A 115,343-nucleotide genomic window follows, 5' to 3' on the forward strand; every position below is an offset into this window, starting at 1 on the left:
TGGGAGCCGCGCATCAGGGCGATCTGGGCCTCGGCCAGACGCGGCAGTCCATGATCGTCGCCAACAACCCGCATTCCCGGCTGGAGGGCGCTTTCGGGCAGAAAGCCTACCGCCAGATCCGACAACACAGCCGAAGAGATGGCGGTGGCATTTGAGGAGGTGTAGGCAACGCGATAATCCTTGCTGGTGCGCTCCAGCGCCTCCATGGCGTCCTTGCGCCAGATGCAGCATTGCGGACCGCAGGCAATAGCGAGCGGCTGGGTCGCCAGCGCCCTGCCCCCATGCGAGGCCACCCAGAACATCTTCTCGGTGCGAAACAATTCGCCGAAATTCTGGTCAGTGCCCTGAGTGAAGACGATCAGATCGTAGCGCCCCGCCCGCATGCCCTCGAGCAATTGCTCGGAAGCCATGCAGGCCACATCCACCGCGATTTTCGGGTGGGTCCGCTGGAAGCTGGAAAGGATCACCGGCAGGAGGCGCACGGCATAGTCATCCGGCACACCGAAACGGATCGATCCGGCTAGGTCGCCATCATTGAAGTGGTCGAGAATTTCCGCATTGGTGCGCAGCATCTTGCGGGAGCGCTCGTAAAGCACTTCGCCATGATGGGTGAGGGTCACGCTGCGCCCATCGCGGGTCAGCAAGGTGTGCCCGAGCCGCTCCTCGAGGCGCTTGATCTGCATGGACACCGCGGACTGGGTCTTGTTCACGCGGCGCGCCGCCTCGGTGAAGCTGCCGCAATCGGCAATAGCGCAGAAACTTTGTAGCTGATCGAGGTCGAGAGGGGCAGCCATTCGCTTCATCACCCAAATTGATCATCGAGATGAAATCTATTTGTTAGACGAATGGAAGTCCAGTGGGCTATTCCTTCATTATCGGCGCGGAACCGCGTCGAATCCTTGCCGGCCTCCCTCCGGCGAAACTTTTTTGGAGAATCGAAATGGCTCTCTCGCTGCCCGGCGAGCGGTCAGTTGCTGCTGGCTCGCAGGTTATCCTGTTCGTGGTTTCTTTGCCTGGATTGCCCAGGTGAACGCCAAGCGCGCCCGCCGTACTGCCCTGCGTAGCCTGCTCGATCTCGACAATACACGTCTCAAGGACATGGGCATTGACCGCAACGACATCGCCGAGGCGATGAGCGCACGCAATGGCCGCACGCCGGGAATGGTGCTCAACGCCGCCCGCGCCCGCAACGCCCGGTCCTGATTTACCTTCGCGGCCGTTTGTGGCGGCCGCCTCATGGGTTGGTTCGAACACGACGAGTGCTCGTGCCATCTTCTGGGCTGGTTTTGCCGCCGGCCCCGTTTCCTGCCCACTTGCCGGGCCATGCAATGCATGGGCCCGGCTTTTTTGTCTACCAGACCCAATCGGCCAGCAAAGCAAGCGTCAGGATGATGCCAACATAGTGGTTGCTGTCGAAGCGCTGTTTGGGATTGCCTGGTGCATCGGCATCAAGCGTCCAGAGCTGCCAGGCGAGCTGGCCGGCGGCGAGAAGGGACAGCAAGGCAAACAGCCAGGAGCCGCCCGCCAGGATCGCGGCCGCATTCCACAGCACGAACGCGCCCGAGTAGAGGACGGCAATTGCGGGACGCACATTCTCCCCGAAGAGCCGCGCCGTGGATTTGACCCCGATCAGCGCATCGTCCTCAATGTCCTGCAGCGCATAGATCGTGTCATAGCCGATCACCCACAAAATCGCGCCCGCGTAAAGCAGCAACGGCGCCCAGCCGAGCCCGCCTGTCTGGCTCGTCCAGCCAAGAATGGCGCCATAGGAGAAGGCGAGCCCGAGAAAGAATTGCGGCCACCAGGTGATGCGCTTCATGAAAGGATAGATCGCGATCAGGCCCAGAGACGCTATCCCCGCCCAGATGGTGAAGCGATTGAACTGAAACAATATCAGGGCGCCGAACAGCACCTGGGCAATCAAAAAATAAAAGGCGTTGCGAACACTCACCTGTCCCGACGGAATAGGACGGGAACGAGTACGTGCCACCTTGGCGTCGATGTCGCGGTCGACGATGTCATTGAAGGTACAACCGGCGCCGCGCATCAGAATGGCGCCCACGGCCATCAGCACGGCCGCCCACCAGCCGAAGCCAATATGGGGCTGACCAAGCGCGGCCAGACCGATGCCCCAGGCACAGGGCCAGAACAGTAGTCCGGCAGGGATGGGCCGATCCCAGCGCGCTAGCCGCCCATAGGGCTTGACGGCTTCCGGCGCGTAGCGATCCAGCCAATTGCGCTTGCCGGCGTCGGAAACAATTCCCGCGCCGCCCTGATTGATGTCCGACATGATGCCACGGCCTTGTGGTTCGACAAGTTCGCCAAGAGGTCTACTCCAAACCGAGCGGAGGCAGTAGACCTCTCCCGAGCCAGCTAGAAAACCAGCTCGTGGCACATTGCCACGCCAAGGACATGCAATGCCGCGCAGCTACGCCCATCTCCAGCGCCTTTTCGTCGGACCTGACCTCTCGGCAGGCATCGCGCTCACCCTGAACAAGGAGCAATCGCTCTATCTGGCGGCCGTCCTGCGCAAAAGCATCGGCGACGAGGTCATCCTGTTCAATGGTCGGGACGGTGCCTGGCTCTGTCGTTTGACGAGTGATTCGAAAAAATCGGTCGCGCTCGACGTGGTAGAGCGGATTGCGCCCCAGCCGCCGCCATCAGACCTCTGGTATGGCTTTGCACCACTCAAGAATGAGCGGCTCGACTATGTCATCCAAAAAGCCGTCGAGATGGGAGCCGGAACCATTCAGCCGGTGCAGACCCAATATACGCAGGTCCACCGCCTCAAGCACGAACGTCTCGCCGCCAACGCAATCGAGGCGGCGGAGCAATGCGAGGTGCTCAACGTGCCCATCATCGCGCCCGAAACTGGCCTCGATCAAATGCTGGACGGGTGGCGGGAAAATCACGGCGATAGAAAATTGATCTTTGCCGACGAAGGCGAAGCACCATCCTCACCTCTCTCTTCGCTGCTGCCGCTTGCCGGGCAGCGGATCGGCCTGATCGTCGGACCGGAGGGCGGCTTTTCAGAGACGGAACGCACAAAGTTGCGGTCCCTGCCCTTTGTTGTTCCGGTAAGTCTTGGCCCACGAATCCTGCGCGCCGACACCGCTGCAGTCGCCGCAATGGCCATTATTCAGGCCACCATCGGCGATTGGCGATAAAAGGCGATTGCTTTCCAGCTTGCGCTCGCTATTTTCGCGCCCCAGTTTATTCGCCTCAACCAAGAGGACTACATGACCGGCCCCGACACCTCATCGCCCCTTATCGAATCGCGGGCAGACCTGATCGAGGCAATGGAGCGTGGCGCCAAGCCGGCTGAGCAATGGCGCATCGGCACCGAACACGAAAAGCATGTCTTCCACACTGACCCTTTGCGGTCCGTCGCCTATGAAGGCGAGAACGGCATCCGCGCTCTTCTTGAGGGGATGGAGAGGGAGACGGGCTGGCATCCCTTTTATGACGGCGAGAATCCGATCGGGCTGCGCAATGACGCCATTGCCGGCGGCATATCGCTGGAGCCGGGTGGACAATTCGAGCTCTCCGGCGCGCCGATGGCCGACCTGCATGGCACCGCTGCCGAAATGGCCGAACATATGCGCGTGAGCAAGAAAGTTGCCGCGCCGCTGGGCATTCACTTTCTCGGCCTCGGGGTCACCCCGCTCTGGGCGGTGGACCAGATCAAGTCCATGCCCAAGTCGCGCTATGCGATAATGACCCGCTATATGGGGGAAGTGGGCACTCTCGGCACCTCGATGATGTACCGCTCGGCCACGGTGCAGGCCAATCTGGACTTTTCCGGCGAAGCCGACATGGTCAAGAAGCTGCGCGTTTCCCTGGCGTTGCAGCCGGTCGCTACGGCGCTCTTTGCCAATTCGCCCTTCGCCGACGGCCATGACACCGGCTATCTCAGTTTCCGTAGCCATATCTGGCTCAATACCGACGATGCCCGCACGGGCATGTTGCCCTTCGCCTTCGACGAAGGGTTCGGCTTCGAGCAATATGCCGATTACGCGCTTGATGTGCCGATGTATTTCGTCATCCGCGACCAGCAATATGTCAACGTCGCGGGCGAGAGCTTTCGCGACTTCATCGACGGGCGACTGCCCCAGCTTCCAGGCGAAAAGCCGACGGTCAAGGATTGGGAAGACCATCTTTCGACTATCTTCCCCGAAGTGCGGCTCAAGCAATTCCTCGAAATGCGCGGCGCCGATATGGGCAACGAGGCCCATGTCGTGGCCCTCTCCGCGTTCTGGACCGGCCTGCTTTATGACTACATCTCGCTGGAGGCGGCCTGGGAACTGGTGCGGAACTGGACCAACGAGGACCGCGACTATCTGCGTCGGGAAGTGCCGCGCCTGGGTCTTGCCACGCCGTTTGACCGGTCCAGCATTTTCGACATCGCCGCGCAGGCAGTGGGCATAGCCGAAGCCGGACTGGTTCGGCGCCACCGCCTCAACGCCGCCGGCAAGGACGAGACGATCTATCTGGCCCCGCTCGAAGAAACCATCCGCACCGGCAAGGCGCCCGCCGAACGCTGGCTGGAAAAATTCCGTGGCGAATGGAATGGCGATATCATGCCGATCTTCAAGGAAGCCGAACTTTAGGCTTTACCGCTTGCCTCCTCGCCGGCTCTCGTGCATCACGCCCGCGAAGCGACAGGAGGCACGACATGCGCGTAATGGTGATCGGTTCGGGTGGACGTGAACACGCGCTGGCCTGGAAAATTGCCCAATCGCCACTGGTGGAGGCGTTGTTTGTCGCCCCCGGCAATGGCGGCACTGACGCCATGGCGCAGAATGTGGCGGTGGACATCACCGACCACGGCGCCGTTGCCGCCGCTGCCAAAGCGCATGCCATCGACTTTGTTGTCGTTGGTCCTGACGCGCAGGTTGTCGCGGGGCTGGGTGACGACTTGCGGGCCGCGGGAATTATCTGTTTCTGCCCCAGCAAGCAGGCCGGGCAGCTCGAAGGCAGCAAGAGCTTCACCAAGGCGCTGTGCGATGAGTTCGACATTCCCACCGCCGCCTATGGGCGTTTCGAGGATGAGGCGTCGGCGCTAGCCTATCTCTATACGCAAGGCGCCCCAATCGTCGTCAAGGCCGATGGACTGGCTGCCGGCAAGGGCGTGACCGTGGCCATGAGCGTCGAGGAGGCAGAAGAAGCGATCATCGACTGCTTCTCCGGCGCATTTGGCGCATCCGGCGCGGCGGTGGTCATCGAGGAATTCATGGAAGGCGAAGAAGTCAGCCTCTTTGTGTTGACCGACGGCGAAGCCATCTTGCCGCTGACCACGGCACAAGACCACAAGCGCGCATTCGATGGCGACCAGGGCCCCAATACCGGGGGCATGGGCGCCTATTCACCGGCTCCCGTTCTGACCTCGGATGCCTATGACGCAGCCATGGCCCGCATCATCGAACCCACCGTGCGGGGCATGGCCAAGCGCGGCACGCCCTATGCCGGCGTGCTGTATGCCGGCCTTATGCTGACCGAAGACGGACCCAAGCTGGTGGAATACAACGCCCGCTTCGGCGACCCCGAAACTCAGGTGATGATGATGCGCATGGAAAGCGACATCGTTCCCCTACTGCAAGCCGTTGCCACGGGCACGCTGGCCGGAAGAAAGGTCGCCTGGAAGGATGCCTATGCGCTGACCGTGATCATGGCGACCAAGGGCTATCCGGGAGAATATGGCAAGGGCAGCCAGATCCGGGACACCGATGGTCTCGACAGCGACACGCTCACCGTCTTTCACGCCGGAACGAAGCGCGATGGCGAGCGTTTGATTGCCAATGGCGGGCGCGTTCTCAATGTCACTGCGCTCGGGGCATCGGTGAAAGAGGCACAGAAACGTGCTTACGCAGGCGTGGACGCGATTGACTGGCCGGAAGGCTTTTGCCGCCGGGACATCGGCTGGCGCGAAGTTTCTCGGCAGAAGAACTGAACCATTCCTCAATCTTGCGGGACTAGGCTCCCCGTTCAGAACCGTCTTTGGTGCGGCTCCTCCCGAACGCCCGCTGACGCCGCTGCAACGGCGTGGCATGGCGTTCGCGGCAAAGCTGCGCATGAAGGATGCGGAGCGTGGACAGGTGAGCACATTGAATGGGCCACGGATCGGCGTGGCATTGGGTGGCGGATCGGCACGGGGGCTGACCCATATCCCCTATATCGAAGCCATGGACGAGCTTGGGCTCAGGCCCTCAATCATCTCCGGCACCTCGATCGGCGCCCTGATCGGCGCGGGCTGGGCCGCCGGAATGAGCGGCAAGGAATTGCGCGAGCACAGCTTCGAAGTGCTGGGCACTTTGCGGATCATTGCCGCCAAACTCTGGTCGACCCAGATCCGTGGAATTGGCGGCCTGCTCAAGAACGGCATTTCGGTGCAATTGGACGCGGCCAGCATCGTGGACGCATTCACACCGGCCAATTTTCCGCTGGAATTCCGCGATCTCAAAGTGCCGCTTTATGTGGTGGCGACGGATTTCCAGTCCTGGCATCAGGTCGTGTTCAATTCCGGCCCCCTGCGCCCCGCCATTGCCGGCTCGCTGGCCATTCCCAGCTTTTTCAAGCCGGTGCTTTATAACAATCACATTCTGGTGGATGGCGGGGTGGTCAATCCCCTGCCGCTCGACCAGGCCGATATCGGCACCGATTTCCTCATCGGCATCGATGTTGCCGGCGACCCATCCGCCAACCTGACCAAGACTGATCACAAGGCCATCGACATCTGGTTCGGCTCAGCGCAGATCATGATGCATTCGCTGACCGCCCATATGATGGCCGCCTATCCGCCCGACATCTATATCCGCCCGCATGTCGGCAATTTCGGCGCCATGGAATTCTGGCGGGTCCGGGAGATCGTCACCCATGCGGAAGCCGAGAAGGAACGCTTCAAACGCATCCTGGCCCACAAGATCGAAAACTATATCCAGGGCCGAATCGAGCCGGCGCAGAAGCCGTGACCGATACGAAGCGGGCAAAGCCGGTCCAGCCGGTTGCCACGGCGGGTGGCGCATGATTCAAGAGGCGTGTGGAAGCCCTTGAGTCTCAAGATCTGTTCTCGCCTCAGCGCTACCAGCGGCCCGAGCCGCTGGCCGTTTTGCGTGACATTTTCGGACATCGCCAATTTCGCGGGCAGCAGGCCGACGTCATCGAGCATGTGACGGAGGGCGGCGACGCGGTGGTGCTGTTCCCGACCGGCGCGGGCAAGTCCATGTGCTTCCAGATCCCGGCCATTTGCCGGGCCGGCGTGGGCATCGTGGTCTCGCCGCTGATCGCGCTGATGCGGGACCAGGTGGAGGCGTTGAAACAGGCCGGGGTGGCCGCTGCCGCGCTCAATTCGTCGCTGACGCCCGAGGAATCCGCCCAGGTGCGGCGGCAATTGCGGCGCGGGGAACTGGACCTGCTCTATGTCGCGCCGGAACGGGTCGCGACCCCGGGTTTCGCCAATATGCTGGGCGGTTGCGACATCGCGCTCTTTGCCATCGACGAGGCCCATTGCGTGAGCCAATGGGGCCACGACTTCCGCCCCGAATATCGCGAACTCATTCATCTGGTTGAGCTTTTTCCCGGCGTGCCGCGCATTGCGCTGACCGCGACGGCCGATCCGACGACGCGCGAGGACATTATCGAGCGGCTCGGGCTGGAACAGGCCAGGGTTTTCACCACCTCGTTCGACCGGCCCAATATTTCCTATTCCATCGTCGAGCGGGACAAGCCGCGCGAGCAATTGCTGGACTTTCTCGGCGGGCACAAGGGCGAGAGCGGCATCGTCTATTGCCTCAGCCGCGCCAAGGTCGAAGACGTCTCAGACTGGCTAAATGGAAAGGGAATCAAGGCTTTACCCTATCATGCCGGGATGAGCGCGCAGACGCGCAGCGCCAATCAAGATGCCTTTCTCAAGGAAGAGGGCCTGTGCCTCGTCGCCACCGTCGCCTTCGGCATGGGGATCGACAAGCCCGATGTGCGCTATGTGGCGCATATGGATTTGCCGGCCTCCATAGAGGCTTATTACCAGGAAACCGGCCGCGCCGGGCGCGATGGGCAGCCGGCCGATGCCTGGATGAGCTATGGCATGGCGGACGTGGTGCAGCGGCGGCGCATGATCGACGAGGGCAATGCGCCCGACGAGGTCAAGCGCCTGGAACACAGCAAACTCAATGCCTTACTGGGTGTCTGTGAGACCGCGTCCTGCCGCCGGCAGGCGATCCTGAGCCATTTCGGCGAGACCTATCCAGGGCCTTGCGGCAATTGCGATACCTGCCGGTCGCCGGTGGAAAGCTGGGATGGCACCGAGGCCGCGATCAAGGCGCTGGCGGCGATCTACCGCACCGGGCAGCGCTTCGGCGCCGCGCATGTGATCGACGTGCTTCTCGGCAAGGAAACCGAGAAAGTTCAACGGTTTGGCCATCAGAACCAGAAGGTGTTCGGCCAGGGCAAGGAACTCGACGCAAAGGCCTGGCAATCGGTGCTGCGGCAATTGACGGCAATGGGCTTTATCCTTGTCAACCACGCTAATCATGGTGCCCTTTTCCTGGCGGAATCGGCGCATCTGGTGTTCAAGCGTCAACAGACTGTTACCCTCAGGAAGGACCGTCCGCGAAAATCGCTGGAGGTGCGCCGGTCGCTGCAAAAAGCGGTCAGTATCCCCGATCATGCGCAACCACTTTTCGAAGCGCTGCGCGAGGAGCGGCTGCGGATCGCCAAGGCGCAGGGCGTGCCGCCCTACGTGATTTTCCACGATGCGACGCTCAAGGCGATGGCGCTGGCGGAGCCGGTCCATCCCCATGACATGCTCAACCTGCCCGGCGTCGGCCAGGGCAAGCTCGACCGCTATGGGGAAGCCTTCCTCGCCGTGGTCGCCAATTTCAGGGGCTAGGCTATGGGCGAGGCGATGGCACTGAGCGCGGATCGATCGGCGGCCACGCCCCCCCGACTTCCCGTGATCGACATCGCCCGCGGCGTCGCCATCGTCGCCATGGTGATCTACCATTGCAGCTGGGATCTGTCCTATTACGGCTTCCTGCCGGTCGATGTGGGGTATGATCCGGGCTGGGTGTTGTTTGCCCGCTCGATCCTCTTCTCGTTCATGGCGCTGGTCGGCGTCGGACTGGTGCTCGGGCATGGCCAAGGCGTGCGCTGGAAGCGCTTCTGGAAGCGGACGCTGTTCATCGCCATCGGCGCGCTGCTGATCACGCTGGGCACCTGGATCACCTTTCCGCAAAGCTTCGTCTATTTCGGCGTGCTGCATGCCATTGCCCTGTTCAGCCTTCTGGCCCTGCCCTTCCTGTTCACGCCGGTCTGGCTGACCGCGCTGGTGGGCGGCGCGGTGATCGGGCTGCATTTCGTTTATCGGGATGCCCTCTTCAACAATGTCGCCCTGTCCTGGATCGGGTTCTGGGACGTGCCGCCGCTGACCAATGACCTCGTGCCGCTCTTTCCCTGGTTCGGGGTGGTGCTGGCCGGGATTGTCGCCGCGCGGCTGGCCCGGGGATCACGGTTGGAGGCGGGGCTAGCCAAAATCCAGCCCCGGAACGGAGCGGCGCGGTTCCTCGGATGGATGGGGCGCTGGAGCCTCGTCATCTATCTGGTTCACCAGCCTTTGCTGCTGGCGGTGATCGCGCCATTGTCGATGGCGACCGGGGCACAGAATGCCGGGCGCGAACTGGACTTCCTCAATTCCTGCCAGACCTCCTGCGAAGCCACCGGCACCACCCCGGCGCTCTGCGCCACCTATTGCCAATGCGGGCTGGAAGGGGTGATCCGCGACGATCTCTGGGAACCGGTCTATTCGGGACTGGTCTCGGCGGATGATCAGGCCAAGCTCGATGCCAATAATCGGCAATGCTCGGTGCTGATCTATCCGGAATTGGCAGGGGAATAGGCGAGTAGCCGCTGTTTTCAGCTTGGAATCGCATGGACCACCGGGACAAGCCCGGTGGTGACGAAAGGGAGGAGAAGGCGGAGCGGTGTGGGAATCCGTTTCCGTGCTCGATCGTCATTACGGACTTGTCCCGGTGACCCAGCTTGCAGGCCTGTGCATGGGCTGGATTGCCGGTGCTCGGGGCAAGCCCGGGCACCGGGCAATGACGATGGGCGGGGACTTTGCCTGGCAGATTGCCGCAGCCGATTTCGCGGGAGTGGCGGAATAGGGTCGGTCGTTTCCGCTGCTCTTGAGATGGTTGAGGCGAGGCGGGGAGCCGCCGGCGCGATTTGCCTTTGCGATTGCGGATGGATCGGCCCCCCACCCTCGTTCCCTCCCATCAAGGGGGAGGGAGGCGCAGGAGCCGATGGAATCGTACCAAATTGTGGGTTGGATTGCCGGGTACTGAATAGGCTTTCGGTCTACCATTTTTAATTTCATCGTCATCACCGGGCTTGTCCCGGTGATCCAGCTTGCTGGCCCGGGTTGCCCGGTGCTCGGGGCAAGCCCAGGCATGCCGGGCAATGACGATGGGCGGGGACTTTGCTGGACTGATTGCCTCAGCCGAATTCGCCGGATCGTTTATGTGCTTGCTGCCTTGGCGTTGGCCTGGGCGACGAGGTCGTCGGGGATGTCGTCGAAGCTGGCATAATTCATGTTGTAGAGCCGGGAATAGAGCCCGCCCAATTCCATGAGCTGGTCGTGATTACCCTGTTCGATCAATTCGCCATTTTGCAGGACGATGATGCGGTCGGCGCCGCGAATGGTGGCGAGACGATGGGCGATGACCATGCCGGTGCGGCCGTCGAGCAGGACTTCGAGCGCCTTCTGAATCTGCCGCTCGGTATAGGAGTCGATATTGGCGGTCGCCTCGTCGAGCACGAGGATTTTCGCATCGGCGACCAGGGCGCGGGCGAAGCTGAGCAATTGGCGCTGGCCCAATGACAGATTGGAGCCGCGCTGTTCGAGCATGGTGTCGTAGCCGTCAGTGAAGCGGGCGATGAAATCATGCGCACCGACCGCCTTGGCCGCCGCGATCACGTCCTCGCGCGTCGCCGTGGCCTTGTTGTAGCGGATATTGTCGAAAATGGTGCCGGTGAACAGGAAGGGTTCCTGCAACACCATGGCGACCTGTTCGCCGAGGCTCTCCTGGGTGACATTGCGCACGTCATGACCACCAACCAGCACCGCGCCGCCCTGCACTTCGTAGAAACGGTGAACCAAGGCCATGGCGCTGGTCTTGCCCGAGCCGGTGGGACCGACCAGGGCGACCGTCTCGCCGGGATTGACGCGGAAGGAGACGTTCTTGAGTACCGGGCGCCTGGAATCGTAGCCGAAGACCACATCATTGAAGGCCACCGAGCCATCCATGTCGCCGGTCAGGACCACGGCGTCGGGCTTGTCGTCGATGACCACCGGCAGGTCGAGCACTTCGGTGATGCGGCGGCCCGAGGTCATGGCGCGCTGCATGATGGAATATTGCATGGTGAGCGAGCGGATCGGGTCGAAGAAGCGCTGGATATAGAAGAGGAAGGCGACGATGACGCCGACCTGCAAGGAGCCATTGAGCACCAGCGCGCCGCCGGCCACGATGACCGTGGCCATGGAAATGCCGGTGAGCGAATCCACGATCGGCACCATGACCTGCGCATATTTGGAGCCGGTGAGCTGGGTGCGCAGATTGTGATAGGCCTTGTCGTCATAGAGGTCGAAATTGACCTTCTGGCGGTCGAGATTCTGCACCGTGCGCACGCCGTTAATGCCCTCGGCCATGGCGCCATTGGTGAGCGAATTGGTTTCGTGGGCAGCCCAGAAGGCGCGCTTGGCCGGCGGCAGCCAGAAGATGCGGACGATGAACAGGACGGGCATGGTGACCATGGTCAACAGACCCAGCCAGGGATCGAGGCTGAGCAGCACCGCGACAATGCCGAAAAGCAGCACGATGTCGCCCACCGAAACCACGGAGGTTTCGAGAAATTCCTGCATGGAATTGACGTCGCCCTGGAGCCGGCTCATCAGCCGGCCCACCTCGGTCTTGTCCATGTAGGACAGCGAGACGCGCTGGAGCTGGGCGAACATGGCGCGGCGCATGTCGAACAGCACGTTTTCGGCCACCTGCCCCACCTGGGTTTCCTGCACCCAGGAGGCGGCGAAATTAAACAGGATCGCCACGGCGAACGCGCCGACGGCCCAGAGCAGGCCATTGGCGTCGCCGCCCGTCACCAGCGCCGTGTCGATGGCATTGCCGATGATCAGCGGAATGGCCAGCTGGGTGATGGTGAAAACCAGGACCGCGATGACCGAGAAATAGATCTTGTGGCGATAGGGATGCACGAAGGCCCAGATGCGCCGCACCGTCTGCGGATCGTAGGCCTTGCCGAAGACCTCTTCCTCGATCTTGTGGCTGCCAACCGAAGCGCGGGGCGGACGCTGGCCGGGAAAGGCGGCGACTTCGCGCTCATCGTCATCGACCACGCTCATTGTGCTGCCTCCAAGTCGTCTCCGGGCCGGGTTTGCAGATCGTAAAGGGCTCGGTAGCGGCCGTTCTGCTCCAGCAGTTCGGCATGGCTGCCGCGTTCGGTGACGCGGCCATCTTCAAGGAAAAGAATGAGATCGGCATGCATGAGCGAAGACAGGCGATGGGCGATGATGATGGTCACCCGGTCCTTGGCATAACGGCGGATGGCAGAGCGGATGCGGTGTTCGGTGCCGGCGTCGATGGCGGCGGTGGAATCGTCGAAAACCATGACGGCGGGCTTGAGCACCAGTGAGCGCGCAATGGCGAGGCGCTGGCGCTGGCCACCCGAGAGGGAGACGCCGCGCTCGCCCACCACGGTGTCGTATTCGCTCGGCAGGCCCATGATGTAATTGTGCAATTGGGCGCTTTCCGCCGCGCCTTCGATCTTGCGCTCCTTGGCCCAGGGATCGCCATAGGCGATGTTGTTTTCGATGGTGGTGGTGAACAGGAACGAGTCCTGCTGCACCACGGCGACCGAGCGGCGCAGGCTTTGCAGCGTCACCTCGCGCACGTCCTGTCCATCGAGCGTGATGCGGCCGGACGTAACGTCGTAAAAGCGCGGAATGAGATGGGCGAGGGTGGATTTGCCCGAGCCGGGCGCGCCGACGATGCCGATGGTCTGGCCCATCCTGGCTTCGAAGCTGACGCCATTGAGGGTCGGATGGGAGGCGCCGGGATAAGTGAAATGCACGTCCTCGAACCGCAAGGTGCCGTCGGTGATGCGCAGGGGCGCAGCCCCGGGCCGGTCCTCGATTTCGATGGGCGTATCCAAAAAGCCATAGAAACGCGCCCCGCAGGTGGAGGCGCGGGCGAAGGAATTGACCATGAGGCCGAGCTGACGCACCGGCATTTGCAGAATGGTCATGAAGGTGAGGAAGGAGGCGAGCGTGCCCACGCTCATTTCCCCGGCAATGACCTTGTTGCCCCCAACCCAGAGCACCAGGCCCATGGCGACGAAGAAGGAGAAGGTCATCATCGAGGTATTGTTGACGCGGACCCGCACCCGTTCATGCGCCAGTTCCAGCGCGGAGGCGGAAGCGGCGTCGAACTTGGCCAATTCGAATTTCTGCCCGGAAAAGGCGCGGACGACGCGGATGCCGCCGAGATTTTCCTCCATGACCCGGGTGAGGACCGACAGCCGCTCCTGAAGCACCAACCAGGTCTTGCGCAGGGTCAGTTGCGCCGAGGACGAGCGCCAGGCGACGAATGGCACGAAGCTGAGCGCAAGCAGGCCCAGCACCATATCGGTGGTGAGCAGCATATAGGCGCCGACGCCGATCAGCACGGCCAGCAGCACGGTGCGCACGAGGCCGGTGGAGAAGAACATGCGCAGGCCATCGAGATCGAGCAGGCCGAGGGTGATGAGATCGCCCGAATGCACCCGGTCATGGAAGGAATAGGAGAGCTTTTGCACCTTGTCGTAAAAGACCAGCCGCAATTCGTAGCCGACATGGTGGCCGACGCTTTCGGAGAAATAGTTCTGCAACAGGGTGAAGACACCGCGCGCCACCGAGACCGAAAGCAGGGTCAGCGCTGTCCAGAGCAGCGCCTGTTGCGCGCCATCGGCGGCCGTGCTGAGCACGTTTTGCGCCTGATCCACCGCCTGGCCGAGCAGGCGCGGAATGGACAATTGCAGCACCGAGGCAATGATGGTGGCCCCGATGGCCAGGCTTGCCTGCCAATAATGGCGCAGGGAGTAAAGGGTTATCCGCAGAAGCGGACTTTTGCCCTTGCCAGCATGGGCCGCGGCCAGATGGGCCCGAGCATCGCCGCGCGAACGGTCGCGGCCAGCCTTGAGATTAATCAAGGAAGCAATCCAGACATCAAAAAGGGAGCCCGACGGGAGCTAGACTCTTAAGGGGTCATCGATCGGGCAAATCAAACGCACACCGCTATAAAAGGCGCAATAGCGGTGCCATTCAAGATGCAATCTGCGCAAAGAATGCAATTATTGACCGCCCCGGCGTGGAATGGGGTCGGGCGGCATGACCCCATGCCGAACGGGAGATGGCGTGGGCCGGCGGGCGCGGGCAACTCTAGTGCCATGCTTTCGCTCCTGACCGCCGCCATCGTCGCCTTTTCCGTCTTTGTCACCTCCACCCTGTCCGGCGTTTTCGGCATGGCGGGCGGGCTAGTTCTGCTGGCCGTATTGCTGGCCATGCTGCCGGTGGCGACGGCCATAGCCGTGCATGGCGCGATCCAGATCGTCGCCAATGGCTCGCGCGCCTGGTTCAGCCGCGCCTTCATCGACTGGCGCATCCTCGTCCATATCTGCATCGGCCTGCTGGCCGCTGCCTTGATCCTGCTGCTGGTGCGCTATAGTCCCGACCTCGCCAGCGTGTGCATCGTCATCGGGCTGATGCCGGTTCTGGTGTGGATTCCCAAGGACTGGCTGACGCTCGATGCCAGCAAGCCGCTGCATGCGGTGCTGTGCGGCCTGCTCGGCGGCGGGCTCAACCTCACCGTGGGCGTATCCGGGCCGACGGTGGACGTCTTTTTCATCCGCACGCAGATGGACCGCCGCCGGATCGTCGCCACCAAGGCGGCGACGCAGGTGGTCTCCCACGGGGCCAAAGTGGTGTTCTATGGCGGGCTGGCCAGCGCCATGGGCGGCAATGACCTGCTGCTGGTGCTGATCGGCGCGCCGTTTGCCATTGCCGGCACCAATCTGGGCTATCGCATCCTGCAACGGATGAGCGATGCCGGTTTCCGCGCCTGGACGCGCTATGTGGTGACGGCGATCGGGATTTTCTATCTCTGGCGCGGCTTCTCCTTGCTCATGGGGGGCTAATCGCTATGGTGCCATTGGGAGACGACATGGCATCATTCGACAGCGTAACCGCGCGCCTCATATTGCTTTTGGCCGAGACGGGCTCGATCGGCCGCGCCGCCGAGCGCGAGGGCATTGCTTCATCAGCCGTCAGTCGGCGCGTCTCCGATCTCGAGGCGCGGCTAGGCGTGGTTTTGTTCGACCGCTCCGCCCATGGGGTGCGACTCACCAATGCCGGAGAAGCCTATGCCGAAGGGTGCCGGACAGTCCTGCGCTCCATTGCTGATCTCGACGCCATCATGGCCGATTTCGGCTCGGGCCAAAGAGGCAGCCTGCGGCTGGCCTGCACGTCTTCGGCCCTGACCGGACGCCTGCCCGAATTGCTGGCGAAATTCGCCGCCAAATATCCCGGCATCGAAATCGCCATCCGCGAAATGAATGCGGCCAAGTCGCTGCTGGCGCTGGACGAGGGGCAGGCCGATATCGCCATCGTCTCGGATAATTACGACTTCACCCGCTTCGAGATCAGGCCATTCGAGGATGAGCGGGTCTGGGTGCTGGCGCCGCCCGACCACGCGCTGGCCCGCCAGATCGAGCCGCGCAAGGCCCTGGCATTCGAAGCGGTGCTGCCCCACGCCATTGTCGGCATTCATCATGCCGGATCGCTGGACCGATTGCTGGGCGAAGCGGCCGGAAAGGCCGGCAAGGAATTGACCGAGGCGCTGCGGGTCGAGAGTTTCCCCGCTTTGGTGCGCATGGTGGAAGCTGGGTTCGGCATCGGTTTCCTGCGCTCGACCAGCCTGCATCTGCTGGCGGGAACCGACCTGGTCTGCGCGCCGCTCGCCGAGCCCTGGGCCATGCGGCAATTGCTGCTGGCGCGGCGCAAGTCGAGTCCGCTTTCGGCGGCGATGAAAAGCTTCATGGCGCTGGCCGGCGAAACCTATCTGCCATCGGCCTAGATATCGTCCCAAAGGAATGGATTGGTGACCTTGATTGCCCGGACCAGCCGGGCAATGACGATGGAGTGAAGGGCGCGTGCCCCTCAGGCCGGAACCACCTTGCCCAGCGACCATGGGCCGGTTTGTCGCACCATCGCCAAAATTCACAACAGTCAAGTCATTCAAAGGGTTCGGCAATTCAGTTTAGAATGGCTCAAGGAAACAAGACTTAATCAGTCATATTTTCTTTGACATGCCCGACCGGCCCTGCTTAGGAGACGCGCCGGTGTCGTTGATACGACCCGTCCAGATACACCTGCTTGATTGGATCGAATCGTGAGCATGCTCTTCCGTTCAACCGCTATTGCCGCGGCTGTTTTCGCTGGCACCATGTCGCTGGCCAGTGCCAGTATCGCCCAGGACAAGGTCATCACCCATCCCCAGGGTGAAACCACGATCAGCGGCGTGCCCGCCAAAGTCCTGACCCAGGACTGGGCCGTTTTTGACGACCTCAACGCCTTCGGCATCGACGTGTCCGGCGTTCCTGCCTCCAATGCCCCGAGCTATCTCAGTGGCAAGGTTGCTGCCGACGCGCTGCAGATCGGCTCGCTGTTCGAACCCGATTTCGAAGGCATTGCCGCCGCCGAGGCCGATGTCTATTTCGTCGCCGGCCGTTCGGCTGCCGCCTATGCGACCGCCAAGGACATCGTGCCCAGCGTCGATCTATCGGTGAGCAACACCGAGTTCATTTCCGGCATCAAGCACAATATCACCGTTCTGGGCGACATCTTCGACCTTGAGGCCAAGGCCGAAGAGCTCAATGCAGCGCTCGACGCCAAGGTCGCCGAAGCCAGCGCCGCCGCTGAAGGCAAGGGTTCGGCTCTGGTGCTGGTGACCAATGCTGGCAAGCTGGGCGTCTATGGCCCGGATTCGCGCGTGGCCTGGGTCTATAACGAAATCGGCATGCCCTCCGCGCTGGACAGCGTGAAGGACGGCGATCATGGCGGCGATGCCGTGTCGTTCGAATTCCTGCTCGAAGTGAACCCCGACTGGGTCTTCGTCGTGGACCGCGATGCCGGCACTGGCGAGAATGCCGGTGCGGCTGCCGCCCTGCTCGACAACGAGCTGTTCAATCAGACCAATGCCGCCAAGGAAGGCCATATCGTCTATCTCGATCCGCAGGCCTCCTATATTTCGATGCATGGCTATCAGGGCGTGATGTTGCTGCTGGACCAGGTCATCGCCGGCTTGAACAGCTAAGTTAGGCTGATTATCGGCGACCTACCCATTCTCCCCTTAGTGGGGAGGTCAGCAGAACGAGGCCTTCAGGCCGCAACGCAAAAGGGTGGGGGTTCCGGTTTATCCACGAGCAAGGCGTTCGTGAAACCGCCCGAATCCTCACCCTCGACCCTTCCCCTCAAGGGGGAGGGCGGCGAAGGAGCCGAAACATCCTATTTCCGACGCCCTCACAAGGGGCAAATTGCCGAGACAGGTCCCCCGCCCCGTGCCCGCGCTTATTCTTGCTTCCATCACTACCGCGATCCTGGCGGTAGTCAGTGTCTTTGTCGGCGTCAGCGACGTATCCATTTCCAGCCTGATCAGTGGCGGCATGGATGGCCGCGCCATGGAAGTGCTGCTGATCAGCCGCATTCCGCGCACCCTGGCGCTGGTTCTGGCCGGGGCATCCATGGCCATTGCCGGTCTGGTCATGCAGATGGTGGTGCGCAACCGGTTCGTCGAACCATCGACCACGGGCACGAGCGAATCCGCCGCCCTGGGCTTTCTGATCGTGACGCTGTTGGCGCCGGGCTGGCCGCTGATGGCCAAGATGGGCGTCGCCGCGCTGTTCGCGCTGGGCGGCACGGCCCTGTTCCTGCGCATCCTGCGGGTGGTGCCGCTGCGCGACGTGCTGATGGTGCCGCTGGTGGGCATCATGCTGGGCGGCATTATCGGCGCGCTCACCGCCTTCATCGCCTATCGCGCCAATCTGATGGCCTCGCTGCTCGCCTGGAACATGGGCGACTTTTCCGGGGTGATCAGGGGGCGCTATGAATTGCTCTGGGTTGGCCTCGCCTGCTGCATTCTGGCCTATATTGCCGCCGACCGCTTCACCGTTGCCGGCATGGGCAAGGATTTCACCACCAATCTGGGCCTCAATCATCGACGAGTGATGATGCTGGGGCTGGTCATCGTATCGCTGGTCAGCGCCGTGGTGCTGGTCTCGGTCGGCTCCATCCCGTTTCTCGGCCTTATCGTGCCCAATCTGGTCAGCCTGTTGATCGGCGACAATATGCGCCGCACCGTGCCCTGGGTGGCCATTGGCGGCGCCGGCATGGTGCTGGCCTGCGACATTGTCGGCCGGCTGATCCGCTTCCCCTATGAAATTCCCATTGCCGTGGTGATGGGCGTCGTGGGCAGCGCCATGTTCCTCTATCTGTTGCTGCGGACGCCGCGAGGCGCAAAATGACCCCGGATATAATCGCCCCCCCTGCTCCACGCCGTCTCGGCCGCCCAGCGCTGGTGCTGATCGGCCTGTCGCTTCTGGCCGTGATCTCCATTGTCCTGTTCATGACGCTGGGGGCCAAGGGCAGCTGGAGCTTCGTGCTCAGCTTCCGGGGCAAGAAGCTGCTCGGTCTGCTGCTGGTGGCCTATTCGGTGGCCGTCTCGACCGTATTGTTCCAGACCGTCACCAATAACCGCATCCTCACGCCCTCGATCATGGGGTTCGATGCGCTTTATGTGCTGATCAAGACCGGCGTGGTGTTCTTCCTCGGCGTCGGGGCGCTGGTCGCCATCGACAGCCAGATCCAGTTCATCGTCGAAGTGCTGGTGATGATCGGATTCTCCGGCATCCTGTTCCGCTGGCTGTTCCTCGGGGAAGAGCGCAGCCTGCACCTGCTGGTGCTGGTCGGCATCATTTTCGGGGTGCTGTTCCGCAGTCTCAGCCAGCTCATGCAGCGCATGCTCGATCCGGGCGCCTTCAATGTGCTTCAGGATACGCTGTTCGCCAGTTTCGCCACCACCGACCCGACCCTGTTGGGCATTTCCTGCATCATCGTCGCGGCGGTCAGCGCCGTCGGCCTGCGGCTGATGCACACCTATGACGTGCTGTCGCTGGGCCGCGCCCAGGCGATCAATCTGGGCGTCGATTACAAGCGCACTGTCGTCGTCATCCTGTCGCTGGTGGCGGTTCTGGTGTCGGTTTCGACGGCGCTGGTGGGGCCGGTCACGTTTTTCGGCCTGTTGGTGGCGACGCTGGCCCATTCGCTGGTCGGCAATTCCAAGCATCGCTATGTGCTGCCGGCGGCGATCCTGCTGGGCATCGTGGCGCTGGTCGGCGGACAGACGCTGCTCGAACGGGTCTTCGCCTTCGACACGGCATTGTCGATCATCATTGAATTTCTGGGCGGCATCGTCTTCATCGCCCTGGTATTGCGGAGATCAGCCCGATGATCGTCACCTCCAATGTCACCAAGAATTACGGCCCCGCCTGCGTAGTGGATGGGGTGTCGCTGCAATTGCCGCAGGGCGGCATCACCTCGATCATCGGCCCAAATGGCGCGGGCAAATCGACCCTGTTGTCGATGGTCAGCCGGCTGATGGCCATGGACAAGGGCAGCGTCACCGTGGGCGGGCTGGACGTGACCAAGGCGCCGAGCGACGAATTGGCGCGGCGGCTCTCCATCCTCAGGCAGGACAATCACATGACCGCGCGGCTCACCGTGCGCGACCTGGTGTCCTTCGGGCGCTATCCCCATTCCAAGGGCAGGCTGAATCTCGAGGACAAGGCGCAGATCGAGCGGGCCATCGCCTATCTCGACCTCGGGACGCTGGCGGACCGCTTTCTCGACGAGCTATCCGGCGGGCAGCGGCAGCGGGCTTTCGTGGCCATGGTGCTGGCGCAGGACACCGATTATCTCCTGCTCGACGAACCGCTCAACAATCTCGACATGAAACATGCCATGGGCATGATGAAACTGTTGCGGCAGGCGGCGAACGAGCTGGGCAAGACCGTGGTTCTGGTGCTGCACGACATCAATTTCGCCTCGTGGTATTCGGACCATATCGTGGCGATGAAGGCCGGCAAGGTGGCGGCGCAGGGTGCGGCTTCAGCGATGATCCGGCCGGAAGTGCTGTCAGGAATCTACGAAATGGACATCAAGGTCCACGAGATCGGCGGGCAATTGATCAGCGTCTATTACGGCTGACCGGATTGACCATGTCCGAGAAGGCGACGGCCCGGCCGCGTCCCGCCGCCTTGGCGGCATAGCAGGCGGCATCAGCCTCACCCATGAAGCCGAGCGGCGAGGTCGAATCCACCGTCACCATGGCAAGGCCGGCGCTGGCGCCGATTCGGTATTGCCGCCCCGCCCAGGTGAAGATCAGCGCGCCGACGGCCCGCACGATCTTGCCGGCAACCTCGAGGCCGCTCTCCGCCGGGCAGGATTCGAGCAGCACGGCGAATTCGTCGCCGCCGATCCGCCCGACCACGTCATGGGCGCGGCAGCTGTCGCGGATCGTCTGCGCCACCTGCTTGAGCAGCGCATCGCCAGCCGCGTGGCCCGCCGTGTCGTTGACCGGCTTGAAATGGTCGAGATCGACATAGATGAGGCTCGAGGCACGACCATTGGCCCGCCCCGCCGCAACATTGGCTTCCAGCGCCCGTTCAAAAGCGGCGCGGTTGACGAGGCCGGTCAGCGCGTCGTGGCTGGCCGAATGGGCAAGCTGGCGTTGCAGGGTCCGGCTCTGCGTCACATCCTGGAAGACGAGGACGGCCCCGGCAATCTCTCCACTGGCCCCCGGAACCGGCGCGGCGGTGCAGCGGATATCCCGCGTCTTGCCATCGCAACAATAAAGGATCGCATCGTCCTCCACCCGCACCGGCTGGCTTTTCTCCAGACAGTCGAGGATCGGGCAGGCCAGGGGCTCCCCGCTATTGTCGCTGCGCAGGCGAAACACATCCGAAACCAGTCGACCACGCGCCTCGGCGGCAGGCATGCCGGTCAATTGCTCGGCGGCGGCGTTCATGAATTCCACCCGTCCATCGGCATTGGCGGAAATCATGCCGTCGGCGATGGATTGCAGGGTGATGTGCAGGCGTTCCTTTTCGGCGGCCAGTTCCAGCTCGACGGTCTTGAGCCGGGTGATGTCGGTATCGGTGCCGATGGTGCGCAGGGCCTTGCCGTTTTCGTCCCATTCGCTGGGCCGGCCTCGGCTGAGAATCCAGATATAGGAGCCATCCTGGATGCGTTCGCGATATTCAAGCGCGTCCAGGAGGCGATCGTCCTCGCCCTGCCGGGAAATATTGGCGCGAATATAGTCGCGGTCGTCAGGGTGAATGCGGGAAATCCAGGCTTCCTGATTGCCATCGACCTCGGCATCGGGCGCCATGCCGCGCATCTGCCGCCACATGCGCGAATAGAACATGGTATCGGTGCGGATATCGTGTTCCCAGACGCCCTGGCGCGCGCTTTCCAGCGCGGTATTCCAGCGGGCCTCGGAATAGACCAGCGCTTCCTCAGCCTTTTTCTGCAATTCGATATCGGTCAATTGCAGGATGATGATGTCGGGCTCGCCGTCCTTGCCCTCGAGGCGATTGGCAGCAAGCCGCACCGAAAGCTCGCGCTGCCGCTGGTGGCGGAAGCGATATTCGCCGCGCCAGGAGCGGGCCTCGCCGCGCACCAGACGCTCGAATTGCAACCGCAACGCCAGACTGTCGGCCGGATCGGCCATGTCCAGCAGGCGGAAGGCATGTTCGGCGGCAGGGACATAGCCGACCATGTCGGCAAAGGCGCGATTGGAATAAACGATGGTGCCGTCCAGCCCGACCAGCAGCATGCCCAAGGGTGCCGCATCGAGAATCCGCGCCATCAATCCCGTGCTGCGCAAAGCGGGGATTGCCGGATGATGCACAGCGCTGGACGGTCGTGTTTCTCCCATCCGGGGATCATGGCGCAGCGCCATTAACAACTCGCTTCGTTCCATCCCCCAATATCGGGATGTTTCGACATAAACAGAGCGGTTTTCCGCTCAGCCGATGCGAGAGAGAATGAAGTCGCGTTCCTCGGCCAGGCCGGCCCATTCCTGGGGATGGTCCGCATCGAAAATCAACGTATAGGGGCCCTTGTAGCCGGCTTCCTCCGCTGCCGCGATGCAGAGGCCATAATCGGCCTCATCAAGCTGACCTGAGATAAAATTGGCCTTGGCGTGGCACAATTCGGCGCGCGGAAAGATGGATTTGAGGCCTTCATATTTGTCCGACCCTGTCCAGTTGCCGAAATCGGCGAGCAGTCCGATCTGGCCATCGAGCTGGTCGAGCAGAATATGGACGGCTTCCGGGGTGGAGAGCAGTTCGAACCAGTTTTCGGTGACGATCCGCATGGGGGAGCCGGCATTGGCGGCGAGCAGATGGCGGAAGCCTTCGACCGATCGTTCCAGGGCCTGGATGGAGGTCGGCTGCTTGCCGGCAATGACGCGGGCATTTTCCGCGCCCAGTTCATTGGCGACTTCGAGCCAGCCGGCGATCCAGCGTGTGTCGCGTTCGCCCACCAGCGGATCGGTCATGTCGCCGGCGTCGATCAGCAGCGTTTGCAGCGCAACGCCCGACACTTTCAGCTGGTCGCGCAATTCCCCGAGATAGATCGGATCGCGGCTGCGCAGGTGGAAGGAGACGATTTCCAGTCTTTTATAGCCGTGATTGGCGAGCATGGAGGGCAGGCCGAGCAGGGATTCCTCGCCGTCGCCATAAGTGTCCTCGCCATCGCTCACCGCATCGGTGGTGAGATCATGCGGATAGGTCGCGCCCAATAGACGGTGCAGCGACCAGGTGGAAACGGCAATGCGGCTTTCGGAATCGGCCATGATGCTCTCCTGTTGAAGGGCAGGATTTCATGCCGAGAGGGCGGGGGCAAGCCGAAGCCGAAACGTTTCCGGCCTATCTGGAATATGGTCCTGCGGCTTTGCCATGGGGCTTTATTGCCCGGACTGGCCGGGCAATGACGCTGGAAGGGAGGCATCGCGGCCGGTGTCAGCCGCGAAGGACGCGGCTCAATCCACTCGGCCCCGTGCGGCCACCCTCAGGGTTTCCACCAAGTCGCCATCGCGGATCAGATGGACCTGATCGAAGAGATTGCTCACCGGGCAACAATGATTGGGAATGATGCGAATGGTCTCGCCGATCCTGGGCTTGGTGGCGCAGGCGGAGACGTCGATCATGCCATGCTCCTCGCTGAGCCCGGTGACTTTCGCCTCGGGATAATCGACGACATAGCCGTGGCCGACCATGCCGAGCAGATCGCTGGTCAGCGCCTTGGTGCCGGCATCGATGATGGCGCGGTTCTCGGTGGGACGGGACACGATGGTGGCGAGGACGGTGAGGGCGCAATCATCATAGCTGGCCGCCCCCGCCGCGACCTGCGAGCGGTCCATGTAAATATAGGTGCCGGGACGATATTCGCTGGCAATGCCGGATGCGTCCTGCATGTTCCAGATGTCGGGCGTGCCGCCGGTGGTGATCGCGGGCACCGCAATGCCGCTGGCGGCGAACAGCGCGTTGGCCGAGGCCAGCCATTGATTGGCCTCGTGATATTTGCCAGCGGCGGGATAGGTCATGAGACCAGCAAATTCGAGACCGGGCGCGGCGATGATGTCTTTTGCCAGCGCCAGCGCCGCCTCCGGCGATTGCACGCCGCAACGACCCATGCCGGTATCGCATTCGACGAAGACGCCGAAACGATGGGCCGGATCGGTGAAGGTGGCGGCGAGCCCGGCGACGCAATCGGCACTGTCGGCCACGACGCGAATGGTGACGCGATCATGCAGGGCCTTGAGCCGAGCAAGCTTGGCCGGGCCGATGATGTTGAAGGTGAGCAGGAGGTCGGAGAGGCCCGCATCGGCCATGACCTCGGCCTCGCCCAGCTTCTGAACGGTAATGCCAACCGCCCCCAGCTCCACCTGCCGCCTGGCGAAATAGGGCAGTTTGTGGGTCTTGATATGGGGGCGCAATTTCAGCCCAGCGCGGTCCGCAGCGGCCTGCGCCTTGCTCAGATTGGCCTCGGCCCTGTCGAGATCGATCAGGACGGCAGGAGTATCGAGTTCGTTATAGCGGGTCATTTCGCCCTCAGTACCTCATTGACGAAACGCAGATTGCCCGAAGTCAGGCCCGCATCGACCGGGATGGTGACCCCGGTAATGCCGGAGGCGGCATCGGAGGCGAGAAAGAGCGCGGCATTGGCCACTTCCTCGGGACTGACCATGCGGCCCAGCGGATAATGCGGCAAGACTTTATCGAGCAATTGTGGATCGCCGGCGAGACGATGATCCCAGGCCGGAGTGCGGACCGATCCGGGCGCAACCACATTGGCGCGCACGCCCCGCTCGCCTCGCTCGACGGCAATGGCCTTGGCGTAGGCAAGCAGGCCCGCCTTGGCCGCCGAATAGGCCGGATTGCCGAAATGCTGGAGCGCATTGACCGAGGAGATGAAGACCACATTGCCCGCGCCACGCTCGGCCATGGCATTCACCACCGGATCGACCAGCGCATAGGCGCCATTGAGATTGATGGCCATTTCGCTGGCCCAGATCTCGTCATCGAGATGGCCGAAATGCTCGGCGCACGTAAAGCCCGCATTGGCGATCACCGCATCGGGCGCACCATGGGCGGCGATGTCGGCGGCAATTGCCGAGCGGGTGGATTTTGCATCGGACTGATCGAACAGGACGGTGCGCACCAAAGGCAGGCCGACCATCAGGGCGGAATCCCGGTCCGCGCCGACGACATTGGCGCCCGCCGCGTGAAAGGTTTCGACCAGAACCCGGCCGATGCCGCCGCCGGCGCCGGAAATAAGGACGGTCTTCCCGTCGAGACGGAAGGGATTGGTCATCGGCTCAATGTCTCCACCAATTCAATGCCACCCTCGGACCCGATCCGGGAGCCGGTGTCAACGCCCATCAGCAGCGCGGCGCCAATTGCAGACACCCTCGGGCCAGGCCCGAGGGTGAAAATACTGTCCGGTCAGGAACAGGTTTATGGACCCTTATAGGCGACGCAATCGATCTCGACCTTGCAATCGACCATCATATGGCTCTGCACGCAGGCGCGGGCCGGAGGATGCTCGCCGAAATAGCTTTTATAGACGGCGTTGAAGCTCCAGAAATCGCGCGGGTCATCGAGCCAGACACCGCAACGGACCACATGTTCGAGCCCGTAGCCGGCCTCTTCGAGTATGGCGATGACGTTCTTGATGGTGAGGTGAGTCTGCTCGATGATCCCGGTGCCGACGATCTCGCCGTCCTTCATCGCGACCTGGCCGGACACATAGAGCCAGCCGCCAGCCTCAACGGCGCGGGCGAAGGGCAGATTCTGGCCACCGGCCCCCGACTTTTCTGCACCGTAACGTTTGATCGACATGGGCTATCCCTCTCGAATATGAAATTTTCTTTCTCTCCTTAGCGTATTTCGAGGCAAGGATCGAGGAAATGACCGCAGAACCCGGCGCAAAATGTAAATTTCTTACGTGATCGGCGGCGCAGCTTGGTGTAGCGTCGCTCAACGCGCCCATGTGCTTCAGCCCGGATCAGTCTCTTGCGTGTCTTTACCGCCGCTCTCGCCACCGAAACAAATACATTTTCGCCCGTCGCCATCGACAAGAAGGCTTTTGAGGCATCGCTTCACGCCAAGCCGGGCCAGCACCCGGCCACGCCCACCCTGTGCACGGCGCCAATCACCGTGGGCCGCGAGGTTTGCGCGCGCGAGGGCTGGACGCTGATCGAGGGCAGCGCCAGCTGGGCCGATCCGGCCGGATTGGTGGCCCAATCCACCTATGAGGAATTGCGCGACGAAATCCTCGGGCAATTGCAGGCCGCCATGCCGGTGAACGGGGTGGTGCTGGGACTGCACGGCGCCATGGTGGCGCAGGGCTATGACGATCCCGAGGGCGATTTGCTGGCCCGGATTCGCGCCATTGTCGGTCCCGAGGTGCTGGTCTGCGCCGAACTCGACCCGCACAGCCATTTGACGGCAAAGCGCGCGGCGGCGGCGGACTTCTTCGTCTATTTCAAGGAATTTCCCCACACCGATTTCGTCGACCGCGCGCGCGACCTCTGGGCCATCGCGGCGCGGGCGCTCAAGGGCGAAATCAAGCCGGTGATGAGCATTTTCGATTGCCGGATGATCGACGTCTTCCCCACCTCCAAGCAGCCGATGCGCGGCTTCGTGGATCATCTCATGGCGCTGGAACGCTCGGAGCCGGGACTGCTTTCGCTATCGGTGGTGCATGGCTTCATGGCCGGCGACGTGCCGGAAATGGGCACCAAGCTGGTGGCGGTGACCGATGGCCAGAAGGAAATGGGCGCCGCCCTCGCCGAAAAACTGGGGCGCGAATTGTTCGCCATGCGCGGCACCTTCATGGTGAGCCAGGTGGATGAACAGGTGGCGGTGGACGCGGCGATTGCCGCGCCACGCGGGCCGGTGGTGATTGCCGATGTGTGGGACAATCCGGGCGGCGGCACCGCGGGCGACGCCACCGTGGTTCTGGCCGAACTGATAGAGCGCGGCGCGCAGGACGTGGCCGTGGGCACGATCTGGGATCCCATCGCGGTGCAGATCTGTTTCGCCGCAGGTGAAGGCGCGGAAATCATGCTGCGTTTCGGAGCCAAGTCAGCCCCCTTTACCGGCGATCCGATCGACAAGCGCGTTATCGTCAAGGCATTGAAGCGCAATGCCGAGATGAAGTTCGGCGAGAGCTTCGCGCCGTTCGGCGACGCAGCCTGGGTGCATTTCGAGGGGATCGACGTGATCCTCAATTCGACCCGCGCCCAGAGTTTCGACCCGAGCCTGTTCTCGGCGATGGGCATCGATCCGCAGCAGCGAAAAATCCTGCTGATCAAATCGACCAATCATTTCTACGATTCATTCTCCAAAATCGCTTCCGAGATCATCTATTGCTCGGCGGGCAAGCCCTATCCCAACCGGCCGGCGGAAACCGATTATCGCAAGGCGCGGCGGGATATCTGGCCGATGGTGGACAATCCCTGGGCGTGACCGGCGCGGTGGCGGGGTGACAGTGCCGGGCTTTCAGTCCCGGAGCTGGCGGAAAAATTCCACCAGCAGCTTTTCGGAGCGGGCGGCTGAGAGGCCGCCGATCACTTCGGGTCGATGGTGGCAGGTGGGCTGGTCGAACAGGCGAATGCCATTCTCCACCGCGCCGGCCTTGACGTCCTCGGCGGCGAAATAGACGCGGCGCAGGCGGGCATGGGCGATGGCGCCCGCACACATGGCGCAGGGCTCGAGCGTCACATAGAGGTCGCAGCCATCCAGCCGCCCGGTGCCACGCGCCGCCAGAGCCGCGCGAATGGCCAACATTTCGGCATGAGCGGTGGGGTCGCCCAGAGCCTGCATGCGATTGCGCTCGGCGGCCAGAACGCGATCGTTTTCCATCACCACCGCGCCGATGGGCGCTTCGCCACAGGCAGCCGCTTCCTCGGCGAGGCGCAGGGCCAGATCCATGGGCTTGTCGGAAAATTCGGTCACGGCGGGAACGGGGCGTAATCCTGGGGGTTGACGGCGCTCTTGAGAGCTTCGAGCCCGGCACGGGTCCAGCCCGGCGGCTGGGTGACCTCATACCAGGCGTCAATATAGTCGCGCGGCGAATAGACATGTCCATAACCGACCGGTGCCGTCTGCGACAGGGCCGTATCCAGCGCCAATTGCAGGAAGGTGACAAGCGGATACCAATTGAGCGCCGGCGACACATCGGGGCCGCGCGGGGCGGCAAACCAGGGCGGGCGCTGCCAATCGGCATCAAAGGAAAAGAAGACGATGGGGTCGCTCGCATATTGCAGGAAGACGATCCGCATCGGGCCCCATTCAAGACCGTCCCAATCCCTGGCTCCGGACTGGTTCATGAAGCGGATGGCGCTCGAATTGCCGAAGCGGGGCAGCCAGAACGGGCTATCGGGCTGGCGACCTTGAGTCACCCGGCTCCAGGTGGAACTGGAAAAGGGCGGACCGGCCCAGAGCGCGCCATCGAAGGGGTCGCCCAGAACATCATAAACGGTGGTGGAATTCTGCGAGGCGAGCGCGCCCAGGCTGAGACCGTAGAGATAGAGGGAAGGTCGGCTCTCCGGCGGCAGGTCGGTCCAATAGGCATAGACGATATCGAACAGCGCCTGGGCGGTTTCGCCGCCATAATTGGGCTCGACCAGCAGCGACAACGCGCTGGTGAGATAGGAATATTGCACCGCGACGCTGGCGACATCGCCATCATGGAGGATTTCGAGCATGTCGATGCCGGCGCGGTCGACCCAGCCGGTGCCCACCGGCATGATCAGCACCAGCACCGAGCGCTCGAATGCCCCGACACGCAAGAGTTCGTCCAGCGCCAGCTGGGCGCGGGCCTCGACGCTGGGCGCCGAGCGCAGGCCCACATAGGTGCGCAGCGGCTCAATCGCGGGCCGGCCAGTCAGGGCGGTGATGTCCGCCGCCGCCGGGCCGGATTGCACATAGATGCGCGAATCCTTGCCGATGGTTTCCCATTCGATCAGCGATTGGGCGCTGCCGGTCTTGTCCGGCTCAGCGGGCGGGGCATCGTCGGTCGAGACCAAAGCATCGAGCCGTTCATAGAAATTGTCGGCAACCCGCAGGGCGTTACGCCAGAAGAGGTTATTGACCAGAATGCTGACCGCGATGGCGACGAGCAAAGTGGCCAGAACCAGAGCGGCTCGGCGCGGCAGAAGCGGGGCGAGCCAGCCCCAGACCAGCCGGATCAGCCGCACCATCAGCCTGCCCAGCACCATGAGCACAATGGCGATGGGCAGGGCCATGGCCGCGATCAGGAGTGGCTGGGACTGGTCCACCGGCGGCATGTGCATGACGGCACGAACCGAATTCTGCCAGGTATTCGCATAGGACAGGGCCAGGACCACCAGCGCCAGGGCGACCAAGGCCACCACGATGCCCATGGCCCGCGTCACCCTTCCGGGCGGCACGTGCAACCCGAGAAAGCCCCAGAGCCAATGGGCCAGATTGCCGAGGCCATAGCCGATGGCAAAGCAGCAGCCCGAGAGGATGCCTTGCACGATTTCGGTGCGCGGCAAGAGCGAAGGCGTGAGCGAGAGGGTAAAGAAGACCGCGCCGACCAGAAGGCCGGGCATGGAGAAATTGTCCGCCAGCCAATCCCAGAAGACATTGGCACGCTGGACCCATGGCATGCGGATTCGGCCGGACCCTTGGTTCATTGGCCTAGGTGAACCGGCGGAGCCCTTCTGGTCAATCGGTCTGGGCACAATTGATGCAAGCGGGTCGGAATATGCCCTGCCCTACCCTATATTGGCGGCAGAGGAGAATCGCCCTTGTCCATACGCCAATTGCCCGAAGACCTGATCAACCGCATCGCCGCCGGCGAAGTGGTGGAACGGCCGGCCAGCGTGGTCAAGGAATTGGTGGAAAACTCCATCGATGCCGGGGCGCGGCGCATTGTCGTCACCACCGCCAATGGCGGCATGGACCTGGTCCGCATCGCCGATGATGGCCACGGCATGGACCGGGACGACCTGATCCTGTCGGTGGAGCGGCACGCCACTTCGAAATTGTCGGCGGACGATCTCGATGACATCCGCACGCTGGGTTTCCGGGGCGAGGCGCTGGCCTCCATCGGCTCGGTGGCGCGGCTTTCGGTGGCCTCGCGCCCGGCGGAAGCCGAAAGCGGCCTCGTCCTTGTGGTCGACAATGGCCGCCGCTCGGGGCCGATGCCGCAGGCGATGAACCGGGGCACGGTGATCGAGGTGCGCGACCTGTTCGCCCAGGTGCCGGCGCGGCGGAAATTCTTGAAGGGCGTGCGCGCCGAAAGCTCCGCCATCACCGATACGGTCAAGCGGCTCGCCATGGCCAATCCGCAGGTCCATTTCGTGCTGGAAGGCGCCGACCGCAGCGCCTCGAACTGGCCTGCAATCAGCGGCGAGGGCGCGCTGGAAGCGCGGCTCGGGCAGGTGATGGGCGCAGATTTCGTCGAAAACGCCGTGCCGCTGGCTCTGGCTCGACATGGCGTGGTGGTGGCCGGGCTTGCGGGCCTGCCGACCTATACGCGGGCCAATTCACTCAGCCAGTTCTATTTCGTCAATGGCCGCTCGGTGCGCGACAAGGTGCTGGTGGGCGCCGTGCGGGCGGCCTTTGCCGATTATACCTTTCGCGACCGCTTTCCGGTGGTGGCGCTCTATCTGGCCATCGACCCGGGCGAGGTGGACGTCAATGTGCATCCCGCCAAGGCCGAATTGCGCTTTCGCGACCAGGGCGCGGTGCGGGGCGCGGTGATCAAGGCCATCGGCATGGCTTTGGCCGCTGCCGGCTTCAAGGCCTCGAGCAGCGTGGCCGACGATATTCTGGGGGCCTTTGCTGCGCCAGAAATGGAGCGAGCCGCGCCAACATCGATGCCGATGCCAGCGAGTGCGGCGCATTATGGCTGGCGCAATGAGCGGGCCCCACTCCATCTCGACACGAGGCCAGGTCAATTGTCCGGCTTCACCGAACCGAGCGGCAGGGTGGAAAGCGTCGACATCGCGCTGGACGCTGTCGATTATCCGCTGGGCACGGCGCGGGCGCAGATGTTTGACAACTACATCATCGCGCAGAACGATACCGGTCTGCTGCTGGTGGACCAGCACGCCGCCCATGAGCGGCTGGTCTATGAGCGGTTCAAGGCGCAGATGGCGGAAGGCATCGTGCCGAGCCAGGCGCAATTGATCCCGGTGATCGTGGAATTGCCGGAGGAGGATTGCGCCCGGCTGGAAGAGGCGGCGCCGGAGCTGGAAAAATTCGGGCTCTATCTCGACCGTTTCGGGCCGCGCGCCATTGCCGTGCGCGAAACCCCGGCACTTCTCGGCAATACCGACATTTCCGGCCTTGTCCGCGACCTGGCCGATGGCCTCGCCGAATGGGACAGCGCCGCCGCCTTGACCGGGCGAATGGAAGCCATCATCGCCCGCATGGCCTGCCACGGATCGGTGCGCAGCGGCAGGCGGCTGCGGGTGGACGAAATGAACGCCCTGCTCCGCGACATGGAGGCCGTGCCCCATTCGGGCCAGTGCATCCATGGCAGACCGACTTATGTCGAACTCAAAAAGGGCGATATCGAGCGCCTGTTCGGGAGAAGCCGATGATTTCCGGCATTCATCACGTCACCCTGATCACCGGCGATGTGCAGGCCAATGTGGATTTTTACGCCGGGTTCCTGGGCATGCGTCTGGTCAAGCGCACCGGCGGTTATGAGGATGCGCGGCAATTGCACCTGTTCTACGGGGATTATGCCGCGACGCCGGGCGCGCTGGTGACGTTTCTGGTCTGGCCGGGCGGTTCAGCGGGCCAGGCGGGCGCCGGGCAGGTCAGCGAGATGGCGCTGACCATTGCACCGGGTTCGATCGGGTTCTGGCTGGAACGGGCGCTGAGCCATCAGGTCAAGGTCGAGGGTACGGGGCAGGAATTCGGCGAGACCGTGCTGCGCCTGCGCGACCCCGACAATGTGCTCATCAAGCTGGTCAGCGCCGACCTGCCGGTCTTGCCGATGCCGGAAAGCGACATTCCGGCGGAACACCGGATCAGGCGCATTCGCGGGGTGACCCTGCTCTCGATCGTGCAGGAGGAAACCAGCGGCTTCCTCACGCGCTATTTCGGCTTTCGGCCCGGTCCGGTCGACGGGAAAACCCAGCGGCTCATTTCCGATATGGGCGATGTGATCGATGTGCGCGACGCGGCCGGGTTCTGGGCGGGCGCAGCGGGAACCGGCACGGTGGACCATGTGGCGTTGCGGGCGCGGGACGGAGAGCAGGTCGAGGCGGTGGAGCGAGAATTACGCCAGCGCAATTCGAGCCTGACCAATCTGCATGACCGGCACTATTTCACCTCGCTCTATGTGCGCGAGCCCGGCGATGTACTGATCGAAATGGCCAGCGACGGGCCCGGCTTCACGCTGGACGAAACTTTGGAGAGCCTCGGCACGACGCTGTTCGTGCCGCCGGACACGCCGGATGAAGAGGCAATCAAGGTGATGCTGCCGCAATTCGGGCTGCCCGGGGATGAGCGCGTCATCTATCGCGATCTGATCTATACGCATCGCTTCTTCACGCCTGATAGGCCGGATGGCTCGACCCTCATCCTACTGCATGGCACCGGCGGGGATGAAGCCGATCTCATGCCGCTGGCGCATAAGGCGGCGCCGGAAGCAACGCTGCTGGGGATGCGCGGCCGCAGCACCGAAGATGGCACAAGGCGCTGGTTCCGCGCCTTCGGCCCGGCCATTTTCGATCAGAAGGACGCCCGCTTCGAGGCCGGGGCGCTGCATGCATTTTTCGAGGAGGCCGCCGGCGCCTACCGGCTGGACCGGGAAAAACTCGTGGCGCTGGGCTATTCCAACGGCGCCAACCTGCTGGGAGTGGCCATGCTGCTGCATCCGGACATGGTGCGGCGCGCCGTGCTCCTGCGCCCGGTCATGGTGCTCGATGCAGCGCCGGAGGTTGATCTGTCAGGCGTTGCGGTGCTGGTCGTGCTCGGGGAGAAGGACGCGTTCCGCGCGCAGGGCGAAAAGCTGGTGGAGGTCTTGCGGGCAGCCGGCGCCGAGGTGAGCGTTGCCGTGCTGCGCCAGGGCCATGAACTGAGCCCGGAGGATGCCGGGGCCATTGCCGACTGGCTCGGCTGAAGGCTGGCGGCCCGGCTTACCCAGGATGGATTGCCCGGACAAGCCGGGCAATGACGTTAGAATGGAGGGCGCACAAGAGGCCCTCGCACAAAGCAAATCCGCTATCAGCCAAATACGCTGGCGCCGCGATCGGCAACGCCGACGAGGCTGCGGAAACCGCCAAAGAGTTCGCGACCCATGCCGAAATGCTGGGAGCGCAAATCCTCGGTGGCCGGAGTGCGGGAGAAGAATTCCTTCTCGTCGCCCAGGAAGGTCAGCGTTCCCTCACTGGCGTCCAGCCGGATCATGTCGCCATCGCGGATCTTGCTGATCGGACCACCATCGAAGGCTTCGGGGGTCATGTGGATGGCGGCGGGCACCTTGCCGGAGGCGCCGGACATGCGGCCATCGGTGAGGAGCGCAACCTTGAAACCGCGATCCTGCAAGACGCCGAGGGCCGGCGTCAGCTTGTGCAATTCGGGCATGCCAATGGCCTTGGGGCCGGAGAAGCGCACCACGGCGATGACGTCGCCGGTCAGTTCGCCCGCCTTGAAGGCGGCCTGCAGGCCTTCCTGGCCATGGAAGACGCGCGCCGGCGCTTCGATGACGCGATGCTCGGGCTTGACCGCCGACACCTTGATGACCGAACGGCCCAGATTGCCCTTGAGCAGCTTCAGCCCGCCCGTCTGCTGGAACGGGGCCTTGGTGCTGGTCAGCACTTTCGGCAAGGCGCTTTCGGCCGGGGCGGGTTCGAAGGACAATTGATCCTCGACCAGCTTGGCTTCCACCGTGTAGCCGGAAAGGCCCGTGCCCCAGACGGTCTTGACGTCCTCGTGCAGATAACCGTCCTCGAGCAATTCCTTGATCAGATAGCCCATGCCGCCGGCAGCGTGGAAATGGTTCACGTCGGCAAGGCCATTGGGATAGACGCGCGCCAGCAGCGGGGTGGCGTCGCTGAGATCGCTCATATCGTCCCAGGTGACGTGGAGCCCGGCGGCGGCGGCCATGGCGATCAGGTGCATGGTGTGATTGGTAGAGCCGCCGGTGGCGTGCAGGCCGACCAGCCCGTTGACGATGGCCTTCTCGTCCATGATGTGGCCGATTGGGGTGTAATTATTGCCCTGGGCCGTGAGGGACAAGGCGCGCCTCGTCGCCTCGCGGGTCAGCGCGTCGCGCAGCGGCGTGCCGGGATTGACGAAGCTCGAACCCGGCAGGTGCAGGCCCATGATCTCCATCAGCATCTGGTTGGAATTGGCGGTGCCGTAGAAGGTGCAGGTGCCGGGAGAGTGGTAAGACTTGCTCTCGGCTTCCAGCAATTCGGCGCGGCCGACCTTGCCTTCCATATAGAGCTGGCGAACCTTGCTCTTTTCGTCATTGGGCAGGCCCGAGGTCATGGGACCGGCCGGGATGAACACTGCCGGAAGATGGCCGAAGGACAGCGCACCGATGACGAGGCCCGGCACGATCTTGTCGCAGATGCCCAGGAAAACGGCGGCGTCGAACATGTTATGGCTGAGCGAGATGGCAGTGGCCATGGCGATGACGTCGCGGGAGAACAGCGAGAGGTCCATGCCCGGCTGGCCTTGCGTCACGCCATCGCACATGGCCGGCACGCCACCGGCCACCTGCGCGGTGGCGCCGATGTCGCGGGCTGCCTGCTTGATGATGTCGGGATAGAATTGATAGGGCTGATGGGCGCTCAGCATATCGTTATAGGAATTGACGATGCCCAGATTGAGCGCCTTGTCGCCCGCCAGCGCCGCCTTTTCGGACGGGGCGCAGGCGGCAAAACCATGGGCGAGATTGCCACAGGACAGCGCCGAGCGATGGACGCCCTGCGCCTTGGCCGCATCGAGCCGGTTGAGATAATCGCGCCGGGTGTCGCGGCTGCGCGCGGCAATGCGGTCGGTCACGTCCTGAATAGCCTGACGGACGGTCATGGCAAGTCTCCATTGCTGGCAAGGGCGCGCCAAAGGGGGGCCGCTGGCGCGCTTGATCCTTGCATCAAAAACTGGCTCTCCAATGGCGGCCAGGGCGGTCGATTGGGGACCGCCCCAGGGGCCTTATGGACACCAGTAAACTGAAATCGGCGCGCCGGAGCGCAGCACGGCCCTGATGGGCATATCCTCTATTGCGCCTTCGCCCAGCGCCTTGTCCAGCACCTCCGCCTTTTCGGCGCCTTCGATGTGCAGATAAAGGCCGTCGGTAGCCAGCAGGCGCGGCAGGGTGAAGGTGACGCGCGGCTCGCCGGCGCCGGGAGCGCGAATGGCCAGCGTCGGCCCCGGGGAAGTCAGCGCCTCGGAAAGGGTGTCGCCGCCCGGAAAGAACGAGGCGGTATGTCCGTCATTGCCCATGCCGAGAATGACCGCGGCGAAAGGCTGCGGCAATTCGGCCATCAGGGCATTGGTCTTGCCGATGGCTTCGGGCGTCGGCTCGTCGCCGCCCGAATAGAGCGGGAAGAAGCGCGCCGTGGCGGCGGGGCCCTGCAGCATCTTTTCGTTGACGAGGCCGGCATTGGAGCGGTCGCTGGTTTCGTCGACCCAGCGCTCGTCCACCAGCGTCACCACCACCTTGTCCCAGTCGATATCCTTGGTCTTGCCCAGGGCCTGGAAGAATTTTGCCGGCGTCGACCCGCCACTGACGGCAATGGACGCGGCGCCGCGCGCGGCGATGGCGGCGCGGATGCGGTCGGCGACGGATTCGGCCAATTCCTTAGCCAATGTCGGCTTGTCGGCAAAGCTGCGGCGGTCGATGCTCACCTTAATTATTCCCCTCATACCAGGATCGGCCATCGCGCTCGATCAGCGCCACGGCCCCACTCGGGCCCCAGGTTCCGGCAGTATAGGTCTGGGGCGGTTCGCTGGCGCGGTTCCACGCCTCGCGGATCGGATCGACCCATTGCCAGGCCGCTTCCAGTTCGTCGCGGCGCATGAACAGGGTCTGGCTGCCGCGAATGACGTCCATGAGCAGGCGCTCATAGGCTTCGGGCGTGCGTTCGTCGAAGGTTTCGGCGAAGGACAGGTTGAGCGGCACTTCGCGCAGGCGCATGCCGCCCGGGCCGGGATCCTTGATCATCATCATCAGCTTGACGCCTTCATCGGGCTGCAGGCGAAGGATGAGCTTGTTGGGCCTGGGCGCGCCTTCGGCATGATCGAAGATCGAATGCGGAATGGGCTTGAACTGGATGCAGATCTCGGAGACGCGCTCGGCCATGCGCTTGCCGGTGCGCAGATAGAAGGGCACGCCGGCCCAGCGCCAATTGTCGATATGGGCCTTCATAGCCACGAAGGTCTCGGTGCGGCTGCCTTTCTTGTCCTCGGGCAATTCGTCCTGATAGGAGGCGACGGAAGCGGTTTCCGAGGTGACGCCGCGATATTGGCCGCGCACCGTTTCCCGCGCCACTTCGCCATTGGCGATGGGGCGGAGAGCGCGCAGCACCTTGAGCTTTTCGTCGCGCAGCGCATTGGCGTCGTCGCTGGCGGGCGGCTCCATGGCCACCAGGCACAGCAATTGCAGCATGTGGTTCTGGATCATGTCGCGCAGCGCGCCGCTCTCGTCGTAATAGCCGCGAGTGCCGGCGCCGACGCTTTCGGCCACGGTCAATTGCACGTGATCGATATGGGCCGAGTTCCAGACCGGCTCGAACAGCGTATTGGCAAAGCGCAGGGCAAGCAGGTTCTGCACCGTTTCCTTGCCGAGGTAATGATCGATGCGATAGACCTGATCTTCCTTGAAGATCTTGGCGACGCCATCATTGATTTCCTGGCTGGACGCCAGATCGTGGCCCAGCGGCTTTTCGATCACCACGCGGGCGTCGCGGCGATAAAGCTTCTTGTTGTGCAGATATTCGGCGATGGGCTCGAACAGATCGGGCGCGACGGCGAGATAGAAAGCGCGCACCACCTTGGGATCGTCGCGCAGGGCCGCGCCGAGATCGCCCGATTCATCGGGCTTGCTGGCATCGACCGGCACATAGGTACATATCTTGACGAAGCGCTCGATGGTGTCGGCGTCCTGATAGTCCTTCTCGACGAATTGCCCGAGCGCGTCGCGCACTTGCTTTTGAAAATCGGCCTCGCTCAGCTTGGACCGGGACGCGCCGATAATGCGGCTCTGCTCATCGAATTGTCCGTCCATGAAGCGGTGATAAAGCGCCGGCACCAGCTTGCGCTTGGTCAGATCGCCGGTGGCGCCAAAGACCACATAGTCGAAAGGCTGGACGGGAATGATGCGGCTGGACAATGGGGCAGTCCCTTAGTTCGAGGCGAAATTCTGCCGGGCGAGAATGATTGCGCCATGCAGGGGTTCGTATTTGGGCAGGGCGACAAAGCCGCCGAAACGCTGTTGCAGGTTCGGGAACAGGCGCTGACCGAGACCACCGACAATGGCCATAATTCCGGCGCCATGCGCCTTGAACCATTTCACATAGGTATCGATATAGCCCAGCTCAATATCGAGCAATTTGAGCGCGACCGGATCGTGCTTTTCAAGATGCTCGAAAAACAGCGGCATGAGCTTGCCATATTCACCCGGGGCGCGGCCGATCAACGCATCGTCTTCCGAGCCGTGGTCGCTTTCCAGCCGCAAATCCAGTTCGGTGGCGAAGGCCCAGGTCATGACCGCCTGATTGGACCCGCCCAGCGCCGCGATCACCGCCTCGGTCAGCGGCGAAGGTTCGAGCAGCCCGTCGGCGGCCTCGACGGCGTAGCGCGCCAGTTCCCGGCCCAGAATGGCGCCGCTCATCTGGTCACCGATGTGAAAGCCCCAGCCGCCGGCCTGATAGCGGCGACCGCCGACGATGGACATGGCAGCCGAGCCGGTGCCGATGATGACCACCCCGCCCTCTTCGCCGCCCAGCGCCCCGGCATGAGCAATATCGATGTCGTCATAGACGGTGACGCCGGCAAAGGGCCAGGCGCGCGCTGCGAAGGCGGCGCGGGCCGAATCCATGCGCCCGCCGGCCATGCCGAAACAGGCATAGGTATTGGCGGTTTCGGCATAGTCGATGCCCGCCGCCTTGAAAACGTCACGGGTGCCCTCGACAATCGCCTTATAGGCCGGCTCGCCTCCATCGATCTGAAGATTGGAGCGGCCGTTCTTCACCTCGGCCAGCGTTTCCAGATCAGCATTGGCGAGGCGCACACGGCAATTGGTGCCACCACCATCGACGCCAAGGTAATATCGCGGCACGAACGGCAACTCCGTGGGTCGGGGGGACAGGGCGGCGGCAGGACTCGGCGGCCCAATCCCGGATTAGGGGGTCAATTCGGCGCGGACCATAATGCGAAAGATGCTAAGACGAAAGTATCATATAGCAGAAATCGTTCGGTCCGAGCGCCGCGGGTGCATAGCATGTCGAGGACGCGCTGCCGATAGGGAACAGCTTGCGGCCACATATCGTTGCAGCCAAGCTCGTCAACAGCGATCCGGAAGCGACGAACCGAAGTGAAGGAAGGGATCATGACACGACATTGCCTGGTTCTGGGCGGGGCGCGCTCCGGCAAGACGGCCTTTGCCGAAAGACTGGCCCTGCATTCGGGCGCAAGGCCGGCATATCTGGCGACGGCTTCGGTTCTGGACGATGAAATGCGCGCGCGGGTGGACAGCCATCAGGCGCTGCGAGGGGCACGTTTTACGACGATGGAGGAGCCGCTGGACGTGTCGCGGGCCATTGTCGCGGCGGGTGCCGATCATGACGTCATCCTCGTCGACTGCCTGACGCTGTGGATCACCAATCTGCTGATGGCCAATGCGGATGTTGCCAGTGCCGTGGGCGAATTGTGCGCCACATTGATGGAATTCCGGCAGGCCAAGGTGATCCTGGTGTCGAACGAGGTCGGCCTCGGCATCGTGCCCGACAATGCCATGGCCCGGACCTTTCGCGATCTGGCCGGTTCGGCGCATCAGCGGCTGGCCGAGGTTTGCGAAGACGTCTATTTCGTCGCGGCGGGACTCAGCCTCACCATGAAGGGCGAGGCGCCCGCGCTCAGCGGAACATGAGGATGATCGCCAGAGCCGCGCTGAGGGCCAGCAGCACATCGAGCGTCCGCCGATAGAGCAGCAGCGCCAGCATGATGTCGCTGGCGCCCAGTGACGATTTGCCCGTGCCGAAGGCCGGCAGGTCGATCACCTCGCCGTCATAGGCGCGCGGGCCGCCGAGCTGGAAATTGAGGGCGCCGGCAAAGGCGGCTTCGGGCCAGCCGGCATTGGGCGATTCGTGCTTGCGGGCATCGCGCCGCGCAATGGCCCAGGCCTTGGACGGGCTGGCGCCGGGCACGAAGAAGCAGGCCAAGGTAATAAAAATGGCGGTGAGGCGGGCCGGGAGCCAGTTGAGCACATCGTCCAGTTTCGCGGCGGCCCAGCCATAATCGCGATAGCGCGCATTGAGATGGCCGATCATGGAATCGGCGGTATTGACGGCCTTGTAGAGCGCGATGCCGGGCAGGCCGAACAGAACCAGGAAGAACCACGGCGCGACGACGCCGTCCGAGGTGCTTTCAGCCAGCGTCTCGACCGCAGCGCGGGCAATGCCGGCCTCGTCGAGCATCTGCGGATCGCGGCCGACAACGTGGCTTACCGCTTCGCGCCCGGCGGCGAGCGATTGCCGCAGGGTCTCGGATACGGCCCTGACGGCGCGGCCCAATTCCTTCTGCGCCAGAAAAGCCGTTGCCAGCAGCATTTCCAGCAACCAGCCAAAGGGTAGCCAGGACAGGATGGTGCTGATGCCGATGGTCACGATCAGGACGGAAAGGAGCAGCAGGCCGAGCGCGACGATGCCCGCCAGCCGGCGCTGGTCGGCGCTGCGGCTTTCATTATTAAGGCGGCTCTCGCAAAAGCCGATCAACCGGCCGAACCAGATGACCGGATGGCCGATGGTTTCGGTCAGTTTCTGCGGATAGCCGAAGCGGCGCTCCAGCGCCAAGGCAAGCGGTGCGATCAGCGTTTCCATGTCTAGACCTTCACTTGCGCGGCGAGAGACAGCAGATTGTCGATGTCGAGGTGCTTTTCCAGATGCCGGGCCAGCCCGTCAAGCACCGCCTCGATCCCGGCTTCATAAGCGAGATCGGCACTGGCCGGCTGGCCGAGAAAGGCGCGGCGGAAGCCATCGGCGGCAAAAAGCCCGTGCAGATAAGTGCCCATAATACGGCCATCGGCGCTGATTGCCCCTTCCGGTTCGGCGCCGACCCGCGCGAAGGGAATGGCGCGCGCTGGCCCCTCGGTCACGCCCATATGCATGTGATAGCCGGTCAGGTTCTCGCCGCTCGGGGCATGAATGGCCGCTTCGACGCGCAATTGCTTGACCGGGGCGAGGACGGTGTCGAGATCGAGCAGGCCGAGGCCAGGACTGGTTCCGGGCGCACCCTCGATGCCGTCGGGATCGGCGATCTGGCGCCCGAGCATCTGGTAGCCGCCACAAATGCCCAGGACGAAACCGCCGGCGCGGTGATGGGCGGCGATGTCGATGTCCCAGCCATTGGCGCGCAGAAATTCGAGATCGGCACGCGTCGCCTTGGAGCCGGGCAGGATGATCAGATCGGCATGACGCGGCATGGCATTGCCGGGCTGGACCAAAGTCAGGGTGACGCCCGGTTCGGCGCGGAGCGGATCGAGATCGTCGAAATTGGCGATGCGCGGCAGGCGCGGCACGGCGATGTGGAAAGCCCCCTGCCCGCTCGAAAGACTATCGAGCGCCAGCGCATCCTCGGCGGGGAGGCGCGCGGCTTCGGCGAAATGCGGCACCGGGCCGAGACAGGGACGGTGGGTGCGGGCTTCGAGAAAAGCCTTGCCGCTTTCGAACAGGGCCGGATCGCCGAAGAATTTGTTGATGAGGCTGGCGCGGACCAGGGCGGCATCGTCCGGATCGATCACCGCCAGCGTGCCGACAAGCGAGGCAATGACGCCGCCGCGATGAATGTCGCCGATCAACACGACCGGAATATCGGCGGCGCGGGCGAAGCCGAAATTGGCAATGTCGCCTTGCCGCAAATTGACCTCGGAGGCGCTGCCCGCGCCTTCCACCAGCACATAGTCAGTATCGCGGGCGAGTTCGGAAAAGGCGGCGAGCACTTCGGGCATGAGCTGGGCGCGGTCGGCCCAATATTGGCGGGCCGTGAGGCTGGCGCGGCGCTGGCCGCGCACGATGATTTGGGAGCCGGTTTCGCCTTCCGGCTTGAGCAGAACCGGGTTCATCGCCGTGACGGGCAGCTTGCGGGCAGCGCGTGCCTGCAAGGCCTGCGCCCGGCCGATTTCGCCGCCATCCTCGGTGACGGCGGCATTATTGCTCATGTTCTGCGGCTTGAAGGGGGCGACGGAGAGGCCGCGATTGGCCAGCGCGCGGCAAAGGCCGGCCACGATCAGCGATTTGCCGACATCGGAGCCTGTACCCATGAACATGATGGCTTTGGTCATGGCCTTCTTATGCCGGAGCAATGACATGGGCGTAAGACCCCATGACCCGGCCCAGAAACGCTCCCATGGGCAATTGGCGGACGCCTTCGGCGTCAAGCGCTTCGAATAGCGGCGGCAGGCCGGATTGTTTGGCCGAGGAATAGTGGAATTCGTGCCCATTGAGGCCCGGCGGCCACGGCAAGGGGCTGTCATGGATCAGGCGACGATAGCCGAGGACGCGCTTGGGCCGGTCCATGCGGGTAGTCATCGGCAGGAGGCCGGACATGGAATGGCTGGTCCCGTCCTTGTCGATCAGCGCCTCGCCCAGGGCCATGAAGCCCCCGCATTCGCCATAGATCAGCGCATCGCGATCGCGGGCGGCGCGGAGGCCGCTATGGAAATGAGTGGCGGCGGCCAGCGCGGGACCGTGCAGTTCGGGATAGCCGCCGGGGAGGAAGATCGCATCGGCCGTCGGGTTCGGCGCCTCATCGGCGAGGGGCGAAAAGAGGCTCAGTTCCGCTCCCGCTGCGCGCCAGCCCTCGAGCAGATGTGAATAGAGAAAAGCGAAAGCGGCATCGCAGGCAATGGCGATATGTTGGCCGAGCGGCGGCAAGGCCATGGATGTTGCTGCGGGCGGCAAGAGTGGCGCAGCGAGGCTCTGAAGCGCATCCAGATCAACAAAATCGCCAATCGTCTGCGCCGCAAAATCGAGAAAACCGGCAAAGGTGGCAATCTCACCGGGCAGGGTGAGCCCGAGGTGGCGCTCGGGAATGATCAGGTCCGCGTGGCGGGGAATGAAGCCCAGAACGGGTATGGCAGTGGCGCGCAGGGAGGCCGCCAGCATGCGTTCGTGGCGAGCGGACGCGACGCGATTGACGATGATGCCGGCAATGCGGACAGCCGGACGCCAATGGGCAAAGCCGGAGACCAGTGCGGCGATGGACTGGCTCTGCTTGTCCGCATCGATCACGAAAATGACCGGCAGGCCCAGCATTTCGGCGAGATCGGCGGTGGAGCCATTGCCATCGGCGGCGGCGTCGAACAGGCCCATGACGCCCTCGACGAGAAGCAGATCGGCCCCGCTGGCCTGACGGGTGGCCAGCGCCGCGATCTGGCCCGGCGACATGGCCCATGGATCGAGATTGACGGATGCGTGACCTGCCGCCTCGGCATGAAAGACCGGATCGATATAATCGGGGCCGGTCTTGGCGGGAGCAACGTTCACACCGCGCTGGCGCAAGGCGGCCAGGAGGCCCAGCGTCACCAGCGTCTTGCCCGAGCCGGAGCGTGGCGCGGCAATGACCATCCCCTTAGCCAAAGACATGCTTCCTTGCTTCCCCGACATACCAGTCGAGGCTGCGCCGATAGCGGGACACCGGGCCCAGCACCAGAATGGATGGAGTGGGCAGATCGGTCAGTGTCCCGGCTGCGCCCAGACTGGTCTCGATGACGGTCTGGGCCGGGCTCGCCGCCTCGGACACAATGGTCAGCGCCTCATCGGGCGTCCGGCCGGCATCGAGCAGGCGTTGAGCAATGAGCGGCAGATGCTTGACCGCCATGAACATGACGATGACCGGCGCGGCGCGGGCGACGGCGGGCCAGTCGATGGCGCCGGGAACCGCGCCGGTTTCATCATGGCCGGTGAGGAAAATTACCGAGTGATTGGCGTCGCGATGCGTCACCGGCAGGCCGGCATAGGCGAGCCCGCCCAGCCCCGAGGAAATGCCCGGCACGATACGGAAGGCAATGCCGGCGCGCGCCAATTCGCCCGCTTCCTCCCCGCCCCGCCCAAACATGAAGGGATCGCCGCCCTTGAGCCGCAGCACGCGCTTGCCCTGCCGCGCCAGTTCGATAAGACGAATGGTGATGTCGGCTTGTTTCGGGGAGGGCTTGCCGCCGCGCTTGCCGGCGTGGATACGTTCGATATGAGCTGGCGCCAGCGCCAGAATATCGGGCGAAACCAGCGCGTCATGGACGATGACATCGGCAGCGCCCAGAGCATGCAGCCCCAACAGGGTCAAAAGCCCCGGCCCCCCGGGACCGGCGCCGACGAGCCAGACCGAGCCCGGATCGAAGGGCGGAAAATCGGCCTCGGCGAGACGAGACAGGATCGTATCAGTCACGAGCGACACTCACGGCTTGAGCGGCAGGGCCCGGACGGGCACAGTGGCGGCGATGATTGGACACAGAGCAATGAATATCCTGATCCTTGGAGGAACGAGCGAAGCGCGGCAATTGGCGAGCCGGCTGGTGGCGCTGGGCCATGAGGTGACGACCTCGCTGGCCGGCCGCACGCAGGATCCCATCCTGCCGGAAGGCGGGCTGCGCATGGGGCCGTTCGGCGGCGTGGCCGGGCTCTGCGCCTATCTGCGCGCGGCGGGGGTGGAGCGGCTGGTTGATGCCACCCATCCCTATGCCGGTCTGATGTCCATCAATGCCGCTGCCGCTGCGGAAGAGACCGGCATCAGGCTGGTACGCTATATGCGCCCACCCTGGGCACCTCAACCGGGCCAGGACTGGACCATGGTGGGCAGCGCGCAGGAGGCAGCCGATTGCCTTCCCAAAGGCGCCAAAGTGCTGCTCACCACCGGCCATGCCGGGCTCGAAACTTATCTGCGGCGCGAGGATTGTTCGTTCCTCGTGCGCGTTATCGAGGCGCCGAGCATGGACCTGCCGTTGCATGCGCAGTTGATCCAGACGCGGCCGCCTTATGGGCTGGACGACGAAATCGCGCTGATTGGGGGGCATGGCGTTACTCACCTCATCAGCAAGAATTCGGGCGGCGCCCAGACCAGCGCCAAGCTCGAGGCGGCCAGGCAGGCCGGCGTTCGGGTGATCATGATTGCGCGCCCTCATTATGGACCGGCGCTGGAAGTGGACAGCGTCGAGGCGGCACTCGCCGCGCTGGATGTCGGCAGCGCATAGGGCGGCGTCCAGCGCGACAGCGCGCAGGTGGCATTGGCGCTGCGCCGCTTTTCCACGAGCAGCGGACCAAAGGCCAGCGCCGACGCCTCGGCCACCGAAGGCAAGGCCAGATAATGGGTCACATGTGGGGACGGATTGGGCACGTCGCGGGGCAAATCCTGCGGCGGAACCGCCAGAAGCGGCAATGCCAGCCGATCCGCAACGGAGCGGAGTGCGGGATGGGATTGCTTGCCGTCCAGCGTCGCCAGGGCCGCAAGATCATGGCGATCCAAGCCGGCTTCGGCCAGAGTGGCGTCGAGAAGATGAAGAATTTCCTCAGGACCGGCGCAGAAGCGCGCCCCAAGACCCACAACTATATCCGCGCGGGGAAAAGTCCGGCTGGCCAGCTTGCGGCTGGCAGGATGCTCATACATTTCGCCTCGACACATTACGAGGCAGGTCCGCTCAAAACCGGCTCAGCCCTGGATTTGGTCCCGCCTTTGGTCGACCGCACCAGGCTCTGTTTCAGTTCCGTCATGGGAACGCTGCGCTTGGGCGACGACCTTAGGCGCAGCAAAGCCCATGGTCAATCAAAGGCTTCCGCCGATCCGCTGGGGAATATCGGAATGCCTCTGAAAATCGTTTGCAAATACAACAACTTGCAGCAAACGACGTCCTCCGCTATTGCAGGTCTGCAAGCTCGCTAACAGGCGGACATCATGGCCATCACCAACAAGACATTGGCAATTGCCGCAATCAGTCTGGGGGTGGGGCTCGTCGTGCTCGGCCTCAAGACGCTGGCCTGGTGGCTGACCGGCTCGGTGGCGCTTTATTCGGACGCTCTCGAATCCATCGTCAACGTGGTCACGGCCATCGTGGCGCTGCTCGCCGTGCGCCTGGCCCAGCGGCCGGCCGACGCCGCCCTGCCCTATGGCTATCACAAGGCCGAATATTTCTCCGCCGTGATCGTGGGGGTGATGATCATCATCGCCGCCATCCTGATCATGCGTGAGGCTGTTCTCGGTTTCATGAACCCGCAAATGCCCGATGCGCCGGTGCAGGGCATGGCGGTCTCGATCGCCGCGACTGCCATCAATGTCGTCTGGGCGCAGGTGCTGATCCGCCATGGGCGCAAGGCGCGCTCACCCGCCATGGAGGCCGATGGCAAGCATTTGATGACCGACGTGGTCTCCACCATCGGCGTATTGGCAGGGCTCGCGCTGGTCTATCTCACTGGTTTCGCCCAGCTCGATTCGGTGCTCGCGGCCCTTGTGGCGCTCAATATTCTCTGGTCCGGCTGGGGCGTGATCCGCGAAAGCGTCGGCGGGCTGATGGACGTGGCCGTGCCGGCCGAAACCCAGAAAACCATCCGCGACGTCATCGCCGTCAATGCCGACGGCGCCATCGAAGCGCATGACATCCGCACAAGGCAGGCGGGCAAGCTGATCTTCATTGATTTTCACCTCGTGGTGCCCGGCGCCATGTCGGTCGACAATGCCCATACGATCTGCGACCGGATCGAGGCCAAGCTGCGCGAAGCGGTCAAGGACGTGCAGATTACCATCCATGTCGAGCCCGAGGAAAAAGCCAAGCATTCAGGGATCGTGGTGCTCTGATCACGCTTGCCAAGGGGAAATTGCGGGGGCAACCTCCACACATGCGCGCCATTCTCACCCTTGTCCTGTTGGTTCTGGCGGCCCCGGCCTGGGCGCAATATTGGACGCCCTATGAAAATGCGCGGTTCGGCTATGAAATCGACGCGCCGCCCGGCTTCGAGGGCAATGGCGAAAGCGCCAATGGCGACGGGCAGATATTTTACAATTCCATTGCTGCCCAAGGGCTTAGTGTGTGGGGCGGCCATTTTTCTGAAGAATTCGAAACTGAAGCAGCGGCGGCGCTCGATGCGGCCCGCGCCGGCAATTGGGCGATCCAGTCCCAATCCTCGACGCCGCATTGGGCGGAATTTACCGCGCAACGGGGTGACCGCGTGGTGCGGCAGCGCCTGATCACGCTCTGCGACGGCGGTTCCTACGCCGCGTTCCGCCTTGAGTTCAATGTACGTGACCTTGCCGCCCTGGAGCCCACCATGGACGGGCTCCAGCGCTCATTCATGGCGTCGGACTGCTAGATCATTTCAGCGTATAGTAGAAACGTTGAAATGATCTAAGTGTTTGTTTTGTCGCGTTTGCGAACCGGAAAACCGGTATCCATCTTTCCTGGAAACGCCCTAGAACTCGACGCCCTTCTGCGCCTTCACGCCGGCGCGGAAATGGTGCTTGATCTCGGTCATTTCCGTCACAAGATCAGCAATTTCAATGAGTTCGTCCTTGGCATTGCGGCCGGTGACGATGACGTGCTTGTCGGCGGGCTTGTTGGCGAGCACCTCGACCACTTCCTCGATGGGCAGATAATCGTAGCGCAGGCAGATATTGAGTTCGTCGAGCAATACCATGTTATAGCTGGGATCTTCGATCAGCGCCTTGGCCTGTTCCCAGGCCTTGCGCGCGGCGGCAAGATCGCGCTGGCGGTCAGCGACGTCCCAGGTAAACCCTTCTCCCATCGCATTAATCGTCACCTGATCGGGGAATTTGTCGAGCACGTCGCGCTCACCGGTATTCCAGACGCCCTTGACGAATTGCACCACGCCGACGCGCATGCCATTGCCAAGGGCGCGGAAGACCATGCCGAAAGCGGCGGTGGATTTGCCCTTGCCCTTGCCGGTATGGACGATCAGCAGGCCCTTCTCCTCGGTCTTGGTGGAGAGGATCTTGTCGCGCGCCGCCTTCTTTTTCTTCATCTTTTCAGCATGATAGGCGTCGCGCTCGGCTTCGCTCATCAGATCGGTCTTCTTGGCTGGCCTGTCAGTCATGTGTGTGCTCCAGAAAGGCGAAAGCGGAATTTGAACGGGGCGACCACAGCCCTCTTTGCTGGGCCTCAAGGAATTTCGCGATCAGTTCATCATAGCCGAAGCGATTGGAATGCTTGATGAATTCCCGAACCGTATCATCCTGGACAAAGGCCTCGAAGGCGAGGTCGAAATGGTGCGACTTGACCGCGCCGGTGGTCGCGGCGAAGGCGAACATGAAATCGAGGGTGGCGATGATCTCGAAGGCGCCGCGATAGGAATGGCGCATCATCCCGGCAAGCCATTTCGGATTGACGACGCGGCTGCGCATCACATGGCTAATCTCTTGTTCCAGCGTGCGAATTTTCGGGTTTTCGGGGCGGGAATGATCATTGTGATAGGCGGCGGGACGGCGGCCGGACACCATTTCGGCGGCAACTGAGAGTCCGCCTTCGAACTGATAGTAATTGTCCGAATCCAACAGGTCGTGTTCGCGGTTATCCTGATTGTGAATCACCGCATCGATGTCGCCCAGCCGGGCGCGGAACCGCTCCTGCATCGGCACGCCCTGCACCTTGGCGCCATAGGCATATTGGCCCCAGGCAATCGCCTGATTGGCCAGATCCGCCTTGTCGCTCCAGCGGCCATTGTCGATGAGATGACCGAGACCCGCGCCGTAAGCGCCTGGCTTTGAACCAAAAATTCTCGCACCGGCCTGAAGCGCGGCGTCCGCCTCGGACTGGCCTTTGGCCATCAGGCCCAGAGCATCGGCGCGCATGCGGGCGGCGATGGGATTGTCCGCCTCGGGTTCGTCCAGCGCCCCGATGGCGCGAATGGCGCGATCGAACAAGGCGATCTGGGCGGGGAAGGCATCGCGAAAAAAGCCGGAAATTCTGAGGGTTACGTCGACGCGCGGACGATCGAGCCGGGCCAGCGGCACGATCTCGTAGCCGGAAACGCGCAGCGAACCGGGATCCCAGACGGGCTTTGCCCCGATCAGCGCCATGGCCTGAGCGAGGTCGTCGCCGCCGGTGCGCATATTGGCGGTGCCCCAGACCGACAGGGCCACCGACCTGAGGTAATGGCCATGATCCTGAAGGTGGCGAAGGACCAGGTTCTCGGCCGACTTTCGCCCGAGTTCCCAAGCACTTGGCGTGGGAACGGCGCGGGCATCGACTGAATAGAAATTGCGGCCCGTGGGCAGCACGTCAAGGCGCCCACGCGAGGGCGCGCCGGAGGGACCGGGGGCGATGAATTTGCCGTCGAGCGCATCGAGAAAGGCAGCCATCTCGGCGGGACCGGAAGCGGCGAGACGGGGCCGGATATGGGTTTCGACGGTTTGTAGAACCGCGTGGGTCGCGATCCAGTCCGCCGGCACAGGCATTTTTTTGTCAATTATGTCCGCCGCCATGGCTTCAAGCGCGGAAACCACGTCGCCAATCCGCCGAATTTTCACTTCGGGACGGCCATTTGCCAACAGACTGTTCCCCTCTGCCGCCCCCTCGCCTCCGCCGACCTCCGGCCCATGCCAGGGAAGGCCCAAATCGGCGGTGAGCGGATCGAGACCGAGCTTAAGATCATCCGCAAGAGCACGGATCAGAGAATTATCCCCGGCTTCATCCCCGCGTGGCACTCTGGCCAGAGCGATTGCGAGGTCTCGTTCCATTCCTCCCAGCGGGGACGACCCGAAAATGTGCAGGCCATCGCGGATCTGAGCTTCCTTCAGGTCGCACAGGAAGTTGTCGATCTTGATCAGGGCCTCGGTCTCGTCCCCCGGCAGGCCGATGTCCTGATCGAGACGGCTATCGCGGGTGAAATCGAGAATCCGGCTCTTGAGATCAGCGAGGCGGCGGCGATCCATGCCCGAGGCGGCGTAATATTCATCGAGCAGGGCTTCGAGATCCTTGAGCGGCCCATAGGTCTCGGCCCGGGTCAGCGGCGGCACCAGATGATCGATAATCACCGCCCCGGTGCGGCGCTTGGCCTGCGTCCCTTCGCCGGGATCGTTGACGATGAAGGGATAAAGATGGGGCAATTGCCCCCAGAGCGCATCGGGATAGCAATCGTCATCGAGGGCGGCGGACTTGCCCGGCAGCCATTCGAGCGTGCCGTGCTTGCCATTATGCACCATGGCATGAGCGCCCCATTCGTGGCGAAGCCAGAGATAGGCGGCGGCATAGGCATGGGGCGGAACAAGGGCCGGGTCGTGGTAACTGGCGGTTTCATCCAGGTGATAACCGCGCGCCGGCTGGAGCAGGAGCACGACATTGCCGAAACGATGCGCCGGGAGGTGGAACGCCCCGTCGCGGACAAAGGGATCGCGCGCCGGATCGCCCCAGCGGGTGGTGATGGCTTCGCGGATTTCCTCGGGAAGCGCGGCGAGCAATTCGGCATAGCGCGCAAGCGGCAGGATAGCGGCCGAATTCCCCCGCTGCGGATTGGCATTGGTGGGGCCCGATTGCAGCAGGGCAATGAGGTCAGTCGATGATTTCGGGTAGGTAGCGGGTGCGGAACCCCCACCCCAACCCCTTCCCTCAAGGGGGAGGGGCTTTGGGCCGGCGGGGGATGGGAATGGCGCGGCAGGGGCTATGTCGGACAGCGTGTAGCCGGCCTGGTCGAGCGCCATCAGCATGCGGGCGGTGCTTTCGGGGGCGTCGTAGCCGACGCCGTTGGCGAGGCGGCCGTCGCGGATGGGGTAATTGGCGAGGATAAGGGCGATCTTGCGGTCGGCGCTCGGGGTGTGGCGGAGGCGGGCCCAGTTGGCGGCGAGGTCCACGGCGCGGCTGATGCCGCCCTGATCGGGCTCATAGGCGCTGAGGGGGCATTGGGTGCGCTCGTGCCAGACGGCGTCTGCCTTGTGTCCGACCAGAAGCCCGCCGATGCGGCCATCGACTTCGGGCATGACCAGATACATGGCCATGTCCTTGGAGGAGAGCCCCTGCGGATCGGCCAGCCATTGGGAGCGGGAGCGGCCGGACTGGACGAGCTGGATGACCGGCGCGTCCGTTCCGGCGAAGGGATTGGATTTCGCGTCGAGATCGGCGACGCCGAGGCCGAAGGCCGTGAGATTGAAGATCGCCGAGGGCGGGAAGGCGGCCAGCGCGTTCTGGACGAAACGGATGCAGGCAGCTTCCTTGAGCGAGGAGACGAGCAGCGGCACCGGGGCGAGACCGCGCGCTTCGAGCGCCGCGATCAGGGCTTCGAGCGTGGCAGTGCCGGCGCCTTCAAGGGCGGCGCGGTAGAAGAGGATGGGGATATGGGGCGACAACGGAGCGGGAGGCCCGGCATGCAGAGCGCGCAGACCGGCTTCGTCGGTCATACCGAGGACGGGGTGCCAAAGACCGAAGCGGGGGAAGGGCTGGGGCTCCAGAGCCGATAATGCCGGATTCTGCTCCGTCGCCTGCACCCCCAAACCATCCCCTTCCCTCATGGGGGAGGGGTTTTGTGTCGGCGGGCTTTCTGCCAGTCGGGCGAAGGCCGTGAGCAGGGTATCGGCATTGTCGGGGCCACCGGCAACGAAAAGACGGTGGAGGACGAGCCAATCGTCTGGATGAATGGTGGAGCGTGCTTGAAGAATGGGGTCGGGATTGGCGTCGCCCGGCAACAGCACGAGCGGAATGCGCTTATTGGTGCAGAGCGCGGTCAGTTCATCGACGCCATATTGGAAATAGGCCATGCCGCCGATGAGGCGGAGCACGACGAGACGCGCATGGGCGACGGTCTTTTCCAGCCACATGTCCACCGAGAGATTGTTGGCGAGGCGCATGACATTGGCGAGGCGCAGCCCGCCCTCCCCTGCCCTGTCGGCGGCGCCGGCCAGCATGGCCAATTCGCTATCGGCGGAGGAGGCGAAGATATGGGCGCCGGGCGACTGGGCCAGATCGATAGCCTCGCCTTCCTGCTGGATGGAACCGGCCTGGGCGGAGAGCAGGTGCATCACGGCCTCCCGCGTGATGCAAGGGCGGCGGCAATAAGCTCGCAATTGACGCGGGTTATCACTTCAGGCCTTTGGGTCATGCTCTCACTATCGGCGCTTTGCTCGCTGGAGTGCAACGAGCGATGATCACAATGGGCGCGATGGCCCGGATATCAAGGCTCCTTCGCCTCACAACCCCGGAGAGAAGCCCAGACTGGGGCCAGGCAATCCGGTTCGCCGGTCTATCCCATGGACCGCCCGGACAGGCCGGGCGGTGACGAAGGGGAGAGGGGCCGGTAGGACGGGCGGGATTGGAAGGACCAGCAGGACCGGAAGGCCTCTGGGCGCCCCCGCCTCGCCGCCATTCACCCCGCCGCCCCGCACCGCCAACCCGCCTCGCCGCCACCCACCACCCCGCCCCGGGGGACGGAGCGCGGCGGGCATGGGTGGCAAGCGGCGATCGGGATATTATGCCGCCGCCTTTTCCAGGCTTTGCGTGATGGCGGCGCGGTCGAGCGGCTGTTCGCCGATGACGACGAGGGCAGTGTCGCGCAATTCGCCATCCTTCCAGGGGCGGTCGAAATAGGCGGTGACGCGGGGACCGACGGCCTGAATAGCGAGACGGGCAGCGGCGCCGGGGATGGCGGCAAAGCCCTTGAGGCGCAAGACGTCATGGTCACGAATGGTCTGCTCGATCACGGCGAGGAGGTCATCCTTGCCGATAATGGCGGGCAGGCGCAGCGAGAAGCTGTCGAAATCGTCGTGCTCGTGGGTCTCGCCGCCATGTTCCAGCTCGTGGTGGCTGGGGCGATTGGCGATGTCATCCTCGGAGGACATGCCCATGCCGAGCAGAGCCGCGATGTCCACATGGCCATTGGCGGCGCGGACAATGCCGACGCCAGGACGCAGTTCGGCGCGGATATTGGCTTCCACCTTGTCGAGCAGGGCGGCATCGACCAGATCGGTCTTGTTAATGATGACCATGTCGGCGACGGACAGCTGATCTTCGAACAATTCGCCAAGCGGCGTTTCGTGGTCGAGCATTTCATCCTGGCGGCGCAGGGCATCGACGGCGGCTTCGTCGCTGGCGAAGCGCCCTTCGGCCAGGGCTGCGGCATCGGCGACGGTGACGACGCCATCAATAGTTACCTGGGCCTTGATCTCGGGCCAGTTGAAGGCGCGGATCAGCGGCTGCGGCAAAGCCAGGCCCGAGGTTTCGATGACGATGTGATCGAACTTGTCCGGCCGGGCCAGAAGGGCCTGCATGGTGGGGATGAATTCATCGGCCACGGTGCAGCAAATGCAGCCATTGGACAATTCGACCATATCCTCTTCGCGGCAGGTCTCGTCGCCGCAGCCGGCGAGAATGTCCTTGTCCACGCCCAGATCGCCGAACTCGTTGATGATCAGCGCGATGCGCTTGCCCTTGGGAGCATGGGCCAGCATGTGGCGCACGAGGGTGGTCTTGCCGGCGCCGAGAAAGCCGGTGATGACCGTGGTAGGGATCTTGGTGGTCATGCTTTGACTCCATGGGCAATAGTGGCCGGACGGGCGGCCAGATAATCGTTGATCCGGCCGAAGGCGAGGCCGAGCACGACCCAGAACAGCGCCGAATTATAGAGCACGGCGGCAACGAATTCGGCGGTGAGGCGCGGCGGCACGTCGCTGGGATCAGTGGGAGCAATGGGGGCGGCGATGAGCTGGGGCAGCAGGACCAGCGCCAACGCCACGGCCAGCGCCCAGGGCGCACGGACCTTGGCGACGAGGAGGAAGGCAGCGCCGGTCGAGAGCGCGGCGCCGAACCACCAGACCTGGCGGGCCAGTGTATCGGCGACCGGCATGCCGGGCATGCCCGGCGGCAGGCCGAGCGCGGGGGCGAGCGAGAAGGCGGCAAAGCCGGCGACGCCCCAATAAAGCCCATTGGCAAAGGTGATGGGCAGGTTGAACAGCACCGAGACCGCGCCGATGATCAGCGCATAGCCGGCGGCCATCAGCAGATTGGCGGCGATGGTGTAAAGGGTGCGCTCGACGCCATCCTGGGGGGCCCATTCGTCGTCGTCATGGGCATGGGCTTCATTGGCGGCGACGCTGTCGTCAGCGGCTTCGCCATGTTCGTGAGCCTCGGCGTCGCCGCCCTCATAGGCTTCGGCGGCAAAGATCAGCGGGGTGACGCGCCAGGCCTGGAAGGCCGATGTGGCCAGGCCAGCACAAAGGGCTGCGACCAGCGCAGCAAAAAACAGATTGCGGAACATTTTTCTCTCGTCCTAGTGACCGAACGGGCCTGCCTTAATGGCAGGGGAACCCCATGGCGTGGCGCGTGTCATGGGCGCCGTTATGCAGGCGGTAATCGCCGGCAAAGCCGGTGCCGACCAGCAAGGTCAGGCCCAGGAACAGGGCCAGCATGCCGGCAATGAGCCGCTGGGACAGAGAAAGAGACTTGAGGCCGGTGGAAACGGCTGCGTTATTCATGTGGCACCCTCCGTGCACGGAATAGATGGGCGTCGAGCCCGGTTGATCCTGGCCGTCGTCACGACGGCCAGAGTGCCGGCAGGTCTCCTGGCTTCGCGGTGAATGCAGCGCCCTCGCCTTCCCGATCGTTTGGGCATCGTCTTGGCCGAAAACCGCATGGCGCTTTTCGGGTCGATGCCTGTCGACCAGTGGCGTATCGAGAGCGCCCACCGCTTACAGTTGCGGGGGCAGCCACGGTTTTGGCCCCTGATGGGTAATCCGCACCGTGTTCCCTTTTGATTCCCTTGCCGCAGCGGGCGCGGGAAACCGTCACGAACCAAGCTTTACGCCGTCGCGACGGTTGGGGTCAATGCTCCTCTTGGGCCAAGGCCTCAGGCCATTCATAACCGACATTGACGCTGGTGACGCGGGTATCGATTTGTTCGAGCAGCGGCAGGTCGGACCTGAGCTCGACATCGCCGGAGACCGGGCCGACATCGATATCGGCATCCAAATCGTCGCTGGGCAGGAAACGCAGCGAGAGATAGCAGGCCGGCTCGGGATCGGGCCGCGCCAGCGCGCCGTCCTCGAAATAGGCATAGCCGCCATAATCCCACCAGAAGCCGCCCAGCGGAAAGCTCTGGCCGTTGAGCGCTTCCACTTCGCCAATGCTCATGCCGATGCGCACGCCGCCCGGCCCGATCTGGTTCTCGGACAGCTCGATCGAGGCGGGATAGGCGAGGTTGTCCTCGTCGAACCAGATGATGTTCATGGAGCGGGCGGGATCGTCCGGATAAAGGATCGTGGCCGGCAATTCCATGCCTTCGGCGCCGTAGATGGTGCCGGTTTCGACATTGGCGTCGCCCAGGGCCTCGCGCAGGCGCGCATGGCTGGTATCGGGCGCGAAAAGGTCGGAACAGGCAAACACCTCCCCAATGTCGGTGGCTTGGGTTTGCTCGGCAATGGCGGGTGCGGCGAGCAACAGTGTGCTCACGGCGATCATGGACAGGCGAACAGGCATCAGTTTCTCCCCAAGCGATGCATTGCGACCATTCAGCGTCGTCCCCGACCTTGCGACTCGGGTTATGAACCCAAGCTGAAGGAGCATGCCATTATGAAGCCTATCAAATTCGACCGCGACGCCACCAAGGCCATCGTCGGCGAAATCCAGGATTACTTCCGCAACGAACTGGACCAGTCAATCGGCGCCATCCCCGCCGAATTGCTGATGCAATTTTTCGCCGACAAGATGGGCGCCTATTTCTACAATCAGGGCCTGCATGACGCGCAGGCTTTGGTGCGCAAGCAGGTCGACAACCTTTCCGACGACATCTTTGCGCTCGAGCAGGTCACCAGACAGGTCCGCTGATCGTCGGTCTGTTTCACCTGCTAGCGGGGAGCGGCAATTTCCGGCTTCCCGCTGCGGCCGGCGATGATAGAAAGCAGCGACGGCGCGCTGCCGGATTGCTGTGGAGGAAGCCTTGGGCTTCAACGTCGCTACGCTCGCGCCCATCGGGCTGCTGATCGCCTCGAACCTGTTCATGACCTTTGCCTGGTATGGGCACCTCAAATTCCCCAGCGCCACGCTATGGGTGGTGGTGCTGGTCAGCTGGGGCATCGCGTTTTTCGAGTATTGGCTGGCGGTGCCCGCCAACCGGATCGGCTATGGCGTCTATTCGGGCGCGGAATTGAAGACCATCCAGGAGGTGATTTCCCTCTCGGTCTTCGTGCTGTTCGCGGTGTTCTATCTGGGCGAAAAGCTCACCTGGAACCACGGCATCGGCTTTGCGCTGATCGCACTGGGCGCGTTTTTTATCTTCAAGGGGCCGCTGAAATAAGCGCTGCCAAATGTGCGCCTTCAGGTTTTGATCGAACCACGATGGCCTCCCACCCATGATGACATCGCGGGCCGCTTCGCGCCCGAGAATAAACTCCGGCCGGGTTTCATCTCGACATCTCAGGATAGACCCCGGCCTTGGCCGGGGTGACATTGCGTGTGGGGGCAATTCAGTGCGAATCTGAACCGGTCTAATCCCGGACCAGGCAATCCACCAGTCCATCGGCGAGGCCGCGCAGCAATTGCGGGTAAAGGTCGGGGCCTTCGGTGAGGGCGCTGCCTTCGGGATCGAGCACGCCCGAACTGGCTTTTGTGCCCTCGACAATGGTGCGGATGATGGCAGGCTCGAAATTGGGCTCGGCGAAAACGCAGGTGGCCCCAAGCTCGTCAACGCGGTCGCGCAATTGGTCGATGCGGGCGGCACCGGGCATGACATCGGGCGAGATGGTGACGGCACCGGCCAATTCAAGACCGAACCGGGCCTCGAAATATTGATAGGCATCGTGAAAGACGATGAAGGGTTTTCCCGCGACCGGGGCGAGCTTCACCTGCAATTCGGCGGTCAGTGCATCGAGGCGCTGGAGTTCAGCTTCAGCATTGGCCCGATAGGCATCGGCGTTGTCGGGATCGGCGGCGGCGAGGATATCGGCGATGTGGCTGACCATCAGCCCGGCATTTTCGGGGTCAAGCCAGAAATGCATGTCGCCATCGCCATGACTGTCATGATCATGGCCGTCGTGGTCATGGTCATGATCGTGGCCCTCATGGTCGTGGTCGGCCTCGTCATGGGCATGCGCCTCGAAGGCCCCGCCCTGGCGCAGCGGCAGGAGCACGATGCCCGGGGCTTTGGCCAGTTCCACCACTTCGGCCTTTAGTGCGAGACTGTCGAGCGCTTTGGCGAGGAACAATTCCAGGCCATGGCCGGTCCAGAAGACGATATCGGCATTTTCCAGCGCCGCCGCATCGGATGGGCGCAGGGAATAGGTATGGGGCGAGGCCGCGCCGCGCACGATGAGCCTGGGCGTGCCCAGATCACCCATGACCGCCGAAACCAGCGAATGAATGGGCTTGGTGGAGGCCACCGCATCGGGCGCGGCCAAGGCCGTTCCGCTGAACAGAATCGGCAACAGGGCGGCGAGGGAAAGGACGAATTTAGGCATGTTCCGGTCTCGTGACGGAGGGAGGGCGATCGGCGATATGTTATGTTATTACGCTTGCGAAAGTGTTATGCTATAACGTATTGAAAGCCGTCAAGACGGGTTGTGCAAAGAGTATGCAGTTTGCCGGATCAAATTTTCCCCGGCCGCAGCACCCCGCCCCCGGCGCCCTCCCCTCATGGGGGAGCGGAGGAATGGAGCCGAGACTTTCGTGCATAAGAGTTTGAAAGAAAATCTCATTACCCTCACCAATGCCGGAATGCGCCGGAACGGGCGCGTGCTGGTGGAGGGCGTGGACCTGACACTGGCGCGCGGCGAGATCGTGACGCTGATCGGGCCGAACGGCTCAGGAAAATCCACCACGGCGAAAATGGCCACCGGCGTATTGAAGCCGAGCATGGGCAGCGTCTGGCGCAAGCCGGGGCTGCGGATCGGCTATGTACCGCAAAAGCTCAGCATCGACTGGACGCTGCCGCTCAATGTCGAGCGGCTGATGCGGCTGACCGGCCATTATCCCGACAGCGAGATCGACGCGGCGCTGGAGGCGGTGGGCGCGGCGCGCCTGCGCAAGGCGGCGGTGCAGGAATTGTCCGGAGGGGAATTCCAGCGGGTATTGTTCGCCCGCGCCATGATCCGCAAGCCCGACCTCCTAGTATTGGACGAGCCGGTGCAGGGCGTCGATTTTTCCGGCGAGGTGGCGCTCTACCAATTGATCCGGCAAATCCGCGACGACAGCCGGGCCGGCATATTGATGATTTCGCACGACCTGCATGTGGTGATGGCGGAGACCGATATTGTCATCTGCCTCAACGGGCATATCTGCTGCCGGGGCACGCCCAATGCGGTCAAGACCAGCCCCCAATATCTGGCGCTGTTCGGCGAACGCGCCGCCTCGACGCTGGCGATCTATGAGCATCATCACGATCATGAACATCACGATGATGGCTGCGTGGTGGGACATGATGGCGCGCATGATCATGGGCACGAGCACGATGGACATCAGCATGGGCATTGAGGTTTGGACCGGTGCCGGAACCCCCTCCCTGGCCCTCCTCTCAGAGGGGAGGGAAACGGGCGATGAATGGGGCACGATCGCGTTCCAGGCGCGGTGCCTGAGCCCCTCCCCATTGAGGAGGGGGGTGGGGGTATTGCTTCATCGAGGGATTATCCATGCTCACTGATTATTTTTCCCGGGCGCTGGTGGCGGGGGTCGGGCTGGCGGCGGTGACCGGGCCTTTGGGCTGTTTCGTGGTATGGCGGCGCATGGCCTATTTCGGCGACACCATGGCCCATTCGGCATTGCTGGGGGTGGCGCTGTCGATCCTTTTATCGATCAACATGAATCTGGGCGTGTTCGCGGTGGCGGCTTTGGTGGCGGGGGCGCTGCTATTGCTGCAAAGACAGAACAATCTCTCGACCGACGCGCTACTTGGCATTCTCAGCCATTCGAGCCTTGCCGTGGGACTGGTGATCGTGGGCTTTCTCACCCAGGTGCGGATCGATCTGATGGGGTTCCTGTTCGGCGACATTCTGGCCGTCTCCTTGCAGGACATCGCCATCATCTATGGCGGGGGCGTCGCGATCCTCCTCATTCTGTGGCTCAATTGGCGACCGCTGCTGGCGGCGACGGTGAGCCCGGACCTGGCCGAGGCAGAGGGGCTCAATCCCGAGGTGAGCCGGATCATCCTCATGCTGCTCATGGCCTCGGTGATCGCCATCGCCATGAAGCTGGTCGGCGTCCTGTTGATCACCTCGCTGCTGATCATCCCGGCCGCCACCGCGAGGCGGCTGAGCGCGACGCCGGAAATGATGGCCATCATCGCCGCCCTGCTGGGGGCCGTGGCGGTGGCGGGCGGATTGTTCGGGTCGCGCAACTGGGATACCGCTTCAGGACCATCCATCGTGGTGATGGCCCTGGTGATCTTTCTTTTGTCGCTGGCTTTGCCGACGACGCGATGGTTTGGCAGGAGAGAGCAGAATGGCGCATGAGCACGCAATGCCGGTGGACCTGACGCGCAATCAGGAATTGGTGCTGGGAGCGCTGAGCCACGCCCCTGCCCCGCTTTCGGCTTATGACATTCTCGACCGTCTGCGCGGCGACGGGCTGCGCGCGCCGCTGCAAATCTATCGGGCGCTCGACAAGCTGGTGGAGCGAGGGCTGGCGCATCGGCTGGAATCGCTCAATGCCTTTGTCGCCTGTGCCGATGGGCATTGCCGCAGCAAGGGGCTCATCGCCTTCGCTATCTGCGACAAATGCGGCAAGGTGGACGAATTCGCCGATGACGTGATCGAGGAGCGGCTGGGCGGCTGGGCCGGGCAGCGCGGCTTCAAGGTCGAGCGCACGACCATGGAAATTCGCGGCCAATGCGCCGAATGCCTCAAGGCGGCGGCCTGAGAACAGGGGCGCGATAAGCGCCCCACAGGGGCTCAGCCGGAAAAGGAGAGAAACCGCACCGCGGCGGCGCCATATTCGCGCGTGTCGTCCAGCGCGAAGCCGGCGGGGATGATGACGTCCGCGTCCGCCGCTTCCTCCCAGACGACAATGGCGCCGGGGGCGATCCAGCCATTGCCGGCGAGTTCCACCAGGGCCTTTTCGCCCAGACCCTGATGATAGGGCGGATCGAGGAAGATCAGATCGAACTGGCCGAACGTGCCCGGCGCACCGAGCCCGGTGGCGTCACGGCGCAGCAGCTTGGTGATGCCGGCCACCCCGAATGCCTGAATATGGTCGCGGATGATGCCGCGCGCCTCGGCTCCGATATCGACGAAAGTGACATGGGCGGCGCCGCGCGACAGCGCTTCCAGGCCCAGCGCCCCGGTGCCGGCGAAGAGGTCGAGCACGCGCTTGCCTTCAAAGACCGGCCCAAGACGGGAGCCGAGAATGTTGAAGATGGATTCGCGAGCCCGATCCGAGGTCGGGCGGATCGACTGGTCCGATGGCGAGGCCAGGGCCTTGCCGCGATATTTTCCGGCGACGATGCGCATGGCTTAACCGCGAGGCTTGCGCGGACCACCCGGGCGACCGGCAGGCGGACGCGAGCCAGACGATGACGGACGGCCGCCCGATGGCCTCGCGCCACCTGGGCGCGGGCCACCCGGCTTGCCGGCAAAGGGCTTGCCGCCGGGACGATTGCCCTGGGGGCGGTCACCGAAAGACTTGTCCCCGAAAGACTTGCCCGCCGGACGGCCATTCTGCGGACGATCACCGAAGGGCTTGCCGTCGCGGCGCTGCGGGCGCTCACCGAAGGAGCCGCGCGCGGGCTTGTCGCCGAAACTGCGCTGCGGACGATCCCCGAATTCGCGCTTGGGACGATCCTCGAAACTGCGTTCCGGTCGCGGGCCGCGCTGCGGGCGGTCGCTGAAATCGCGCTTGGGGCGGTCATTGAAACCGCCACGGGCCGGGCGATCCCCGAAATCACGCTTGGGACGATCGCCGAAGGGCTTGCCGCCCTCGGGGCGATCGCCGCGCGGGGCCGGCTTGCCGAAGGCGCGGGCGGGCTGGTCGTCGCGGTCGGGACGCTTACGATCCTGATCCTTGGGCGTATAGGTTTCGGGCGCGCGACCATCGTCCTCGAAATGGATGCGGCGCGGACGTCCGGCCGGACGATCCTCGCGCTCGGGCCGGCCGGAGGCGCTGCCGCGCGCCGGATTGGGGCGGGCATGGTCGCGGTCGCGCGGCGAGCGGACGCGGTGATTCTCATCGCGCTGCGGCTCGAAATCGGGCATTTCGCTTTCGAAATCGACCCCCGCAGCCTCGGCCAGCTTCTTGCCGAGCTGGTCGCGCAGCATGCGGGACTTGACCATTTCGACGCCGCCTTCGGGCAAGTCGCCAAGCTGGAACGGGCCATAGGACACGCGGATCAGCCGGTTCACTTCGAGCCCCAGCGCGCCCAGCACATTCTTGACCTCGCGGTTCTTGCCCTCGCGCAGGCCCATGACGATCCAGACATTGGCGCCCTGCTCGCGTTCGAGCGTCGCGGTGATCGGGCCATATTGCACGCCATCGACGGCAATGCCGTTCTTGAGGCCGTCGAGCTGGGCCTGGGTCACCTGGCCAAAGGCGCGGACGCGATAGCGGCGCAGCCAGCCGGTGGAGGGCAATTCGAGCACGCGCTTGAGGCCACCGTCATTGGTGAGCAGCAAGAGGCCCTCGGTATTGATGTCGAGACGCCCCACGGTCAGCACGCGGGGCAGGCCCTTGCGCTCCAGCGATTCGAAAATGGTGGGGCGGCCTTCGGGATCTTTCTCGGTCACCACCAGCCCGGCGGGCTTGTGATAGAGCCAGATGCGCGTGCCCTGGCGCGCGGCCAGCGGCAGGCCATCGACCTCGATGCGGTCGCGGGAGGTGACGTTGAAGGCCGGGGTGAGCACTTTCTTGCCATTGACCGAGATCCGGCCATCGGCGATCCAGCCCTCGGCATCGCGGCGCGAGCAGAGCCCGGCGCGGGCAATGACCTTGGCGAGACGGTCGGCGGTTTCAGGCTGTTTGGGGGCGTCGCTCATGAGCGCAACTTTCTGACATGCGGGACCCGGAACGGGCGGCGCGGTAAATGTGAAAAGCGGCCGGTTGAACCGGCCGCCCTGTATTTTGCGATGCGAACGACGCGCCTAGTTGCGGATTTCGGAATCCAACAGACGCGCGCCCAAGCTGCCCGAGGTGGCATTGGTGGTGGGACCGGAGCCTTGCAGCGCGCGGCGGACATCGGCGGGGCAGCGGTCATCGCGCAACGAGACCAGATCGCCATTGGCGGCGCGGCAGACCAGCTGGGCATCGCCGACGCGGGTAAAATATTCAGCCGGCGGCAGATAGAGCGGGCGCTTGGTATTGCCGGTCACCTGCATATTGGCGGCGCGCATGCGGGCGGTCATCTGGTTGATCTCCGCCTCGGTGAGCGGGCGACCCGAAAGCGAGCGCAGATCGACGACGCGGGCATTGCGCAGATTTTCGATGTCGGCGGCGGTCAGGTTCGCCGTGTCGATCTGCACCTTGCTGCTATCGGTCGGCAATTGGCTGGCGCCCGCCTGAACGGTCGGCGTGGGCAGGGCCGAAGGATCGCGCGGCAGCGCCAGGGGGGCGCGGGCGGCGGTCAGGTCTTCCTTGGGCGGATCGCCGGGGATGAGGCCGACGCCGCGCGCCGTCGTATTCATGACTTCGCGCTCGAAGGTGCCGAAATCGGTCAAGGCATTGGCGCCTTCAATGGTGGTGCAGGCGCCCAGGGCGAGCGTCGCGGCCAGACCCAGCGCCGCAAGGCCGGCGCGAATAGCGGTCGGAAAAGCTGAAATCGGCCCGGTCGATCCAATACGCATGCAACATCCCTTCGATATTGGCGGCTTCTATAGCGCATTCCCGACGCCAAGACCAGATTCCGGCGACACGGAGATTGCCTTCATCAAGCGCTCTTGTTCACCCGCTTGCGTCCAAGGCCCAAGAGGTCGGCGAAAAGCAAGATGACGCCGAAGGTTATCGCCACATCGGCGAGGTTGAAAATGTAGAACGACCAGCCGGCCCAATGGAAATGAAAAAAATCGGCGACCGCGCCGTAAAGCAGGCGATCAAGCGCATTGGAAAGCGCCCCGCCAATGCAGAGCGCAAGGCCCAGCCGGATCAGCAGCACATCGGAGCGCCACCACCAGACGGCAAGAGCAATGATGGCGGCGCCCATGATGATGCCCAGAACCCAGACCGGCATGCCATCGAGCAGGCCATAGGAGATGCCGGTATTCCAGACCAGGACATAATCGAAGAAGGCGGTGAGGTTGAGGATTTCCCCGCCCCGCCAGCCGGTGAGCCCCGCGGGCACATAGGCGAAGGGCACCGGCACACAGATGGCCTGGCCGATACCATAGCATTCGGCGGCAATGTGAAATCCCTTGTGCGCCCGGTCGATGCCGAAGGCGAGAATGGCCGCCATCAGCGAAGCGAGAATGGTGGGATTGCGCAGGGAATGGGCGTTCATCGGCTCCGGCTTCTCCAAAAACCCTCCCTTGAGGGCGAGTTGGGGGTGGGGGTTGGGCTGGCAAGCCCGGAACTCTTCATTCTTGCGACCCTTCGGCCCCCTACCCCTACCCCTCCCCTTATAGGGAGGGAGGTGGCAGGAGCCGACGGGGCAGTTCTAAATTCCAGCCGCTTCGCGTTCCCGCAATGCCTGCGCGTCGCGGGGGGAGACGTCGGGGAAATCAGGGTCCGAGCCGACTTCGGGCAGCACTTTCCACGAGCGGGCGCAGCGCTGGCCTTCGGCCAGGGCCGAGACCACGGAAATGCCGGGCACGTCATCGAGCCGGAAGGCGTCGAGCGGGCCTTCGTTCTGCTTGATCTCCACCGCCGAGGTGATGGCGATTTCGGCCAGATCCTGACCTTCCAGCGCCACGATATAGCGCGGATCGGCAACGAAGACTTTGGGGGCTGCTTCGAGCGAGGAGCCGATGCGCTTTTCGCGGCGCTCGATTTCCAGCGCCCCGGTGACGACGCGGCGCACGGCGCGGATCAGCACCCATTTGGCCGCCAGTTCCTCGTCCAGCCAGGAGGCCGGAATGTCGGGGAAGAGGCGGAGATGCACCGATTGGTCCGCGCCCGGATGCCGTTCGAGCCAGCATTCTTCCATGGTGAAGACCAGGATCGGCGCCAGCCAGGCGGTGAGCGCGTTGAACAGGTGGTCGAGCACGGTCAGCGCCGAGCGACGGGTGATCGAGGAGATCGGATCGCAATAAAGCGCATCCTTGCGGATGTCGAAATAGAAGGCCGAAAGCTCGATATTCATGAAATTGGTGAGGAGCGTGACCACCTTGCGGTAGTCATAATCCTTGTAGGCGGCGCGCACGCCGGCATCGAGCTGGGCGAGCCGATGCAGCATCAGCCGTTCGAGCTCGGGCATGACGGCGGGATCGACCACATCCTCGGGCTTGAAATGGGCCAGATTGCCGAGCAGCCAGCGCATGGTATTGCGCAGCTTGCGATAGGAATCGACGCTTGTCTGGATGATTTCCTTGCCGAGCCGCAAATCCTCCGAATAGTCGGCGGAGGCGACCCAGAGGCGCAGGATGTCGGCGCCGAACTGCTTGATGATCTCCTGCGGGGCAACGACATTGCCCAGCGACTTGCTCATCTTGCGCCCTTCCCCGTCCATGGTGAAACCATGGGTCAGAACGCTGTCATAGGGCGCGTGGCCATTGGTGGCGCAGGATTCGAGCAGGGAGGAATGGAACCAGCCGCGATGCTGGTCCGAGCCTTCGAGATACATCGAGGCCGGGAATTTCAGATGCGGCCATTTCTGCTTGTTGCGCAGCACGAAGGAATGGGTCGAGCCGCTGTCGAACCAGACGTCGAGCACGTCCCGGATCATCTCGTAATCATCGGCCTTGTACTCGGCACCGAGATAACGCTCGGCGGCGCCGTCCTGGTACCAGGCGTCGGCGCCTTCATCCTCGAAGGACTGGGCGATGCGGTGATTGACGGCCTCGTCGCGCAGGATTTCGTTGGTCTTTTTATTGACGAAGACGGTGATCGGCACGCCCCAGGCGCGCTGGCGGCTGAGCACCCAATCAGGGCGGTCGGCGATCATGGCGCGCAGGCGATTCTGCCCGGTGGCGGGATAAAACCTGGTCGCGTCGATGGCGTTGAGCGCGCGGGTGCGCAGGGTATCGTCAGCACCATCAATCGGCTTGTCCATATAGACGAACCATTGCGGGGTATTGCGGAAGATGACCGGCTTCTTGGAGCGCCAGGAATGGGGATATTGGTGCTTGATGCGGCCACGGGCGATGATATTGCCGGCTTCGGCCAGGGCGGTGATGACGCGGTTATTGGCGTCGCCCTTCTTGCCGTTGTCGTCGATGACCCGCCCGCCCTCGAAGCCGGGAGCGTCCTTGGTGTAGAAGCCGTCATCGCCCACGACATAGGGGATGGACGGATCGATGCCGCGCTCCTGAAGCAGGCGGGTCGAATCCATCCAGATGCCGAAGTCGTCGAGGCCATGGCCCGGCGCGGTATGGACGAAGCCGGTGCCGGCATCGTCGGTGACGTGTTCGCCATCGAGCAGCGGCACGGCGAAGGTATAGCCGCCGGCGAGGCCGCGCAGCGGATGGGCGGCCGTGACAGCGTTGAGATCATCGGCGGTGACGGCGGCGCGCTTTTCGTAGCCGGTGACCTTTGCCTTGGCGAAGACTTCTCCCGCCAGCTTATCGGCAATGATCACCTTGTCGCCGACCTTGGCCCAATTTTCGGCTGGAGCCTCGGTCACTTCGTAAAGCCCGTAGTCGATGCGACTGGAAAAGGAGATGGCGCGGTTGGCCGGGATGGTCCAGGGGGTGGTGGTCCAGATGACGATGGCAGCGCCCGAAAGCGCGCCTTCGGTCACAGGGAACTTCACCCAGATCGCGTCGCTCTCATAGTCCTGATATTCGATCTCGGCCTCGGCGAGCGCGGTGCGTTCGACCACCGACCACATGACAGGCTTGGAGCCGCGATAGAGCTGGCCGCTCATCGAGACCTTCATCAGCTCGCGGGCGATCTGGGCTTCGGCGTCGAAGCTCATGGTGAGATAGGGATTGTCCCATTCGCCCAAGACGCCCAGACGCTTGAATTCCTCGCGCTGCACATCGACCCATTGCTCGGCAAAGGACCGGCATTCCTGGCGGAATTCGACCACCGGAACCTCGTTCTTGTCCTTGCCCTTGGCGCGATATTGTTCCTCGATCTTCCACTCGATGGGCAGGCCATGGCAATCCCAGCCCGGCACATAGGCGGAATTGTAGCCCAGCATCTGCATCGAGCGCGACACCAGATCCTTCAGCACCTTGTTGAGCGCATGACCAATATGGATATTGCCATTGGCATAGGGCGGGCCGTCATGGAGCGTAAAGAGCGGCCGATCCTTGGCCTGCTCGCGCTGAAGCGCGTAAATGTCCATGTCCTGCCAGCGCTGCAGCCAGATGGGCTCGCGCGTCGGCAGGCCAGCACGCATGGGAAATTCGGTTTCCGGCAGGAAAAGCGTGGCCGAATAGTCTTTTTCGGTCGCGCCGGGAGCGGTGTCGTTCATGGATCGGCAATCAGGTTCGGAAGATGTGCGGGCCTTTTAGCAAGGCATGGCGGCGGGGGCAAAGGGTGATTTCGGGATGCAAGCCAAGCGCATGCATCGCGTCCCGGGGCGCGATGAGTGGAAGAGGCGCGGAAAAATTCCGTCCTAGCCGAAAAAGCCGAGCTTTTCGTCCAGTTCGCCAAGCGGGGCGACCTCGGCGATCAGGGCGCGGGCCTTGTTGGAATCCCGGTCCATGGCGGCGATCAGTTCGTCGAGCCCGGAAAACACTTCCTGGCCGCGAATATGACCGATCAGCGCCACTTGCAGGGTCTGGCCGTAAATGTCCTCGTCAAAGGCGAACAGATGCGTCTCGAAAGGCGGGCGCTGGTTGTCGAACATGGGCTTGCCATAGGCGGCGACGCCATCGAAGAGGCGCTGGCCGAGGCGGGCGCGCACGGCATAGACGCCCTGGGCCAGCTGGAAGCCGGTGGGCGTCATGGTATTGGCAGTGGGAAAGCCCAGTTCGCGGCCGCGCTGATCGCCCTGGACCACGCAGCCATCGAAGAACCAGTGATAGCCGAGCAGGCGATTGGCGGCGGTGACCGCGCCTTCGGAGAGCGCCGCGCGGATGCGCGAGGAGGAGATGGGCTCGTCGCCTTCATCCATAAGGTCGAGCGTTTCGACGGCAAAGCCGAGCCGTTGGCCCGCCGCCCGCAGAAAGGCCGGCGTGCCGCGCCGCTGGCGGCCGAAATGGAAATCGGAGCCGGTGATGACGCCGCGCACGCCCAATTGTTCGACAAGAATGGTCTCGACGAAATCTTCCGCCTCGGTCTGGGAAAAGGCGTGGTCGAAGGGCAGGATGACGATGCCGTCAAGGCCCAGGCAAGCGGCCAGCCGGGCCTTGGCGTCGCCCTGAGTCAGGCGGAACATGAAGGGCGCGGGCGCGAAGACGTCGCGCGGATGCGGCTCGAAAGTCAGCATCAGCGCCGGCACGCCCGCCGCCCCGGCCCGCTGGCGCAGGGCATCGATGATGGATTGATGGCCCCGATGCAGGCCATCGAAATTGCCGATGGCCACATAGGCGCCGCGCAGGCTGGCAGGCAGATCGGCGAGACTGGACAGGCGGGTAAAGCTCAATTCAGCGCTTCTCCTGCTGCCGCAAGCACACCATGGATGACCGCGATGGCGCGGATCTAAAGGTCATCGGCTCACCAGCTCAGGCGCGGCAGATAGCCGGCAGTGCGGGCGCGGCTGGGGGCGATGAGATCGGCAATGGCCTGCGGATCGGGCTTGCCGAAGGCGTCGAGTTCGGCGGCATGAATGGAGCCGGTGATGAACAGCAGATCGATGCCGAACTGGGCGGCGCCGGTCGCGTCGGTGCGCACACTGTCGCCGATGGCAAGGACGCGGGACTTGTCGAGGCTCTTACCGGCGGCTTCCTCGGCGAGGCGGAATGCCTCCTCGTAGATCGGCTGATAGGGCTTGCCGGCCATGTGGACCATGCCGCCCATGGCCGCATATAGATCGCCCAGCGCGCCGCCGCAATAGATGATCTGGTCGCCATGCTCGACCACACGGTCAGGATTGGCGCAGATCATCGGCAGCTTGCGCTCGAGCCAGTACTTGGCCCGCTCGCGGTACATTTCGGGTGTATCGTCATCGGTATCGAGATCGGTGACAACCACGACTTCAGCCTCTTCGGGGCCGGTGCGGCGCAGGTCGAGCCCTTCATAAAGCGCATCGTCCTCGGTGGGCGGGCCGACATGGTGGATCGCCTTGCCGCGATATCTGGCGATCATCGAACGGGTGGCGTCGCCCGAGGAGACGATGGAATCATAGGCGTCGCGCGGCACGTCCAGCCGGTCGAGCATGGCGATGAGCGGGGCGGAGGGGCGCGGCGCATTGGTGATCAGCACCACCTTGCCCCCGGCCTGGCGGAAATTGCGCAGGGCTTCGACCGCCTCGGGAAAGGCGGCGACGCCATTGTGAATGACGCCCCAGACATCGCTCAGGACCGCATCGTAGCGGCCCGAGAGGTCGGAAAGGCCGGAAATGATCGGGAGCGGCGCGGTCATGATGTGCTTTCGTCAGAGGGAGTTGAGACATGCCTATGTGGCACTTTGCGCCACCGGATCAAGCAAAACCTTCGCATCATGGTGATGCGCGCCACGGAAGAACTTCCTTAACCGCTTGATTCTTATTGTTCGCGCACTATACCGGCCGCTGTGCGGAGGAGACGCGAGCAGGCCTTTTGTGGATCGCCTTTTGGCAATGGGGGGCTTCCCGGTCATGTCGCGCCAAATCAAACTCGCCGTGAAGCTGCCGGCCATGGTCATGGGCATCGCCCTGGTCACGGGGCTAGGCCTGGGCGTGGCCGCCTATCTCAGCAGCGACGGCATCGTCACCGCACAGGCCGAGCAAAGGCTCAGCGCCGCTTCGGAAAACGCCAATGCGGCGCTCGAAGCCTATCTGGGCGAGGTGGCCGAGGATCTGACGCTGTTTGCCGGCCGCAAGGACGTTTCGGCGGCGCTCATGTCCTTTGCCGGGGCCTATCGCTCCCTCACCTCGCAGGGCGATCCGGCGGAATTGCTGCAAAAGGCCTATGTCACCGACAATCCGCATCCACAGGACCAGCGCCGCCTGCTCGACAGTTCGAACACGCTGCTGGCCTATGACCTCAACCACCGCCCACAGCATGCCGAGTTCCGCGCCCTGCTCGAAACGCGCGGCTATTCCGACATCTTCCTGTTCGACACCGATGCGAACAATGTCTATTCGGTGCAGAAACAGGCCGATTTCGGCACGCAATTCGCCGAGGGCGCCGGGCCATGGGCCGATAGCGACCTGGGCAAGGTGGTGCGCGAGGCTCTGGGCGGCGAAGCGGGCGAGATTTTCCTGACCGACTTCGCCTTTTACGGCCCGCATGACGGCGCGGCGAGCTTCATCGCGGCACCGGTGATCAATCAGGGCATGCTTTCGGGAGTGCTGGTCTATCAGATGCCGCTGGGCCGGATCAGCGAGCTTCTGGCGCGCACCAGGGGACTGGGTGATAGCGGCGAAGTCTATCTGGCCGGCCAGGACGGGCTGGTGCGCAACGATTCCCCCAAGACCGAAAGCGACGACGCGCTCAATGTGGAGCTGTCCGGCGATATTGTCGCGACGGCACTGGCAGGCACGCCAGCACTGGGCAGCGTGCGCTTCAATGAAGAAGGCTATATCGCGGCCAGCACGCCGCTATCCTTCGGCGGCTCGGACTGGGCCGTGGTGGCGCTGGAAAGCGCAGACGACATCCTGGGTCCCTCGGCGGCGCTGCGCAACAGGCTGCTGGTGACCGGCGCGGTGCTGCTGACGCTGTCGGCTTTTGCCAGCGCGATGATCGCCCGCACCGTGACCCGTCCGGTCAGCCGGCTGACGCTGGCCATGGGCGGCATCGCCGCCGACCGGCTCGATACCGACGTGCCGGGCATTGGCCGTACGGATGAGCTTGGCCAGATGGCCGACGCGGTGGAAGTGTTCCGCCAGAACGGCCTGCGCATCGCCGAATTGCGCGAAGCCGAGGACAGCATGAATGCCGAGCGCCTGGCGCAGGTGCGCATGGTCGAGGGGCTGCAACAGGATATCGGCCGGGTGGTGGGCGCAGCCATCGAAGGGGATTTCTCACTGCGGGCCGACACCGCCCTGCCCGATGCCGAACTGGCGCGCCTCGCCGAGAACGTCAACGAATTGCTGGCGACGGTGGAACGCGGCATCGGGGAGACCGGAACGGTTCTGGCCGCGCTGGCCAAGGCCGATCTCAGCCTGCGTGTCACCGGCGATTACAAGGGCGCTTTCGGCCGGCTCAAGGCCGACACCAATGGGGTGGCCGAGCAATTGGGCGAGATCGTCACGCAATTGCGCGACACTTCGGGCGCCCTTCGCACGGCGACGGGGGAAATCCTCTCGGGCGCCAATGACCTTTCAGAACGCACCACAAGGCAGGCGACCACGATCGAACAAACTTCGGCCTCGATGGAGCAATTGCGCAATGTGGTGGCCGACAATGCCAGCCATGCCGGAGAGGCCAGCGAAAAGGCCCGCCTGGTGTCGAGCGAGGCGCAGGCCAGCGGCACGGTGATGAACGAAGCCAATGCGGCGATGGAGCGGATCACCCAATCCTCGGCCAAGATTTCCAATATTATCGGACTGATCGACGACATCGCCTTCCAGACCAATCTGCTGGCGCTCAACGCTTCCGTCGAAGCGGCGCGGGCGGGCGAAGCAGGCAAGGGTTTCGCGGTGGTCGCAGTGGAAGTACGCCGGCTGGCACAATCGGCGGCGCAGGCTTCGAGCGAGGTCAAGGCGCTGATCGAACAGAGCGCCGGCGAGGTCAAGGGCGGCTCAAGGCTCGTGGCCGAGGCCGCCGAACGGCTGGTGGCGGTGCAGAACGGCATCAGCGCCAATGCGGCTTTGCTGGAAAACATGGCCCGCGCCAGCGGCGAGCAGGCGGCCTCGATCCATGAGGTCAATGTCGCAGTGCGCCAGCTCGACGAAATGACCCAGCACAATGCGGCCCTGGTCGAGGAAATCAACGCCGCCATCGAGCAGACCGAAGCGCAAGCGGGCGAACTGGACCGGGTGATCGGCGGGTTCACGCTGTCGCGGGATGACACGCCAGCGGAAAGGGCCGAAGGTGGAGCGCGCGGGCTGATCGGCGCCCTGACGCGCAAAGTGGCAGGGCTGGGCCGGCGATAGAAATATTGTGACCCGGCTCCGCCTCAGGTGGCGGGGTCGAACTCTTCGCCATCAGGGCCAGGTTGATAGCGCAGAATCCCCATTCCGGCCCTCCCCTGAAGAAGGGAGGCGCAGGGGCCTTGGAATCGGAGCATTGTCCGGCGTAGCGCTCGCCCGGCTAGACCCGGCGCAATTGCGGGGCAATGGTGCGGCTGACGTCCAAAGAGAGGTCGTGGCGAACCGGGCCGGCGGCGCCGATATAATCGCCCTGAACCAAGAGAATGTCATTATCGAGCAATTCGACGATCTGGCGTTCATTGGCGATGCCGGTGGCCAGCAGCGAGACATCGAAGCGCGCCAGATAATTGGCGATGTCGGAGAGGTGAAAATCGGTGAGCGAGGCCGGGTTCGCGAGCAGGTCGACGGCGGGAACGCGCAGCGAGCGCACGCCCTGGGCTGCCAGTTCGGCCACATCGATGCGCAGCGAGGTGACGCCCGAGAGCGAGAAGCCCGCGCCCTTGCGCACCAGTGAATCGGTGGACGCCCGCTCATGGGCGGTCATGGCCATCCAGTCGGCCTCCTCGATGAGGAAAGTCAGCCCATCGGCAATGGCGCGATTGGCGTCGAGCGAGACCTGAACCTGCTCGATGGCCGGGCCGTCGCCCAAAGTGGCGCGCGACAGCGGAATGTGGAGCGCCACCGGTTGGCCGCCGGTGCGGGCACGGCGGGCAATGGCGATGGCCTCTACAAGCGCGGAGCCCTCGATATGGCGCAGCACGTCATAGCCGCCACGCCGGGGAAGGAAATCGGGGCCATCGGCCAGATCGCCGTCTTCCAGCACTAGGCGCGGCACCAGATCATAGGCGATGGCGCGGCGATGGGGCAGACGCAGCAGGGGCTGGATATGCTGGACCAGCCTTTTATCGGACAGGGCCTGCCGCAAGGTTTCGAGCGGAATGACCGGCTCCCGCTCGCGGGGGGCGGGGCGCGCGGCCGGCGGGGGCGAGGCGATCATGCGGTCACCGCTCGACATTTCGCGGCGCGGCGGAGCCTTGGCGACCTTGTCCTCGATTTCGGCCACGGCCTCGGCCACCTGCCGGATGACGGTGCCGAGCACGGAAATATCGGCCTCGACGGTTTCAAGGCGCTGGCCCGGATTGGTGTCGGCAATGGCATTGATGCGCTGGCCGAGCACGGCGCCGGCCTGCGCATCGGTGGCCAGGAGCCGAGAAAGATCCTCGATAGCGCGTTCGAGCCGATTTTCCGCCCGGATGCGCAACACCCGCTCCATGGCCAGAACACCGATGCAGCCAAAGACCAATGCGACCAGGACGGCATTGGCCGGCGTGAAGGTCAACGCAAAATAGGCCAGCCCCCCCATGGCGGCGGCAAACAGCGCGATGAATGAATAAATCAAGACCTGCACGGGCGAACCTGCAACCCCTTCCTGGGCGCCGGAGGATTCGGCTCTTTTTCATAGCATTGCGTTCCGCCCCGAAAAAGCGCCGTAAAGCCACTGTCCCCGGCCTATTTGGCGGGCGGCGCCACCAAGGGGCGATGGAAGGAAGACCAATTTGGGCGCGCGGGGAGAACGGAATATTTACCCTAATCCGAAACAATCGGCTCAAGAAGAAGACGGCCCCATAGCGGGGCGAGATCGGGGTGCCAGTGGCGATGTACACGACGAGCGGAAGCGACAATTCGCTGAGCGGCCAGCTGCTGCTGATCGACAGCGACGCCGATTGCGCCCGCCGCATGGGGCAGGCTTTGTGCGAGGCGTTGCTGGTCACCCCGCAGGTCTGCGTGGCCGAGAATGGCCGCATGGCGGCCGAAAAGCTGCGCCGGAGCCGCTTCGACATCATCATCGCCGATCTGGGCAGCCTGATCGACCTCGCCCCCGGCATCGAAGACGCAATGAGCCGGCTGGTGCGGCTGGCCGAGGGCGCGCTGGTACTGGCCGTGGCCGATAGCGGCTCGGTAAGCGCGGCCCTGGGGGCCATGCGCGCCGGGGCCCACGATTATGTCGCCAAGCCCGTCAGCGGCGCGACGCTGGCCAGCCGTATCGGCGAATTGGCGCAACGCCATGGCCGGCCGCGCTCGCTGGGCTGCGAAAGCGGCCCGGAGCCGGTCATGGCCGATTATGCCGGTTTCGTCGGCGCCTCGAGCGCCATGCAATTTCTCTATGAGCAGATCGGGCGCGTGGCTTCGTCCTCGGCGCCGGTCTTCATTACCGGCGAGAGCGGCACCGGCAAGGATGTGTGCGCCGAGGCGCTGCATGCCAAGGGGCCGCGCGCCGAGCGGCGCTTCGTCGCCATCAATTGCGCCGCCATTCCGCGCGACCTGATGGAAAGCGAATTGTTCGGCGTGGTGCGCGGGGCCTTTACCGGCGCGCATGACGACCGCAAGGGCGCGGCGGAACTGGCCGATGGCGGCACGCTGTTTCTCGACGAAATCGGAGAAATGGACCTGTCGCTGCAATCGAAATTGCTGCGCTTCCTGCAAACCGGCATGTTGTCGCGCGTCGGCGAGACCGCGGCGCGCAAGGTGGATGTGCGGGTGATCTGCGCCACCAATCGCAATCCGATGCAATTGATCGCCGAGCGCAAATTCCGCGAAGACCTGTTCTATCGCCTGCATGTGCTACCCATCCACCTGCCGCCGCTGCGCCAGCGGCCCAGCGACATCATGGTGCTGGCCCGCCATTTCCTCGCCCGCTATGCCCGCGAAGAACACAAGAGTTTTGCCGGCTTCACCCCCGAGGGCGCCCAGCAATTGACCGCCGCCGACTGGCCCGGCAATGTGCGGCAATTGCAGAACCTCATCCGCCGCATGGTGGTGATGTTCGATGGCGGAGAAATCAGCGCGCCAATGCTCTCGGCCGCCGACATCGAATCGCAGGCTATCGCACCCGCGCCGGTGGAAGCGCCGCGCGCCGATACCAGGCGCTCCATCCTGCCCATGTGGCAGCAGGAACAGCGCATCATCGAGGATGCCATCGCCGCATTCGGAGGCAATATCTCGCTGGCGGCGGCGGCACTCGAGATCAGCCCATCCACCATTTATCGCAAGCGGCAGAACTGGGCCGAAATGGCGGCGGCGGGCTAAGGTTTTTCCGTGAAACGCCTTATGGCGTATTGGCTTCCTTGGCGCGGGTGCGTTCGAGGCCGAGCCAGTGTTCGCGCAGGATGACGGCGATGCCGGCGGCGACGATGATGACGCTGCCCGTCAGCATGGCGGCAGTGGGGATGTCGGAAAAGATCACGAAACCGATGATGATGGTGAGGATCAGCGACACATATTCGAAGGGCGCGATCACCGACATATCGGCATAGCGATAGCACGAGGTCAGCAGCAATTGGCCGATGCCGCCGAAAAAGCCGGCGCCCACGAGCAGCGCTGCCTGTTCGGGCGTGGGCATGACCCAGCCGAACGGCAGGGTCAACAGGCTCAGCACGCTGGCGCTGATGAAGAAATAGGTGACGATGGTCTCGGTGCGTTCGGTCTGCACCAGGGTACGGACCTGAAGCATGGCGAAGGCGGAGAGGAAGGCGCCGCCCAAAGCAGCGAGAGCGCCGATCGTCGCGCCATCGAGGGCGGATGCATCCCCCGAAAACAGGGTGAGGCGCGGCCAGAGGATGATGACGACGCCCACAAGCCCAACCAGAACCGTGGTCCAGCGAAAGACATGGACCCGCTCGCGCAGCAGCACGGCGGAGAGAATGACGATGATCAGCGGCGAGGCATAGCCGATGGCCGTCGCTTCGGGCAAAGGCAGGCGCGTCAGGGCGAAAAAGCCCAGGCTCATCGAGGTGACGCCGATCAGCCCGCGGAGCACGTGGCCCAGCGGGCGCGTGGTGGCAAAGGCATCGGAGAGCCGGCCTTTCCAGGCGAGCCAGACCAGAACCGGCAACAGGGCGAAGAAGGCGCGAAAGAACACCATTTCCCCCGAGGGAATGGTTTGGGTCGCCTTGAGCATGGTGGCCATGATCACGAAGCAGCCGACTGAAACGACCTTTAGAGTGATGCCGCGCAGGGGGCCACCCTTCCTGCTGAGGGAAGGCGCGGCGTCGGTCTCGGCGGCAATCGTGGTCAATTCAGTCCTATCGGCCCGGGCCTATTCGCCCGCGGCGGCTTCCAGCTTTTCCCTGGCGATGCGCGCCGTGGCAAATGCCTTGTGTTCTTCACCGACGGCACTGCCGGATTTTAGAACCTTGCCGGCGGCATCCTGGACTTCCCAGTGCCAATTGGTGTTGGGTCCAACGCCGCCTTTGCGGCGCAGCTTGATCTGAAGGGAGGATTTTTCGCTCATCCCAGCCTTATGGCCCAGTCTTGCCATGGGGGGAAGAGGGAGAGCGGATTTGTCCTGCTATTCAGCCACAAAGGCGTTCCGGCACCCTGCCGCTGGACGCGCCCTGGCAGATAAGGACGTCCGGCGATTTTGCATGGCCCCAATGCCTCGCCATGCTATTGGCATTGACGATCGTTGGCCGGGGAGACACATGCAGAATAATATAGAAACCGGCGCCGTTGGCGGCCATGTCCGCACGATCCTGCGGCTCGAGGGGCTGGCCGTCCTGGCCGTTGCCACCACGCTGTATTTCTTGAGCGGCGGCATCTGGTGGGTTTATCTTTTATTGCTGTTTGTCCCCGATCTCTCATTCATCGGCTATGCGGCGGGCAACAGGACCGGCGCGATCATCTATAATCTCTGCCACAGCTATATCGTGCCGCTGCTGATCGGGCTCGCGGGCCATCTGCTGGGCAGTGACCTAGTGGTGCAGATCGCGCTCATTCACCTCGCCCATATCGGGTTCGACCGCATGCTCGGCTATGGGCTCAAATATGCCAGTGGCTTCACCCGGACCCATCTGGGCACGCTCAGGGGCGGAAAGAGCTAAACCTCCGACACCTCAATGCGGATGCGATCCTGTCCAAAGGTGAGCAGATCGCGGATCGGGGCGTAGTCGCCCTCGGCATAGGGATAATACCAGGCCTCGTCCAAGCCGTCGGCGGTGAGGGTCTTGATGGTGTAGAAATGCGCCTTGCCGGGCCCCTCATCCTCCCGCACGACGTGGGAGGCTTCGAGAATGCCGGGATGGACATCGTCCAGCGGCACGAAGACCTGGGGCGCCCGGCCCGCCCGTTCCAGACGCAGGGCGTTGAGCGAACTGGCGATTTCCGCATCGTCGAAAATCACGTGCACCCGGCCGTTCACCGGGGTGATCGTGGCTGTGGCAGGCTTGTCGGTCATGATGGGCTCCTCGGATCGATCCGGCGTCACACCCACACAACGCGCGAGAAAAAACTTCGGTTCACGCGCCTTGACTCTGTTTGGTCCCCATACCTATATCCCGGGCAGCCTGTTAGCACTCAGGTAAATCGAGTGCTAACAGGTTCAGATTTTTGCATTAGCAATGATGCCAAGAGGAGCAATCCATGGGCTTCCGTCCCCTGCATGACCGCGTCGTCGTCCGCCGCGTTGACAGTGAAGAAAAGACCAAAGGCGGGATCATCATCCCCGATACCGCCAAGGAAAAGCCCTCCGAGGGCGTGATCGTTTCCGTGGGCCCCGGCGCCCGCGATGAAAACGGCAAGATCAATGCGCTGGACGTCAAGGCCGGCGATCGCGTGCTGTTCGGCAAGTGGAGCGGCACCGAGGTCAAGCTCAATGGCGAAGACCTGATCATCATGAAGGAAAGCGACATCATGGGCGTGATCGAAGCGTAATTCGCTTCTCACTGCACCTGTCGTCCCCCTCAACCACCAGACAATTCAAGGAGCCATAAATGGCCGCCAAGGAAGTCAAATTCTCCACCGATGCCCGCGAAAAGATGCTGCGCGGCGTCAATATCCTCGCCAATGCGGTGAAGGTCACGCTCGGTCCCAAGGGTCGTAACGTCGTCATCGAAAAGTCGTTCGGCGCGCCGCGCATCACCAAGGACGGCGTCTCGGTCGCCAAGGAAATCGAACTGGAAGACAAGTTCGAGAACCTGGGCGCGCAGCTGCTGCGTTCGGTCGCCTCCAAGACTAACGACGTTGCCGGTGACGGCACCACCACTGCCACCGTTCTCGGCCAGGCCATCGTCGTCGAAGGCGTCAAGGCCGTCGCCGCCGGCTTCAACCCGATGGACCTGAAGCGCGGCATCGATCTGGCCGTCAACGAAGTCGTGGCTTCGCTCAAGGCTTCGGCCAAGGGCATCACCTCCTCGGCCGAAGTTGCCCAGGTTGGCACCATCTCCGCCAATGGCGAAGCCTCCATCGGCGACATGATCGCCGAAGCGATGCAGAAGGTCGGCAACGAGGGTGTGATCACCGTCGAGGAAGCCAAGACCGCCGAAACCGAACTCGATGTCGTTGAAGGCATGCAGTTCGACCGAGGCTATCTCTCGCCCTACTTCGTGACCAATGCCGAAAAGATGACGGCAACGCTCGAAGACCCGTTCATCCTGCTGCACGAAAAGAAGCTCTCGAACCTGCAGGCCATCCTGCCGATCCTCGAAGCTGTCGTTCAGTCGCAGCGTCCGCTGCTGATCATCGCCGAAGACGTCGATGGCGAAGCCCTGCCGACCCTGGTCGTCAACCGCCTGCGCGCCGGCCTCAAGGTCGCTGCCGTCAAGGCTCCGGGCTTCGGTGATCGCCGCAAGGCCATGCTCGAAGACATCGCCGTCCTCACCGGCGGCCAGGTGATCTCGGAAGATCTCGGCATCAAGCTCGAAAACGTCACCCTCGACATGCTGGGCACTGCCAAGCGCGTGGAAATCTCCAAGGAGAACACCACGATCGTCGATGGCGCCGGCACGGCTGACGACATCCAGGCCCGCGTTGGCCAGATCAAGGCCCAGATCGAGGAAACCACCTCGGACTACGACCGCGAGAAGCTGCAGGAACGTCTGGCCAAGCTGGCCGGTGGCGTTGCCGTGATCCGCGTCGGCGGCTCCACGGAAGTGGAAGTCAAGGAGCGCAAGGACCGCGTCGATGACGCGCTGAACGCAACCCGCGCCGCCGTCGAAGAAGGCATCGTGCCGGGTGGTGGCGTTGCCCTGCTCCGCGCTTCGGCTGCCCTCACCGTCAAGGGCGCCAATGCCGACCAGGAAGCCGGTATCTCCATCGTGCGTCGCGCGCTGCAGGCTCCGGTCCGCACCATCGCCAACAATGCCGGCGCTGAAGGTTCGGTCGTTGTCGACAAGATCCTCGAAAACGCTTCGGCAACCTTCGGCTATAACGCCGCGACCGACGAATATGGCGATCTGGTCTCGCTCGGCGTCATCGACCCGGTCAAGGTCGTCCGTCACGCCCTGCAGGACGCAGCCTCGGTTGCTTCGCTGCTGATCACGACGGAAGCCACCATCGTGGAAGCCCCCAAGCCTGACGCACCGGCAATGCCAGGCGGCGGCGGCATGGGCGGCATGGGCGGCATGGATTTCTAAGGCTTACGCCTTAGGTTCCTTTCGCTCACGGGCCGCACCGTTTTCGGCCCGACGCGCTAAAACCGCGCTGGGCCAAAAACTGGCCCTGCGCGGGCGCGGCAGACGACTGCCGGGCGGCATTGCCGCCTGAAAGAATTATGGCTTCAAGGATCGTTTCTTCCCAGTCACGATCTTTGTGGAAGGCTCCGGTGGAAACACCGGGGCCTTTTTGGTGTTTGATGAAGGGCCTGATCGCCCCCACCGGCCGTCACCCTCGGGCCTGACCCGAGGGGCCTATATTTCATGATGCCCATAAGGCCGGCCACACCAAGGCCAACGCCATTAGGCGGCTGGTATATCTTGAAGCGTTTGACGAGATCGGAATGGCGATCCAGCGCGAAACCTCGATCAAGCGGTGGTATCGAAGCACTGATCGAGCAGAACAATCCAGATTGGTGCGATCTTTGGGATAAGATCGCCAAGTAAAGTCCCCTCGGGTCACGCCCGAGGGTGACGACCGGTGGTCGTAGAATTGCCAACCAGCACCCGACGAATAGTCAGCTGTTGAAGAAGATCAGCCTGATCGCCATGGCAATCGACACCACCACCACCAGCGGCCTGATGACCTTGGCGCCGTAGCGAATGCCGGTGCGGGCGCCGAGATAGCCGCCGATAAGCTGGCCGATGGCCATGAATATGGCTACCGGCCAGACGACATGGCCACCCGGAATAAAAACAACTAGGGCGGCAAGGTTGGAGACGAAGTTGAGCGCCTTGGTATTGCCGGTGGCGCGGGTGAGCCCCAGCCCGAACAGCACGACGAAACCAACGGTGAAGAAAGCGCCGGTGCCGGGGCCGAAAATGCCGTCGTAAAAGCCGATGGCAAAGCCCATGGCCGGCACGAAGAGCCGGAAGGGCAGGCGCGCGGCCTTGTCGGCATCGGAGAGCTTGGGGGCGAAGAGGAAATAGAGCGCAATGGCGATCAGCGCCACCGGCACGGCGATATTGAGCAGCGACACGTCGATGCGGCTGACAATGAAGGCGCCGAGCGAGGAGCCGGCAAAGGTCAGCGCGATGGCGGGGATCAGCTCGCGCAGGGCAACGAAACCGCGCCGCCAATAGGTCAGGACCGCCATGCCGGTGCCGACCATGGATTGCATCTTGTTGGTCGCGAGGGCCGCAACCGGGGGCAGGCCCGCGGACAGCAGCGCCGGCACGGTGATCATGCCTCCGCCCCCGGCAATGGCATCGACAAACCCGGCTAGCATGCCGACGGCCATCAGGGCGAGAAGAATAAGGGGATCGAGCAATCAGGCCTCGGTTTTTTCGCGCTCGGCGGAGACGGTGTTCATGCGGCGCTTCTCATAGTGGGGCAAGCAGGGCGCATGTCTTGTGCCGTGATTTCGGGGCATTGGGCAATGCCGTTGCGCTGGCTCAGGCAGCGCCACCGTTGTCGCCAGGAGGTGAAGCGGGCCGATCCACGCCGGTCGGCACTCCGTCCATGACCGGGGCGGCATCCTCGGCTCGTCCAGCCTTAGGCCTTGCAATGCCGGCATAGAGGATGGCGCCGGCGCCGAGCAGGGTGAGGAGACCGGCAAAGGCGAGTTCCAGTTCGCTCATGGCAGACGGGCCAGCAAGGCATCGAGCATGGCCTGGCGCTCCGGCGACCAATCGGCAGTTTTCGAGACGATGAGATTGGCCTCGCTTTGCAGCATCACCCCGTCATCGAGCACCCGCAGGCCATTGGCAGCGAGGGTCGAGCCGGTGGAGGTGATGTCCACCACGATGTCGGCGACGCCGGAGGCCGGCGCGGCTTCAGTGGCCCCGAGGCTTTCCACAATCCGGTACTCGGCGATGCCGGCACGGGCGAAATGCTGGCGGGTAATGGTGACATATTTGGTGGCGATGCGCAGCCAGCGGCCATGGCGGACGCGGAAATCGGACGCTACATCGGCCAGATCGTGCATATGGGTGACGTCGATCCAGGCTTCGGGCACGGCAACCACGACATCAGCCTGGCCAAAACCGAGATTGCGGGCGAAATCGACGGCGGCGGGACCGGCCTCGCTGGTCTCGTGAATGAGGTCGCGACCAGTGACGCCCAGATCGATATTGCCGCGAATAAGCTCGCGGGCGATTTCGGAGGCGGGATAGAACCGCACCGTAATATCGGGCACGCCTTCGACCGCGCCGAGATAGGAGCGCGCGCCGCCCGGACGGGTAATGGTCAGGCCACGCTGGGCAAACCAGTCGCGCGTCAGCTCTTCAAGGCGGCCCTTGGACGGAACGGCGAGGGTGATGGTCATTTGGGCCACTCCGCTTCGAGGCGATCGACCCAGAGGGCGCAGCCGGAGGCGGCGATGGGGGCCTTGGCACCTAGTCGCTCCAGCAGGCGGTCATATTGGCCGCCCGAGACCAGGATCGTGCCGCCCTGCCCGCGCATTTCGAAGACGATGCCGGTATAATAATCGAGGCGCGGCGAGAAGCTGGCGTCGAAGCTGACGCGGGCCTCGCCCAGACCGTCGAGATGACGGCGAATGGCGCGGATCGGCGCGCCAAGGAACAGGCGATTGCGCTCGCCGAGGTCTTCGATCTGGCGCAAAGCAGCAAGCGCATCTCCCTTGATGGCCAGATATTCGCGCAAGAGGCGCAGCGTCGCGGCGGGCACCTGCGCGGCGTCCAGCGCCTGCTGTTCGAGGAAGCGGTCGGCGATCTCGGCGGGCGAGCGGCCATCCGAAAGGCTAAGACCCGCAGACACCATGCGCGCAGTGATGTCCTCGACCAAATCGTCGCGACCGGGCTGTTCGCGTCGCGGCAGGTCGGGGGCCTGTTCCAGCCGGCTCAACAGGCGATCCATGGCCTCGGGATGGCCGAAACGGTGGCGGATGCGGCTGCGCCAGGCATCGGGCATGTCGGCCTGCGCCAACAAGGCCTCGAACAGGCCCACGCCCCCGAGGTGAACCTGGGGAACGATGCCATAGAGCGAGAGCGCCGCGCGGGCGAAGGTCAGCACCTGATCGAGCGCGATATCGCCATCGGGCTGGGCCAGAAGCTCGATCCCGGCCTGGTCGAATTCGGCGGGGCCGGTCTCGCGCTGGCGGAAAATGGGGCCGAGATAGGAAAAGGCCGCCGGCTCTCCCGCCCCCTGCGCGATGTAATCGGTGACGATGGGCAGGGTGAAATCGGGGCGCAGGCAATATTCGGCGCCGGTGACATCGCTGGTCAGCAGCAGGCGGCGGCCGAATTCCTCGCCCGCCAGGTCGAAATAGGAATCGGCCTTGAGCAGCAGCGGCGGGGTGGCGCGGCAGCCGCCCTGCGCTTCAACAAGGGATTCAAGCCGGGCGCGACGGTATGCGGGATTGGTCATGGCAGCATGGCCTCCAACAAACTCGGCGTCATCCCGGCGAAGGCCGGGATCCATCTTGAGATTTCGCTCAATTGCATCATCTCATGATGGGCCCCGGCCTTCGCCGGGGTGACATCGGTTTTGTGACCACTGCGGCGCATGAACCTTAACCCTGCTCGCTCAGCAATTTCTGCACCGCCGCAACCAGGTCTTCGCGCCTGATCTCGAACTGGCCGGGGCGCGCAGCCTTCCATTCGGCATTGTCGGTGATGGCCTGGGCCGCCTGCTTGCCGGCGATCAGGTCTTTCACCTGCAGGATGCCCTGCTCGCGCTCCTGGCTGCCCTCGATGATGACGATGGGCGAATTGCGCTTGTCGGCATAGGCGACCTGCTTGCCGAAATTCTTGGTATTGCCAAGGAACATTTCGGCGCGGATGCCGGCCTGGCGCAATTGCGAGACCATAGCCTGGTAGCTGGCGGTCTGATCCTTGTCCATGACGAGGACCACGACCGGACCGGCAGGCTCGGTGGCGCCGAGATTGCCGGTGAGTTTCAGCGCATTGGCAAGGCGGGAGACGCCTATGGAAAAGCCGGTCGCCGGCACCGGCTCGCGGCGGAAACGGGAGACGAGGCCGTCATAGCGACCACCGCCGCCGACCGAGCCGAACACTACGTCCTGGCCCTTTTCGTTCTGCACCTTGAAGGTCAGTTCGATCTCGAAGACCGGGCCGGTATAATATTCGAGGCCGCGCACCACGGAGGGGTCGATCTTTATGCGGTCGGGACCGTAGCCGCTAGAAAGGAACAGGCTTCTCATTCGACTGAGTTCAGCGATTCCTTCGGTGAAGGACGGGCTCACTCTGTTGATGTAGTCATTGACTGGGTAGTGGGCGTTCGGCATCAGCGCCATAGCGCCTTCAAAGGTTCCGATCCTTTGGGCCGCTAGTTCACCCGCTATGCTGGAATGCAAAACCCCAAGGACGAAATCGACCTGTTCCGAGTCTAGACCTGCACCGTCTGTAAAGTCGCCACTGTCATCTCTTCGGCCCGCACCCAAAAGAAGTCTTACACCCTCTGCCCCCAAGCGGTCCAACTTGTCGATCGCGCGCATCACAACTAGGCGACGAGTAGAATCGTTTGCCAGTCCAATAGCGTCCAGTACGCCGTCCAGAACCTTGCGGTTATTGACGCGGACCACATATTGGCCGGCCAGCCCCAGCGCATCCATGACATCGGCCATCATCATGCACATTTCGGCATCGGCTTCGGGCCCGCCGGCGCCGACCGTATCGGCGTCGAATTGCATGAACTGGCGGAAGCGGCCGGGGCCGGGCTTTTCGTTGCGGAACACATAGCCCTGCCGATAGGAGCGATAGGGCTTTGGCAGGGTTTCGAAGTTTTCGGCGAAGTAGCGGGCGAGCGGCGCCGTCAGATCGTAGCGCAGGCTCATCCATTGCTCGTCGTCGTCCTGCAGCGAGAACACGCCGGCATTGGGCCGGTCGGTATCGGGCAGGAACTTGCCGAGCGTTTCGGTATATTCAAACAGCGGAGTTTCGACCGGGTCGAAACCATAGCGCTCATAGACTTTCCTGATCTTGTCGATCATGGCGCCAATGGCGGCGATTTCGCCGGGCGTACGGTCTTCGAAGCCGCGCGGCAGGCGGGGCGTGATGAGCTTGGTCTTTTCGGACATGTGCGAACCTAGCGGAAAGTCGAGCCGTTCCTAGACGATTGGCCCAATCGAGACAACTGCACTTGGGGGGTGAGATGGCGGCCGGGGGGTGCCCGGCCGCCTTTGATTTTCAATATGGTCTCCAATTGGGCGGATGCAGCCGGAATGTGTCGAGGCCGATGCCAAGACAATCGCGGCGGTCTGCCGGCGGCAGGCCGAGATCGGCCCGCAGATGGTCGGGCACATCCGAATAATGGGACGGGCGCTGCGCCCACCAGGCGCCCAACGCTTCGCCCAGGACGGAAGTGATACCGCGCTGGCGCACAGCGTCGGCAACGGAATATTCGAGACGCAGAGCGAGACTGCGTCCTTCGAGCACGTTCGAAGACATTTATCGTTCCGACGGACATTCAGCCGCCGGCCTCTGATGATGATGAAAGCGAAAGGCGCAATCCGGACGCAGAACGGGCCGGAATCAGCGATTCACGATTTTTGGTAGAAAGTTCGCCGGGCCCGGACGGGCCGAAAGCTCATCGACGGATCGGGCCTATGCGCGACCGAAATGATGGCAAAGTGACTCCGAGCGGCGGGTCGATACAAAATTCATTGAGACGCCTCCCTCGGATGGCATTGCGAACGTCGAATTGGTTAGCTCACGCCTTCGCGAGCCGCAAGACGTGGTGCGGCAGCGTGTCGCAAGTCGCGTCGGACTGTTGTGCCAAGGCAACAGGGTCAACAGGCATGGCGGGCCTCGGAAAGCCTTTTGTTAACCGCGTCCATGCAGGCGACATTAACCACGCGGCTTGACCTCTCTTTTGCGCTTGGGCGGCACAATGGGGCCAAAGCATTTTGGGAATGCAGGCCATGACCTTTCGCCTCTCGGGACCGTTCGCCACCGCTGTGCTGGCCATCTCGACCCTGTTGATCGCCGCGCCGGTTCAGGCCGACAGCTTCCGGCCGGGATGGCGCTTCGCGCCGCCGCCCGGCATCATCGTAACCAGTTCCAAGCCGAGGCACGCGCTGGCGCTACAGGGCAATGCCCATGTCTCGCCGATCTATCTCCGGCAAGTGGTCCCCTACTCCACCGGCGAAGCGCGCGGCACGATCGTGGTCGATAGCAGTGCGCATTTCCTCTATCTGGTGCTGGGGGACGGCAAGGCGTTGCGCTATGGCATCGGCGTTGCGCGCAGCGGTTTCGAATGGCGCGGCACGCACCGGGTCACGCGCAAGGCCGAATGGCCGGGCTGGACGCCCCCGGCCGAGATGCGCCAGCGCCAGCCGGGCCTGCCGGCCCATATGGAGGGTGGCCCCAACAATCCGCTGGGCGCCAGGGCGCTCTATCTTGGCTCCACGCTTTATCGCATTCACGGCACCAACGAGCCCTGGTCGATTGGCCAGAACGTCTCCTCAGGCTGCATTCGCATGACCAATGAGGATGTGATCGACCTTTACGGGCGCGTGCCGGTCAATACCCGCGTGGTTGTAATCTAAGGACCGGAACGGGTCGAAGACGGGGACAGGGCGATGTCTGGATTTCTGCGGCTGGCCGGCCGTTTCGGCCGGGACGAAAGCGGTGTTTTCGCCGTCATATTCGGCATCATGGCAATCGTCCTGGTGGCGCTGGGCGGCGCAGTGGTGGATTATGTGACGCTGGAGCAGACCCGCTCGCGCGCCCAGACCGCGCTGGACGCCGCCGCACTCGCCTTGCAACCGGAGATCTTCAAGGCTGGCTATAGCGACGAGAATGTGCGCCAGCTTGCCGAAGCGCTGATGATCGAGCGCATCGGCGATGACCGCATCACCGCCAGTGTCGAACAGGTTACCCGCTCCATCGACGACGGATCGCTCTATCTACGGGCGCAGGTCTCCATGCCCACCATCTTTGTGGCGCTGGTGGGGGTGACGTCGCTGGGCGCGCGCGTGGAATCGGAAGCCATGCGCAAGAAGCTGGCACTGGAAGTGGTGATGGTGCTGGACAATTCCGGCTCCATGGCCAATTCCGGTCGCATGCAGGCGCTGCTGGATGCCGCCAAATGCGCAGCCTATATCCTGATGTATGACGCGGTGGTCGACGTCCCGCGGGCTGGCGATCCAAGCAAAAGCGACACCTGCGTACCCGCGAACGGAGCCGAACTGGTGGACAATGTGCGGGTCGCTCTGGTTCCCTTCACCATGTTCGTCAATGTCGGCTCCGGCAATGCCAATGCGTCCTGGATCGATCGCACCGGCGCATCTTCCATCCATTTCGACAATTTCGACAATGACGACGACGAGGACCGGTTGGTGCTCAGCATGAACGCGCCGGCCTATTCCTTCCCGACCCGCCAAACCCTGTTCGCGGCAACCGGAGAACCCTGGCGCGGTTGCGTCGAGGCGCGGCCCCATAGCAAGTCGGGCACGACGGCAACCGAATATCTGGACACCGACGACACCCCCGCTATCGGCGGCGACACCTTGTTCGTGCCGATGTTCTCGCCGGACAGTCCCTCAGGCAATAATTTCATCGCCAATGACAGTCCGGCAGTTTGCGACCGACCCGCAGTGGGGGCGACGCGCTGCAATATCGTCGAGCAGCGAACACGGCGAAACACCAGTTCGAGCTGGGGCTCGGCGACCTTTAGATCGGGCACGCCCGCCAGCAATTCGCCCGTCAACTTTGTGAGCAACGCGCTCTATCCAAACGCATTTTACGGCCGGGTGCCGGATAGCTGTTCGTGCCGCATCACGCCGACCTACACCACGGACTGGACGAACGAATCCAATACGCAGCAAAGGCGTGAGGGCTATTGCAACACCTACATTCCAACCGGCCTGTCGGCCCGCGAACTCCAGGAGCGGGTCTGCAAATATTATGGCGGCAACATTTCCTCGAGTTTCTCGCTGGGCCCCAATTCGCAATGCACACGCACGGCCATTCTGCCGCTGACGAACAATGTCACTCAGATTATCAATGCCATCGGCGCGATGACGGCAGAGGGCGGCACCAATATTCACGAGGGCGCTGCATGGGGCTACCGTGTCCTGTCTCCCGGCGAACCCTTTTCGCAAGGTGCCGCCTATAATCCGGACGTCAACAAGGTCATGATCATCATGACGGACGGCGCCAATACGGCCTATGCCGATTCGGGGATGAACGGTTCCTCGTACAATTCGGCCTATGGATTCCCGTACAATTCAATGAACAACAAGGCGGCGTCCACCAGCGGCGGCACGATCGAGCGCCTGGGCAAGCTGCAATCGCCGTCCAATACCGGAGCCGCCGGCGCCTCCGACGTAAGCCTGGAAACCGAGATGAACGCACGTACTTTGCAGGTCTGCGCCAATGCAAAGGCCAACAAGCATGTCGGTGGACAGGACTTGCCCGGTATCGACATCTACACGATCGGGCTTTCAACGCATATTCCAGCGGATAATTCAGCACAGGCGGCACTGGACGTCGTGGCCAATCAGAACATGCTCACCAATTGCGCATCCTCTCCGGCGCGCGCCCGATTTGCCGCAACAGCCAGCGAACTCAAGGACGTGTTCACTTCCATCGCCAATGAACTGACCGCGCTGCGGCTGGCACGATGAAAACAGTGCTGCGGAGTCGCCCGGCGGATATCGTTGACCACCTGCTCGGCGGGCTTCTTCATCTTCGAGGTTTTCGTCATCATTGTGGGTCTTTCGTCTTTCAGACGAGACCAGAATTCTGCCTAACGCCCAAACCAAATTCTGTGCCATGGGCGCGGACGCCGGACCCCACCAACCACGCGCCGCCGGTCTCTGCTAGGGTCGACAGGTAGCCTCCCCGTCCTGCTATATGGCGACATGAGCACTCTTTATGCCCTGGCCGCCACGGCCACTGCCCAGCAGGAGATCAAGAAAAGTCGGTTCATTGCCATCGCCGGGGCCGTCGACAATGACGACGCAGCCAAGGCGTTTGTAGCGGCCCATGCCGATCCAGCGGCCAATCACAATTGCTGGGCGTGGCGGATCGGGCAAAGCTACCGTTTCAACGATGATGGCGAACCCAGCGGCACCGCAGGCAAGCCCATTTTGCAGGCCATTGACGGTCAGGCGCTGGATCGCGTCGCCGTCGTGGTCACACGCTGGTTTGGTGGTGTGCTGCTCGGCAGCGGCGGTCTCATCCGAGCCTATGGTGGCACCGCCGCCTTGTGCCTGCGCGATGCCGACAAGACCCCGTTGATCGACACCATACCCGCGGTGGTGACGTGCGTATTTGGTGACTTGGCACTGCTGCAGGCGCGACTTAGCGCACAATCTGGCGTACAGATGCAGAGCTCCGCGTTCAACGACATTGGCGCCGAATGGTCTTTGTTGGTTCCACGTAGCGATGCGGACGCAGTGGCTCAGCTGGTAACCGACCTGACGAGCGGGCGCGCAACGCTGCGCTTTGTGAAATAAGGGCGATAGGTCGCAGCCGGTCCGTTGGCCATGCGCAAAGCCAACCCCTACATTCGGCAACTGACGCAGGAGCCTCGTCCATATGGAAATTTCAATTGTCGATGTCTGCCCGACTCCGGTCGACGGTGATCAATCGCGGGCATTTGCCAATGCGGTTGAGCTGGCGCAGCGCGCCGAGGTCCTTGGCTTCAAGCGCTACTGGGTGGCAGAGCATCACGGATCGGCCTCCACGGCCTCGCAGGCGCCGGAGATCTTGATTGCGCATCTGGCGGCGCAGACCAGCAGGATCCGCATCGGTTCTGGCGCGGTGCTGCTAAACCACTACAGCCCGCTTAAGGTGGCGGAGCAATTCAGGACATTGCACGCGCTCTATCCGGGTCGCATTGATCTGGGTATCGGCCGGGCCTTTGCCGGGCCGGTGGCCGACGTGGCACTGATGCGCCATCGCGACGGCAAGCGGGCGGACGACTACCCCGAGCAGGTGTTCGAGCTGTTGTCGTGGATCAAAAACGCCATGCCGGCCGACCACCCCTTCGCCAAGGTGGCGATTGCGCCCGACGTACCGGGCGCGCCGGAGCCGTTGCTGCTGGGGTCCAGCCAGTCCAGCCCGCTTTTGGCAGCCCAGCTTGGCCTGGCCTATGTGTTTGCCGGCTTTATCTCGCCGGATGGCGCGGCCTCTGCCATTCGCAATTACCGCCAGCGATTTCAACCCTCGGCTCTGGTTGGCCTCGAGCGGCCGCACACCATGTTGGCCATCCATGTCGTATGCGCCGACACCATCGCGGAAGCCGAGCGCCAGGCCATGCCCGTGCGGCATATGTATGCGCAATTGTCGGAAGGCAAATTTGCTCAGCGTCTCGCTACTCCCGACGAAGCGATTGCCCATTTCGGCGGCGTTATCCGTGCTGAAGATGGTGCCTGGCCCCGCTTCGTAATTGGCGACCCGGCGCGCGTGGCATCTATGATCGGCCGAATGATCGAGGAAACCCAGCCGGACGAGCTGATGATCCAGGACCTGATCACGGACCACCACGCCCGCTGCCGCTCACATGAATTGCTGGCCGGCGTTTTTGCTGACCGGCAATGAACCAAGGGGAGCAAGAATCGACCTTGGCCGCGCCAGCGTCTTATTGACGATCCACGCGATGAACGCGCAAACGATCTAAACAATGAATATGGCTAGGGCGAACGGCACCGGCCCGCTGCCCAGGTTGACCGCCCCTGCCCCGGTCAGTAATTCGGGCTACGCATGATGGTCATGGCCACATCGAACGTCCTACCCGCCAGAGGCCCGCGCTCTCGTTGCAGCTCCATGTTTCGTCTTCGTCTTGCCGTTTCTGTTCTTTCTGCTTCAGCAGCAACTTCGGAACTGTAGGAGTTGAGCAGTCACTTTCCGGCGCAGGCTTTCATTGCGGTGATCGACCTCGAAGCATGAATTCAATCGCGCTTATGGTGCGGGCGGGGCTTCGGCGCTTTCAAACGCCCTCACGATGGGAGCGATGGCGACAAAAATGCGGTCGGCTGTCTCCCGCAGCGATGCTGCGCGGGGTAGCAGTTCCAAGGGCCTAAACCTTCGATCTGCGCCACCCTGCCGCTCGAGCCTCGGCTTCTGTGCAAAACCAGCGTTCACCATGCGATGACTGGATGCTCGTCTCGTCATAATATTTCTGCCCCGGCACATGGTAGATGCGCTCGCCGCGTGTGCTGACATTGCCTTTGATATTGCAGGTTTGTGCGTAAGCCGGCGTTGCCAGCAGGACAGAGGCAACCGTCGCCAGAACAAGCTTATTCATATGGCTCCCAACTTTAAGAAAGCCCCGAAGCACTAGATCTCCGGGGCCAAGTTCTGCTGGCTTCGAACCTGCCTAGAACTTGAAGCTGACGCCGGCGCGAAGTGTGCCGAAATTCATCTTGGTGTCGATACCGCCGGGCCGATTGTTGGCGTGATAATTCCTCGTGCCCAGGTCTGTGTAGAGATACTCGGCGCGCAGGATCATGTTATCCGTGACCGCATATTCAGCACCCGCACCGATTGTCCATCCGAAATGGGTCTGACGATCAGTTGTATCGGTAGGTGGCGCAAAGATGTTGAAAGTGCCGGTGCCAAAGCCGATGCCGCCAGTCACATACGGGAGGAAGCGGTCAACCGGCAGACCAACACGAGCACGAACGGAGCCGTAATTTTCGAGGCGAACGGTAGAAATCACACCGAAAGCGGTATCAATGAAATGCACGTCGCTGAGGCTGAAATCCGCTTCTGCACCGAGTACGAAGCCGCCGAAGTCATGATTATAGCCGGCGTGGACGCCGCCAACTATGCCTCTGGCATCAAATGAAGCGGCGCCTGGTCCTGCGGTGAAATCTGCTTTGCCCCAGCCATGGCCAACATCGGCACCGGCATAAAACCCGGTCCAGCTAAAGGTCGGTGCGTAGGTTGCAATCGGCTGCGGCTGAAACACAACAAGATCGGCAGCCTGGACACTAATCGTGGAAGTGAGCGCGGCAACGGTAAGCGCTGAAATTGTACGGATCATAATAGCCCCCCTGGAAATTGATCTGATCAAAAGAGCGTCTGAAATAAAAGCAGAGTCAAGTCGTGCATAATTTGAAATGCTTTTGATTTTCAGTGAGTTGCCGATAGATCACAGGATTTTTGTTAACCATATGCATTGGTGCAGTGCCAATATTCAGACCCCCGAAGGCCTACAGCCTGCCGCTCGAGCCACAGCCTTCGAGCAAAACCAGCGCTCGCCACTGCTGATGTTGAATTGCCCTTGATGTCGCAATCGGCCAGGCCGAATTGGCCAACTGCCTGGGCTATCGAGGCGCCGTGGCCTGGCACCGTTGCGATATAAACGCCGGCAAATCCAAGGCCAGCAAGAACTATCTCCGCCTGCCAGAAGGGTAGTGCCCGCTATGCGCTTGCCTAGGCCCACCCCATTGGGGGCGTCGAACCGCATGGAGATTTGTATCGTTGCGCTGGGTCTATCGGAATGTCACGTCGTCATTCCGGGTCTTTCGTCTTTCAGACGCGGCCAGAATTCTGTCTAAAGATCACATCAAATTCGGTGCCATGGGCGCTGATGACGGACGGCCCCGAATGCTACAGCTTTGCCTCCAACTGGCTTGCCGCCGAGCCCGGCATCACGTGGTACTGCCCGCCTTGCGCACCACATGATCGACGCCTTGCCAGACGAGAAAATAGTGGTGGTCACCACTACATTCCCAATTGATCCAGCAGACCTCGTAGCGGGTCATTTCCGCGTTCATCAGTATCGGGCGTAACCTGCGGAGCAATGAGATCAATCGGCTGCTGCGTCTGGGTCGGCGGTGCGGGTAGTGGTGCTGGTGCAAAGACCGGTCCACGCGGGTCTGACCTGGGGAGGGGCACAGCCTGAGACGGCGCCTGAACCGGGACGGCCGGCGCAGCGTCCTCCGCCGGTGGTCGCTGCCCCAACACGCCCCCGATCAGCCCATTCAACAGGGACTCACCGGAGGATTGCCCGTCGGTGCCTGCCGGAACCTGACCGCCGGCAAATTGCCCGATGAGGTCCGTAACGGCGCCCCCTGCCATTGTGCCTGGTTCCCCATTGAGCACACCATCCAACCCGCCCAGCGCATTGGAAGCCTCTTCGGCCAATCCGCCGACACCAATGCCCAACTGCGATATGGCTGCCAAGGCGCGGTTGGGATCGGCGAGAAGCGCCGACAGGTCGGGATAGATGGCCGGACCAGACAACGGGCCTTTCACCAGAATGGGCATGCCAAGCCCGGACACGTCGAAATCGCTCCCCTGTCCATCCAGCGAAGCAACCACGCGGGGGTCGAGGCGCATGTCTATGGCCTGGGCCGCGATATCGAAATCGCCGGAGCCGCTCATGCGCACGAAGGGGCCTAGCAGGCGGATATCGCTTACCGTGCCTACCCCGCCCTGAATATCTGCCGCCACTGAGAACTCGGTGAATTCAGTCTTCGCCTCGCTATCGGGACTATAACCGGCGACGAGCAGCGACTGCACATTGCGCACCAGCCCCGCCACGTCGATGCCGCGCAGGGCGCCATCGTTGAAAACCAGCGCCACCGGGCCGCGCAGCGAGCGCGCGAAAACCTGGCTATCGGCACCGGCGCCGGATACTTCAATGTTGGCCTTGAGCGTGCCCTCTATGTTCCGGAAGCCCGCGGCCGCCGTCAGCAGCGGCAGGGCCTGCACATTTTCCAGCGCGGCAACGAGATCGATGGATGCAACGTCGCCGGCGCCATTGGCCGTAGCATTGGCCGAGACGACACCGTCATAGAATCCAGCCGGCGGGAGGCTGAGCTTGGCAACGCCCTCGGCAACCGACAACGTGGCCGCCACCGGGCCCGCTTTGACCTTGCCATAGCCAAGCTGATTGGCGGTGAGCTGTATGTCGGCATTGAACAGCCGCAATGCGGAAAGGTCGATTGCCGAAGGGGCCGATGGCGCCGGCGCCGATTCTGCATTCTCGCCACCGACCAGCGTGGCGAAGTCCAACTCATCCACCGAAAGCGCGGCCTTGATCACAGGCTTGCCAGCCATTGATACCGACATCGAGCCGTTGGCCCGAATATCGTCGAGGCGGATCGCGGCATCACTCATGGCAAACTGGTCACCATTGACCGAAATTCCGCCGATGAAGGCAAACTGACCAATCGGCGCATCGATCGTTTGGCCCAGCCAGCGCATCACCCGGTTGAGCGACGGGGCAGAGATATCGGCCTTTCCAGAAACCTGACCGGCCGGCGTGAGCGTGCCCGCAAAGCTGGCATTGAGGGGCTGGGACTGGAGATTGACGGCGATAGTGTTGGGCTGCTCCCAGAGCAGGTCGGACGCCGTCAGCGACGCGGTGAAACTGACCGGCTCGCCATTCCATCGCGCCGAACCAGATACAGTCAATGGCTGGCGAATGTCTTCGATCGTTACGCGGGCCTCAAGCGTGTCGACCACGCCCGCCCCGGGGCCAGCCACCGATTCCAGTTGCGGCGCAATCAACCTGCCCCCGGCGATGGAGGCACTCCCCCGCAGATTGAGTGAATTCCGGATCGACACCGCGTTCATGCCGCTGAAGGCATATTGAAGCTCGGACGACAGGCTCCCGGTCAGCGGCGCTCCCTGCCCCGCCAGTGCAACGAGGTGCGCAATATCGATAGAGGTCAGATTGAGCGAGCCGCTCGAGATGGCCGGCACGGCATTGGCGTCAAGGGCCAGACTGGCGAGAAGCTTGCCGCCAGCAATATCGGTGGAGTCCAGTGTAGCGAGGAGCCGGGCGTTCTGCAGCTGCGCCGCAATGACGACATCGCGGGCAATGGCGTCCCCCACTGCGATGGACTGGGCGTATAGCTCCACATCCGCATTCAGTGCCTGCAGCACCGAGAGGTCCAGCTCGCCCATAGCGGCATCACCCGGCACTGCGGCGTTCTTATCCGCTGCCTCGCCTGGTGCGAAATCTGCATAGGCCAGAGCGCCGGCCTTGATCCGGGCAATGATGGATGGCTTGTCACCGGGCACATAGCTGGCATCCAGCAACATCTTCTGGCCGGCGCTGGCAATTTCGCCGCCGGCAATGCGATAGCTGCCATCTCCCGCCAACTGAATGCTTCCCGCGGCACTGATATCAGCCAGCGCTGGATGCGGAGGCTTGCTGGTTTTGGCGGAGAGGGAAAAGCTGGCTGGATGGCGAGCAAGCAGATCCTGCAATGACCCGATATCGGCGGCAATTTCCATCCTGTTGCCATTGAACATGGCCGAAGCGACGAGAGAGGCCGGCTTGGCGATGCCAGGAACGGAAAGCTTGAGATCAATGGAGCTGGCCACCTGTTCGATGTTTTCGCCGCTTATCCTGGCGACCTCGCCATCGGTGACCAGGACATGATCGATCGACAATCGTTGGAGATAGGAGGCGATGACTTCGAAAATGTCGTCGTCTGGTGGGACCGACTGTGGTTGCGCTGAAACACCTGCATCCACGCCATCCGCCAGGACGATCCTCGGGCTTCTCAGTTCGATGCCGGTGATCCGAACCTGGCTGGACAAGAGCGTGAGGGGCGCCACCGAGGCGACAGAACGCGCCGCGGTGACCGAAATGGCGCCATCGGCGGCCCGGTAGGCAAAGTCTTCAACCACGATGCCGAAATCAGGGAACACTGAAAAGTGGATCGGCCCGTTAAGCTCGATCTCTGCCGACGACGCTTCGGACAATTGATGGGCGATGGCCGTTCTCAGGGCGCCGGAATTGACCGCAAAGGGCAACAGAAACACCAGCCCAACAAGTGCGAGCACCACAATTGCCACGGCTAAAGCAGCTTTTTTCACGCCGGAGCCTCCTGAAGTTCAGGCCGTAAACAAGGCCATCAGTCCCCCATCCGACGGCCGCCGAATCACAATGAGCCTTCAGCACTACCGGAAACACTGTTGGAACTCGTTAACCATGCTCGCGAGCTTCAGAATTCGTGTGCTTTGCTGCGATGCGTGAACAATGGGCTGCGCACGACAGTCCACGCCCACGGCCTTCAGGGATCTCTCCAGCATTTTCCGGTCTTGGGTGGGCGAGAGAAAGGCGAATGCCCGCGCATCATAGCTCTCGTCGCCCCAGGCCTTGAAAAAAGACCGAAATCGCAAAGGAGCTTCGCGACGGTAAAAGGCAAAGAAGGCGCCGCCAACGCAGACGCTGTATCGCGCCATTGCCCACGCCTGGATGGTGGAACTCAAGACCCGGCGCGGGATGCGCCCAAGCCGGATGATGATCGAAGGACAGTTTGGTATGCGGCGGTCTTACGGCTTTATGGACCACCCTGCATTCCCCGCGGCGCTCCGCGACCTCGAGCGACTTATCGCTCCTGGCACTGGAAGCGATGGGGACCGAGCGTTCATCGATTCATCAACCGTCAACGGAGAGAGCGCTAGGGTGAATTCAACCGCTCGCGGCAACCCATGCAAGGACAGAGCACGATGCCATGCTGGGATGAAATCGAATACACAATAAGTTTCAGGGGGGAAGAAATGGTACCGCCTCCCCGGATTGAACGGGGGACCTCTAGATCCACAATCTAGCGCTCTAACCAACTGAGCTAAGGCGGCAGCAGCGTCAGGGGCGGCGCAGGGCGGCCCCGAAAACGGGCGGAACATAGGTCGAGATGAACGCCATGACAAGCACCGATTTTACCCTGTGGACATGAGGGGCAAAGTGGTCGCCGGCAAGGGCCGGTTGGCCCTGTGGGACTTAACCATGCCGGGCAATGGCGCGCCAGGGCGGCGCTGTCGGGCTGGATTCGCCGAACCCGTCACTATATTGAAGAACACTTGAGGAACTCCCCGTGATCTGTGCCGATCTGGCACAGGTGGAGCGCCGCCAGCGGAAACAGATTATCGATGAATGAACCCTGGACCACATTGCCGAGCGCGCCAGAGGTGTTGCGACACGCCGATGACGCACGCCCGGCCTGGCTGTGGTCGGGGGACGGGCAGCGCCTGATCTGGAGCAATCCGGCGTCTTTTCTGTTCCTGGCCCGCCTCAAGAAGCACGGCATCAAGCGCGCCGAACCGGCAATGCCGATCAAGGGACAGGTGGCCCGCATCATCCGTCTGGGCATTGTGGGCCGATCGAGTCTCGCCCGTATCCAGTTCCGCGCCGGGGAGAAGCCGGCCTCAAGCACCTGCACCACGACCCCCCTGGCCTGGAGTAATGGCGAAACCGCACTGCTGATCGTGGCCGTCGATCCCATCGACGCCGATATTCTGGACGCAGCGCCGGAGATGGAGCAGTCGGACTGGCAGGACAATTGGGACGCGGAAACGCCGCTCCCCGAGGCCAAGGATAACCACAGCGATCAGCCGGACCTGCAGCGCTGGCGGGATGCCGAGGCGGAAAGCCCCGCCGCACCGAATTTGCCTGCCGCACCGGAAGCCGAGGACGCGCCGGCCCCGGCGCCTGAAGAGACCGAGCCCCTGCCCGATCCGGTTTCGGCGTGGGACGACAATGATCTCGAGGAGCCGGAGGCGAAATCCGCACCCGGCCCGCTCAGCGCGCTGGTGGACAGATTGGCGGCGGACGAGGCCCTGTTCGCGCCGCTGAGCGAGGCCGACGATATGCCCCCGCCTGTGGCGCCGTCCCAGCCGATGGACGAGGCGCTGCCCGAGGATGAGGTGGATGGCCGCGAAATCGCGCGTCTTTACCGGGTGACCGGGCGCGGCTTCTCGCCGCTGCCACCGGCGGCATCGGACATCAAGGATGCTGGGGACAGCATCCAGGCGTCGCCTGCCGAGCCGGGTACGTCCGAATCGCTGGACGAAACCGCTCCCCCGGGCGAGATGACGAATGCCACGCCCGATGAAGAAACCGTCGAGCGGGTATCGCGCTACAATTTCGATGAATTGTCGCGCATTCTCTCAGACCGGGTGGGGGAACGCAGCCAGCAGCCCGCCGAGGGGCCGCCACCGCCTGCGCCCCAGGCTGCGCCCGGCGCGCTGATCAATCTGGGCGGCGAGACGCTGGTGCTCAACCGGCTGCCGCTGGGCATTCTGGTGTTCCGCGACCAGCAGGTGCTGTTCGCCAATCGCGCCATTACCGAAATGGTGGGCCATGATTCTGCCGAAAGCCTGCGCCGGGCGGGCCTGGCAGCGGTCTTCCCCGCCATGGATGGCGACGGCCATGAGGCAGGGCCGGTCAATCATCTGGTGCAGCGGGACGGCACTCTGGTGCCGGTGACGGCGCGGCTGCAATCCATTTCCTGGCAAGGGCGGCCGGCGCTGATGCTGTCGGCCAGCACCACCGAAGTGCGCACCGGCCACGAAGATGCTGTGCGCGCCTTTGCCGAAGCCTTTGCCGATCTGCGCGGCGACGGCTTTGTGCAGACCAGCCGCTCCGGTGCGGTCAGCGCCGCCAGCGCCACGGCAATATCGCTGCTGGGCGGCGGCAAGCCGATGATCGGCAAGCCGCTTTCGGCGCTGGTCGATGCGGATGACACGCTGGCTCTCAGGGCATTTCTCGAACGCCCCGCGCGTTTTGCCGAGACGGCGCGGCCCAGCCTGCCGCTGCGCTCCGCCGACGGGCGTGCCGACATCCTGCTGTTCGCGCTGGGACAGGCCGGCATTGTCAGCGGCTATTTTGCTCTGGTTCATGCCCGCGAAAGCGCCGCGCCGCTGCGGATAGGCAGCGCCGGCGATGCCGACCCGGCCCTGCTGGCGCAGATCAGCCGGGGCGTCAGGCGGCCGCTCAACACCATTGTGGGCTTTTCCGACCTCATCGGCACGCAGGCTTTTGGCGCCATCGGCAATGAACGCTATGAAGGCTATGCGCAGGATATTGCCCGCGCCGGACGCGAGATCGCCGCTTTGGTGGACGAGCTGGACGATTATGCGCGCTTGCGCGACGGACGCTATCTGCCGCAGCGGGCGAGCCTCGACCTGACGGAGATGCTCGAAAACTGCGTACTGCGTATCCGCGACCAGGCCAATGCCCGGCGCGTCATCGTGCGCAATGCCATTTCCCAGACCCTGCCCCGCGTCACCGCCGACCGTGCCTCGCTGGCGCAGGCCGTCCTGAACCTGCTCGCCAGCGCTATCGACCAGACCCCGACCGGCAGCGCCGTGGTCATTTCGGCCCAGCATCTCGATGATGGCGCCATAATCATCCATGTGCGCGATTCATCCGCCCATTCGATGGACATGGCCGAACGCTTCGTGGTGTTCCGCGACGGCATGGACCGGGATGGTCAGGCGCTGGCGCCGATCCGCTCCAGCGTCGGGCTGGCCCTGACCCGGTCGCTGCTGGCGGTCAATGCGGTATCGCTGTCGGTCGACCCCGCCGGCAATGAAGGGCTGTTGTTTTCGCTCAAGATCCCGGCCGACCTGGTCGATGCCCGAAATAGCAGCGAAGCCTGAAACGGAAAAGAAAAGGCGCTGGCCTGCAAATGTTAAGTGGATTTTCTTGATCACCTAATAGCTTGAAATTGCACATCTATCACCGCGTAGTTTTGAACCAATCTAATCTTTAAGTAATTGTTTTTATTAGGTTTATTGACTTTTCTTGCGTCCGGCTGCATGAAGCGCCGGTCAACCGGGCCCTTGAAACCCGATGCTGCAGGAGAAGCAGATGTCCAAGAATGCCAATATTTTCGGCGCCCTTCTGGCCACCACGATTGTATGCGGCATGGCCGCGCCGGCCTTCGCCCAGTCTGGCGACGTCAATATCTACAGCTATCGTGAGCAGAGCCTGCTCCAGCCGTTGCTCGACAAATTCACCGCCGAAACCGGCATTGCCGCCAATGTGCTCTATGCTGGCGATGGCCTGCTGGACCGCGTCGCAGCCGAGGGCGAACTCTCGCCGGCCGACGTGGTTTTGACCGTGGACATCGGCAATCTGGTGAGCGCCGAGGAAATGGGCATCACCCAGCCCATCGCCACCCCGATGCTGGAAGAGCGCGTGCCCGCCGCCTTCCGCGACGACGATGCCAATTGGACCGCGCTGTCGCTGCGCTCGCGCGTGTTCTACGTCTCCAAGGATCGCGTCGATGCCACGGCATTGACCTATGACGACCTCACCGCCCCCGAATGGAAGGGCCGCATCTGCACGCGCACCGGCACCCATGCCTATAATATCGGCCTGATCGCCCATTACATCGCCCTGAATGGGGAAGAAAAGGCCCGCACCTGGCTGGCGGGCCTGCGCGACAATCTCGCCTTCCCGCCCACTGGCAATGACCGCGTGCAGGTCAAGTCGATCCTCGAAGGTTCTTGCGACCTGGCCATCGTCAACACCTATTACATGGGGGCGATGCTCAACAACGACGCCGAGCCGGAGCAGAAGGACTGGGCCAATGCCGCCCGCATCATCTATCCCGACGCCGAGGGTGAGGGCACCCAGGTAAACGTGGCCGGCGGCTTCATCGCCAAGCATGCGCCCCATGCCGAAAACGCCAATGCGCTGATCGCCTTCCTGCTCTCGGACGAAGCCCAGTCGATCTATGCCGACACCAATTACGAATTCCCCGTCGTCCCAGGCGCGCCGATCAATGACCTGGTCGCCAGCTGGGGCGAATTGAAGGCGTCGCAGGTGAAGTTGACCGACGTCGCCGCCAACAGGGCGCTGGCCGCCCAATTGGTGGACGAGCTCAAGTTCGACGAAGGCGCGCAGAACTAGGCGATTTGTGAGCCCCGATGACATTCCCTCCCCCTTGAGGGGAGGGTTAGGGTGGGGGTTCTGCACCGTCAGGGCGCCTAGGCCGATGTCCGGGGCAATGGATGGGCCTGCACCCCTACCCATCCCTTCCCCTCAAAGGGGAGGGTGCCTATCGGGGCTCTCCACGCAGAGGCGATGGAGCCTCAGGGCGTGGGACAATAAAAACGGAGTGGAGAATCCGTATAGCAGTCGGCACCACACAGACGCGATTTGAGCGAACCGGCGGGGCTTTCACCCTGCCGGTTCTGCCGCTTGTCCTGGTGCTGGCGGCAGGCATGCCGATCATCTGGCTGGCCGTTTCGGCCCTGGGCGCGCTGGGCACCGGCAGCAACGGGCTCGGCGCGACCATGTTGCCCACGGCGCTGCGCGAAACCGGGCTGTTGATGGCCAGTGTCGGGATCATTTCCGGCGCCATGGGCCTCGTCGCCGCGTGGCTGGTGACGCATTACGATTTTCCGCTGCGGCGGCTTTTCGATTGGGCGCTGGTGCTGCCCCTGGCCGTGCCCACCTATCTGGCGGCCTATGCCTATGTGGAATTTCTCGACTTCACCGGGCCGATCCAGGGTTTCATCCGCGAACTGACCGGCGCGACCACGATCCGCGAATACTGGTTTCCCAATATCAAGAGCCAATGGGGAGCCATGCTGGTGTTCTCTGCCGTGCTCTATCCCTATTGCTATGTCGCCTGCCGCGCGCTGTTCCTCATGCAATCGAGCGCGCTCAGCATCGCGGCGCGCACCCTGGGAGCCAATGGCGCGCGCACTTTCTTCGCCGTGGTCCTGCCCGTCGCCCGACCGGCCCTCGTCGTCGGCATGACGCTGGCGATGATGGAAGTGGTCAACGATCTGGGCGCGGTGCAATATTTCGGCATCAATTCCATCACCAATGTCATCTATTCCACCTGGATCAATCGCTCCGATTTCGGCGGCGCGGCGCAATTGGCGGTGACAGTGGTGTTGGTCATCGGCCTGTTGATCATTGCCGAGCAGAAGGCGCGGCGGAACCGGGTCTATACGGCCCAGCGCGACAGCCGCGTGCCGCCGGCGCGCGAAGTGCTCGGCGGCGGACGGCGCCTGCTGGCCTTCGGGTTCTGCGCCGTGCTGTTCCTTATCGGCTTCGGCATACCGGCGGGCGAATTGCTCTATCTCTCGGTGCGGCTCTACCATGCCCCCACGCTACAATTGATGTGGCAGGCGCTTTTGCCCACGCTCATTCTGGGCGCCATCGGGGCGCTGGTGACGGTGGCTCTCGGCCTCACCGCCGCGCGGCTGAGCGAGAAGCAGGGCGCGACTTCGGGGCTGATCCGCATCGCCACTCTGGGCTATGCCATTCCCGGCACCGTGCTGGCGCTGGGGCTTTTGCAGCCGCTGGGCCAGGCCGATCTGTGGTTCAATCGCATGACCATGGCCCTGTTCGACTGGCGGCCGGGCCTGATCCTCTCCGGCTCGATGGCGGCGCTGATCTATGTCTATGCCATCCGTTTTCTCGCGGTCAGCCATTCCACGCTCGACGCTGCGATGAAGAAACGCGGACGGGCCATGCTCGACGCCAGCCGGGCCTTGGGGGCGAGCCGGCTGCGCACCTTGTTCGGCGTGGATCTGCCGACCCTTTCCCCGGCCATTCTGTCGGCGGGCATGCTGGTCTTTGTCGAAATCGTCAAGGAATTGCCCGCCACGCTGCTGCTGCGGCCCATGGGCGTCGAGACGCTGGCGACGCTGGTCTATTCGCGCGCCAATGTGGGCCTGTTCGCCCAGGCGGCGCTGCCAGCGCTGTGCATTGTGCTGGTGGGCACGTTTCCGGTCATTCTTGCTTCCTGGGCCGGGGATAGGCGAAAAGTTTAACCCGGCGGGCGGGTGTGCCAGCGGGCGTCTTGCCCTATATCTAGCGGCGGCCGGTTCGGTTCGGCTTGAGGAGACGACGATGACCAAAACAATTCTGCTGGCGCTTGCGGGCGTGTTTCTGGCCTCCAGCGCCGCCTGGGCGCAGCCGACGGAAATCCGCATCGGCGTGGCACTCGAGCCACCGGCGCTGGACCCCACGGCGGGCGCGGCGGAAGCCATCGACGTAGTGGTCTATCAGAACGTCTTCGAGGGACTGGTCCGCATCGACCAGAACGGTGCGGTGCAGCCGGGCCTCGCCGAAAGCTGGAGCGTCGCCGAGGACGGGCTGACCTATACTTTCAACCTGCACGACAACGTCACCTTCCATGACGGCACCGGTTTCGATGCCGATGACGTCAAGTTCACCTTCGAGCGGATTCTGGCCGAAGACAGCGTCAACGCCCAGAAGGCGCTCTACACGCCCATCGACAATGTCAGCGTCATCGACCCCTTGACCGCCCAGTTCACGCTGTCGCGCCCCGATGGCCTGTTCCTGTTCAATCTGGGGCGCGGGGATGCGGTGATCGTCGCGCCGGAAAGCGCCGACAACAATGCCAGCGAACCGATCGGCACCGGACCCTTCGCCTTCACGCAATGGGACCGCGGCAGCCGGGTGATCCTGGAACGCAATGGCGCCTATTGGGGCGAGGCCCCGGCGCTGACCAAGGCCACCTATATGTTCATTTCCGACACGGCGACGCTGACCAATGCGCTGCTTGCCGGCGATGTCGACGGCACCAATAATTTCGCCCCCGAAGCCCTCGCGGTGTTCGAGAACGATCCGCGCTTCAAGGTGCTGGTCGGCTCCACCGAAGGCGAGACCATCGTCGGCACCAATAATGCCAGGGCGCCGTTCAACGATCTGCGCGTGCGCCAGGCCATGGCCCATGCGCTCAACCGGCAGGAAGTCATCGACGGCGCCACCTATGGCTACGGCGTGCCCATCGGCACCCATTTCGCCCCGCACCATCCCTATTATCTCGACCTGACCGGCACCTATCCCTATGACCCCGACGCCGCGCGGGCGCTGCTGGCCGAAGCCGGCTATCCCGATGGCTTTTCGGCGACGCTGAAATTGCCGCCGGTCGCCTATGCGCGCCTCTCCGGCCAGATCATCGCCAGCCAGTTCGCCCAGGTTGGCATCAGGCTGGAGCTCATCAATGTGGAATGGGCGCAATGGCTTGAAGACGTATTGGCCAACAAGGATTTCGACCTCACCATCGTCGCGCATGTCGAGCCCTTCGACATTGGCATCTATGCCGATCCCAATTACTATTTCGGCTACGACAATCCTGAAGTTCAGGCCCTCAACGAGACGCTCAATGCCACCACGGACGAGGCCGAACGCAAGGCGCTGGCCCAGCAGATCGAGACCATCATCGCCGATGACGCGGTCAATATCTATCTGTTCGAACTGGCCCAGACCGGAGTGTGGAACGCCAAGCTCGAAGGCATGTGGCCCAATGCGCCCATCGAAGGCGTGGTGCTACGGGATATTCACTGGGTGGAATAGGCCGCACCCACCGGCTTGTCCCCTCCCCGTTGGGAGGAGGGCTGGGGTGGGGGTTCAGCGATTTCCGCGTGCTCCAATTTCGTTGATAGCTCAGCACTCCCATCCATTATCTCTCCCCTCAACGGGGAGGGAGGCGATGGAGCCGCCTATTCGTCAGCGCGGAAAAACCACGTGATTGTCTACCTCCTCCGCCGCCTCCTCACTTTCGCGGTCACGCTGTTCATCGCTGCGCTGGTGATCTTTGTCCTGCTTGATCTCCTGCCCGGCGATCCGGCGCGTTTCGTGCTCGGCATCAACGCTTCCGAGGCCAGCATCGCCGCAATGCGGATACAGATGGGGCTCGACGCGCCCGCCCATGAGCGGTTTTTCGGCTGGATCGGTGGCATGATGCAGGGCGATTTCGGCATCTCGGCCACCCAGCGCGTCGCCATATCCAAGCTCGTCGCCGAGCGCATGGCGGTGACGCTGCCGCTCACAATCATGGCGATGATCCTCTCCATGCTGGTCGGCCTGCCGCTGGGCATCGTCGCCGCCATGCGGCGCGGCAAGCCCACCGATACCGGCATCATGATCCTCGCCCAGACCGGCATCGCCATTCCCAATTTCTGGTTCGGCATGCTGCTGACCCTGGTCTTTGCAGTCGGCCTGCGCTGGCTGCCCACGGGCGGCTTCACCCCATGGCACGAGGATGCCGGGGCGGCCCTGCGCGGGCTGATCCTGCCCGGACTGGCGCTTGCCCTGCCGCAGGCCTCCATTCTGGCGCGGGTCATGCGCACCGCCCTGGTGGACGTGGCCGAACAGGATTTTATTCGCACCGCCCGCGCCAAGGGCCTGACCAAGGCCGAGGCCATCTGGCGGCATGGATTGCGCAATGCCATGCTGCCGGTGCTGACCATTCTGGGCCTGCAATTCGCCTTTCTTATTGCCGGCACCATCATCGTCGAAAATGTCTTCTACCTGCCCGGCCTCGGGCGGCTGATCTTCACCGCCATTTCCGAGCGCGACCTGGTCCTGGTGCGCAGCGCCACCATCGTGATGGTGCTCGCCGTCACCGCCACCATGTTCGTCACCGACCTGCTCTATGCGCTGGTCGATCCGCGCCTGCGGAGGGAAAATTCATGACCTGGCGGTCGCTGCTTGGCCATCCCAGCCTGATCATCGGCCTCGGCGCGACGCTGGCCTTCGCGCTGCTGGGCCTGGTCTCGCTGGTCTGGACGCCTTATCCGATCGAGCAGATCGTCATCGCCCGCCGCTTTGCCGGTCCGGGCATGCCCCATCTTCTGGGCGCCGATCATCTGGGCCGGGATATGCTTTCGCTGGTGATGAGCGGCACCCTGACCAGTTTTCTCGTCGCCGCCTCGGCGCTGGTGATCGGCATCGGCATTGGCGTGCCCATGGGGCTGGCGGCGGCCGCCTGGGGCGGGGCGGTGGAATGGCTGGTCCTGCGCATTTCCGATGTCACCTTCGCCTTTCCCTCTGTGGTCATCGCCATTCTCGTCGCCACGCTGGCGGGGCCAGGCGAACTCAATGCCATCATCGCCATCGGCGTTTTCAACATCCCGGTCTTTGCGCGGGTGGCGCGGGGCGGCGCGCTGGCCATAGCCACGCAGGATTACGTTTCCGCCGCCCGACTGGCGGGTCTCGGCAATGCCGCCATCGCCTGGCGTCACATGCTGCCCAATATTGCCAGTCTCGCCATCGTTCAGGCCACGATCCAATTGTCGCTGGGCATTCTGGCCGAGGCGGGGCTGTCCTATATCGGGCTCGGCACCCAGGCCCCTGCCACCAGTCTCGGGCTCATGCTGCGCGATGCGCAGAGCCTGTTCCTCATTCATCCATGGCTGGGCATCGTGCCGGGCCTTGTCATCGTCCTCATCGTCATCGCCCTCAACCTCGCTGGCGACGGCTTGCGCGATGCCATCGACCCACGCCTGCGCCGGGAGGGTCTGAACCATGGCGCTGGTTGAGATCGACAATCTCTCGATTGGGTTTGCTGGCCGCCCCGCCGTTTCCGGCCTGTCGCTGGCCATCGGGAAGGGGCAGCGCTTCGGCATTATCGGGGAAAGCGGCTCGGGCAAGTCGTTGACAGCGCTCGCCATGGCCGGATTGCTGCCCGACAATGCCGAAAGCTCCGGCACGATCCGTTTCGATGGCGCACCCCTGCCCCGCGCCGAGCGCGACATGGCGCGATTGCGCGCCAGCCATATCGGCATGGTGTTTCAGGAGCCGATGACGGCGCTCAATCCGCTGATGAAGATCGGCGCGCAGATCGCCGAAGCGGCGGACCTCTCGGCCAGCGGAGCCGACGTCGCCGCGCTGCTCCTCGAAGTGGGCCTGCAAAACGAGCACCGGGACAGGTTTCCGCATCAATTGTCCGGCGGGCAAAGGCAGCGGGCGATGATCGCCATGGCGCTGGCCGGCGCGCCGGATCTGTTGATCGCCGACGAGCCGACCTCGGCACTCGATGTCATCACCCAGCGCAAGGTGCTCGACCTCATCGCGGCGATCTGCGACCGGCGCGGCATGAGTCTGTTGTTCATCAGCCATGACATGCGCGCCGTGGCGGCGCTCTGCTCACATATCTCGGTCATGCAGAACGGGCAATTGGTCGAACAGGGCGAGACTGCCGCCCTGCTGGCGCAGCCGCGGGCGGCCTATACGCAAAAACTATTGGCCGCCACCCGGATGGAAAAACGTCAGACCGGCCTCGAGCCCGGCGCGACGCTGCTGGAACTCGAAGCGGTCAGCCGCGATTACGGCCAGGGCGGGTTCTGGCGCTGGACAAGTCCGCCCTTGCGCGCCGTCAACACGGTCAGCTTCAGCATCGGGGCGGGCGAATGCGTGGCGCTGGTCGGCCCCTCGGGCTGTGGCAAGACCACGCTGGCGCGGATGATCGTCGGGCTGGACAGCGCCAGCAGCGGCGTGATGCGTCTCAATGGCCGGCCCTATCACGGGCGCGACCTGCCCCCGTCCTTGCGCGCCGGATTGTCGCTGGTGTTCCAGGATCCGTTCAGCAGTTTCGATCCGCGCATGAACATCGCCCAATCGCTGGCCGAGCCGCTGCATCTGCTGGGCCCGCTGGGGCCGGGCGAAAGGGAAGCCCGGCTGCGCGAGGCCATTATGTCAGTCGGGCTCGATCCAGCCATGCTGGCGCGCTATCCGCATGAATTTTCCGGCGGCCAGCGCCAGCGCCTCGCCATTGCCCGGGCCATGGTGACGCGGCCGCGGCTGGTGGTTCTGGACGAGCCGGTTTCGGCACTGGACGTCTCGGTGCGCGCCGAAGTGCTGAACCTTTTGGCGCGACTGCGCCAGGAGCATGGCCTCACCTATCTGATCATCAGCCACGATCTCGACATGGTGGCGGCGATGGCCGACAGGGTGCTGGTGATGGAGGCGGGGCAAATCGTCGAAACCGGCAGCCCCAAAGCTTTATTTGCCAATCCGCAGCACGCGCTGACCCGAGCGCTGATGGCGGCGCGCCTGCCGGATGTGGCGTAAAGCGTTTGCCGCAAAAGTGGAGACGGTATTGCGGTTCGCAAATGCGGCCAATAAACGATCTAGCCGCGCCCGAACACCAGCACCGTCTCGATATTGCCGTCACCCCCGGCAATGGGTGAGACCACCTTTGCCTGCAAGGCAAAGCCAACGTCTTCGACAAAAGCGATCACCTCGGCCATGGCCCGTTCGCTGGCCGCCGCATCGCTGACGATGCCGCCCTTGCCGACGAATTCCCGGCCAACCTCGAATTGCGGCTTGAACAGGATCAATGCCCTTGCATCGGGTCCGCAAAGGCCGAGAGGCGCGGCCAGTACCTTGGTGACGGACACAAAACTCACATCCGAAACCAGAAGGTCGATATTCTCGGCAATCGTCTCACGGTCCAGTTCCCGCGCATTGTGGCCCTCAAGGCTCACGACGCGCGCATCGGCCCTGAGGCTTTGATGCAATTGGTCATGCCCCACATCGACGGCATAGACCCGGCCCGCGCCGCGCTCCAGCAGCACCTGGGTGAAGCCGCCGGTGGACGCACCCACATCGAGACAGGTCTTGCCCGCAATTGCGACGGCCCCGGCGTCGAGCCCGGCGATCAGCTTCAGCGCCGCGCGCGATACATAGGCGGCGGCGGGATCGTCCAGCGTTACCAGATCGGCTTCGCCCACCATCTGGTTGGGCTTTCTGGCCGGCGCGCCATTGACCTGCACGGTGCCGCGCAGAATGGCGTCACGGGCCCGCGCCCGGCTCGGCATCAGCCCGCGCTGTTCGAGCGCCAGGTCGAGCCGGATACGGCTCACCCCTTGACCAGCCGCTCGATCTTGGCGCGCGCCGTGTCGCCGTTTTCCTCATAGGCAATGGTGCCCTGGAAGGAGCCGTCGCCCTTGATCAGGAAGGTCAGCGCGGTGTGGTTGACGAGGTAGAATTCGCTGTCCACGTCGCCGGCCTTTTCCGAAAACACACCGAAAGCCGCCTTGACCCGGTCGGTTTCGGCCTCATCGCCCACCAGTCCGATAACGCTGGTATCGAAGCCTTCGACATAATCCTTGACCATTTCAGCGGTGTCGCGCTCGGGATCGACGGTAACGAAGATGATGCGCAGATCCTCGGCGGTAAGCCCCAATTGCGCGCGCCAGGCTGTGGTTTCGGCCAGCGTCGTCGGGCAGACATCGGGACAGAACGTATAGCCGAAGAAGATGAGGCTGGGCGTGCCGCGCAGATCGTCCTGGGTGAAGGTGCCGCCCTTGGTGGAGGTCAGCGCGAATTCCTGGCCGGTCACGCCCAGTGGGCGCTTTGGCGGCTGGAACACATAGAGCGCCGTGGCCCCGATGGCGGCGATTGCCACCAATACCCAAAGCACGATGCGGAAATTGCGCAGAGTCTTGTTCGTCATCGCTCAAACCTCAAAACGTTCATCCGCTCCGCCAGCATTGCTGCATCAATCGGGACAAGCCCGGTGCTGACTATGGCGGTGGGAGCCATTCGCTTTGATGCGCTGCCCCAATGAGCGAGGCAACAGGCAGATTGCCGCGCCTCAATTGGCGTCGAGCGGCTCGGTTCCGGTCGCCTTGCCATCGCGGCTGAGCGTGATCTTTTCGATTCTTGCCTCGGCGGTCTTGAGCAGGGTTTCGCAATGGGCCTTCAGCGCTTCGCCGCGCTCATAGATAGCGATGGATTCGGCCAGCGGCGCGCGGCCGCTTTCGAGCTTGGCGACGATCTGTTCCAATTGCTCGAGCGCCGCCTCGAAGCTCAGCCCCTTCACATCGTCATTATCGGCCATCGGAGGCTCCGCGATTTGTCTGTTGCATCAGCCGTTGAGCAGCGTGGCCACGTGATGGCTGACCCCGCCCTCAAGGCCCTTGAGGTCATAACCACCTTCGAGCAGCGACACAATGCGATTGGCGCAACGCCGCCCCGCCACCTCCATCAACTTTCCGGTGACCCAGGTGAAGTCGGCATCCACCCATTCGAGCTGCGCCAGCGGATCGCGCTGATGGGCATCGAAACCAGCCGAGATCAGCAGCAGGTCGGGGGCGAAATTGTCCAGCGCCGGCAGGATCGTCTCCCGATAGGCCTCCCGCATCGCCTCACCGCCCGAATGGGCGGGCAGCGCCGCATTGACGATATTGCCCATGCCGGTTTCGCGTGGATGCCCGGTGCCGGGAAAAAGCGGCATCTGGTGGCTCGACGCATAGAAGACGGAGGGATCGTCCTTGAAGATGTCCTGAGTGCCATTGCCGTGGTGCACGTCGAAATCGACGATGGCGACCCGATCCGCGCCATATTTGCGCTGCGCTTCGCGCGCGGTGATGGCAATGGTATTGATGAGGCAGAAGCCCATGGGATTGGCGATTTCGGCGTGGTGGCCGGGGGGGCGAATGGCACAGAAGGCGTTGTCGGCCTCGCCCAGCAGCACTGCATCGAGCGCCGCCAGCGCCCCGCCCAGGCCGGTGGCGATCGTGTCCATCGAGCTGTCGGAGATGAAGGTGTCGGTATCGAGCTGACCGATGCCCTCGGCGGGCCGTGCATCGCGCAGGCGGCCCAGATAGTGGCGGTCATGGACGAGTTCGGCCAGCATCAGGTCGGCGAAGGGAGCGTCGCGGCGCAAAAGGGCGTCGAATTGGCTGGCGGCCAGCGCCGCATTGACGGCGCGGATACGGTCGGCCCGTTCGGGGTGCCCCTGCGGGGTCTGGTGGTCGGCAAAATTGGTCTGGCTCACCAGCAGCGTGGTCAAAGGCGCTCTCCGCTCTCGTCTCCCGTCTTGACGCGGGCCGGGCCTGTTGTCAAACAACCGCCATGAACGCACCCTTGCCGCTGGACATCGCCGAAGCCGCCGCGCTGTTGCGCGCCGGGCGTCTCGTCGCCTTTCCCACCGAGACGGTCTATGGACTGGGGGCGAATGCGAAAAATGCCGATGCGGTGCTCTCGATCTACGAGACCAAGGGGCGGCCGCGTTTCAATCCGCTGATCGTGCATTGCGCCGATCTGGCCATGGCCGAAAGCCTGGCCGAATTTTCGCCGTTGGCCCGCCAATTGGCCGAAGCCTTCTGGCCCGGCCCGCTCAGTCTCGTGCTCAAGCTCAGGCCCGGCCATGGGCTCGCGGATGTGGCCACCGCCGGGCTCGATACTGTGGCCCTGCGCGTCCCCGATCATCCTCTGGCCCTGGCCTTGTTGCGCGAAACCGGCCTGCCGCTGGCCGCGCCCTCCGCCAATCCCTCCGGCCGGCTTTCCCCCACCAGCGCCGAACAGGTGCAGCGCGGCTTTGCCGGAAAAGTGCCGGTGCTCGATGGCGGGGCCTGCAAATCGGGTGTCGAATCCACCATTATTGCCATTGATGAGGAAAACCTGATCCAGTTGCGCGCCGGAGCGCTGGCGCGCGAGGAAATCGAGCGCGTCACCGGCCTCAAGGTGCAAAAAGCCGCGACGGGGGCCGCGATTTCAGCGCCGGGCATGATGCTCAGTCATTATGCGCCCAATGCCCATATGAGGCTCGATGCGGTGCCTGAAGCCGGCGATGCCTGGCTGGCCTTCGGCCCTAGTGCGCCCTTTGCCGGGATCAGCCGCAATCTCTCGGCAAGCGGGGATCTGCGCGAAGCGGCCCGCAATCTCTTTGCCATGCTGCATGAACTGGATGGGACCGGCGCCAAATCCATCGCCGTCGCGCCCATCCCCGAGACCGGACTGGGCGAAGCGATCAACGACCGGCTGAGACGGGCGGCGGCCCCGCGGGAATAAAGCGCCGGTCTTTCAGATCATTTCACACTTGTTTCGAAACACCCACGGGGTCATTCCGGCGCAGGCCGGGATCCATGCTGTGCTCCCGCCGCATGCGTGATGCCGTAGATGGCCTTCACCATGGACCCCGGCCTTCGCCGGGGTGACCATCTGTGCAGGGGGCGGGCCCCCCTTAAACCTTGTACGGCTTCTGGTCGCGCATGAAACGGGCCAGCGCTTCAAGGTCGGCGTCGCCGCCCGGCGGCAGCACGACGCGGATATTCACGTAGAGGTCGCCCTCGCCGTAAAGCCCCTTGCCCTTGAGCCGCAGCGCCTTGGACGTATCGACGCCGGGCGGCAGGTTGAGTTCCACCGGACCATCCAGCGTGGCCACCCGCACCTTGGCACCGAGCACGGCGTCATAGAGCGGCACGGCGACATCGGTGCGCACGTCCAGCCCGTCGCGGCGGAAGGTCTTGGACTTTTCGAATCTGATCGTCACCAGCGCATCACCCGGCTCGCCGATGGGGCTGGGCGTACCCTGGCCCTTGAGCCGGATCTGCTGGCCTTCCTCGACCTTTTCGGGCAGCTTGACGTTGAGCATCTTGCCATTGGGCATGCGCACCGGCACCGAAGCCGCCTTGTGCGCGTCTTCCAGCGAGATGGTCACGTTGACCACCAAGTCGTCGCCCTTGCTCATGCGCGCGCCGGGCCCGGCGCCCGCGCCACCTGCCGTCGCACCGGCAAATGGATCCCATTGCGCGCCGCCAGAGGCGCGGCCGCCGCCACGCGGCTGGCCGCCGAAGCCGCTCATGAATTCCTTGAGGATATCCTCGGCCGAAAAGCCGCCGGCGCCAGCCGCGCCCGGACGGGCTCCGGGGCGCGCACCACCGCCGAAGCCGCCATTGCCGAAACCGGCAAAGCGCGGATTGCCTTCGGCGTCGATTTCGCCACGGTCAAATTGGGCCCGCTTGTCCTTGTCGTTGAGCAGGTCATAGGCATGGGTCGCTTCGGCAAATTTGCCATGGGCGGACGAATCGTCGGGATTCTGGTCGGGATGGTATTTCTTGGCCAGCTTGCGATAGGCGGACTTGATGTCCTTCTCGCTTGCGGACCGCGTCACCCCAAGTACGGTGTAAGGATCGCGCATCAAGTTCCAATCTTTGCGTTGGGGCATTGTCCGCCCCGTGTGTTGGGTTCTATATGGCCACGCCCCCTGGCCTTGTCCAGTTTCCCCATGGCAAAAGCGGGAATTTCACCATGCTGCAAACCCTCACCGAAAGTCTGTTCGACGATAGCGTGCGCGCGCCGCTCGATCCCTTCGCCATTTTCGAGGAATGGTTCGCCCTGGCGCAGCAATCGGAACCCAATGACCCCCATGCCATGGCGCTGGCCTCAGCCGACGAACAGGGCCTGCCCGATGTGCGCATGGTGCTGCTCAATCGCCGCGACGCGCGGGGCTTTTGCTTCTTCACCAATTTCGAGAGCGACAAGGGTCGCCAATTGCAGGCCAATCCGCAGGCCGCCATGGTCATGCACTGGAAAAGCCTGCGCCGGCAGGTGCGGATGCGCGGCCCCGTCGAGGTAGTGAGCGACGCCGACGCCGATGCCTATTTCGCCTCGCGCCCCAAGGGCAGCCGCATCGCCTCGGCTACCTCCAGGCAATCGCGCCCGCTCGCCAGCCGGCAGCAGATGCTGGATGAAGTCGATAGAGTCACCGCCATGATCGGCGATGCCGAGGCGCCGCGCCCGGCCAATTGGTCGGGTTTTCGCCTCGTGCCGCTATCCATCGAATTCTGGAAGGACGGCGAATTCCGTCTGCATGACCGGGTCCGGTTCACGCGCAAAGACGCGGACGCTGCCTGGGAAAGCGCGCGGCTATATCCCTAGAGACGTCCCTCTCTATGGCACCGCACGAATCCGCCGGGAAGGATCGGCGGTGCCGGACGGGCCTGCGGCACACCGGTCCCACCTTCCCATTCCCCGCGCCCTCGCCTAATACTGCGGTCATCCCGAGGGCGACATGCAGAGCGATCCGAGAAGCCAAAGTCTGACTTTTAGCGGATCGCGCTGGGATCTGGCGGTGATGCTGCTGCGCGGCTACGTGCTGATGGTGCCGACGATCGGGCTCAACCGTTTCTGGCTGACCACGCGTAAGCGCCGCTTCTATTGGGGCCATACCGGGCTCGGCGGCGACATGCTGGAATATACCGGCGACGCCCAGCAATTGCTGATCGGCTTTCTCATGGCCCTGGCCGTGTTCCTGCCGCTCTATGGGCTGTTCTTCTATCTCTCCACCCAATCGGTCGAGATCGTCATCACCGGCTATGGGCTGGTGGCAATCCTGGTGTGGTTCCTCTACGGCTATGCCCAATATCGGGCCCGCGATTTCCGGCTTTCGCGCACCCTCTGGCGCGGCATCCGCTTCGATCAGGGCGGCAGCGCCTGGCGCTATGGCCTGCGCCGCTTCTTCTGGTCGCTGCTCAATGTGGCGACGCTGGGCCTGGCCTATCCCTTCATGGCCGCCTCGCTCTGGCGCTACCGCTATGCCAACAGTTTTTACGGCGACCGGCAATTCCGCTTTGCCGGAAGCTGGCGGCAATTGGCCCTGCCCTATTACCTGACCTGGGTGGCTGTGGCGGTCATGGCGCTGGTCGCGCTGGTCATGGCCGACGAGGCCAAGCTCTTCGAGGAGCCGCTCGCGGCCGATGCTTCCGCCTATGGCAATCTGCTGCTGCTGGCCCTTGTCGGCCTGGTTCTCACCACCTTCTATCGGGCCGCAGAGATGACGCGGATGTTTTCCGCGGTGCAATTGGGCGATGCGCGCCTCACGCTGCGCCTTTCCGCCCTGCGGCTTCTGGCCCAATATCTGCTCTTCGCCCTCGCCCTCGGGGCGGCCTATCTGGTGCTGGCTTTGGGCGGTTTCATCGTGCTCGGCCTCGTAGCCGCCGAAGCCTTTTCGGGGGGCGGCTTCGATCTCGACGTGCTGATGGCCTCAATCCAGTCGAGCGTGGTGACGCTTCTGGCGATCGTCACCGGCTATCTGCTGGTGCTGGCGGCCTTCATCTTCGTCAGCGAATTGGTGCTGGGTTACGGCTTCTGGTGGCTCGTGGCGCGCGGCGCGTCCGTCTCGGGACTGGATAGTCTCGATGACGTCAAGGCGCGCGCCGAAGACAAGGCGCTGGCCGGCGAAGGGCTGGCCGATGCCCTCAATGTGGGAGGATATTGAATGTCCATTCCCGCGCGCTTCCATGACGGTCTGGTCTCCCGGGTCCACGAGACGCAATTGCGCTACGAGCACGAGGGAGAAAGCGGACGCCTTCTGGTCCTCGATGCCGTTTCCGGCGCCCCGCTCGCCGCCTGGCCGGCCGAAAACCTCTATCTGGTCCCCGCCCGCCGCGACGAAATCCGCATCGGCGCCAATGGCGAAAACGATGGCGCGCGCGTCGTCGTCGCCGGGGCCGAGCATATCGGGCGCATCCGCGCCACGCTGCCGCTATTGGCGCAGCGCCAAAAGCAGGAGCGCGGCAGGCAGATCCGGCTGGCGGCGCTGTCCACCATGGCGCTGGCCATGGTGATCGCCGCCTATATTTTCGGCGTGCCGCTGATCGCCACACGCGTGGTGCAATTGGTGCCGCCGGGCTGGGAAGACGGGATCGGCCAGACCGTCGCCAGCCAGATCGAGTCCAGCCTGGGCGACGAGGCCGGATTGCCGCTTTGCGATCCGAACCCGCAAAGCCATGCCAACCGCGCCATTGCCCGCTTTGTCGATGCGGCGCTGGATGGGGTAGGCACCCCGTTCAGCCCCGAAGTGCGGGTGGTGCGCTCCGACGTCGCCAATGCCTTTGCCTTGCCGGGCGGGCGGGTCTATTTCTTCTCCGCCTTGCTCAATGCCGCCCGCACGCCGGACGAATTCGCGGCGGTGCTGGCCCATGAACTGGGCCATGTCGTTTATCGCCACGGCATGGAGCAATTGGTCTCCACCGCCGGCACCGGCCTTCTGGTCGGCTTCATCCTTGGCGACATGACCGGCATTTCGGTGGCGGCGGGACTGGGCGCGACCCTCATCGATTCCCGTTTTTCCCGCGAGGCCGAGCACGAGGCGGACCGCTTCGCCGCCGATGTCGCCCAAAGGCTTGATTTCCAACCCTGGGCGCTGGCCAATCTCATCGGCAGGGTCTCCCAGGACAGCGCTTTCGACCGGGCGCTCGCCCTGTTCAACACCCATCCCCTGACCGATGAACGGCTCGCCGCCCTCACCCTTTTGGGGCAGGAGCGCCCCGATGGGCTCGAACCCCCGTTCACGCGCGATGAATGGCAGGCGATCCGCTCCATGTGCATCGGCAGCAGCGCCCCTTGAGACAGATTCAAACAAGCGCAACACCTTGCCGCTATCCTGGCCGCGTCACGGGAAGACGACGCCTTGCGGATTAAGATCAGAACCTCGAAATGGGCCATTTGGGCACGCCGCTTGGGCAGCCTTGCCCTGCCGCTCGTCCTGCTCCCGGTGCTGATGCATCGGGAAGGCTTCATCGACGCCTCGATATTTCTGGTGCTGATCCTCTTTGCGGGGGCGGTCGCGGCGCTGGCCGTGCTGGTGGCGCTCGGGGCGCTGGCGCGGCTCTGGGTCAGCGGCGACCGGGGCTGGGCGCGGGCGCTGGGCGGGCTCGTGCTCGGGCTGATATGCCTCTTGCCCTTTGCCTATTATGGCGCGCTGGCCCTGCGCTACCCGCCCGTCACCGACATGGCCACCGCCCCGCGCAGCGACTTGCCGCTGATCTTCGAGCCCGACACCGCCGCCATGCCCCCGGCAAGAATGCTGCCGCCGGAGGAACAGGCGCGCGTCTTTCCCAATGCGCAAACGCGCCTCTATCCGCTCGATGTCGTCCAGTTGTTCGCGCTGGTGGACCGGCTGGTCGCGGCCGAAAACTGGGATGTGAGGCGCCGTATCGAGCCGCTCACCGCGCCGGATCAGGGCCGCATCAATGCCCGCATCGTCACCCTGCCGGGCTGGCGGGAGGAAGCGGTGCTGCTCATCCGCCCGAATGGTCGGGGCGCACGCGTGGACATGCGCTCCGCCTCGATCGGCGCGCCCATCGATTTTGGCTCCAACGGCATGCGCATCAGCGCCTTTCTGGGGGCGCTGGACAATGAAGTCACCGCCTTGCTGCGCGACAATCCGAAGATCAACGACCCGGCCCCCGTGGAAGACGCGGTTCCCGACGTCGATATTGGCAACGGGCAATAGGGCCGGGCGGCGAAAAGCGCCTCAGCGCTTGCGCACGAATTCGGTGCGCAGCACCAGCCCCTTGATGGCGTCGTGCCGGCAATCGATCTCTTCGGGATTGTCGGTCAGGCGGATGGAGCGGATCACTGTGCCCTGTTTCAGCGTCTGGCCGGCGCCCTTGACCTTGAGATCCTTGATCAGCACCACCGAATCCCCGTCTGCCAGCACATTGCCGGAGGCGTCGCGCACCTGGGCAGCCTCGGCGGCGGCAGCTTTCACCTCCGAAGCGGGCAGCCATTCGCCGCTCGCTTCGTCATAAACGTAATCGTCATTGTCCGTGTTCATGCCGGTCCTATCGCAGGCCCGGCGGGCTTTGCCAAGCCCGAGGGGTCAGGAGGCAGTTATGACGCGCTCAAGGTGCGCCGCACCGCCCGGTCCCAGCCGACGATCTTGGCCTTGCGCGTGCTCGCGTCCATATCCGGCTCGAAGCGGGTGTCGCGGGCCCAGCTGGCGGCGAAATCCTGCATGCCGGGCCAGATGCCGGCCTTCATGCCCGCCAGCCACGCCGCACCCAAGGCGGTGGTTTCGAGAATGGTCGGGCGATCGACCGGCGCATCGAGAATGTCGGCGAGAAATTGCATGGTCCAGTCCGAGGCTACCATGCCGCCATCGACGCGCAGCACCGTCTCCCCCGCCCCGCCTTTCCAGTCCTTGCGCATGGCTTCGAGCAGGTCGCGCGTCTGGTAGCACACCGCTTCGAGGGCGGCGCGGGCGATTTCGGCGGGACCGGAATTGCGGGTGAGCCCATAGATCGCACCCCGCGCCTCCGCATCCCACCAGGGCGCGCCCAGCCCCACAAAGGCGGGCACCATATAGACCTGCTGGCTTGGGTCCGCCGATTGCGCCAGCGGCCCGGTCTCGCTGGCATGCTTGACCAGTTTGAGCCCATCCCTGATCCATTGCACCGCGGCCCCGGCGATGAAGATCGAGCCTTCCAGCGCATAAATGGTCTTGCCGTCCAGCCGATAGGCAATGGTGGTCAGGAGCCGGTTCTTGCTCCGCACCATGTCGGTGCCGGTATTGAGCAGGGCAAAGCAGCCGGTGCCATAAGTGGATTTGACCATGCCCGGTTCGAAACAGGCCTGCCCGATGGTCGCGGCATGCTGGTCGCCCGCCACGCCCAGAATGGGAATGGATGCGCCGAACAGGGCCGCATCGGTCACCCCGAAATCATCGGCGCAATCCTTGACTTGGGGCAGGATGGCCATGGGCACGTCGAGCAGGCCGCAAAGCTGGCTGTCCCATTGGTTGCTGCCGATGTCGAACAGAAGCGTGCGTCCGGCATTGGTGGCGTCGGTTGCGTGCATCTTGCCCCCCGTCAGCCGCCAGATGAGAAAGCTGTCCACCGTGCCGAAGGCCAGTTCACCCTGTTCGGCGCGCTTGCGCGCGCCCTT

103 protein-coding genes, 1 tRNA gene and 1 riboswitch (2 of these 105 cut by a window edge) are annotated in these 115,343 nt (G+C 63.5%); of the genes, 48 read left to right on the forward strand and 56 right to left on the reverse strand.

Translation table 11 applies throughout. The features are described 5' to 3' along the window. Window positions 1-794, reverse strand: the 5' portion of a protein-coding gene (locus H0482_RS12365; RefSeq protein ID WP_193730369.1) for a LysR family transcriptional regulator. The gene continues 94 nt to the left of window position 1, outside the view; only the first 794 of its 888 coding nucleotides appear in the window; its start codon is at window positions 792-794; its stop codon lies off the left edge, out of view. A 232-nt stretch (window positions 795-1,026) separates the two neighbouring features. Between H0482_RS12365 and H0482_RS16920 the strand changes: the two genes are divergently transcribed. Then, a complete protein-coding gene (locus H0482_RS16920; RefSeq protein WP_193730370.1) occupies window positions 1,027-1,203 on the forward strand; it encodes a DUF1127 domain-containing protein in 177 nt (58 codons plus the stop codon). A 148-nt stretch (window positions 1,204-1,351) separates the two neighbouring features. Here H0482_RS16920 and ubiA read toward each other — a convergent pair whose 3' ends face one another. After that, complete coding sequence (gene ubiA, locus H0482_RS12375; RefSeq protein WP_193730371.1) at window positions 1,352-2,290, reverse strand: 4-hydroxybenzoate octaprenyltransferase; 939 nt, start codon at window positions 2,288-2,290, stop codon at window positions 1,352-1,354. Between the two features lie 127 nt (window positions 2,291-2,417). Here ubiA and H0482_RS12380 point away from each other — a divergent pair, with 127 nt between their 5' ends. The 7 genes from H0482_RS12380 (at window position 2,418) to H0482_RS16785 (ending at window position 10,157) form a co-directional block, all read left to right on the forward strand. Then, window positions 2,418-3,167, forward strand: a complete 750-nt coding sequence (locus H0482_RS12380; RefSeq protein ID WP_193730372.1) for a 16S rRNA (uracil(1498)-N(3))-methyltransferase — start codon at window positions 2,418-2,420, stop codon at window positions 3,165-3,167. A 72-nt stretch (window positions 3,168-3,239) separates the two neighbouring features. Beyond that, window positions 3,240-4,610: a glutamate--cysteine ligase gene (locus H0482_RS12385; RefSeq protein WP_193730373.1), complete on the forward strand. Its 1,371-nt coding sequence runs from the start codon at window positions 3,240-3,242 to the stop codon at window positions 4,608-4,610. Window positions 4,611-4,675: 65 nt separating this feature from the next. Next, window positions 4,676-5,950, forward strand: coding sequence for a phosphoribosylamine--glycine ligase (purD, locus tag H0482_RS12390; protein WP_193730374.1), 1,275 nt, complete (start codon window positions 4,676-4,678; stop codon window positions 5,948-5,950). A gap of 145 nt (window positions 5,951-6,095) precedes the next feature. After that, window positions 6,096-6,968, forward strand: a complete 873-nt coding sequence (locus tag H0482_RS12395) for a patatin-like phospholipase family protein (RefSeq protein ID WP_193730375.1) — start codon at window positions 6,096-6,098, stop codon at window positions 6,966-6,968. 68 nt (window positions 6,969-7,036) lie between these two features. Further along, window positions 7,037-8,884 carry a DNA helicase RecQ gene (recQ, locus tag H0482_RS12400; RefSeq protein ID WP_193730376.1) on the forward strand — a complete coding sequence of 616 codons (1,848 nt, stop codon included), beginning with the start codon at window positions 7,037-7,039 and terminating at the stop codon, window positions 8,882-8,884. A gap of 63 nt (window positions 8,885-8,947) precedes the next feature. After that, window positions 8,948-9,889 (forward strand): DUF1624 domain-containing protein, encoded by a 942-nt coding sequence (locus H0482_RS12405; RefSeq protein ID WP_193730377.1) that lies wholly within the window; start codon window positions 8,948-8,950, stop codon window positions 9,887-9,889. A 133-nt stretch (window positions 9,890-10,022) separates the two neighbouring features. Next, on the forward strand, window positions 10,023-10,157 hold the full coding sequence (locus H0482_RS16785) for a hypothetical protein (RefSeq protein WP_269144687.1): 135 nt from the start codon (window positions 10,023-10,025) through the stop codon (window positions 10,155-10,157). Window positions 10,158-10,510: 353 nt separating this feature from the next. On the opposite strand, the gene H0482_RS12410 is transcribed toward H0482_RS16785, so the two are convergent. Both H0482_RS12410 and H0482_RS12415 read right to left on the reverse strand, forming a co-directional pair. Then, on the reverse strand, window positions 10,511-12,409 hold the full coding sequence (locus H0482_RS12410; protein WP_193730378.1) for an ABC transporter ATP-binding protein: 1,899 nt from the start codon (window positions 12,407-12,409) through the stop codon (window positions 10,511-10,513). Continuing rightward, window positions 12,406-14,253 (reverse strand): ABC transporter ATP-binding protein, encoded by a 1,848-nt coding sequence (locus H0482_RS12415; RefSeq protein WP_193730379.1) that lies wholly within the window; start codon window positions 14,251-14,253, stop codon window positions 12,406-12,408. The genes H0482_RS12410 and H0482_RS12415 overlap by 4 nt, the downstream gene beginning before the upstream one ends. 237 nt (window positions 14,254-14,490) lie before the next feature. On the opposite strand from H0482_RS12415, the gene H0482_RS12420 reads away from it, so the two are divergent. The 6 genes from H0482_RS12420 to H0482_RS12445 all read left to right on the forward strand — a co-directional run bounded on the left by H0482_RS12420 (window position 14,491) and on the right by H0482_RS12445 (window position 20,362). Next, entirely contained in the window at window positions 14,491-15,237 is a 747-nt protein-coding gene (locus H0482_RS12420) for a TSUP family transporter (RefSeq protein ID WP_193730380.1), read from the forward strand. Window positions 15,238-15,263: 26 nt separating this feature from the next. Continuing rightward, window positions 15,264-16,175 carry a LysR family transcriptional regulator gene (locus tag H0482_RS12425; RefSeq protein ID WP_193730381.1) on the forward strand — a complete coding sequence of 304 codons (912 nt, stop codon included), beginning with the start codon at window positions 15,264-15,266 and terminating at the stop codon, window positions 16,173-16,175. A gap of 321 nt (window positions 16,176-16,496) precedes the next feature. Beyond that, entirely contained in the window at window positions 16,497-17,414 is a 918-nt protein-coding gene (locus H0482_RS12430) for a siderophore ABC transporter substrate-binding protein (protein WP_193730492.1), read from the forward strand. A 244-nt stretch (window positions 17,415-17,658) separates the two neighbouring features. Next, window positions 17,659-18,621: an ABC transporter permease gene (locus H0482_RS12435; RefSeq protein ID WP_193730382.1), complete on the forward strand. Its 963-nt coding sequence runs from the start codon at window positions 17,659-17,661 to the stop codon at window positions 18,619-18,621. After that, the gene (locus tag H0482_RS12440) at window positions 18,618-19,607 is read left to right on the forward strand and encodes an iron chelate uptake ABC transporter family permease subunit (protein ID WP_193730383.1); all 990 of its coding nucleotides are present in this window, start codon (window positions 18,618-18,620) and stop codon (window positions 19,605-19,607) included. Before H0482_RS12435 ends, H0482_RS12440 begins: the two co-directional genes overlap by 4 nt. Beyond that, window positions 19,604-20,362 carry an iron ABC transporter ATP-binding protein gene (locus H0482_RS12445; RefSeq protein ID WP_193730384.1) on the forward strand — a complete coding sequence of 253 codons (759 nt, stop codon included), beginning with the start codon at window positions 19,604-19,606 and terminating at the stop codon, window positions 20,360-20,362. Before H0482_RS12440 ends, H0482_RS12445 begins: the two co-directional genes overlap by 4 nt. Here H0482_RS12445 and H0482_RS12450 read toward each other — a convergent pair. The 5 genes from H0482_RS12450 to H0482_RS12470 all read right to left on the reverse strand — a co-directional run bounded on the left by H0482_RS12450 (window position 20,343) and on the right by H0482_RS12470 (window position 25,563). Further along, on the reverse strand, window positions 20,343-22,118 hold the full coding sequence (locus tag H0482_RS12450; protein WP_193730385.1) for a diguanylate cyclase: 1,776 nt from the start codon (window positions 22,116-22,118) through the stop codon (window positions 20,343-20,345). The genes H0482_RS12445 and H0482_RS12450 overlap by 20 nt on opposite strands. A gap of 66 nt (window positions 22,119-22,184) precedes the next feature. After that, window positions 22,185-23,015 carry a sugar phosphate isomerase/epimerase family protein gene (locus tag H0482_RS12455; RefSeq protein ID WP_193730386.1) on the reverse strand — a complete coding sequence of 277 codons (831 nt, stop codon included), beginning with the start codon at window positions 23,013-23,015 and terminating at the stop codon, window positions 22,185-22,187. Window positions 23,016-23,201: 186 nt separating this feature from the next. Beyond that, entirely contained in the window at window positions 23,202-24,266 is a 1,065-nt protein-coding gene (locus H0482_RS12460; RefSeq protein WP_193730387.1) for a D-TA family PLP-dependent enzyme, read from the reverse strand. Beyond that, window positions 24,263-25,036 carry an SDR family oxidoreductase gene (locus H0482_RS12465; RefSeq protein ID WP_193730388.1) on the reverse strand — a complete coding sequence of 258 codons (774 nt, stop codon included), beginning with the start codon at window positions 25,034-25,036 and terminating at the stop codon, window positions 24,263-24,265. Before H0482_RS12465 ends, H0482_RS12460 begins: the two co-directional genes overlap by 4 nt. A gap of 143 nt (window positions 25,037-25,179) precedes the next feature. Continuing rightward, window positions 25,180-25,563 (reverse strand): RidA family protein, encoded by a 384-nt coding sequence (locus H0482_RS12470; RefSeq protein ID WP_193730389.1) that lies wholly within the window; start codon window positions 25,561-25,563, stop codon window positions 25,180-25,182. A 174-nt stretch (window positions 25,564-25,737) separates the two neighbouring features. Here H0482_RS12470 and H0482_RS12475 point away from each other — a divergent pair, with 174 nt between their 5' ends. Next, window positions 25,738-27,195, forward strand: coding sequence for a M81 family metallopeptidase (locus H0482_RS12475; protein WP_193730390.1), 1,458 nt, complete (start codon window positions 25,738-25,740; stop codon window positions 27,193-27,195). Window positions 27,196-27,228: 33 nt separating this feature from the next. On the opposite strand, the gene H0482_RS12480 is transcribed toward H0482_RS12475, so the two are convergent. Both H0482_RS12480 and H0482_RS12485 read right to left on the reverse strand, forming a co-directional pair. Further along, the gene (locus H0482_RS12480; protein WP_193730493.1) at window positions 27,229-27,660 is read right to left on the reverse strand and encodes a nucleoside deaminase; all 432 of its coding nucleotides are present in this window, start codon (window positions 27,658-27,660) and stop codon (window positions 27,229-27,231) included. A 20-nt stretch (window positions 27,661-27,680) separates the two neighbouring features. Beyond that, window positions 27,681-29,363 carry an alpha/beta hydrolase gene (locus H0482_RS12485; protein ID WP_193730391.1) on the reverse strand — a complete coding sequence of 561 codons (1,683 nt, stop codon included), beginning with the start codon at window positions 29,361-29,363 and terminating at the stop codon, window positions 27,681-27,683. A gap of 141 nt (window positions 29,364-29,504) precedes the next feature. Here H0482_RS12485 and mutL point away from each other — a divergent pair, with 141 nt between their 5' ends. Next, window positions 29,505-31,307: a DNA mismatch repair endonuclease MutL gene (gene mutL / locus H0482_RS12490; RefSeq protein ID WP_193730392.1), complete on the forward strand. Its 1,803-nt coding sequence runs from the start codon at window positions 29,505-29,507 to the stop codon at window positions 31,305-31,307. Then, window positions 31,304-32,839: a VOC family protein gene (locus H0482_RS12495; RefSeq protein WP_193730393.1), complete on the forward strand. Its 1,536-nt coding sequence runs from the start codon at window positions 31,304-31,306 to the stop codon at window positions 32,837-32,839. Before mutL ends, H0482_RS12495 begins: the two co-directional genes overlap by 4 nt. Window positions 32,840-32,943: 104 nt before the next feature. Here the strand turns inward: H0482_RS12495 and edd are convergent, their stop codons facing one another. From edd to H0482_RS12515, 4 genes are all read right to left on the reverse strand, one after another. Further along, window positions 32,944-34,758, reverse strand: a complete 1,815-nt coding sequence (edd, locus tag H0482_RS12500; RefSeq protein WP_193730394.1) for a phosphogluconate dehydratase — start codon at window positions 34,756-34,758, stop codon at window positions 32,944-32,946. A 123-nt stretch (window positions 34,759-34,881) separates the two neighbouring features. Then, a complete protein-coding gene (gene pgl, locus H0482_RS12505) occupies window positions 34,882-35,577 on the reverse strand; it encodes a 6-phosphogluconolactonase (protein ID WP_407925724.1) in 696 nt (231 codons plus the stop codon). Between the two features lies 1 nt (window position 35,578). Further along, the gene (gene zwf, locus H0482_RS12510) at window positions 35,579-37,060 is read right to left on the reverse strand and encodes a glucose-6-phosphate dehydrogenase (RefSeq protein ID WP_193730396.1); all 1,482 of its coding nucleotides are present in this window, start codon (window positions 37,058-37,060) and stop codon (window positions 35,579-35,581) included. A gap of 12 nt (window positions 37,061-37,072) precedes the next feature. Then, window positions 37,073-38,008 (reverse strand): BadF/BadG/BcrA/BcrD ATPase family protein, encoded by a 936-nt coding sequence (locus tag H0482_RS12515; RefSeq protein ID WP_193730397.1) that lies wholly within the window; start codon window positions 38,006-38,008, stop codon window positions 37,073-37,075. Between the two features lie 270 nt (window positions 38,009-38,278). Between H0482_RS12515 and cobU the strand changes: the two genes are divergently transcribed. Continuing rightward, window positions 38,279-38,818 (forward strand): bifunctional adenosylcobinamide kinase/adenosylcobinamide-phosphate guanylyltransferase, encoded by a 540-nt coding sequence (cobU, locus tag H0482_RS12520; protein ID WP_193730398.1) that lies wholly within the window; start codon window positions 38,279-38,281, stop codon window positions 38,816-38,818. Here the strand turns inward: cobU and cbiB are convergent. The 4 genes from cbiB to cobA are packed head-to-tail and all read right to left on the reverse strand — an operon-like array spanning window position 38,805 to window position 43,329. Then, window positions 38,805-39,767, reverse strand: a complete 963-nt coding sequence (gene cbiB / locus H0482_RS12525; RefSeq protein WP_193730399.1) for an adenosylcobinamide-phosphate synthase CbiB — start codon at window positions 39,765-39,767, stop codon at window positions 38,805-38,807. The two genes, cobU and cbiB, sit on opposite strands and share 14 nt — an antisense overlap. A 2-nt stretch (window positions 39,768-39,769) precedes the next feature. Continuing rightward, window positions 39,770-41,227: a cobyric acid synthase gene (locus tag H0482_RS12530; RefSeq protein WP_210319162.1), complete on the reverse strand. Its 1,458-nt coding sequence runs from the start codon at window positions 41,225-41,227 to the stop codon at window positions 39,770-39,772. 7 nt (window positions 41,228-41,234) lie between these two features. Further along, complete coding sequence (locus tag H0482_RS12535) at window positions 41,235-42,530, reverse strand: cobyrinate a,c-diamide synthase (protein WP_193730400.1); 1,296 nt, start codon at window positions 42,528-42,530, stop codon at window positions 41,235-41,237. Further along, on the reverse strand, window positions 42,517-43,329 hold the full coding sequence (cobA, locus tag H0482_RS12540; protein ID WP_330998258.1) for a uroporphyrinogen-III C-methyltransferase: 813 nt from the start codon (window positions 43,327-43,329) through the stop codon (window positions 42,517-42,519). Before cobA ends, H0482_RS12535 begins: the two co-directional genes overlap by 14 nt. 70 nt (window positions 43,330-43,399) lie before the next feature. Here cobA and H0482_RS12545 point away from each other — a divergent pair, with 70 nt between their 5' ends. Beyond that, window positions 43,400-44,131 (forward strand): cobalt-precorrin-6A reductase, encoded by a 732-nt coding sequence (locus H0482_RS12545; protein WP_230989615.1) that lies wholly within the window; start codon window positions 43,400-43,402, stop codon window positions 44,129-44,131. Here H0482_RS12545 and H0482_RS12550 read toward each other — a convergent pair. Continuing rightward, window positions 44,062-44,481, reverse strand: a complete 420-nt coding sequence (locus H0482_RS12550) for a cobalamin biosynthesis protein (RefSeq protein WP_330998259.1) — start codon at window positions 44,479-44,481, stop codon at window positions 44,062-44,064. The genes H0482_RS12545 and H0482_RS12550 overlap by 70 nt on opposite strands. Here H0482_RS12550 and H0482_RS16925 point away from each other — a divergent pair. From H0482_RS16925 to H0482_RS12560, 3 genes are read left to right on the forward strand one after another with little or no spacing between them, the layout of a single operon-like run. Next, window positions 44,392-44,817 (forward strand): hypothetical protein, encoded by a 426-nt coding sequence (locus H0482_RS16925; protein ID WP_330998261.1) that lies wholly within the window; start codon window positions 44,392-44,394, stop codon window positions 44,815-44,817. The two genes, H0482_RS12550 and H0482_RS16925, sit on opposite strands and share 90 nt — an antisense overlap. Before the next feature lie 12 nt (window positions 44,818-44,829). Continuing rightward, window positions 44,830-45,726 (forward strand): cation diffusion facilitator family transporter, encoded by an 897-nt coding sequence (locus H0482_RS12555; protein WP_193730403.1) that lies wholly within the window; start codon window positions 44,830-44,832, stop codon window positions 45,724-45,726. 41 nt (window positions 45,727-45,767) lie between these two features. Beyond that, window positions 45,768-46,238, forward strand: a complete 471-nt coding sequence (locus H0482_RS12560; RefSeq protein WP_193730404.1) for a hypothetical protein — start codon at window positions 45,768-45,770, stop codon at window positions 46,236-46,238. A gap of 99 nt (window positions 46,239-46,337) precedes the next feature. On the opposite strand, the gene cobO is transcribed toward H0482_RS12560, so the two are convergent. The 6 genes from cobO to H0482_RS12590 all read right to left on the reverse strand — a co-directional run bounded on the left by cobO (window position 46,338) and on the right by H0482_RS12590 (window position 54,340). Continuing rightward, a complete protein-coding gene (gene cobO, locus H0482_RS12565) occupies window positions 46,338-46,946 on the reverse strand; it encodes a cob(I)yrinic acid a,c-diamide adenosyltransferase (RefSeq protein WP_407925729.1) in 609 nt (202 codons plus the stop codon). Window positions 46,947-46,971: 25 nt separating this feature from the next. Beyond that, window positions 46,972-50,892, reverse strand: a complete 3,921-nt coding sequence (gene cobN / locus H0482_RS12570; protein ID WP_193730406.1) for a cobaltochelatase subunit CobN — start codon at window positions 50,890-50,892, stop codon at window positions 46,972-46,974. 447 nt (window positions 50,893-51,339) lie between these two features. Beyond that, complete coding sequence (cobW, locus tag H0482_RS12575; protein ID WP_193730407.1) at window positions 51,340-52,389, reverse strand: cobalamin biosynthesis protein CobW; 1,050 nt, start codon at window positions 52,387-52,389, stop codon at window positions 51,340-51,342. Continuing rightward, window positions 52,386-53,123: a CbtA family protein gene (locus H0482_RS12580; protein ID WP_193730408.1), complete on the reverse strand. Its 738-nt coding sequence runs from the start codon at window positions 53,121-53,123 to the stop codon at window positions 52,386-52,388. The genes cobW and H0482_RS12580 overlap by 4 nt, the downstream gene beginning before the upstream one ends. 34 nt (window positions 53,124-53,157) lie before the next feature. Continuing rightward, window positions 53,158-53,340 carry a CbtB domain-containing protein gene (locus tag H0482_RS12585; RefSeq protein WP_193730409.1) on the reverse strand — a complete coding sequence of 61 codons (183 nt, stop codon included), beginning with the start codon at window positions 53,338-53,340 and terminating at the stop codon, window positions 53,158-53,160. 60 nt (window positions 53,341-53,400) lie between these two features. Next, window positions 53,401-53,666, reverse strand: a riboswitch (cobalamin riboswitch). Window positions 53,667-53,686: 20 nt separating this feature from the next. Next, the gene (locus H0482_RS12590; protein ID WP_193730410.1) at window positions 53,687-54,340 is read right to left on the reverse strand and encodes a hypothetical protein; all 654 of its coding nucleotides are present in this window, start codon (window positions 54,338-54,340) and stop codon (window positions 53,687-53,689) included. Window positions 54,341-54,433: 93 nt separating this feature from the next. Here H0482_RS12590 and H0482_RS12595 point away from each other — a divergent pair, with 93 nt between their 5' ends. Both H0482_RS12595 and H0482_RS12600 read left to right on the forward strand, forming a co-directional pair. After that, complete coding sequence (locus H0482_RS12595; protein ID WP_193730411.1) at window positions 54,434-54,688, forward strand: DUF2164 domain-containing protein; 255 nt, start codon at window positions 54,434-54,436, stop codon at window positions 54,686-54,688. A 112-nt stretch (window positions 54,689-54,800) separates the two neighbouring features. Continuing rightward, on the forward strand, window positions 54,801-55,157 hold the full coding sequence (locus H0482_RS12600; protein WP_193730412.1) for a DMT family protein: 357 nt from the start codon (window positions 54,801-54,803) through the stop codon (window positions 55,155-55,157). 190 nt (window positions 55,158-55,347) lie between these two features. Here H0482_RS12600 and H0482_RS12605 read toward each other — a convergent pair whose 3' ends face one another. Continuing rightward, a complete protein-coding gene (locus H0482_RS12605) occupies window positions 55,348-56,316 on the reverse strand; it encodes a zinc ABC transporter substrate-binding protein (RefSeq protein ID WP_193730413.1) in 969 nt (322 codons plus the stop codon). A gap of 175 nt (window positions 56,317-56,491) precedes the next feature. Here H0482_RS12605 and H0482_RS12610 point away from each other — a divergent pair, with 175 nt between their 5' ends. The 3 genes from H0482_RS12610 (at window position 56,492) to H0482_RS12620 (ending at window position 58,708) form a co-directional block, all read left to right on the forward strand. Then, window positions 56,492-57,328 carry an ATP-binding cassette domain-containing protein gene (locus H0482_RS12610; protein ID WP_193730414.1) on the forward strand — a complete coding sequence of 279 codons (837 nt, stop codon included), beginning with the start codon at window positions 56,492-56,494 and terminating at the stop codon, window positions 57,326-57,328. A gap of 155 nt (window positions 57,329-57,483) precedes the next feature. Further along, complete coding sequence (locus H0482_RS12615; RefSeq protein WP_193730415.1) at window positions 57,484-58,302, forward strand: metal ABC transporter permease; 819 nt, start codon at window positions 57,484-57,486, stop codon at window positions 58,300-58,302. Beyond that, entirely contained in the window at window positions 58,292-58,708 is a 417-nt protein-coding gene (locus H0482_RS12620; protein WP_230989616.1) for a Fur family transcriptional regulator, read from the forward strand. The genes H0482_RS12615 and H0482_RS12620 overlap by 11 nt, the downstream gene beginning before the upstream one ends. 32 nt (window positions 58,709-58,740) lie before the next feature. On the opposite strand, the gene rsmD is transcribed toward H0482_RS12620, so the two are convergent. The 7 genes from rsmD to H0482_RS12655 form a co-directional block, all read right to left on the reverse strand. Further along, the gene (gene rsmD / locus H0482_RS12625) at window positions 58,741-59,298 is read right to left on the reverse strand and encodes a 16S rRNA (guanine(966)-N(2))-methyltransferase RsmD (protein WP_193730416.1); all 558 of its coding nucleotides are present in this window, start codon (window positions 59,296-59,298) and stop codon (window positions 58,741-58,743) included. A 3-nt stretch (window positions 59,299-59,301) separates the two neighbouring features. Further along, the gene (locus H0482_RS12630; RefSeq protein ID WP_193730417.1) at window positions 59,302-60,816 is read right to left on the reverse strand and encodes a pseudouridine synthase; all 1,515 of its coding nucleotides are present in this window, start codon (window positions 60,814-60,816) and stop codon (window positions 59,302-59,304) included. Between the two features lie 105 nt (window positions 60,817-60,921). Beyond that, entirely contained in the window at window positions 60,922-61,620 is a 699-nt protein-coding gene (locus H0482_RS12635; RefSeq protein ID WP_193730418.1) for a hypothetical protein, read from the reverse strand. An 83-nt stretch (window positions 61,621-61,703) separates the two neighbouring features. Further along, on the reverse strand, window positions 61,704-62,270 hold the full coding sequence (gene lspA, locus H0482_RS12640) for a signal peptidase II (protein WP_193730419.1): 567 nt from the start codon (window positions 62,268-62,270) through the stop codon (window positions 61,704-61,706). Between the two features lie 156 nt (window positions 62,271-62,426). Further along, entirely contained in the window at window positions 62,427-65,348 is a 2,922-nt protein-coding gene (ileS, locus tag H0482_RS12645; RefSeq protein ID WP_193730420.1) for an isoleucine--tRNA ligase, read from the reverse strand. Window positions 65,349-65,492: 144 nt separating this feature from the next. Then, entirely contained in the window at window positions 65,493-66,464 is a 972-nt protein-coding gene (locus H0482_RS12650) for a bifunctional riboflavin kinase/FAD synthetase (RefSeq protein WP_193730421.1), read from the reverse strand. 71 nt (window positions 66,465-66,535) lie between these two features. After that, the gene (locus tag H0482_RS12655; protein WP_193730422.1) at window positions 66,536-67,402 is read right to left on the reverse strand and encodes a TIGR01459 family HAD-type hydrolase; all 867 of its coding nucleotides are present in this window, start codon (window positions 67,400-67,402) and stop codon (window positions 66,536-66,538) included. Window positions 67,403-67,616: 214 nt separating this feature from the next. On the opposite strand from H0482_RS12655, the gene H0482_RS12660 reads away from it, so the two are divergent. Continuing rightward, window positions 67,617-70,058, forward strand: coding sequence for a methyl-accepting chemotaxis protein (locus H0482_RS12660; RefSeq protein ID WP_193730423.1), 2,442 nt, complete (start codon window positions 67,617-67,619; stop codon window positions 70,056-70,058). A gap of 157 nt (window positions 70,059-70,215) precedes the next feature. Here the strand turns inward: H0482_RS12660 and H0482_RS12665 are convergent, their stop codons facing one another. Next, window positions 70,216-71,463, reverse strand: coding sequence for an EAL domain-containing protein (locus tag H0482_RS12665; protein ID WP_193730424.1), 1,248 nt, complete (start codon window positions 71,461-71,463; stop codon window positions 70,216-70,218). A 248-nt stretch (window positions 71,464-71,711) separates the two neighbouring features. On the opposite strand from H0482_RS12665, the gene H0482_RS12670 reads away from it, so the two are divergent. Continuing rightward, complete coding sequence (locus H0482_RS12670; RefSeq protein WP_193730425.1) at window positions 71,712-73,142, forward strand: sigma-54-dependent transcriptional regulator; 1,431 nt, start codon at window positions 71,712-71,714, stop codon at window positions 73,140-73,142. A gap of 19 nt (window positions 73,143-73,161) precedes the next feature. Here H0482_RS12670 and H0482_RS12675 read toward each other — a convergent pair whose 3' ends face one another. Further along, the gene (locus tag H0482_RS12675; RefSeq protein WP_330998260.1) at window positions 73,162-74,121 is read right to left on the reverse strand and encodes a DMT family transporter; all 960 of its coding nucleotides are present in this window, start codon (window positions 74,119-74,121) and stop codon (window positions 73,162-73,164) included. A gap of 30 nt (window positions 74,122-74,151) precedes the next feature. Continuing rightward, window positions 74,152-74,346 (reverse strand): hypothetical protein, encoded by a 195-nt coding sequence (locus tag H0482_RS12680; RefSeq protein ID WP_193730426.1) that lies wholly within the window; start codon window positions 74,344-74,346, stop codon window positions 74,152-74,154. A 190-nt stretch (window positions 74,347-74,536) separates the two neighbouring features. Here H0482_RS12680 and H0482_RS12685 point away from each other — a divergent pair, with 190 nt between their 5' ends. Beyond that, window positions 74,537-74,935, forward strand: coding sequence for a DUF4260 domain-containing protein (locus H0482_RS12685; protein ID WP_193730427.1), 399 nt, complete (start codon window positions 74,537-74,539; stop codon window positions 74,933-74,935). On the opposite strand, the gene H0482_RS12690 is transcribed toward H0482_RS12685, so the two are convergent. Beyond that, on the reverse strand, window positions 74,932-75,288 hold the full coding sequence (locus tag H0482_RS12690) for a DUF427 domain-containing protein (RefSeq protein ID WP_193730428.1): 357 nt from the start codon (window positions 75,286-75,288) through the stop codon (window positions 74,932-74,934). The two genes, H0482_RS12685 and H0482_RS12690, sit on opposite strands and share 4 nt — an antisense overlap. A gap of 185 nt (window positions 75,289-75,473) precedes the next feature. Here H0482_RS12690 and H0482_RS12695 point away from each other — a divergent pair, with 185 nt between their 5' ends. Together H0482_RS12695 and groL are read left to right on the forward strand one after the other, a co-directional pair. Then, on the forward strand, window positions 75,474-75,764 hold the full coding sequence (locus H0482_RS12695; RefSeq protein ID WP_046103399.1) for a co-chaperone GroES: 291 nt from the start codon (window positions 75,474-75,476) through the stop codon (window positions 75,762-75,764). A gap of 59 nt (window positions 75,765-75,823) precedes the next feature. Then, window positions 75,824-77,464 (forward strand): chaperonin GroEL, encoded by a 1,641-nt coding sequence (gene groL, locus H0482_RS12700; protein ID WP_193730429.1) that lies wholly within the window; start codon window positions 75,824-75,826, stop codon window positions 77,462-77,464. 536 nt (window positions 77,465-78,000) lie between these two features. Here the strand turns inward: groL and H0482_RS12705 are convergent. From H0482_RS12705 to H0482_RS12730, 6 genes are all read right to left on the reverse strand, one after another. Next, window positions 78,001-78,753, reverse strand: coding sequence for a TSUP family transporter (locus tag H0482_RS12705; protein ID WP_230989617.1), 753 nt, complete (start codon window positions 78,751-78,753; stop codon window positions 78,001-78,003). Between the two features lie 124 nt (window positions 78,754-78,877). Beyond that, complete coding sequence (locus H0482_RS12710; RefSeq protein WP_193730430.1) at window positions 78,878-79,063, reverse strand: hypothetical protein; 186 nt, start codon at window positions 79,061-79,063, stop codon at window positions 78,878-78,880. After that, complete coding sequence (gene hisG / locus H0482_RS12715; RefSeq protein ID WP_193730431.1) at window positions 79,060-79,749, reverse strand: ATP phosphoribosyltransferase; 690 nt, start codon at window positions 79,747-79,749, stop codon at window positions 79,060-79,062. Before hisG ends, H0482_RS12710 begins: the two co-directional genes overlap by 4 nt. Further along, complete coding sequence (locus tag H0482_RS12720; RefSeq protein ID WP_193730432.1) at window positions 79,746-80,810, reverse strand: ATP phosphoribosyltransferase regulatory subunit; 1,065 nt, start codon at window positions 80,808-80,810, stop codon at window positions 79,746-79,748. Before H0482_RS12720 ends, hisG begins: the two co-directional genes overlap by 4 nt. 145 nt (window positions 80,811-80,955) lie before the next feature. Beyond that, window positions 80,956-82,482, reverse strand: coding sequence for a histidine--tRNA ligase (gene hisS / locus H0482_RS12725; protein ID WP_193730433.1), 1,527 nt, complete (start codon window positions 82,480-82,482; stop codon window positions 80,956-80,958). Between the two features lie 109 nt (window positions 82,483-82,591). Next, window positions 82,592-82,852 (reverse strand): hypothetical protein, encoded by a 261-nt coding sequence (locus tag H0482_RS12730; protein WP_193730434.1) that lies wholly within the window; start codon window positions 82,850-82,852, stop codon window positions 82,592-82,594. Between the two features lie 473 nt (window positions 82,853-83,325). On the opposite strand from H0482_RS12730, the gene H0482_RS12735 reads away from it, so the two are divergent. From H0482_RS12735 to H0482_RS12750, 4 genes are all read left to right on the forward strand, one after another. After that, on the forward strand, window positions 83,326-83,952 hold the full coding sequence (locus H0482_RS12735; protein ID WP_230989618.1) for a L,D-transpeptidase: 627 nt from the start codon (window positions 83,326-83,328) through the stop codon (window positions 83,950-83,952). Between the two features lie 33 nt (window positions 83,953-83,985). Beyond that, the gene (locus tag H0482_RS12740) at window positions 83,986-86,034 is read left to right on the forward strand and encodes a TadE/TadG family type IV pilus assembly protein (RefSeq protein ID WP_193730436.1); all 2,049 of its coding nucleotides are present in this window, start codon (window positions 83,986-83,988) and stop codon (window positions 86,032-86,034) included. A gap of 237 nt (window positions 86,035-86,271) precedes the next feature. Then, window positions 86,272-86,868: an IMPACT family protein gene (locus H0482_RS12745; protein ID WP_193730437.1), complete on the forward strand. Its 597-nt coding sequence runs from the start codon at window positions 86,272-86,274 to the stop codon at window positions 86,866-86,868. 82 nt (window positions 86,869-86,950) lie between these two features. Continuing rightward, window positions 86,951-87,955 (forward strand): LLM class flavin-dependent oxidoreductase, encoded by a 1,005-nt coding sequence (locus tag H0482_RS12750; RefSeq protein ID WP_193730438.1) that lies wholly within the window; start codon window positions 86,951-86,953, stop codon window positions 87,953-87,955. Window positions 87,956-88,433: 478 nt separating this feature from the next. Here H0482_RS12750 and H0482_RS12755 read toward each other — a convergent pair whose 3' ends face one another. The 5 genes from H0482_RS12755 to H0482_RS12775 all read right to left on the reverse strand — a co-directional run bounded on the left by H0482_RS12755 (window position 88,434) and on the right by H0482_RS12775 (window position 93,964). Further along, a complete protein-coding gene (locus H0482_RS12755; protein ID WP_230989619.1) occupies window positions 88,434-88,661 on the reverse strand; it encodes a sunset domain-containing protein in 228 nt (75 codons plus the stop codon). 72 nt (window positions 88,662-88,733) lie between these two features. Next, the gene (locus H0482_RS12760; protein ID WP_193730439.1) at window positions 88,734-89,402 is read right to left on the reverse strand and encodes an outer membrane protein; all 669 of its coding nucleotides are present in this window, start codon (window positions 89,400-89,402) and stop codon (window positions 88,734-88,736) included. Between the two features lie 683 nt (window positions 89,403-90,085). Further along, on the reverse strand, window positions 90,086-93,199 hold the full coding sequence (locus H0482_RS16930; RefSeq protein WP_193730440.1) for an AsmA family protein: 3,114 nt from the start codon (window positions 93,197-93,199) through the stop codon (window positions 90,086-90,088). 84 nt (window positions 93,200-93,283) lie between these two features. Continuing rightward, window positions 93,284-93,568 carry a hypothetical protein gene (locus H0482_RS12770; protein ID WP_193730441.1) on the reverse strand — a complete coding sequence of 95 codons (285 nt, stop codon included), beginning with the start codon at window positions 93,566-93,568 and terminating at the stop codon, window positions 93,284-93,286. Between the two features lie 319 nt (window positions 93,569-93,887). Next, window positions 93,888-93,964: transfer RNA gene (locus H0482_RS12775), tRNA-His, on the reverse strand. A gap of 291 nt (window positions 93,965-94,255) precedes the next feature. Between H0482_RS12775 and H0482_RS12780 the strand changes: the two genes are divergently transcribed. The 7 genes from H0482_RS12780 to H0482_RS12810 all read left to right on the forward strand — a co-directional run bounded on the left by H0482_RS12780 (window position 94,256) and on the right by H0482_RS12810 (window position 104,954). Continuing rightward, on the forward strand, window positions 94,256-96,766 hold the full coding sequence (locus tag H0482_RS12780; protein WP_193730442.1) for a sensor histidine kinase: 2,511 nt from the start codon (window positions 94,256-94,258) through the stop codon (window positions 96,764-96,766). A 211-nt stretch (window positions 96,767-96,977) separates the two neighbouring features. Then, window positions 96,978-98,024 carry an extracellular solute-binding protein gene (locus H0482_RS12785; RefSeq protein WP_193730443.1) on the forward strand — a complete coding sequence of 349 codons (1,047 nt, stop codon included), beginning with the start codon at window positions 96,978-96,980 and terminating at the stop codon, window positions 98,022-98,024. A 314-nt stretch (window positions 98,025-98,338) separates the two neighbouring features. Then, window positions 98,339-99,904: an ABC transporter permease gene (locus H0482_RS12790; protein WP_193730444.1), complete on the forward strand. Its 1,566-nt coding sequence runs from the start codon at window positions 98,339-98,341 to the stop codon at window positions 99,902-99,904. Between the two features lie 79 nt (window positions 99,905-99,983). Beyond that, window positions 99,984-101,456, forward strand: coding sequence for an ABC transporter substrate-binding protein (locus H0482_RS12795; RefSeq protein ID WP_193730445.1), 1,473 nt, complete (start codon window positions 99,984-99,986; stop codon window positions 101,454-101,456). A 171-nt stretch (window positions 101,457-101,627) separates the two neighbouring features. Beyond that, on the forward strand, window positions 101,628-102,578 hold the full coding sequence (locus tag H0482_RS12800; protein ID WP_193730446.1) for an ABC transporter permease: 951 nt from the start codon (window positions 101,628-101,630) through the stop codon (window positions 102,576-102,578). Next, window positions 102,575-103,423, forward strand: coding sequence for an ABC transporter permease (locus H0482_RS12805; protein ID WP_193730447.1), 849 nt, complete (start codon window positions 102,575-102,577; stop codon window positions 103,421-103,423). The genes H0482_RS12800 and H0482_RS12805 overlap by 4 nt, the downstream gene beginning before the upstream one ends. Then, window positions 103,410-104,954: a dipeptide ABC transporter ATP-binding protein gene (locus H0482_RS12810; protein WP_193730448.1), complete on the forward strand. Its 1,545-nt coding sequence runs from the start codon at window positions 103,410-103,412 to the stop codon at window positions 104,952-104,954. The genes H0482_RS12805 and H0482_RS12810 overlap by 14 nt, the downstream gene beginning before the upstream one ends. A 59-nt stretch (window positions 104,955-105,013) precedes the next feature. Here H0482_RS12810 and H0482_RS12815 read toward each other — a convergent pair whose 3' ends face one another. The 4 genes from H0482_RS12815 to H0482_RS12830 all read right to left on the reverse strand — a co-directional run bounded on the left by H0482_RS12815 (window position 105,014) and on the right by H0482_RS12830 (window position 107,682). After that, window positions 105,014-105,748: a TlyA family RNA methyltransferase gene (locus H0482_RS12815; RefSeq protein ID WP_193730449.1), complete on the reverse strand. Its 735-nt coding sequence runs from the start codon at window positions 105,746-105,748 to the stop codon at window positions 105,014-105,016. Continuing rightward, window positions 105,745-106,341: an SCO family protein gene (locus tag H0482_RS12820; protein ID WP_193730450.1), complete on the reverse strand. Its 597-nt coding sequence runs from the start codon at window positions 106,339-106,341 to the stop codon at window positions 105,745-105,747. The genes H0482_RS12815 and H0482_RS12820 overlap by 4 nt, the downstream gene beginning before the upstream one ends. A gap of 141 nt (window positions 106,342-106,482) precedes the next feature. Next, window positions 106,483-106,728 (reverse strand): exodeoxyribonuclease VII small subunit, encoded by a 246-nt coding sequence (locus H0482_RS12825; RefSeq protein WP_193730451.1) that lies wholly within the window; start codon window positions 106,726-106,728, stop codon window positions 106,483-106,485. Window positions 106,729-106,755: 27 nt separating this feature from the next. Beyond that, window positions 106,756-107,682, reverse strand: coding sequence for a histone deacetylase family protein (locus tag H0482_RS12830; protein WP_193730452.1), 927 nt, complete (start codon window positions 107,680-107,682; stop codon window positions 106,756-106,758). Window positions 107,683-107,744: 62 nt separating this feature from the next. Between H0482_RS12830 and H0482_RS12835 the strand changes: the two genes are divergently transcribed. Then, window positions 107,745-108,683, forward strand: a complete 939-nt coding sequence (locus H0482_RS12835) for an L-threonylcarbamoyladenylate synthase (RefSeq protein ID WP_193730453.1) — start codon at window positions 107,745-107,747, stop codon at window positions 108,681-108,683. Window positions 108,684-108,855: 172 nt separating this feature from the next. Here H0482_RS12835 and H0482_RS12840 read toward each other — a convergent pair whose 3' ends face one another. Then, on the reverse strand, window positions 108,856-109,812 hold the full coding sequence (locus tag H0482_RS12840) for a DnaJ C-terminal domain-containing protein (protein ID WP_193730454.1): 957 nt from the start codon (window positions 109,810-109,812) through the stop codon (window positions 108,856-108,858). Between the two features lie 110 nt (window positions 109,813-109,922). Here H0482_RS12840 and pdxH point away from each other — a divergent pair, with 110 nt between their 5' ends. From pdxH to H0482_RS12860, 4 genes are all read left to right on the forward strand, one after another. Further along, complete coding sequence (pdxH, locus tag H0482_RS12845) at window positions 109,923-110,552, forward strand: pyridoxamine 5'-phosphate oxidase (protein WP_193730455.1); 630 nt, start codon at window positions 109,923-109,925, stop codon at window positions 110,550-110,552. Window positions 110,553-110,685: 133 nt separating this feature from the next. Further along, a complete protein-coding gene (locus tag H0482_RS12850) occupies window positions 110,686-111,891 on the forward strand; it encodes a DUF898 family protein (RefSeq protein WP_193730456.1) in 1,206 nt (401 codons plus the stop codon). Continuing rightward, complete coding sequence (locus H0482_RS12855) at window positions 111,892-113,022, forward strand: M48 family metallopeptidase (RefSeq protein WP_193730457.1); 1,131 nt, start codon at window positions 111,892-111,894, stop codon at window positions 113,020-113,022. Window positions 113,023-113,133: 111 nt separating this feature from the next. Next, the gene (locus H0482_RS12860; RefSeq protein ID WP_193730458.1) at window positions 113,134-113,910 is read left to right on the forward strand and encodes a DUF1499 domain-containing protein; all 777 of its coding nucleotides are present in this window, start codon (window positions 113,134-113,136) and stop codon (window positions 113,908-113,910) included. Window positions 113,911-113,931: 21 nt separating this feature from the next. On the opposite strand, the gene H0482_RS12865 is transcribed toward H0482_RS12860, so the two are convergent. Both H0482_RS12865 and glpK read right to left on the reverse strand, forming a co-directional pair. Continuing rightward, window positions 113,932-114,234: an alkylphosphonate utilization protein gene (locus tag H0482_RS12865; protein WP_193730459.1), complete on the reverse strand. Its 303-nt coding sequence runs from the start codon at window positions 114,232-114,234 to the stop codon at window positions 113,932-113,934. A 56-nt stretch (window positions 114,235-114,290) separates the two neighbouring features. Next, a protein-coding gene (gene glpK / locus H0482_RS12870; RefSeq protein ID WP_193730460.1) for a glycerol kinase GlpK crosses the window boundary here: on the reverse strand, window positions 114,291-115,343 show its 3' portion. 441 nt of this gene lie beyond the right edge of the window; only the last 1,053 of its 1,494 coding nucleotides appear in the window; its start codon lies beyond the right edge, outside the window; the stop codon is at window positions 114,291-114,293.

Origin of the sequence: Devosia faecipullorum (assembly GCF_015158295.1) — a bacterium.
In the GTDB taxonomy this organism is placed as follows: Bacteria; Pseudomonadota; Alphaproteobacteria; order Rhizobiales; family Devosiaceae; genus Devosia; species Devosia faecipullorum.

Excerpts from the sequence above, each read along its gene's own strand:
- ubiA (WP_193730371.1), bottom strand. The coding sequence starts at position 2,290 with ATGTCGGACATCAATCAGGGCGGCGCGGGAATTGTTTCCGACGCCGGC.
- H0482_RS12380 (WP_193730372.1), top strand. The coding sequence starts at position 2,418 with ATGCCGCGCAGCTACGCCCATCTCCAGCGCCTTTTCGTCGGACCTGAC.
- H0482_RS12385 (WP_193730373.1), top strand. The coding sequence starts at position 3,240 with ATGACCGGCCCCGACACCTCATCGCCCCTTATCGAATCGCGGGCAGAC.
- purD (WP_193730374.1), top strand. The coding sequence starts at position 4,676 with ATGCGCGTAATGGTGATCGGTTCGGGTGGACGTGAACACGCGCTGGCC.
- H0482_RS12410 (WP_193730378.1), bottom strand. The coding sequence starts at position 12,409 with ATGAGCGTGGTCGATGACGATGAGCGCGAAGTCGCCGCCTTTCCCGGC.
- H0482_RS12420 (WP_193730380.1), top strand. The coding sequence starts at position 14,491 with ATGCTTTCGCTCCTGACCGCCGCCATCGTCGCCTTTTCCGTCTTTGTC.
- H0482_RS12425 (WP_193730381.1), top strand. The coding sequence starts at position 15,264 with ATGGCATCATTCGACAGCGTAACCGCGCGCCTCATATTGCTTTTGGCC.
- H0482_RS12430 (WP_193730492.1), top strand. The coding sequence starts at position 16,497 with ATGCTCTTCCGTTCAACCGCTATTGCCGCGGCTGTTTTCGCTGGCACC.
- H0482_RS12440 (WP_193730383.1), top strand. The coding sequence starts at position 18,618 with ATGACCCCGGATATAATCGCCCCCCCTGCTCCACGCCGTCTCGGCCGC.
- H0482_RS12445 (WP_193730384.1), top strand. The coding sequence starts at position 19,604 with ATGATCGTCACCTCCAATGTCACCAAGAATTACGGCCCCGCCTGCGTA.
- H0482_RS12450 (WP_193730385.1), bottom strand. The coding sequence starts at position 22,118 with ATGGCGCTGCGCCATGATCCCCGGATGGGAGAAACACGACCGTCCAGC.
- H0482_RS12455 (WP_193730386.1), bottom strand. The coding sequence starts at position 23,015 with ATGGCCGATTCCGAAAGCCGCATTGCCGTTTCCACCTGGTCGCTGCAC.
- H0482_RS12460 (WP_193730387.1), bottom strand. The coding sequence starts at position 24,266 with ATGACCCGCTATAACGAACTCGATACTCCTGCCGTCCTGATCGATCTC.
- H0482_RS12465 (WP_193730388.1), bottom strand. The coding sequence starts at position 25,036 with ATGACCAATCCCTTCCGTCTCGACGGGAAGACCGTCCTTATTTCCGGC.
- H0482_RS12470 (WP_193730389.1), bottom strand. The coding sequence starts at position 25,563 with ATGTCGATCAAACGTTACGGTGCAGAAAAGTCGGGGGCCGGTGGCCAG.
- H0482_RS12480 (WP_193730493.1), bottom strand. The coding sequence starts at position 27,660 with ATGGATCTGGCCCTGCGCCTCGCCGAGGAAGCGGCTGCCTGTGGCGAA.
- H0482_RS12485 (WP_193730391.1), bottom strand. The coding sequence starts at position 29,363 with ATGCCATGGGTCCAGCGTGCCAATGTCTTCTGGGATTGGCTGGCGGAC.
- H0482_RS12495 (WP_193730393.1), top strand. The coding sequence starts at position 31,304 with ATGATTTCCGGCATTCATCACGTCACCCTGATCACCGGCGATGTGCAG.
- edd (WP_193730394.1), bottom strand. The coding sequence starts at position 34,758 with ATGACCGTCCGTCAGGCTATTCAGGACGTGACCGACCGCATTGCCGCG.
- cobU (WP_193730398.1), top strand. The coding sequence starts at position 38,279 with ATGACACGACATTGCCTGGTTCTGGGCGGGGCGCGCTCCGGCAAGACG.
- cbiB (WP_193730399.1), bottom strand. The coding sequence starts at position 39,767 with ATGGAAACGCTGATCGCACCGCTTGCCTTGGCGCTGGAGCGCCGCTTC.
- H0482_RS12530 (WP_210319162.1), bottom strand. The coding sequence starts at position 41,227 with ATGACCAAAGCCATCATGTTCATGGGTACAGGCTCCGATGTCGGCAAA.
- H0482_RS12535 (WP_193730400.1), bottom strand. The coding sequence starts at position 42,530 with ATGTCTTTGGCTAAGGGGATGGTCATTGCCGCGCCACGCTCCGGCTCG.
- H0482_RS12545 (WP_230989615.1), top strand. The coding sequence starts at position 43,400 with ATGAATATCCTGATCCTTGGAGGAACGAGCGAAGCGCGGCAATTGGCG.
- H0482_RS16925 (WP_330998261.1), top strand. The coding sequence starts at position 44,392 with ATGGCGATCCAAGCCGGCTTCGGCCAGAGTGGCGTCGAGAAGATGAAG.
- H0482_RS12555 (WP_193730403.1), top strand. The coding sequence starts at position 44,830 with ATGGCCATCACCAACAAGACATTGGCAATTGCCGCAATCAGTCTGGGG.
- H0482_RS12560 (WP_193730404.1), top strand. The coding sequence starts at position 45,768 with ATGCGCGCCATTCTCACCCTTGTCCTGTTGGTTCTGGCGGCCCCGGCC.
- cobO (WP_407925729.1), bottom strand. The coding sequence starts at position 46,946 with ATGAGCGAAGCCGAGCGCGACGCCTATCATGCTGAAAAGATGAAGAAA.
- cobN (WP_193730406.1), bottom strand. The coding sequence starts at position 50,892 with ATGCACCTGCTCTCCGCCCAGGCCGGTTCCATCCAGCAGGAAGGCGAG.
- cobW (WP_193730407.1), bottom strand. The coding sequence starts at position 52,389 with ATGACCACCAAGATCCCTACCACGGTCATCACCGGCTTTCTCGGCGCC.
- H0482_RS12580 (WP_193730408.1), bottom strand. The coding sequence starts at position 53,123 with ATGTTCCGCAATCTGTTTTTTGCTGCGCTGGTCGCAGCCCTTTGTGCT.
- H0482_RS12585 (WP_193730409.1), bottom strand. The coding sequence starts at position 53,340 with ATGAATAACGCAGCCGTTTCCACCGGCCTCAAGTCTCTTTCTCTGTCC.
- H0482_RS12590 (WP_193730410.1), bottom strand. The coding sequence starts at position 54,340 with ATGCCTGTTCGCCTGTCCATGATCGCCGTGAGCACACTGTTGCTCGCC.
- H0482_RS12595 (WP_193730411.1), top strand. The coding sequence starts at position 54,434 with ATGAAGCCTATCAAATTCGACCGCGACGCCACCAAGGCCATCGTCGGC.
- H0482_RS12605 (WP_193730413.1), bottom strand. The coding sequence starts at position 56,316 with ATGCCTAAATTCGTCCTTTCCCTCGCCGCCCTGTTGCCGATTCTGTTC.
- H0482_RS12610 (WP_193730414.1), top strand. The coding sequence starts at position 56,492 with ATGGGGGAGCGGAGGAATGGAGCCGAGACTTTCGTGCATAAGAGTTTG.
- H0482_RS12615 (WP_193730415.1), top strand. The coding sequence starts at position 57,484 with ATGCTCACTGATTATTTTTCCCGGGCGCTGGTGGCGGGGGTCGGGCTG.
- H0482_RS12620 (WP_230989616.1), top strand. The coding sequence starts at position 58,292 with ATGGCGCATGAGCACGCAATGCCGGTGGACCTGACGCGCAATCAGGAA.
- rsmD (WP_193730416.1), bottom strand. The coding sequence starts at position 59,298 with ATGCGCATCGTCGCCGGAAAATATCGCGGCAAGGCCCTGGCCTCGCCA.
- H0482_RS12630 (WP_193730417.1), bottom strand. The coding sequence starts at position 60,816 with ATGAGCGACGCCCCCAAACAGCCTGAAACCGCCGACCGTCTCGCCAAG.
- H0482_RS12635 (WP_193730418.1), bottom strand. The coding sequence starts at position 61,620 with ATGCGTATTGGATCGACCGGGCCGATTTCAGCTTTTCCGACCGCTATT.
- lspA (WP_193730419.1), bottom strand. The coding sequence starts at position 62,270 with ATGAACGCCCATTCCCTGCGCAATCCCACCATTCTCGCTTCGCTGATG.
- ileS (WP_193730420.1), bottom strand. The coding sequence starts at position 65,348 with ATGAACGACACCGCTCCCGGCGCGACCGAAAAAGACTATTCGGCCACG.
- H0482_RS12655 (WP_193730422.1), bottom strand. The coding sequence starts at position 67,402 with ATGACCGCGCCGCTCCCGATCATTTCCGGCCTTTCCGACCTCTCGGGC.
- H0482_RS12660 (WP_193730423.1), top strand. The coding sequence starts at position 67,617 with ATGTCGCGCCAAATCAAACTCGCCGTGAAGCTGCCGGCCATGGTCATG.
- H0482_RS12670 (WP_193730425.1), top strand. The coding sequence starts at position 71,712 with ATGTACACGACGAGCGGAAGCGACAATTCGCTGAGCGGCCAGCTGCTG.
- H0482_RS12680 (WP_193730426.1), bottom strand. The coding sequence starts at position 74,346 with ATGAGCGAAAAATCCTCCCTTCAGATCAAGCTGCGCCGCAAAGGCGGC.
- H0482_RS12685 (WP_193730427.1), top strand. The coding sequence starts at position 74,537 with ATGCAGAATAATATAGAAACCGGCGCCGTTGGCGGCCATGTCCGCACG.
- H0482_RS12690 (WP_193730428.1), bottom strand. The coding sequence starts at position 75,288 with ATGACCGACAAGCCTGCCACAGCCACGATCACCCCGGTGAACGGCCGG.
- H0482_RS12695 (WP_046103399.1), top strand. The coding sequence starts at position 75,474 with ATGGGCTTCCGTCCCCTGCATGACCGCGTCGTCGTCCGCCGCGTTGAC.
- groL (WP_193730429.1), top strand. The coding sequence starts at position 75,824 with ATGGCCGCCAAGGAAGTCAAATTCTCCACCGATGCCCGCGAAAAGATG.
- H0482_RS12710 (WP_193730430.1), bottom strand. The coding sequence starts at position 79,063 with ATGAGCGAACTGGAACTCGCCTTTGCCGGTCTCCTCACCCTGCTCGGC.
- hisG (WP_193730431.1), bottom strand. The coding sequence starts at position 79,749 with ATGACCATCACCCTCGCCGTTCCGTCCAAGGGCCGCCTTGAAGAGCTG.
- H0482_RS12720 (WP_193730432.1), bottom strand. The coding sequence starts at position 80,810 with ATGACCAATCCCGCATACCGTCGCGCCCGGCTTGAATCCCTTGTTGAA.
- hisS (WP_193730433.1), bottom strand. The coding sequence starts at position 82,482 with ATGTCCGAAAAGACCAAGCTCATCACGCCCCGCCTGCCGCGCGGCTTC.
- H0482_RS12730 (WP_193730434.1), bottom strand. The coding sequence starts at position 82,852 with ATGTCTTCGAACGTGCTCGAAGGACGCAGTCTCGCTCTGCGTCTCGAA.
- H0482_RS12735 (WP_230989618.1), top strand. The coding sequence starts at position 83,326 with ATGACCTTTCGCCTCTCGGGACCGTTCGCCACCGCTGTGCTGGCCATC.
- H0482_RS12740 (WP_193730436.1), top strand. The coding sequence starts at position 83,986 with ATGTCTGGATTTCTGCGGCTGGCCGGCCGTTTCGGCCGGGACGAAAGC.
- H0482_RS12745 (WP_193730437.1), top strand. The coding sequence starts at position 86,272 with ATGAGCACTCTTTATGCCCTGGCCGCCACGGCCACTGCCCAGCAGGAG.
- H0482_RS12750 (WP_193730438.1), top strand. The coding sequence starts at position 86,951 with ATGGAAATTTCAATTGTCGATGTCTGCCCGACTCCGGTCGACGGTGAT.
- H0482_RS12755 (WP_230989619.1), bottom strand. The coding sequence starts at position 88,661 with ATGAATAAGCTTGTTCTGGCGACGGTTGCCTCTGTCCTGCTGGCAACG.
- H0482_RS12760 (WP_193730439.1), bottom strand. The coding sequence starts at position 89,402 with ATGATCCGTACAATTTCAGCGCTTACCGTTGCCGCGCTCACTTCCACG.
- H0482_RS12770 (WP_193730441.1), bottom strand. The coding sequence starts at position 93,568 with ATGGCGCGATACAGCGTCTGCGTTGGCGGCGCCTTCTTTGCCTTTTAC.
- H0482_RS12780 (WP_193730442.1), top strand. The coding sequence starts at position 94,256 with ATGAATGAACCCTGGACCACATTGCCGAGCGCGCCAGAGGTGTTGCGA.
- H0482_RS12785 (WP_193730443.1), top strand. The coding sequence starts at position 96,978 with ATGTCCAAGAATGCCAATATTTTCGGCGCCCTTCTGGCCACCACGATT.
- H0482_RS12790 (WP_193730444.1), top strand. The coding sequence starts at position 98,339 with ATGCCGATCATCTGGCTGGCCGTTTCGGCCCTGGGCGCGCTGGGCACC.
- H0482_RS12795 (WP_193730445.1), top strand. The coding sequence starts at position 99,984 with ATGACCAAAACAATTCTGCTGGCGCTTGCGGGCGTGTTTCTGGCCTCC.
- H0482_RS12805 (WP_193730447.1), top strand. The coding sequence starts at position 102,575 with ATGACCTGGCGGTCGCTGCTTGGCCATCCCAGCCTGATCATCGGCCTC.
- H0482_RS12810 (WP_193730448.1), top strand. The coding sequence starts at position 103,410 with ATGGCGCTGGTTGAGATCGACAATCTCTCGATTGGGTTTGCTGGCCGC.
- H0482_RS12820 (WP_193730450.1), bottom strand. The coding sequence starts at position 106,341 with ATGACGAACAAGACTCTGCGCAATTTCCGCATCGTGCTTTGGGTATTG.
- H0482_RS12825 (WP_193730451.1), bottom strand. The coding sequence starts at position 106,728 with ATGGCCGATAATGACGATGTGAAGGGGCTGAGCTTCGAGGCGGCGCTC.
- H0482_RS12835 (WP_193730453.1), top strand. The coding sequence starts at position 107,745 with ATGAACGCACCCTTGCCGCTGGACATCGCCGAAGCCGCCGCGCTGTTG.
- H0482_RS12840 (WP_193730454.1), bottom strand. The coding sequence starts at position 109,812 with ATGCGCGATCCTTACACCGTACTTGGGGTGACGCGGTCCGCAAGCGAG.
- pdxH (WP_193730455.1), top strand. The coding sequence starts at position 109,923 with ATGCTGCAAACCCTCACCGAAAGTCTGTTCGACGATAGCGTGCGCGCG.
- H0482_RS12850 (WP_193730456.1), top strand. The coding sequence starts at position 110,686 with ATGCAGAGCGATCCGAGAAGCCAAAGTCTGACTTTTAGCGGATCGCGC.
- H0482_RS12855 (WP_193730457.1), top strand. The coding sequence starts at position 111,892 with ATGTCCATTCCCGCGCGCTTCCATGACGGTCTGGTCTCCCGGGTCCAC.
- H0482_RS12865 (WP_193730459.1), bottom strand. The coding sequence starts at position 114,234 with ATGAACACGGACAATGACGATTACGTTTATGACGAAGCGAGCGGCGAA.